Origin of the sequence: Pseudotabrizicola sp. (assembly GCF_030656345.1) — a bacterium.
In the GTDB taxonomy this organism is placed as follows: Bacteria; Pseudomonadota; Alphaproteobacteria; order Rhodobacterales; family Rhodobacteraceae; genus Pseudotabrizicola.
The window spans coordinates 56,611-142,100 of sequence record NZ_JAUSNR010000012.1; the positions used below are offsets into that span (position 1 = coordinate 56,611).

The following is an 85,490-nucleotide window of genomic DNA, read 5'->3' on the forward strand; positions in this document are numbered from 1 at the left end:
ATGCGTCGATCCCGGCGCTGATCCGGGCGGGCGGCAAGGGCTACGGCCCTGATGGCAAGGCTGCCGACACCAATTGCGTGATACCCGACAGCAGTTATGCCCCGGTTTATGACGAGACGATCCGGTACTTCAAGGAAACCGGTGCGCTTGATCCGTCAACGGCGGGAACGGTGCAGAACGTCGGTCTGATGGCGCAGAAGGCCGAAGAATACGGATCACACCCGACCACCTTCCTGATCCCTTCGGACGGCACGGTCCGGATGGTGCTGGAAAACGGCGATATCATCCACCAGCATAGCGTTGAGGCCGGCGATATCTGGCGGGCCGCTTCCACCCGCAAAGCCCCGATTGAAGATTGGGTCACCCTGGCCATTGCACGCCAGAAGGCCGAAAACTGTCAGGCGATCTTCTGGCTGGATGAGACGCGGGCACATGACGCCCAGCTTATCGCCTATGTCAAACCCCTGCTGGCAGCGGCGGGTGCGGCAGACAGGTTCCAGATCCTTGCCCCGCGCGAAGCGACGCGCCTGTCGCTGGAAACCATCCGCAAGGGCGAAACCTCGATCGCGGTCACCGGCAACGTGCTGCGCGACTATCTGACCGACCTGTTCCCGATTCTGGAACTGGGAACCAGCGCCAAGATGCTGTCGATCGTCAAGCTGATGAACGGGGGCGGCATGTTCGAAACCGGTGCCGGCGGGTCGGCCCCCAAGCATGTGCAGCAGCTGGTTGAGGAAAATCACCTGCGCTGGGACAGCCTTGGCGAATTCTGCGCACTGGGGGAAAGCCTGAAGTTTCTGGCGGATGCCAAAGGCAACGCCAAGGCGCGCGTGCTGGGCGATGCGGTGGATGTGGCCACTCAGGGCGTGCTGGATCACAACCATTCGCCGCAGTACAAGGTGGGCCAGAAAGACAACCGCGACAGCCACTTTTACTTTGCGCTGTACTGGGCCCGCGCTTTGGCCGAACAGACTGCGGACGCAGAGCTTGCCGCGCATTTCGCGCCAATCGCTCAGGCGCTGACCGAAAATGAGGCGGTAATCGTTTCAGAACTTGCTGCCGCACAGGGCGCGCCGGCAGATTTGGGCGGATATTACCACGCCGATGAGCAGAAGGTCGCCGCCGTTATGCGCCCTTCGGCCACCTTCGTCGGCATCATCGGCTGATACCATTTGGCAGGGCCTGAACAACGGGCCCTGCCGTTTTGTCTCGCGTCTCCAGCGCGTGATCCGCGACTGTCTGCGACAGACTTCAGTGGTTGTGCCGGGGCAAAGTCCCACTGATGCGCACAAACTTTTCGGCCCCTTCAATGGTTGCCCCCTCGACAAGCTGGGTGACCGTGGCCCGGTAAATTTCCTGCCATGGTGTGGCCGAGGCGGGAACGGCGGGAATCCCTTCTTTCATCCGGCTGGCAATCTCGTCAGGCTCTACCAGCATATCACAGCGCCCTGCATTCAGGTCGATCCGGATGCGGTCGCCGGTGCGCAGCCAGGCCAACCCGCCGCCCGCCGCGCTTTCGGGTGAGGCGTTCAGGATCGACGGGCTGTCCGCCGTGCCCGATTGCCGTCCGTCGCCGATGGTGGGCAGGCTGGTGATGCCGCGCTGGATCAGGCGATCCGGCGGCTGCATGTTCACCACCTCGGCAGAGCCGGGCCAGCCAAGCGGCCCGGCACCCCGGATCACCAGAATGGAGCGCTCATCAATCTCCAGCGCGGGGTCGTTGATGCGGGCGTGGTAATCGGTTGATCCGTCAAAGACAAAGGCGGTGCCCTCGAACACGCCTTCGCGCCCCGGTTCGGACAGGTAGCGGGCGCGGAACTCTTCTGAAATGACGCTGGTCTTCATGATCGCAAAATCGAACAGGTTGCCGCGCAGCACCAGAAAGCCCGCCCGCTGCATCATCGGTGCGTCAAAGGGGCGGATCACCTCGCGGTCGGTCGCTTCGCGCCCGTCCAGATTGGTGGCCATGCTGGTGCCTGTCACGGTGGGGCAGGTGCCATCCAGCAGCCCGGCCTGCAGCAACTCCCACATCACCGCAGGCACACCCCCCGCGCGGTGAAAGCGCTCGCCCAGATAGGCCCCGGCTGGTTGCACATTGGCCAGCAGCGGCACGTCATAGCCGTGGGTCTGCCAGTCCTCGGGGTGCAGTTCTGCGCCTGCATGCCGCGCCATGGCCATCAGATGCGGTTGCGCATTGGTCGAACCACCAATGGCAGAGTTCACCCGGATCGCATTCAGGAACGCCGCCCGTGTCAGGATCTTCGATGGGCGCAGGTCTTCGCGCACCAGTTCCACCGCCCGCAATCCGGTGCGATACGCCACCTGCCCGCGTTCGCGGTAGGCCGCCGGAATGGCAGCGCAGCCGGTCAGCGACATGCCAAGCGCCTCGGCAATGGCGTTCATGGTTGAAGCCGTGCCCATCGTGTTGCAATGCCCGATCGATGGGGCGGAATCGAGGGCGGTCTGCAAAAACTCCTCCCGCGTGATCTCGCCCGCCGCAAACTTCCGGCGGGACTGCCAGATCACCGTGCCGGACCCGACCAGCCGCCCTTCGTGCCAACCATCCAGCATCGGCCCGCCAGACAGAACGATGGCCGGAATATCCACCGTTGCGGCCGCCATGATGGCCGAAGGCGTGGTCTTGTCGCAGCCGGTGGTCAGCACAACCCCGTCGAACGGATAGCCGTAGAGCAGTTCAACCAGCCCCAGATAGGCCAGATTGCGGTCCAGCGCAGCGGTGGGGCGTTTGCAGTTCTCAAACAGCGGATGCGAGGGAAATTCGATGGCAATGCCGCCCGCGTCGCGGATGCCGTCGCGCACCCGCTTGGCCAGATCCAGATGGTGGCGGTTGCACGGGTTCAGGTCGCTGCCCGACTGCGCGATGCCGATGATCGGCCGGCCAGAGCGAAGTTCTTCGGGCGTTGTGCCATAATTCATGAACCGCTCCAGATACAACGCGGTCATATCGGCATGATCGGGATTGTCGAACCAGTCCTGTGAGCGAAGACGGCGGGGCGACGGGTCGGTCATGATATGTCCTTGATCTTAAACAGGGTCGGTTCATTGCGGGTGGCAGTCAGGGGGCGCTGGCCCTTACGTCTGCCCCTCCAGCTCATCCTCGATATGGGCGCGGATGATCTGGTCAAAGCTGTCCTCGGCGGTAAAGCCCAAGGCGCGGGCGCGTGTGGCCTCGAACCCGGGGGCCCAGCCTTCGCACATGCGGGTGATGGTGGCATCGGGTTCGCGGCGGATCAGGGCCACGGCACTTTCCCCCGCGACGCGGTGCAACGCGTCGATCTGTTCGCCCACCGTCGCGCTCAGGCCCGGCATCGACAGGTTGCGTCGCGGCCCCACCGCTGCCAGATCCATCGTCGCCGCATGGATCATGAACCCCACGGCAGAGCGCGGCGAGGTGTGCCAGTGCCGGATGCTGTCCGGCACCGGCAGGATGGCGGGTTTGCCCACCAGGGGTTCGCGCAGGATGTTCGAGAAAAAGCCCGACGCCGCCTTGTTCGGGGTGCCGGGGCGAATGCAGATCGTGGGCAGGCGGATGCCGATGCCGTCGAAGAACCCGTGGCGGGAATAGTCGGACAGCAACAGCTCACAAATCGCCTTTTGGGTGCCGTAACTGGTCAGCGGGGTGGTGTGAAACGCATCCGGAATCGGGAACGGCAGCGGCGCACCCATCACCGCGATGGACGACGCAAAGACCACGCGGGGGAAGTAGCCCTCGGCCAGATGCGCGCGCCGGATGGCGTCAAACAGATCGCGCGTGCTGTCCAGATTGATGCGGTAGCCCTTTTCGAAATCGGCCTCGGCCTCGCCCGAAACGATGGCCGCCAGATGAAAGATGATGTCCGGCCGTGCGTCGACCAACCGCTGGGCGGTGCCGGGTGCCGACAGATCGGCGCTCAGCGCGTCAACATTGCCGGCGAACCCGGCGGGCGCTTCCGGCACGATGACATCAACCAGTGTCAGCGCAGAGACGTCGCGCCCCGCCAGACCGTCGCGCACGAGCCGCGAAGTGACCTTGCGGCCCAGCATGCCAGCGGCACCAGTGATCAGAATATGCATCGTCTGTCCTCCGTGGGGTCTTATGCAGATATCCACCCTCTTGAGTTCGTATGATTGTCTGATAACCTGAAAACATCAAGGGAAGAGAAATCTGATGATGATCCGCGCAAAGAGTGAGGCCCAGCCACGACAGCTGACCAGAAGAGCACCGAGATGAGCGGGGCGCTGAACCAGATCAGCCGCACCGAACATCTGCCCGCCCGGATTGCGGCCCAGTTTGCGCGGCAGATTCAGGAAGGGGACCTGAAACCGGGCGACAAACTTCCCACCGAAAATGAGATGTCGAAGACCTTAGGCGTCAGTCGCACGGTCATTCGTGAGGCCATCGCGCAACTGCGCAACGAAGGCATGATCGAAACGCGTCAGGGCGTTGGTGCGTTCGTGATTGATCGCCCGACCCGTCATATCCGGCTTGATGACCGCCGCCGGATGGACCCGCACGGATTTCGCGACCTGTTCCAGCTGCGCGTTCCTTTGGAAATAGAGGCTGCGGGGTTGGCCGCAACCTATCACAACGCGGAACACCTGCGGCTGCTGGATGCGGCATTGCAGCGGATGAATGTGACGGATGACGGGGCTGGCGACGGTATTGTTGCGGATCTTGATTTTCACCGCACCATCGCGGCGGCGACCGGAAACGATTACTTCGTGCAGTTTCTGGGCGCGGTGTCGGACCGCATCCTGCAGACCATCGTCGAATCGCGCGAACGGATCCGGCTGACGGAAATCGTGGCCATCGTGAACCGAGAGCATACGGAACTGCGCAATGCCATTGCCGCCCGCGACCCGGTGCGGGCGCGCGCCGCGATGCGGGCCCATATGGTCGGATCGACCGAGCGCATTGCGCTACGGCTGGAATTCTATCTGTGACCGCTGACCGCCGTTTGCCGAAAAGATTCGGTAGACAGGCCGGAGTCGTCTCAAGTAGGGTTTAGTCATCATGTTGTCTGACATCGTCAGGCCATCCGGTGCTGGAGGCGCCGGTACGAATGGGAGAGACTGAATTGATTTCACTGCACGCTCTGGGCGCTGCCGCGCTGCTGCCCGATGATGCCGCAAGCGCAACCCTGGTTGGCCGGGTCTGGTCGGACCGGCAAGGCGGGCCGTGCCCGGTTGTGCTTCGGGATGGGACTGTGTTCGATCTGACCGGCGTTTCGGCCACCATGTCGGGTCTGCTGGAGCGCGATGACCTGCACGCCGTTCTTGGCACCGACGGGCTGACCGACCTTGGCCCGCTCGATGGGTTTCTGGATGGCAGTGCGGGGCATCTGCTGGCCCCGGTCGACCTGCAGGCGATCAAGGCGGCCGGGGTTACCTTTGCCGACAGCATGCTGGAACGCGTCATCGAAGAGCAGGCCCGTGGCGATTCTGCCCGCGCGGCAGACGTGCGGGCGCGGCTTGCCCCGGTGATCGGTGACAGCCTGCGCGGCGTAAAGGCAGGGTCCGAAAAGGCTGGGCAGGTCAAGGCGCTGCTGCAGGATATGGGCCTGTGGTCGCAATATCTGGAAGTGGGCATCGGCCCGGACGCCGAGATTTTCACCAAGGCGCAGCCGATGTCGTCTATGGGCTGCGGCGATCTGGTCGGCATTCACCCGATGTCGGAATGGAACAACCCGGAACCAGAGGTGGTGCTGGTCATCCGTTCGGACGGTACCGTTCTGGGCGCAACGCTGGGCAATGACGTGAACTTGCGTGATGTCGAAGGGCGGTCGGCGCTGTTGCTGGGCAAGGCCAAGGACAACAACGCATCCTGCGCCATCGGGCCGTTCATCCGCTTGTTCGATGCCGGGTTCACGCAAGATGATCTGGACCGCACAACGGTATTGCTGCGGGTTGAAGGGCAGGACGGGTTTGTCATGACCGGCGAAAGCCCGTTGCAGGCCATCAGCCGCACCCCGGTGGATCTGGTGGGCCAGCTGCTGAACCGCTCGCATCAGTACCCTGACGGGGCGGTGCTGTTTCTGGGCACAATGTTTGCGCCCGTGAAGGACCGGCGCGGTGTGGGCCAAGGCTTTACGCATGAGGTCGGCGACCGGGTCGAAATCGCCTCGCCCCGCCTTGGGCGGCTGGTCAATTGGGTGGACCGGACCGACCGCTGCCCGGAATGGACCTTTGGCACCCTCGCCCTGATGCAGAACCTGATGGCACGCGGTCTGGGCGAAAGGCTGTAAGATGACACGGGCGTCGTGGCTCTTCTTCCGGTTCCTGGATATCCTGCTTGCCCTGTTGCTGGCGGGCATGGCGCTGATGGTCTTTGTCAACGTTGTCATGCGCTACACGATGAATTCGGGCTTCCCGCTTTCGGACGAGCTGTCACGCTTTGCCTTTGTCTGGCTGACGTTTATCGGCGCGGTCGTGGTCTATCACCATCGTCAGCACATGGGGATGGAAACTGTGGTGGCGCAATTCGGTCACCGTGGCCGGCTGGTGCTGATGGGGATGTCAGACCTGATGATCCTCGGCTGTGCGGTTGTGCTGACGCATGGCACCTGGAAACAGCTGCCGATCAACGCGTCGATGAGCGCGCCGGTCTCTGGCCTGTCGATGGCCTGGGTCTACGGGATCGGGCTGTTTACTGGCACCGGAATTGTGCTGATCACACTGGAACGGCTTTTCCGCCTGACCTCCGGGCGCATGACCCAAGCTGAAATCCGCGGATTCGGTGGCGAGATGGAGGATCTTTACGGCACCAGTGGCAAGGTCAAGGCGGGGGAGCGCGGCGAATGACCCTTCTGGTCTTCATCGTATCGCTTCTGGGGGCGATGACCATTGGCGTGCCGGTGGCCTTTGCGCTGATCTTCTGCGGCGTGATGCTCATGACCTTCATGGGCATGTTCAATACCCAGATCATCGCCCAGAACATGCTGATCGGTGCCGATACGTTTACCCTGCTGGCCATCCCCTTCTTCATCCTTGCGGGAGAGCTGATGAATGCAGGCGGGTTGTCCAAACGCATCATCGAATTTGCGATTACCTGCGTTGGCCACATCCGGGGCGGGCTTGGTCTGGTTGCGATTATCGCGGCGCTCATCATGGCCTCTATTTCCGGGTCGGCTGCGGCGGATACGGCCGCGCTGGCCGCGATCCTGATTCCGATGATGGCGAAGGCGGGCTATAACGTGCCGCGTTCAGCAGGGCTGATCGCGGCGGGCGGGGTGATTGCGCCGGTGATCCCGCCGTCGATGGCCTTCATCATCTTTGGCGTTGCCGCCAACGTTTCCATCTCACAGCTGTTCATGGCGGGCATCGTGCCGGGCATGCTGATGGGCATTTCGCTTGTGGTGACCTGGCTGATCGTGGCGCGCAACGACAATGTCGAAACATTGCCAAGGGTCGGATGGGCCGAACGAGGGCGCGCGTCTGGCAGGGCGATCTGGGCGCTCGGCATGCCGGTCATCATTCTGGGCGGCATCAAGATGGGTGTCGTGACGCCGACCGAAGCTGCGGTGATCGCCGCCTTTTATGCGCTGTTCGTCGGCATGGTCATCTACCGCGAGCTTAAGATTTCCGACCTGCTTGGCGTGCTGATCGCAGCCGGGCGCACCACGGCGGCGATCATGTTTCTGGTCTGCGCGGCATTGGTGTCCGCATGGCTGATCACGGCGGCCAACATTCCGAATGAAATCATCGGCTATATCGAGCCGCTGATTGAAAGCCCCAGAGTGTTGATGCTGGTTCTGATGCTGCTGATCCTTGTGGTTGGCACCGCACTTGATCTGACGCCGACCATTCTGATCCTGACGCCGGTGCTGATGCCGATCGTCGCCAAGGCCGGGATCGACCCGGTCTATTTCGGGGTCATGTTCATCATGAACTGCTGCATCGGCTTGCTGACGCCGCCGGTGGGCGTGGTGCTGAACGTGGTGAGCGGCGTTGGCCGGGTGCCGCTTGGCAAGGTTATCCGGGGCGTATGGCCATTCCTGATCGCCCAGATTCTGGTGATCCTGTTGCTGGTGGCGTTCCCCAGCATCGTGATCATTCCGGCAAGATGGTTCTATTGACGACAATCCTAGGGAGGAAACTATGAAACATTCTACACTGAAAACAGCGCTTTTCCTGACAACGGTCATTGCGGCGGCCAGCCCGGCCTTCGCCCAGTTCACCGAGCGGACATTCCGCGTCTCGAACGGGATCAACGAGGATCATCCGGTTGCTGTCGGCATGCAGGCCATGCAGGTCTGTCTGGACGAAAAGACCGGCGGCATGATGAAGATGCAGGGCTTCTGGGGCGGCGCACTTGGCGGTGACCTGCAGGCGACGCAAGCCGTGCGCAGCGGTCTGCAAGAGGCGGTTGTCACCTCATCCTCGCCGCTGGTCGGCATGGAACCGGCGCTTGGCGTGTTTGACCTGCCGTTCCTGTTCCGCACCCCGGAAGAAGCCTATGCCGTCATGGACGGCCCATTTGGCGAAAACCTGAACGAAAAGCTGGATGCGGTCGGACTGGTCAACCTGGGCTACTGGGAAAACGGCTTCCGCAATATGTCCAACTCGCAGCGGCCCATCGAGACATGGGAAGATTTCGAGGGCATGAAGGTGCGGGTGATGCAGAACAACATCTTCCTTGATACCTTCTCGAACTTCGGGGCCAACGCCACGCCGATGTCCTTTGGCGAAGTGTTCTCGGCGCTGGAAACCAAGGCGATTGACGCACAGGAAAACCCCTATGTGACCATCGACACCTCGAAATTCTACGAGGTGCAGTCCTACATCAGCGAAACCCGGCACGCCTATACGCCGTTCCTGTTCCTGTTCTCGAAGGCAATCTTCAACACCTATTCGCCAGAAGAGCAGCAGGCTTTGCGCGATTGCACCATTGTCGGGCGCGATGTCGAACGGGCGGCAATTCAGGAGCTGAACCTGAAATCGCTGGCCAAGATGGAAGAGGCCGGGCTGAAGTTCAACACCATCTCGGCTGAAGATCAGGCTGCAATGCTGGAAAAGTCGCAGGTCGTTTACGAAAAGCACAAGGCTGCCATCGGTGAGGATGTTGTCGATCAGGTTCAGCAGATTCTGACCGAGTTGCGCGCAGCCCAGTAACCTGAGCAAGCGTGAGTGGTTTTCACTGACCGGGCGCCCGGGGGCCGATATCGGCCTCCGGGCGCCTGAATGACTGCGGGGCCGTGAAATGAAGACGAGACTGACCGGCAACATGGCCGGTGCGCTGCTGATGCTTCTGGGCATGGCGGCCTTTGCCGGAAATGATGCCATCGGCAAATGGCTGGTGGCCGATTACGGCGTGGCGCAGGTGATTTTGCTGCGGTCGCTGGCGGCGTTGCTGATCATGGCACCGCTGATCCTGCGCGGTGGCCGGGTGATGGACCGCATCCGGTCGGCCCCACGCCCCGGCTTGCAGGCGCTGCGCGCGATGTGCGCGACGGCTGAAGTGTTCTGCTTTTACGCGGCGGTGTCTTACATGCCTTTGGCCGATGTCATGGCGTTCTGGATGGCGGCGCCGATCTATGTCGTGGCAATCTCGCCTTTCCTGTTGGGCGAACGCGTTGGCAAACGCACCTGGATGGCGGTTGCCGTTGGTTTTGTCGGCGTGCTGGTCCTGCTTGCCCCCTCGCTGCAGATTTCCGGGTGGGGGGCGGTCTATGCCCTGCTGGGCACGGCCACCTTTGCCGCGATCATGGTTCTGGGACGGTCGCTTCGCGAAACGGCAGATCGTGATCTGGTGCTGTTCCAGCTTGCGGCGGCGGGACTTGCCGGGCTGGCCTTCGCGCCGTTTGACTGGCAGCCGGTGCAGTCCGGGGTTGATCTGGCGCTGCTGTTTCTGCTGGGGGTGGTGGCGACTGCGGCACATATGCTGGTGACCCGCGCGCTGAAACTGGCGGATGCCTCTGTCGTGGCCCCGCTGCAATATTCGCTGCTGGTCTGGGGTGTGGTATTCGGCTTTCTGGTCTTTGGTGATGTGCCTGCGCCGGCGATGCTGGTCGGCGCGGTGCTGATTGTGGTGTCAGGGCTGATCGTGCTGCGCCGCTGATCCGGCAGCCAGTTGCCTAGCCGAAAGGCATTTCGGCTGAGGATGACGGGGCGCAGAACCAGACCGGGCCGTCATTCGACATGAACACAATGTCTTCCAGCCGCACACCACATTCGCCGTAAACACACAGCATCGGCTCGATGGAAAAGCACATGCCCGGCTCCAGAACCGTGTCGTTGCCCGCCACGATCCATGGCTCTTCGTGCAGTTCCAGCCCAAGCCCGTGCCCGGTGCGGTGCGGCAGGCCCGGAACCTGATAGCCGGGGCCGAAACCGTCGGCGATCAGCGATCCGCGCGCCGCCGCATCGACCGAGGCGCAGGTCGCCCCCGGCAGCATTGCCGCCGCGAACCCGGCCATCTGAGCCCGGTGCTCACAGTCCCACAGATGGCTTTGCCGGGCGGTCGGCGTGCCGAAGACATAGGTCCGGGTGATATCGGATTGATAGCCATGCAGGCTGCCGCCCAGATCGACCAGCACCATATCGCCGGGGGTCAGGCTTTGCGCATAGGGCACGCCGTGCGGATAGGCCGTCGCCTCGCCGAACTGCACGGCGACGAACACCGGGGTCAGACCCAGCGCGCGGTGTGCTGCGTTGACAAAATCCGCCACCTCACGCGTGGAAATACCGGGCCGCAATCCGGCATGCACCGCCTTGTGCACGCGGTAGCTTGCCTCCATCGCCGCCTGCAAGATCGCTAGCTCTGCGGGGGATTTCCGGCAACGTTGTGCCGCGATCAGATCCTGCGCCGAACGCACCGCCAGATCGGGCAGCGCCATCACGCGATGGGCAAAGCCGAAGCGCATGCCGGGGTCCAGCGCGATGCGGCCTGTTGCGCGCGCTGCGATGAGCGCGAACGGGTCTTCATCTTCTTCCCACACCGCAATCTCACCGGGCAGTTGCAGCAGGGTTTCCAGCTTTGGCCGTTCAAAGTTCGGTGTCACATAGGTCAGGGTGCCATCCGCCAGCACCAGCGCCCCGTGCAGCCGTTCTGACGCGTGCAGCGTAAGCCCGGTGTAATAGGTCAGCGATGCCGTCGTATCCAGCCACACCGCAGCAATCCCCTGCGACCGCATTGCCTGCGCCAGCCCCGCCACCCGCGCGGAGAACTCGGCCGCGCTGATCGCGGGCACATCCACTGGGCGGAAGCCCGCCAAAGCCGTGTCGTAATCGGTCATCTGCGCCGCTCCTGTCGTTTGGGTATTCAGACCGGCGCGGCCAGTCGCGCGGCCTTGCGCCGTTCCACCCGCGCGCGGATTGCATCGACATCGGTGACCGGCGTCGCCGCGAACAGCGACCTTGTATAGGCGTGCTGCGGGTCGGCAAACAGCGCCTCGCGCGTGCCCTGTTCCACCGCGACCCCTTTGGAGATCACCATCACATCATCGGCAATGTAGCGCACCACCGACAGGTCGTGGCTGACGAACACGTAAGTGAGGCCAAATTCATCCTGCAGATCGGCCAGCAGGTTCAGCACCTGCGCCTGCACCGACAGGTCCAGCGCCGACACCGGCTCGTCCAGCACCAGAAGCTGCGGATTCAGCATCAGGGCCCGGGCAATCGCGATACGCTGGCGCTGACCACCCGAAAACATATGCGGATATCGGTTGAAATGTTCCGGCTGTAGCCCGACCTTTTTCAGCATCGCCTCGGCCCGGTCGCGCCGTTCGGTGGCGGGATAATCGGTGTTGATGACCAAAGGCTCCATCAGCACATTGCCGACCTTCTGGCGCGGGTTCAGGCTGCCATAGGGGTTCTGGAACACCATCTGCACCTTGGACCGCAGCGCCGGAGTTGGGCGCTTGCGGCTGATGTCCACAGCCTCACCATCAATCAGCAGTGTGCCGCTGGTCGGCGCGTCGATCAGCGCGATGATCCGGGCCAGCGTCGATTTACCCGAGCCGCTTTCGCCGACGATGGCAAGGGTTTTGCCCTTTTGCACGCTGAAATCAATGCCGCGCAACGCGCGCACCTCGCGCCCGCCCACGAACATGCTGCCCGGCACATAGTAGTCTTGCACAATGGCGCGGCCCTCGACGACCGCAGTGGTTTTGGCTTCTGTCATGGCGTCACCTCCGGCACGAAGAAGTCTGAGACTGTGGGCAGCCGGTCGCCGGTCGCATGTTCCGGCAACGCGGACAAAAGCGCGCGGGTATAGGCGTGCTGCGGATTTTCAAACAAAGACAGCACATCGGCCTCTTCCATCTTGCGGCCCTTGTACTGCACCACCACCCGGTCTGCGGTTTCGGCCACCACCCCCATGTCATGCGTGATCAGAATAAGCGCCATGCCATAATCTTCCTGCAACGCCATCAACAGATCGAGGATCTGTTTTTGAATCGTCACATCCAGCGCCGTCGTGGGCTCATCCGCGATCAGCAGGCGCGGGTTTGACGCAATGGCAATGGCGATCATCACCCGCTGGCACTGCCCGCCCGACATCTGGTGCGGATAGGCGGTGATCTTGTCCTCTGGCTCGGGGATGCCCACCGCGCGGAACAGGTCCAGCGCCTTGGCCCGCGCCTCGCGGTTTGACAGGCCTAGGTTCAGTCGCAGGACTTCTTCGATCTGGAAACCCACGGTGAAGGCCGGGTTCAGCGAGGCGACAGGCTCCTGAAAGATCATCGTGATCTCGCGCCCGATCAGCCGCCGCCGCTCGGAAGCGGACAGGTTGGAGATATCCTGCCCGTCATAGGTCATCTCATCGGCGGTGATGGTGGCGGTGTCGGGCAAAAGCCCCATCACCGCCAGCATCGACACCGATTTGCCCGAGCCTGACTCGCCCACAATGGCCAGCACCTCACCCTTGTCGACATGCACGTCGATGCCGTCCACGGCGGTAAAGCTGCCGGTTGCGGTGGCGAATTTGACGCTCAGGTTCCTGATGTTCAAAAGGGCCATGCGCTCAGCTCCGCTTCAGCTTGGGGTCCAACGCATCGCGCAGACCGTCGCCGGTCAGGTTGATCGCCAGAACCGAAATCAGGATCGCAAGGCCGGGGAAGGTCACAACCCACCACGCGCGCAGAATGAATTCACGCGCTTCGGCCAGCATCGTCCCCCATTCCGGCGTCGGCGGCTGCGCACCCATGCCCAGAAAGCCAAGGGCAGCCGAGTCGAGCACGGCAGATGAGAATGACAAAGTGGCCTGCACGATCAGCGGGGCCACACAGTTCGGCAGGATGGTGCGGAACATCAGCCGCAACCGCCCCGCCCCCGCCACCCGCGCGGCGGTCACATAGTCGCGCTTCATTTCCGACATCACGGCAGCGCGGGTCAACCGCGCGAAATGCGGCTGATACACGATGGCAATCGCAATCATCGCATTGGTCAGCCCCGGCCCCAAGACCGCCACCAGCACCAAGGCCAGCAGCAGCGACGGAAACGCCAGAATCACATCCATCACCCGCATGATCACAGCATCGACCCAGCCGCCGAAGAACCCGGCCAGCAGCCCGATGATGATGCCGCCCACCAGCGCGATCGACACCACCACCACCCCGATGAACAGCGAATACTGCGAGCCGTAAATCAGCCGCGACAGCATATCGCGCCCCACCGCATCGGTGCCCAGCAGAAAGCCGCTGCGCCCGCCATCCTGCCAGATCGGCGGCACCAGCAGGGCATCGCGGTATTGCTGCGTCGGGCTGTGCGGGGCCAGCACCGGCGCCAGAAACGCGATCAGCACCAGCAGCACGAACACCACCAGCCCGATCACCGCGCCACGGTTCTGCCGGAAGTAAAACCAGAACTCGTCGATCATCTGGCGGCGGATCTGCGCATCCGTCAACCGCACCGGGGCCGTTACATTCAGTTGCTCATTCATTTGATGCGGATCCTCGGATTGATAAGGCCGTAGGTCAGGTCAACCAGCAGGTTCACCACCATCACCAGCGCCGCAATCAGCAACAGCCCGGATTGCACCACCGGATAATCCCGGCGCGAAATGGAATCGATCATCCATTTGCCGATGCCGGGCCATGAGAAAATCGTCTCGGTCAGGATTGCCCCGGCCATCAGCACGCCGATCTGCAAGCCTATTGTCGTCACAACCGGGATCATCGCGTTGCGCAGCGCATGAATGCCGATCACCCTGTACTGCGGCATGCCCTTGGCCCGCGCCGTGCGCACGTAATCTTCGCCCAGCACTTCCAGCATCGCCGACCGGGTCTGCCGCGCGATCACCGCCAGCGGAATCGTGGCCAGCACCACCGACGGCAGGATCAGGTGCCGCACGGCCGAGGTGAACGCGCCCGACTGCCCCGACATCAGGCTGTCGATCAGCATGAACCCGGTGCCGGTGGGGAAATAATACATCAGACTGATCCGACCCGACACCGGGGTCCAGCCCAGAATGCCTGAGAAAAAGATGATCAGCAGCAGCCCCCACCAGAAAATCGGCATCGAAAAGCCCACAAGCGCCGCCGTCATCGAGATCTGGTCAAACCAGCTGCCCCGCTTGATCGCCGCCAGAACCCCCACCGGCACCCCGATCAGCGTGGCGATGATGATGGCGCACAGACCCAGCTCGACCGTGGCCGGAAACAGCGCCATGAATTCGGTCAGCACCGGGCGCTTGGTCACCAGCGAGTTGCCAAGATCGCCCTGCAGCAAACGCCCCATGAAATCAAAGTATTGCAGCACGACGTGCTTGTCATAGCCAAGCATCGCGGTCAGCTCTGCATGCCGCTCCGGCGATACGCCACGCTCGCCCGCCATCAACAGCACCGGGTCACCGGGCAGGATGCGCACGAAGCTGAAGGCGATGATGGTGATTCCGATAAAGGTCGGCACCAGATAGAGAAGTTTAGAAAGGATGAAGCGGACCATGCGTCATTGTCCTTGTAAAACACGCGGGGGGGCCATACCCCCCCGCGCGCCTGGTTTCAGTGAAGAGTGTCGCCCGCTTATTCAGCGATATCCACGGTGTCGAAAGTGAAGTCGCCAAGCGGGCTCATCACAAAGCCGGATACCTTGTTCGACATCGGCACATACTGGGTGGAGTGTGCAATGGTGAACCAAGGCGCCTGTTCTTTGAAGATCACCTGCGCCTGTTCATACAGCGCCGTGCGCTCTGCCGGATCGGCGGTCACCTTGGCATCGTTCAGCAGCGCCGAGAATTCGTCGTTGCACCAGAACGCCCGGTTTGCCCCACCCTCACCTGCCGAAGCGCAGGACAGCAGAACCGACAGGAAGTTGTCCGGGTCGCCATTGTCGCCGGTCCAGCCCAGCATCACAGCGCCATCACGTCCGGCTTCCATCGACTTGGCCAGATACTCGCCCCATTCATAGGACACGATCTCGACCGTCACGCCAACCTTGGACAGGTCTTCCTGCATCAGCTCGGCCGTGCGGCGGGCGTTCGGCATATAGGGACGCTGCACCGGCATCGCCCAGATCTTCATCGACAGACCAGACACGCCTTCGGCTTCCAGCATCGCCTTGGAAGCTTCCGGATCGTAGGGGTCGTCCTGAATTGCCTCATTATACGACCACATGGTCGGCGGGATCGGGTTCTTGGCTGGCAGTGCCGCCCCCTGGAACACCGCCTCGACAATGGCGTCCTTGTTGATCGCCATGTTCAGGGCCTTGCGGACGTTCGGGTTATCGAACGGGGCCTGGGTGGTGTTATAGGCCAGATAGCCGACGTTCAGACCGGCCTGTTCGTCCAGCGTCAGGTTCGGATCGGCCTTGATGGTGTCGATGTCAGCCGGGGCCGGGTATGGCATCAGATGGCATTCACCGGCCTTCAGCTTTTGCAGACGCACAGCCGCATCAGGGGTGATAGCGAAGATCAGATCATCAATGATCGGTGCCGTGCCCCAGTAGTCCGGGTTCTTGGTGTAGCGGATCACCGCGTCTTTCTGGTAGGCCACGAACATGAACGGCCCGGTGCCGATCGGCGTGTTGTTCATCTCTTCGCGGGTGCCTGCAGCGTCCAGCGCGTCGGCATATTCTTTCGACACGATCGACGCGAAAGGCATGGCGATGTTGGCCAGGAACGGCGCCTCGGGCTGGCTCAGCGTGAATTTGACCGTGTAATCGTCGATCTTTTCGACGGATGTGATCAGGTTCTGCATGTCCATCGAGGTGTAATATTCATAGGTGATGCCCGGAATATACTGGTGCCACGGGTTTTCGGCATTGCCCTGACGGTCATAGGAAAAGATCACGTCGTCGGCGTTGAAATCGCGGGTCGGTGTAAAGGCGGCGTTCGACTGCCACTTCACGCCCTGACGCAGCTTGAACGTGTATTCGGTGCCGTCTTCGGACACGTCCCAGCTTTCGGCAAGACCCGGCTCGACCTCGGTGGTGCCCTTCTTGAACTCCGTCAGACGGTTGAAGATCGGGTGTGCCGAGGCGTCGAAGGTGCCGCCTGCGGTGAATGGTGCGGGGTCAAAGCCCTCGGGCGAGGCTTCCGAGCAATAGACAAAGGTCTTTGCCTGTGCCGATGCGGCGCTCAAGGCAAGCACCGACGCAAATAGCATAAGGTTTTTCATTTTTCTGGTTTCCCTGTTCTGGATAAAAACGCCGGATCAGTTGGCGGGTGTGACGGTTACGTCTTCGGGTGCGTCATCGCGCACGGGTTGCGGCGCGCCGGCCGGGGCTGGCGCGGCGGTGGATTTGCGCGGCGCATAATCAGACGGGGTTGCGCCGTGCAGCATCTTGCCGGTCCACAAAACCCGCGCCATCTGCTCGCCCGGATTGGAATAGGAATGCGGGTGCTGGCCCAGATAGTGCATGCTGTCGCCCGCCTGCAGCAAAACCTCCTGCCCATCCACCACCTGAAGGACCGTACCCTCCAGCACAAAGATGATCTCTTCGCCGAAATGCTGAACGGTTTCAGAATGGTAGCCGGGCGGCACATTCAGCACGAAAGAGGTCAGCTCATGGCCCGGAAACTCTGCGCCAATGGTTTCATACAAGACCGAATGTCCCGCGACAGAAAACCTGTGCCGGGCACCGGCGCGGGTCACGCTGTCAGACTGCCGTGGCGATGCGATGAAAAAGTCGATGCTCACATCCAGCGCCGCCGCAATCTCGGCCAATGTGCCAAGGGTCGGCACCGCATTGTCGCGTTCAACCTGGCTGATATAGCTCACCGAGACCCCACATGCGTTGCTGAGTTCCTGCAAGGTCATGGACATCATCTGCCTGCGGCTGCGGATTCGACGTCCCAAAGCAAAAGCCGCGCCTGCAGGTTTCTTCGCCATAAACTTCCTTGGCCCGTGAGTCCCTCTGTCGACAGAGTTCATCCGAAAGACTTAACCATTGCAACAATTTTTTTACTGACAGACAATATTTTGTCTGGGGCCACAGCCAGGCACAGTGGCCACGTCGCTTCAAACAGGTGAATTCACGCAAAAATCAGCCCGCATCATGCCCGCAGCACGGTGCAGACCCCGGGCCGGGGCCTGCGGGCGAAAGCTTTCCGGCGGCGTGGTTTTGGTAGTTGAACAGGCGCAGGACGCGTCGCAAGATCTCTGCCACATTCCGGGAGGGCGAAAAGCTGACCTATAGCCATCGCCATCGGGACGGGCCGCAGGCCTTCCTGGCCGATGCCCGCGTCAAAGCTACGCCCGTTCCTTTTGCCGTCCTCCTGCTGCGCCGATGGATCGCCGGTACTGGGCCGCAAGATCGTTGAAGCGGTCTCCTTGCACGGCGACATGGTCGCGCATCAGGGCGGTAACCTTGACTTCGTCGCCCGCGACCAGCGCTTCGAAGATCAGGCGGTGTTCCTTCAGCGACTCGCGCATCCGGCCCCGAAGACGCAGTTGCAGACGGCGGAAGGGTTTGAGCCGGCGGTGCAGGCGGTCTGCTTCGCCCGCCAGAAAGCGGTTGCCCGATGCGCGGTAGATGAGCGCGTGAAATTCGTGATTTGCATGGTAATAGCCGTCAAAATCATCGGCGGCGAAGGCTTTTTCGCAGCCAACCAAAGCGGCGGCGATCTCTGCCTCCGCCTCGGCCGTCATCCGGCGGGCGGCATAGCGGCCGCACATCGCCTCTATCTCGGCCATCACATCAAACATCTCGATCACGTCTTCCAGTGCCGGAAACCTGACAAAAGCCCCGCGCCGCAACCGCAGCTCCACCAGCCCAGACGCCGCAAGCGATTGAAACGCCTCACGCAAAGGAGTCCGGGAGACGTGGAACTGCTCGGCAAGGCTGACCTCATCCAGCCGGGTGCCGTCGGGGAAATGCCCCTCGACGATCATTTCTTCCAGCGCCTCGCGGATCTGGTCAGTGCGCCGGTCGAGGGGAATGTCCGTCATGGCTGAAATACCCGATCTCATTTCTTGCATACAATATGATTGACATCGCATATCTGCAACGACAATCTGATGACTGCTTATGCAGACAATACTACCTTTGGGAGGAGGTTTTCATGAAATGTACAAAAATCGCAGGCTGCGCCGCAACGGCATTGGCCGTGCTCGCCACGTCGGCCAGCGCTGAGGAGCTTCGGCTGTCGCATCAGTTCGCGCCGGGGGACCTGCGCCACCGTATTGCCGAGATTGTGGCCGAAGAGGTCGCAGCGGCAGATGTTGATCTGACCATCCGGATTTTCCCCTCGGGGTCGCTGTTCAAGGCGACCGAGCAGTATTTGCCAATCAGCCGTGGCCAGCTGGACATGACGGTGCTGCCGTTGTCCTACGCGGGCGGCCAGCGCCCCGAATACAACCTGACCCTGATGCCCGGGCTGGTGAAGAACCACGACCATGCCGCAAGGCTGAACGACTCGCCTTTCATGGACGAGATCGAGGCGATCCTGAACGAAGATGACGTGATGACGCTGGTACCCGGCTATCTGGCTGGCGGTTTTGCCAGCATGGGCGAATGCATCACCAGCCCCGAAGACGTGAAGGGCATGACCGTGCGGGCTGCGGGCAAGGGGTTTGAAGAGATGCTTCAGGCCGCAGGGGCCTCTATCGCGTCGATGCCGTCTTCCGAAACCTACAATGCAATGCAGCAGAACGTGTTGACCGCGCTGAACACGTCGTCCTCGTCCTTCGTGTCGTTCCGCCTTCAGGAACTTGCCAAATGCTATACCCCGGCTTCTGATGTGGCGCTGTGGTTCATGTATCAGCCACTGTTGATCAACAAGAGCACATTTGACGGTCTGACCCCCGAACAACAGGCCGCACTGCTGGCCGGCGCGGCCAAGGCCGAGACTTATTATCTTGAAGAGGCCAAGAAAGAAGATGCGCAGTCGGTCGAAGTGTTCCGCGCGGCGGGCGTCGAGATTGCCGAGATGACGCAGGAAGATTTCGATGCCTGGAAGGCGCTGGCGGAAGAGTCGTCATACAAGCAGTTCGTGGCCGAAGTGCCGGATGGGCAGCGTCTGCTCGATCTGGCCTTTGCGGTAGAGTGATCCGCCGCCGGGCGCGGGATAGTCCGCGCCCGGCCCAAGACGCCCCTTTCGGAGACGCCCCATGTCTGGTTCACCACCCGCCGCCCCTGCTGCACGCAGAGGGGAAGGCTTTGTCCGTGCGGTTCGTGCCGTATCTACGGTCTGCGGCTGGTTCGCAGCCGCCTTCACCATCATCGCCCTATTTGTCACCTGTCAGATGATCTTCGTGCGCGCGGTCCTGGGCCAGTCGACGATCTGGCAGACCGAGGCGGTCATCTACCTGATGATCGCGGCCACGGTCATCGGCTTGCCCTATGTGCAGAAGCTGCGCGGTCACGTGAACGTCGACCTGATCCCGCTTGCGCTGCCGTTTCAGGCGCGCCGGGTGCTTGCCTATGTCACTTTGAGTATGACCCTGGTGGTGATTGCGCTGCTGGCCTGGCATTCGGTGCATATCTGGCTGGAGGCTTACGAGCGGAACTGGAAATCCTCGACCGTCTGGGCCCCGCGGCTTTGGGTGCCCTATCTGGCACTGCCGCTTGGGTTCGGCCTGTTCGTTCTGCAATTGTTGTCCGATCTGGTCGCACTGGCCACCGGCATTGACGCGCCCTTTGGCGTAAGGGAGGCGTGATGGATCCGCTGGTTCTGGGTGCCCTTGTCGCCGTTTCTACGATTGTCGTGCTGTTTTCCGGGGTGTCGGTTGCCGTTGGGCTGCTTGTGGTGTCTGCGGCATTCTTGCTGATCTTTGACGGCGCGCGGTCTCTGGAAATGATGCCCGAGATCTTTTTTGCCGATCTCAACAGCTTTACCATCCTGTCTATTCCGATGTTCATCATCATGGGCGCGGCCATCGCCTCGACCCGTGCCGGTGCCGATCTGTTTGAGGCGCTGGAACGATGGCTGACACGCGTGCCCGGCGGGCTGGTGGTGTCGAACCTTGGGGCCTGCGCCCTGTTTGCCGCGATGTCGGGGTCCAGCCCCGCCACCTGTGCCGCCATCGGCAAGATGGGCATCCCCGAGATGCAAAAGCGCGGCTATCCCGATGGCGTCGCCGCCGGGGCGATTGCTGCGGGCGGCACATTGGGCATTCTGATCCCGCCCTCGGTCACCATGATCGTCTACGGCATCGCCACGGAAACCTCGATCGGGCGGCTGTTTCTGGCAGGGGTGATGCCCGGGCTTATGCTGATGGGGCTGTTCATGGGCTGGGCCATTTTCGCCACGTGGCGGTCGGGCAACATCGCCGTGCTGTCACCGCGCCACTATTCACTGCGCGAAAAGCTGGAGATTCTGCCGCGGATCGTGCCCTTCCTGGTCGTGATTCTGGGTGTGCTTTATGCGATGTATGGCGGGGTCGCCACCACGTCGGAAACGGCAGCGGTGGGGGCGGTTCTGTGCCTTGGCATGGCCATCGTGATCTACAAGATGTGGAGCCCGCTGGCGATCTGGGCCGTGCTGCGGGACAGCACACGGGAAAGCGTGATGATCCTGTTCATCATGGCCGCCGCCGGGGTGTTTGCGTACATGATGTCTTCGCTGTTCATCACCCAGTCGATCGCGCAATGGATTGCGGCACTGGATGTGAACCGTTGGGTTCTTATGGGGATCATCAACCTGTTCCTGCTGGTCGCGGGCTTCTTCCTGCCGCCGGTCGCCGTGATCCTGATGACAGCGCCGATCCTGTTGCCGATCCTGGATGCCGCGCAGTTCGATCCCTACTGGTTCGCGGTGATCCTGACGATCAACATGGAAATCGGCCTGATCACGCCGCCGGTCGGGCTCAACCTGTTCGTCATCAATTCCATTGCCCCCAACATCTCGCTGCGGACCATTCTGCTGGGATCGGCGCCCTTTGTCGGCTGTATGATACTTGCCATCGTGATTCTGTGCTTCGTCCCTGAAATTGCAACCTGGCTGCCCGATCTGGTCATGGGCCCGTCCCGATAAAGGAGCATGATACATGAGCAGGATCGCATTTTTTGCCGATATCATGGCCACACTGTTCGAGCGGCGGCCCGGCAAGGCTGACACCCCCAGCCGGGCACCGATGGCGGCCATGTGCGACGCGTTGCTGTCGGCGCAGGGAGAGGTATCGGGGATGCGGCTGGCGCGCGACATCCTGCAACGCTACCGCGCGATGAGCACTGATGAGAAGCGTGGCTTTTTCGAGCATCTGGCCGAAGCGCTCGACGTTGACACTGCCAAGGTCATCGCGGCGGCCGGACGCTATGCCACTGACCGTACTGCGGCTGCCTACGGAGAGCTGAGCCGCGAGGCTGAGCCGCGCCGGCAAGAGCTGCTGCGCCGGCTGAACCAGACTCCCGGCGCGACCGAGGAGCTGGTGCAGATGCGGCTGGACCTGCTGCAGATGGAGCGATCCGCGGCCCTAGAGCGGATCGACCTTGATTTCGCGCATCTCTTCGGCAGCTGGTTCAACCGTGGCTTTCTGGTTCTGCGTCACATCGACTGGCGCACACCTGCCAATATTCTTGAGAAAATCATTGCCTATGAGGCGGTGCATGCCATCAATGACTGGGACGACCTGCAACGCCGCCTGCGCCCGTCGGACCGGCGTTGTTTTGCGTTCTTTCACCCGGCAATGCCTGAAGAGCCGCTGATTTTTGTCGAAGTCGCGCTCTGTGCAGGCATCCCCGGATCGGTTCAGCGCCTGCTGGCCGAGGGGCGGGAGCCGGTGCCGGACGCGGAGATCGATACGGCAGTCTTCTATTCCATCTCGAATTGTCAGGAAGGGCTGCGCGGTATCTCCTTCGGCAACTCTCTGATCAAGCAGGTGGTGGACGAGCTGCGTCGCGACCTGCCGCAGGTAAAGACCTTTGTCACCCTGTCACCCGTCCCGGGCCTGTCGCGGCATCTGAAAGCCATTGCCAAAGACCGGCCAGAGGCGGCGGCGCTGCTGGAGGCGGCGGCGAAGGGCGATGCCGAGGCGCTGGGTCCGCATCTGGCAGCGCTCAAGGTTCTGACGGCAGAGTATCTGCTGTCCGCCAAAAGGCGTGACGGGATGCCTGCCGATCCGGTGGCGCGGTTCCATCTGGGCAATGGCGCGCTGCTCCATGATGTGCATGTGCTGGCTGATACGTCGGCGAACGGGCTGCGCCAGTCCTGCTCGGCGATGGTGAACTACCTTTACGATCTGGCAAAGGTCGAACGGAACAACGAAAACTTCGTCGCCGGCAAGACAGTCGCGGCCGCTAAGCCGGTGCAGGCTCTGCTGGCGCAAGGCAATTCTACAGGAAGAAAATCATGACCAACCCGCTGTTTGACACTCTGGTCGCGCCGCTTGCGGCGCGTAAAACTGCATTCCTGACCGATGCGGCCGGGACAGAGATGAGCGGTGCCGCCTTCCACGCCCTTGCGCTGCGCTATGCGGCGGCGCTGACAGGGCTGGGGCTGCGGCCGGGCGACCGGATGGCAGTGCAGATTGACAAGACCCCGCAGGCGCTGGCGCTCTATGCTGCCGCGCTGGCCTCTGGCGTGGTCTTCCTGCCGCTGAACACCGCCTACACGGCGGATGAGGTGGCGTATTTTGTCGGCAATGCAGGTGCCGCGCTGCTGGTCGGAAGCCCGGCCCGGGCGGAGGCGCTTGGCGGCGTTGCCGCCCGTTACGGCGCGCAGTTCCACACAATGGACGATGCGGGACAGGGCAGCCTGACAGACATTGCCGGTTCAGGCCCGGAAGGGTTTTCCCCCGTGCCGCGCGGACCGGATGATCTGGCCGCGATCCTGTATACCTCGGGCACCACCGGCCGGTCGAAGGGAGCGATGCTGAGCCAGCAGAACCTGCTGTCAAACGCCAGGGTTCTGGCGACGGAATGGCACTTTACGCCCGATGACGTGCTGCTGCATGCGCTGCCGATTTTCCACACGCACGGGCTGTTCGTCGCGTGCAACGTGGTGATGCTGTCGGGCGGGTCGATGATCTTCCTGCCGGGCTTCAAGGCCGATCAGGTGATCAGCCTGCTGCCCAAGGCCACAACCATGATGGGGGTTCCCACCTTCTACATTCGTTTGCTGGACGATGCGCGCTTCGACCGTTCGCTTGTGGCCCATATGCGGCTGTTCACCTCTGGCTCTGCACCGTTGCTTGCAGATACGCATATCCAGTTTGAGCAGCGTACCGGCCACCGCATCCTTGAGCGCTATGGCATGACCGAAACCAACATGAACACCTCCAACCCCTACGAGGGTGCGCGTCGTGCGGGAACTGTCGGCCTTCCGCTGCCGGGCGTTGAGCTGAAGATCACCGACCCTGTCACCGGCACCACCCTGCCGCAGGGTGAGCCGGGCATGATCGAGGTGCGGGGGGCCAATGTCTTCAAGGGTTACTGGCAGATGCCGGAAAAAACTCGCGAAGAGTTGCGCGACGACGGATTCTTCATCACCGGCGATATCGGCCAGATCGACGCAGACGGCTATGTCAGCATTGTCGGCCGGCAGAAGGATCTGATCATCACCGGCGGCTACAACGTTTATCCCAAGGAAATCGAGCTGCTCCTTGATGACCAGCCCGGCGTGCTGGAAAGCGCGGTGATCGGTGTGCCGCATCCCGATTTCGGCGAGGCGGTGGTGGCGGTGCTGGTGGCAGCAAAAGGAGCCACGATCGACACGACGGCCATTGCGGCGGCGCTCGGCCAGTCGCTTGCACGGTTCAAGCAGCCCAAGCAGATCCTTGTTTTGCCCGACCTGCCGCGCAACACGATGGGCAAGGTGCAGAAGAACCTTCTGCGGCAGGATTATGCGGATCTGTTCACCAGCTGACTGCATCTGTCGATGCAACCGCCCGTCAAAGCCACAGCTTTGCTATGTCGGTTTAGAAAGACCAAGCCGGTATGCACGGCCACAGACGGGTTGAGTGTCTGGTCATGCGAAAACGGCCGGGCTCATACCATGGTGGGTAACACTGTCACCGAACACCCATAGGCGTGGCAAAAGCTCGGTTTAGGGCCGGTTTTGCCGTGCGGTCAGCTGCTTGCGGCCAGTATCGCGCGGGCGCGGACCCGGACCGGTTCATCCACCATCTCGCCATCCAGTGTCACCGCGCCATCGCCCGACGCCAGCACGCGGTGCGCCCAGTCAGTTTCCGCGGGCGAAGGCCCAAGCGCGGCGCGGATCGCCGCGATCTGGCGCGGGTGGATGCACAGCTTGCCCGTCATCCCCAAGGTGCGGGCGTGCCCGGCGTCGGCCTGGCTGATAGCGGGATCGTCCAGCACCACCGTCACCCCGTCAATGGGAGCGTCGATACGCGCAAGCCGCGAGGCCAGCACCAGTTCCAGCCGCACCGGAAGCAGGATGTCATGGGTATGCGCACAGCCCAGATCGGCGCAGAAGTCGATGCTGCCAAACGCCAGCCGCACCACACCCGGAGCCGCCGCAATGGCGCGCGCCTGCGCCAACCCCAGCGCCGTCTCGACCAGCGCGATCACCGGCTTGCCCGTAAGACGGGCGACGGCGGCGCAGGCGGCGGGGTCTTCGGCTTTTGGCAACATGACAGCCGCCAGCGGCAACCCGGCCACCGCCGCCAGATCATGCATATGCCACGTCGTACCAATTGCATTGACGCGCACGATCACCGGCAAGCTGGTGAAATCACAGCGCAGGGCGCCCCGCGCGCTGTCTTTGTCTTTGGCAGCGATCGCATCTTCCAGATCAAGGATCACAGCATCTGCCCCGGACAGGGCGGCTTTGGCAAACCGCTCGGGCCGGTTGGCCGGCACAAACAGCGGACAGCGGATTGCGCCGATGTCTACCATTCCGCCCGGGCCTCCATCGCGATGGCCCCGTCCGCGCGCCGGACCCAGAGCCGTAATGCCCCTGAATCTTCGTCGGCGTTCAGCGTGAAATCATCGGTATCGAACACGGGCGACAGATTGCGAAAGCTGAAGCGGGCCGGGCGCTTGCCACGCAACTCCTGAGCGTAGAGCACGAGCATCGTGGCCTGCATCGGCCCGTGGACCACCAGACCGGGATAGCCTTCCACATCCCGCGCATAGGCCAGATCATAGTGGATGCGGTGCCCGTTGAATGTCAGCGCGGAATAGCGGAACAGCAAAGGCGCAGACGGGGTGACGCTGCGGTGAAAGGCACCCATCGGGGTGGCTGCCGGGCCGGGCACGCTGGCAGCGCCGGGCGGGTCCGCCGCGCGGTAGACGATGTCTTGTCTCTCGCGGATCACGGCGCGCGCACCGCTGTAGATCGCATGATCGACGGTCACAAAGCACAGCGCCCCGCTGCGGCCTTCTTTCAGCGTCACATCCCGGATGTTGGAAACCCTGCGCAGCACCTCGCCAACCCGGATATCATCGGTGAATTCCAGCGCTCCACCCGCCCACATGCGGCGCGGCAGGGGCACAGGCGGCAAAAAGCCGCCCCGTGCGGGATGTCCATCTGGGCCTAAGGATGCGGTGGGCAGGCTGGGTTGCGCAAGGCACAGGTGCAGCATCGGCGGCGCAACGGCTCCGGGCACAACAGCCCCTGTCCGGTCAAATGTCGCGTTGTAGCGCTGGACCAGCGCCACGGTGACCACTTCTGCCGCCTGTTCCGTGCGCCCGATCCACTGGCGCAGGTGATCAATGTCCAGAGCTGTCATGCGGTTTTCCCCTGCAATGCGGGAACCGGCCCATAGGTGCGGGGCTGGCCCGCAAAGATTGCGGCCGGCTCGGGAATGCTGACCGGCCCGTTCGGTGTCTCCACGGTGACGCGGCGCAAATGCGGATGCTGCGACAGCCCTGCCATGTCATTGACCGATGCAAAGGCCACTCCGGCCCGCAAGATCGCCCCGGTCGCCTGACCCAGATCACGGCGCAAGAATGCCGTCGCCACCAGCGCATCGGTTTCACTGCGGTTGGCCACGCGCGCAACATTGCTGGCAAAGCGCGGATCGGTGGCCATGTCCGGGGCCTCAAGGAAATGGGTGGCGAAACCCTGCCATTCGCGGTCATTCTGGATGGCGATCAGCACCTGCGCCCCGTCCTTGCACGAAAACACGCCATAAGGCGCAATGGACGGGTGCGCCAGACCAACCCGGCGGGGGGTCTTGCCACCCTCGTGGTTCAGCAGCGGCACGGTCAGCCAGTCGGCCATCACATCAAACATCGAGATCGAGATATCGGCCCCCCGCCCCGTAATCCCGCGCTGGATCAGGGCCTCCAGAATGGCAGCATGCGCGGTGGCCCCGGTTGCGATATCCACGATGGAAATGCCAACCCGCGCCGCCTGATCGGGCCCGCCGGTAATCGAACACAGACCCGATTCCGCCTGAATCAACAGATCATAGGCCTTGCGGTCAGCCATCGGCCCGGTTTCGCCATAGCCTGATATCGCGCAAGAGATCAGCCGGGGGTAATCGCTCGCAAGACGGTCCGCGCCAAACCCCAGCCGCGCCAGCGCACCGGGCTTCAGGTTCTGCACCAGCACATCGGCCCCCGCCAGCAACTCAGCCAGCATGGCTTTGTCAGCGGGTCTGGTCAGATCGGCCACCACTGTTTCCTTGCCCCGGTTCAGCCAGACAAAATAGCTGGATTGCCCAAGCGCCACGTCATCATAGCCCCGGGCGAAATCGCCCTCGGGCCGTTCGATCTTGATCACCCGCGCGCCCGCATCCGCCAGACGCGAGGTCGCAAAGGGGGCAGCCACCGCCTGTTCGATGGCAATGACGGTCAGACCTGCAAGCGGCAACGCCATCAAAAGCTCCTTGGCAGGCCAAGAACATGCTCGGCAATGTAGGACAGGATCAGGTTGGTTGAAATCGGGGCGACCTGATACAGCCGGGTTTCGCGGAACTTGCGCTCGATGTCATATTCGCAGGCAAAGCCGAAACCACCGTGAAATTGCAGACAGGCGTTCGCGGCTTCCCAACTGGCCTTGGCGGCCAGATATTTCGCCATATTCGCCTGCGCGCCGCATTCCTGATTGGCATCAAACAGACGACAGGCCTCATAGCGCATCAGATTGGCGGCCTCGATTTCTATATAGGCCTCGGCGATGGGGAACTGCACGCCCTGGTTCTGGCCGATGGGGCGGCCAAACACGTTGCGCTCAGTGACATACTTGCTGACCCGTTCGGTGAACCAGTAGCCATCCCCGATGCATTCCGCCGCAATCAGAGCGCGTTCAGCGTTCAGGCCGGTCATGATGTACTTGAACCCTTTGCCCTCTTCGCCGATCAGGTTTTCTTCCGGGATTTCAAGGTTGTCAAAGAACAGCTCATTCGTTTCGTGGTTCACCATGTTCAGAATCGGGCGCACCTGCATGCCGGTTTTCATCGCCGCTTTGATATCGACGATAAAGATCGACAGACCTTCGGATTTCCGGGCGACATCTGCCAGCGGCGTGGTGCGGGCAAGCAGGATCATCAGATCCGAATGCTGCACCCGGCTGATCCAGACCTTTTGGCCGTTGATGACGTATCTGTCGCCTTTCTTGACGGCGGTGGTCTTGATCTTGGTGGTGTCGGTGCCGGTCGTCGGCTCGGTCACGCCCATGGATTGCAGCCGCAATTCGCCACTGGCAATCTTGGGCAGATAGAACTGGCGCTGCGCTTCGGACCCGTGCCGCACCAGGGTGTTCATGTTGTACATCTGCCCGTGGCAGGCGCCCGAATTTCCGCCTGACCGGTTGATTTCCTCCATGATGACAGAGGCTTCGGTCAGACCCAAGCCCGACCCGCCGTATTCCTCGGGGATAAGTGCCGCCATCCAGCCCGACCGGGTCAGCGCCTCGACAAAATCTTCCGGATAGCCGCGCGCCTCGTCGATCTTGCGGTGGTATTCGTCGGGAAAAGTGGCGCACAGCGCGCGCACCGCATCGCGGATGTCCTGGTAGGCATCGGGTTTTGTCTTGATCATCGCAAACCTCTGGTTCAGTGTCGCAGCCCACCCGGGGCGGGGTCAGGCACCACGTTTCGCCGACAGGTCCACACGTCAACCGATTGCCCCGGTCTATGATCCATGCCGAACGGTTATAGGCCCGCAGCTTCGGGCGGTTGGTTATTGCAAATGCTGCACCACAGACACCGCACGGCCCAGACCGTGCAGCCGGGCCAGCCAGCCATCGCAGGCGGTGTTCAACACCGGCCCCGCCAGCGTGCGGAACTTCAGATCCAGCGCGGCGGTATCGGGAAAGGTTTCAGGCTCGCCCGACGGATCTTGGATGCGCAAGACGTGGGTTTGCCCCCGGACCGTGACCGACAGCACGGCCCCGAACGGATGGCGCAGCCCTTCCAGCGAGGCGTCTTGCCGGACATCGACCCGCGCGGCTACTGCGTCGGCATCAGCAGTGCCCAACAGGTCATAGTCGTCCCAGCCAAAACGCCCGCGCAACAGGGCAACAGCCGCCGCGAAAGGCATGGAAAACTGACCATCGACGATCGAGCGCGCCTTGCGTTTGGCCTCGATCGGGGCCCCGACCAGCGCAACCCCGTTGCGGTGCAGGCCCACTGTGATGGCGTCAATGTCCTGTGCGGACCAGCCATGCTGCGCGCGCAAGGCCAGAATGCCGTCCACCGCAGCATGGGTATAGCGGCAGGCGGGGTAAGGTTTGACCCCGATCCGCAGCGTTTCCCAGACCTGCCCCAGACCGTCCAGCAGCTTATCGGGCTGCGGGGCGTCGCTGTAACCTTGCAGGAAGCCGTGCTTTCCCTCGATGGCCTGTGACGCACCTTTGAACCCTCCGGCGGCAAGGGTGGCGGCCATCAGCCCCTTCATCGCCGCCTCTCCGACCTGATATCGCTTGTTCCACGCCCCGTTTTCCAGAAACTGAAGCGACCCGGACGCCTGACTTGCCGCAATGCCGAACGCCGACTCCATCCCGGCCGCATCAAGTCCCAGCAGGCGCCCCGCAGCCGCCGCAGCCCCGAATGTTCCAGCGGTGGCTGTCGGATGAAATCCGCGCGCGTAATGGGCGGTGGGGTCCAGTGCCATGCCAAGCCTGCAGCAGGTTTCAAACCCGATGACAACCGCCGTCAGAAATTCGGCCCCGGACGCCCCGGTCAGTTCTGCCGCCGCCAAGGCCGCAGGAACCACCGGCGCGCTGGGGTGCAAAGAGCTGTCAGCATGGGTGTCGTCGAAATCCAGCGAATGTCCGAAGGTGCCGTTCAGCAACGCCGCCGTTGCCGCGCCGTAACGCCGGTTCAGCCCGAACACCGTACAGGGTCCATCCCCGGCAAAGCCAAGCCGTTCCACCATGGCCAGCACCGCAGGCGTGGAATCTGCCTCCTGCGCCGCGCGGATGGCCGAGCCTATCAGGTCAATCGCCAGAATATTCGCGCGGTCCGTGACGGTTGCGGGGATATCGGCGCAGGATGTGCCGACCGCGAAATCTGCAAGGCGGGCTGTCAGTGTCATATGTCTCTCGGGCTTGGGTCAGTGGATCATGCCAGAATGACGGGACTGCCGGGTGTTGCCCAATGCCAAAATCTTAGCCCTGCCATAGCCAAGTTCTATCGACCGTCCCCGCTGCCCGGACTGCGGCACGACCTGCAAGGCGCTCAGAATATTGCTTCCATTTCAGTTGCTAACGTTAACTAATGCGGGAAAGATCCCCGCTTGTGCCATACAGATTGCACTGATGCCGGGGACGCCCATAACGAATTCACATACCAGCCTTTGTTAATCTGGAATGTCGGATGGTCTCTGCGTTCTGTATTCAGAAAGGCATGGGCGGAGTTTCGGAGGAGAAACGCCCCGCAGCCAGGCGCGACACGACCATGATGCGCATCGTCACCAAAGCCGACTTCGGCGGGCGGGCCTGCACCGAAGCCAGTATGATTAATGATCGGGGAGGATCAGATGACTCAATTTTCACGTCGTATGTTCATGGGAACTGTTGCGGCTGCCGCAGGGGTTTCGGCGCTTCCGGCCTTTGCACAAAGCAGGCCCGTCAAGATCGGCGTTCTGGCCGACTTCAGCGGGATCTACACCGATCTGATGGGCCCGAACGGCGTTGTCTGTGTGGAACAGGCGATTGCGGATATCGCCCCCGGATTCCCGGTCGAAGTGGTGTTTGGCGATCACCAGAACAAGGCCGACATCGGGGCGGGTATTGCCCGTCGCTGGTTCGACACCGATGGCGTTGACATGCTGATCGCGGGCCCGAACTCTGCCGTGGGTCTGGCCGCCAGTGCGATTGCCTTTGAAAAAAACAAACCCTGTCTGGGCGTCGCCGTCACCGCGACCGACTTTACCGGCACGCAATGCAACCCGAACACCATCAACTGGACCTATGACGGCTATATGCTGTCCAAGGCAGTGGCGACCGAAACCGTCCGCGCCGGTGGCAAGAAGTGGTATTTCATCACCACCGACAACGCCTTTGGCCACTCGCTTCAGGCCGAGGCAACCGCCTTTATTGAGGCGGCCGGCGGCGAAGTCGTCGGCCACTCGGCCTACCCGATCGGCATGACCGATTTCGCCAGCTTCCTGCTTGCGGCACAGTCCTCGGGCGCGGATACGCTGGGTCTGGCGCTTGGCGGTACCGACCTTCTCGCCTGCCTGAAGCAGGCGACGGAGTTTGGCGTCACCGACACGATGAAAACGGCGGCCTTTGTCGTTTTCCTGAACGACCTGCATGCCGCCGGTCTGGACACCATGCGCAACCTGTTGTTCACAAACAGCTTCTACTGGGATCTGAACGACACCACCCGCGCCTGGACAGACCGCGTGCTGCCAAAGCTGGGCGGCTCGTATCCGGGCATGGTCCATGCGGGCTGCTATGCCGTGACGGCGCATTACCTCAAGGCCCTGGCGTCCCTGGGTGTGGACGCTGCACGTGCTGACGGTGCCGCCGTTGTGGCCGCGATGAAGGCAATGCCGACCCAGGACGACGCCTTCGGGGCGGGCCGCATTCTGGCCAATGGCCGCGCCGAACTGCCTGCCTATCTGTTGCAGGCCAAAGCGCCCGAGGAAAGCACAGCGCCCTGGGATCTGTGCAAGGTCATCTCGACCATGCCGGCGGTTGAAACCGTTCGCCCGGTTGAAGAAACCGGTTGCAGCATCGTCTGATCGCGCGTCATCACTGGCCCCCAGCCACATCTGCAGCTGGGGGCCGCCGCTGTGCGGTGGTCCGTCCGCCGGTCATGAACGGAGTTTCATATGAGCAAAGCCCCGCAGGCCCAGGGGGCCGCCCCCCTGTCCGGGCGGCCGGCATCGTCACGTGATGATACGGTACCCGTGCTGTCCGCCCGTGGCATCAGCAAACACTTTGCTGGATTTCATGCGGTCAAAGACGTGGATCTTGATATCTGTCACGGCGAAGTGCACGCCCTGATCGGCCCAAACGGCGCAGGAAAAACCACCGTTTTCAACCTGCTGACCAAATTTATGCAACCGACGTCCGGCACCATCCTGCTGATGGGGCGCGATGTGACATCCTTTGCCCCGGCCAAGCTGGCGCAGCTTGGCATGGTGCGGTCTTTCCAGATCTCGGCGATATACCCCAACCTGACGGTGCTGGAAAACCTGCGCATCGCCCTGCAGCGGCCAGCGGGTCTTGCGCATCAGTTCTGGCGGCCGTTGTCGGCGCTGGACGTGCTCGATGCCCGCGCGATCGCGCTGATCGACCGTGTCGGCCTGTCGGATGCGCGCGACGCCCAGGCGGGCAGCCTGTCCTATGGCCGCAAGCGCGTTCTGGAAATTGCGACAACGCTGGCGCTGGATCCAAAGGTGCTTTTGCTGGACGAACCCATGGCTGGCATGGGCCAGGAGGATGTGGCCCGCGTGGCCGATATCGTGCGCAGCATCGCCCGGGATTGCGCGGTGCTGATGGTCGAACACAACCTGAAAGTGGTCGCAGATCTTTGCCACCGCGTAACCGTGCTGCAACGCGGCGAGGTGCTGGTTTCAGGCGACTACGCCACCGTTTCCGCCGACGCGCGCGTGCGCGAAGCCTATATGGGGACTGATGATGAGTGATCAGAACGGGCAACCGCTGTTGCGGGTCCGCGGGCTGGAGGCCTGGTACGGCGAAAGCCAGGCGCTGCACGGCGTTGATTTCGACATTTACCCCGGTGAGACGGTGTCCTTTCTGGGCCGCAACGGCGTGGGCAAGACGACCACCTTGCGCGCGCTTTTGGGCATCACGTCGGCCCGCAAAGGGCAAATCACCCTGAATGGCCGCGACATGATGAAGGTTCCGCGCCACCGCGTCGCCGCCTGCGGTTTTGGCTATGTACCAGAGGAACGCGGCATCTTTGCCACCCTTACGGTCGAAGAGAACCTGATGCTGCCCCCCGTGGTGGCCGAAGGCGGGATGCCGATCAGCGAAATCTACGCGCTGTTTCCCAATCTGGAAGAACGCCGCACCTCGCAAGGCACCAAACTGTCAGGCGGCGAGCAGCAGATGCTGGCCATTGCCCGCGTGCTGCGTACCGGGGCGCGAATGATCCTGATGGACGAACCGACCGAGGGTCTGGCCCCGGTGATCGTGCAACGCATCGGCGAGATCTTACTGGACCTGAAAAAGCGTGGCCTGACCGTGCTTCTGGTCGAGCAGAATTTTCGCTTCGCGGCAAAGGTGGCTGACAGGTTCTACGTGATGGATCACGGCCAGATTGTCGAAGGCTTTGCCACATCCGAATTGCCGGCGCATCGCGCGCGGCTGAATGAACTTCTGGGGGTCTGAGACCATGACAATGATCTTCGGTATTCCGTTGCAGGCCGTGTTGGGCCAGCTTTTGATCGGGCTGATCAACGGGTCGTTCTATGCCATGCTCAGCCTAGGGCTGGCGATCATCTTCGGCCTGCTGCGCATCATCAACTTTGCCCACGGGGCGATGTACATGATGGGGGCCTTCGTCGGCTATCTGATGCTGACATGGCTGGGAATAGGGTTCTGGACCGCGCTGATCGTGGCCCCGGTCATTGTCGGCCTGTTCGGCGCGGTTGTCGAACGTCTGGCCCTGTCGCGGCTGTACAATCTTGACCACCTTTACGGGCTTTTGTTCACCTTTGGGCTGGCGCTGGTGGTAGAAGGCACGTTCCGCCACTATTTCGGTGCCTCCGGTCAGCCCTATCCGGTGCCCGCAGCCTTGCAAGGGGCCACCGATCTCGGCTTCATGAAACTGCCGAACTATCGCGGTTTTATCGTCGTGATTTCGCTGGTGATCTGCGTCGGGGCCTGGGCCCTGATCGAGAAGACCAAGCTGGGCTCTTACCTGCGCGCCGCGACCGAAAACCCGACCCTTGTCGGCGTGTTCGGGGTCAATGTGCCGCTGTTGCTGACCCTGACCTATGCGTTCGGGGCCGGGCTGGCAGGGCTGGCGGGCGTGCTGGCCGCACCGATCCTGCAGGTCAGTCCGCTGATGGGACAGAACCTGATTGTCATCGTGTTTGCGGTTGTGGTCGTGGGGGGGATGGGGTCCATCGGCGGGGCCATCGTGGCCGGCTATCTTCTGGGCCTGTGCGAAGGTCTGACCAAGATCATCTACCCCGAGGCCGCCAATATCGTGATTTTCGTCATCATGGCAGTGGTGCTGCTGTTCCGCCCTGCCGGCCTGTTCGGAAAGGACATCTGACATGCAGTCCGACATGACCACCCGGCCGGGCCGGAACACCTCTTTGCGGATCGCACTTGTGCTTGTCTGTCTTGGCACGCTCGCGCTCGCGCCGTTCTTTGTCTATCCGCTGTTCCTGATGAAGGTGATGTGCTTCGCGCTGTTTGCTGCGGCCTTCAATCTGTTGCTGGGCTATACTGGCCTTTTGTCCTTCGGGCATGCGGCCTTCTTTGGCGGGGCGGCCTATTTCACCGCCCATGCCGTCAAGGTCTGGGGGCTGCCGCCTGAACTGGGCATCTTGCTGGGTGTGGCCGGGGCAGCGCTTTTGGGGCTGGTGATCGGCTTTCTGGCGATCCGGCGGCAGGGCATCTATTTTGCCATGGTCACGCTGGCCATGGCACAGATGTTCTATTTCTTCTGCTATCAGGCTCCCTTTACCCGCGGCGAAGACGGCATACAGGCGGTGCCGCGCGGCATGTTGTTCGGGCTGTTCAACCTTGAAAACGACATGACGATGTATTTCTTTGTGGCCACGGTTTTCGTGCTGGCGTTGCTGATGATCTGGCGCATCGTGCATTCGCCCTTTGGCATGATTCTGAAATCCATCCGGGAAAACGAGGCGCGGTCCACCTCGCTTGGCTATTCGGTGATGCGCTACAAGCTCACGGCCTTTGTCATGTCAGCGGCGCTGGCGGGGCTGGCCGGGTCGATGAAAACCCTGGTGTTCAAGCTGGCGTCGCTGACCGATGTGTCCTGGCATACCTCGGGCGAAGTGGTGCTGATGGCGTTGCTGGGCGGGCTTGGCACCCAGGCGGGGCCACTGGTCGGGGCCGGGCTGGTCGTGACGTTGCAGAACTATCTGGTGGCGCTGGCGATCCCGGTGACGGTGATCGTGGGGTCGGTGTTCATGCTGTGCGTGCTGCTGTTTCGTCGTGGCATTGTGGGGGAACTGCTGGCCTATATCGAGGCCCGCAAGACGCGCTGATCACAGGCTGTCATATTCAAAAAAAGCCGGGCGCGCTGCGATGCGTGTCCGGTTTTTTCCTGTTCTGCCAGATGAAAAAGCCCCGCGCGAACGCGGGGCCAGAACATGCGGTGACCGGGGCGGGTTACATGGACGCAAACCCAAGCGCTTCACGCACCCGTGTTTTCAACAGCACCCCATCCCGCGTAGGCAAAATCCGCGACTTTTCCGCGCCGTCGATGCGGATCACCGCCACATAGGGACCTGCCCCCACGCGGGCAATCCGCCCGGCCACCGCGCCTACCCCGTCCATATCGGTGATCGTATCCGCCTGAGGGATGCCACAGCCACGGGCAACGGCAGCCAGATCGGTCCCCGCTGCAGTGTGGCTGGTCTGCGATCCGGTTTCGCCATACAGCCCGTTGTCCAGGATGATGATCGACAGGTTCGCAGGGGCCTGCTGCGCGATGGTGGCAAAGGCCCCCATGCCCATCAACGCCTCGCCATCGCCGACCAATACCATGACCGGCACATCGGGTTGGGCCAGTGCAAGCCCAAGCCCCACATCGGCCGCCCCTCCCATCGCCCCCCACAGATAGAAGTTGCGCGGAACATCCCCGGCGGAGGCCAGATCATATGTGGCAGACCCGAGCGACGATATCGCCACAAGATCCCCCCGGTCCTGCAACAGGCGGGCCACGACAGCACGACGGTCAAGCGACGCGTCAGAATCAGCAGATCGGGTCATGTCCGGGGTCCTCATTTCACAAATACCTTGGCACCGATCAGGCGCTGCGACAGCAGGACGGCAACCGGCGTGCCGCCCTCATAGGCCATGCGCGCGGCGGCGCTGACGGTCTCGGCCACCTCGTCGGCGCGTGTGACGCGCAGACAGTGAATGTCCATCATTTCAAAAACCTGCTGAACCTTGCTGCCCATCGCAAATTGCCACGGATTGAACTCTCCCCATTCGCCGCGCATCGTCACCAGCGTCAGAAACGGCAACCGGCATGAGGTCACAAGTGACAGCATGTTGATGCAATTGCCGACCCCGCTCGACTGCATCAGCATGGCCGACCGTTGCCCGCCCAGCCAGGCACCGCAGGCCACGGCAATGCCTTCTTCTTCGGTGGTCAGGCTGATGGCACGCATGTCGGGGTCGGCACTTATCTGTTCGATCAGCCTGGCATGGCCGCCATCGGGCACATAGGGCACCTGCACGACCCCGTAGGATTTCAACACCGCATGAATCTGGTCCGGCCACCCCCCGTCGGTGATGGCCCCCCCATCCCTGTCCGTTTCCGGCTTCAATGTCATCCTGCGCCTCGCTCCCGTTCTGATGGGCGCGATATGCGCCTTCGGGGGGAGTTTGCGGTTGTGGGGGCTATAAAGGAATTATAAAACGGGGATACAGCCAATCGCAAAGTTCGATAGCATGGAACTGAAACAACTACGCACGTTCATCATGGTCGCGGAAAGCGGATCGCTGAGCCGTGCGTCGGACAGGCTGCGGTTGGCGCAACCGGCATTGTCGCGCCAGATCAAGCTGCTGGAGGATGAAATCGGGTTCGAACTGTTCGTGCGGTCGGGCCGGGGCATGCAACTGACGGAACATGGCGAGGCTTTGCTGGGCCGCGTCACCGGGCTGGTCCAGCAGCTTGACAACTCGGTCGAGGATGTGCGCTCGCTTGCAACCGAAACCACCGGGCATGTGGTGCTGGGCTGCATCCCGACCGCCAGCCACGTGGTCGCAGGGCGCATCGCCATTCGCGTCGCCCGCGAACTGCCCTTGGTGTCGCTGCGCATCGTCGAAGGCTATGCGGGCCATCTGATCGACTGGTTGCACCGCGGCGAGGTCGATGTGGCAGTCCTGTACGGCCCGGCATCAGATCTGCATCTGCGGATGTCGGATGTCATGTTCGAAGAATTGGTGCTGGTCAGCCCGGCAGACCAATCCCCCGATGCCGATGAATTGCCTGTATCGGCGCTGACCGAGCTGAACCTTGTCCTGCCCAGCCGCCCGCATGGCCTGCGCCTTGTGGTCGAGGCAGCGGCGGCCAAGGCCGGCATCGGGATCAACGTCAAATACGAGGCGGATTCGTACCGGGTGCTCAAGGAAATCGTGGCCGCCGGGCTGGGCCATACCATCTTGCCGCTCTCGGCGTTTTACCGTGAACAGGAAGACGGCCTGTACCGCATCACCCGGTTGAACAAACCCCGGATTTCACGCCATCTGGTCATGGCGCTGCCCGCCAGCCGGATCGACACCAAGGCCACATCCGCCGTGCGCGCCCTTGTGCAGGAAGAAATTCTGCGCATGGTCGAAAGCGGTGAATGGCGTACAATTCCGGTCTAGACGGCCCGCGCCACCTTCTGACGCGGCGGCCTGCGCCCGGGGTATATCCATTCTCTATGCGTCATATGCCGGATTTCTTCCGACGCCTGCGCGCTTGCACTGCTAGAACACTGCCAAAGATGCCGTTGCAAGGGAGGACAGATCATGGCTGTTTTTGGAAATCTGATCGCGGGTGAATGGCGCGTTGGCGCGGATGCGCGGGCCAACATCAATCCGTCCGATACCAACGACGTGATCGGCGAATATGCCGTCGGCAGCCGGCGTGACGTCGAAGATGCTGTCGCAGCAGCCCGTCAGGCGATGAAAGGCTGGGCCCGCCATACCGAACAGCAGCGCGCTGATATCCTGTTTCGGGTCGGCGAAGAAATGTTTGCCCGCCGCGAAGAGCTGGGCGAACAGCTGGCGCGCGAAGAAGGCAAGACCCGCGCCGAAGGCATTGGCGAAGTCACCCGCGCATCACAGATCTTTCGGTTCTTCGCGGGCGAGGTCGTGCGCTTTGGCGGCGAATTCCTGCCTTCGGTCCGTCCCGGCATCGACGTGTCGATCCGGCGTGAGCCGGTGGGTGTGGTCGGGCTGATCACGCCCTGGAACTTCCCCATCGCCATCGCCGCGTGGAAAATCGCACCTGCTCTGGCCTATGGCAACGCGGTCGTGCTCAAACCGGCCGACCTGACTCCGGCCAGCGCCTGGGCCTTGGCCGATATCCTGCACCGGGCAGGGGTTCCGGCGGGGGTTTTCAACCTTGTCATGGGGCGCGGCACAGTGGTCGGTCAAGCCATCGTGGAAACGACGGATGCCGTCAGCTTTACCGGATCGGTCGCGACCGGCACCGGCATCGTGCAGACCGCCGCCAGCCGCATGATCCGCGTGCAATGCGAAATGGGCGGCAAGAACCCCCTTGTGGTAATGGATGACGCCGATCTGGATCTTGCGATCAGCTGCGCGGTGGACGGATCGTTCTTCCAGACCGGGCAGCGCTGCACAGCCTCGAGCCGCCTGATTGTCCACGAGGCGATCCATGATCGCTTTGTCGCCGGTGTGGCCGAGCGTCTGGAAAAGATCGTCACCGGCCACGCGCTGAAAGCCGGAACGCAGGTCGGGCCGGTGGTCGATGCCAAGCAGCTGGAACAGGATCTGTCCTATGTCGACATCGGCGAAAAGGACGGGGCACATGCGCTGGTACGCGGCCAGCGGCTTAACCGTGAAACGCCCGGCTTCTACCTGTCGCCGACGCTGTTCACCGAATCCACCAATGACATGCGGATCAACCGTGAAGAGGTGTTCGGCCCGGTCGCTGCCGTGATCCGCGTGAAGGATTACGAGGAAGCCCTGGCCACCGCGAATGACACGGTCTTTGGTTTGTCCTCAGGGATTGTGACCCGCTCGCAGAAGCTGTCGCAGCATTTTCAGGCCAACAGCGAATCCGGTCTGACAATGGTCAACCTGCCGACCGCCGGTCTGGATTATCACGTCCCGTTCGGCGGGCGCAAAGGGTCCAGCTATGGCCCGCGCGAACAGGGTCGCTATGCTGCGGAATTCTACACGATCGTCAAAACATCCTACGCGATGCCGGTCTGATCCGGCCAAAGTGCGCGCAAGGTTTGAAAGGGAGGACTAATGGAAAAGATCGGTTTCATCGGGTTGGGGCGCATGGGTCGTCCTATGGCGTCAAACCTTATCAAAAAGGGCTTTGAGCTTATCGTTCATGACGTGAATGCCGAAGCGGTGGATGCTTTGGTGAACCTTGGTGCCGATGCCGGTACCTCGGTTGCCGATGTCGCGGCGCGGTCGGATGTCATCATCACCATGCTGCCCAATTCCGCCATCGTGGCACAGGTGATCTCTGGCGCAGACGGCGTTCTGTCGGCCGCCCGCAAAGGCGCGCTTGTAATGGACATGAGCACCATCGACCCGAACACCACCGACGCCATCGCCGCCGATTGCAAGGCGCATGGCATCGGGTTTGTCGATGCCCCGGTGGGCCGTCTGGCGACCCATGCCGATATCGGACAATCGCTGTTCATGGTCGGTGGCGAAGAGGCCGATTTCGAACGTGTGAAATCCATGCTCGAAGCCATGGGATCGACGATCTATCACTGCGGCCCCTGTGGTGCGGGCACCCGGTCAAAGATCGTCAACAACTTTCTGGCCGTGTCCTTGTGCCAGCTGAACGCTGAAGCCCTCACCCTGGCGACCGGGCTGGGGCTGGACATCGAAAACACGCTGGATGTGCTGTATGGCACCACCGCAACCAATGGCCAGCTCAAGATCAACTGGCTGCAAAAGGTTCTGGTCGGCGATACCAGCGCCGGCTTTACCATCGACCTTGCCCACAAGGATCTGACCCTGGTGATGGAATCCGCCAACGCAGCCAAGGTGCCAATGCCGATGGCCGCCGCCGCGCGTGAAGCCTTCAGCCAGGCCCGCGCCCGAAAATTCGGCGGCAAGGACTTTTCCGCCATGCTCGACGCCAACTGCGATGCCGTCGGGCTGGAACCCCCGCGCCTGCCGCAAGGCTCGCGTCACCGGACCTGACAGGCAGACGCGCGGCGCCGCTGGCCGCGCGCCTCCCTGCCCCGGCTTGCCCGCCAACCCCTCAGAGGTTTTCCATGACCGCACCAATTTCCGCGGCTGAACGCCGTGCCCGCCACACCGGACGGATCTACCGCAATCTGATTGGCGGCACTGACCAGCCGGCACTGTCGGGCACGACCTTCCCGACCCAGGACCCGTTTACCGGCGAAACCTGGGCAGACATCGCCCGCAGCGACGCCGCCGATGTCGATGCGGCGGTGGCGGCGGCAAAGTCAGCCTTTCCGGTCTGGTCTGCCATGCGCCCGACCGAGCGCGGCAAACTGCTTGTCAGACTGGCCGAAGCAATCGAGGCGAAGGCAGAATTTCTGGGCGAGGTCGAGGTCCGCGACAACGGCAAACTGCTGGCCGAGATGAGCGGGCAGACCCGCTATATGGCCGAATGGTATCGCTATTTCGGCGGGCTGGCCGACAAGGTGGAAGGCGCTGTAATCCCGTCAGACAAGGCCGGGATCTTCAACTTCACCCTGCATGAACCCTTGGGTGTCATCGCCATGATCACCCCGTGGAATTCGCCCTTGCTGCTTTTGGCGTGGAAGCTTGCGCCTGCCCTTGCCGCTGGCAATACTGTCGTCGTGAAGCCGTCCGAATTCACCTCCGCCTCAACCCTTGAATTCGGACGGCTGTTTGACAGCGTCGGCTTCCCGCCGGGTGTGATGAACGTCATCACCGGCTTTGGTGCCGAGGCCGGGGCACCGCTGGTGGCCCATCCGGATGTGGCCAAGGTGGCCTTTACCGGATCTGACATCGCCGGGCAGAAAATCTACGAATCCGCGGCCCGCTCCATCAAGCCGGTGTCGCTGGAACTGGGCGGGAAATCTCCGAACATCGTTTTTGCCGATGCCGATCTGGATGCAGCGGTGATGGGCGTCGTATCCGGTATTTTCGCGGCAACCGGCCAGACCTGCATCGCAGGGTCCCGGCTGCTGGTGCACAAGGACATCGCTGCAGACTTCACTGCCCGCCTGATCGAGGTCGCCAAAAGCGCCAGGATCGGCGACCCGATGGATGCAGGCACCCATGTCGGCCCGGTGACCACCCTGCCACAGTTTGAAAAGGTGCTGTCCTATATCGCCATCGCCGAGGCCGAAGGGGCGACCCGCGCCTGGGGTGGCAATCGGGTGCAGGTCGAAGGCGGGCATGCCAATCAATTCGTTGAACCGGCGATTTTTACCAACGTCACCCCGCAGATGCGCATCGCGCGCGAAGAGGTTTTTGGCCCGGTGCTGGCCGTCCTGACCTTCGAGGACGAGGAAGAGGCCATTACCATCGCCAATGACAGCGATTTTGGCCTTGCCGCAGGGGTCTGGACCCGCGACATGGGCCGCGCGCTGCGCCTGTCGAAACGGCTTCAGGCCGGGACCGTCTGGGTAAACACCTACCGCGCCGTCAGTTTCACCTCACCCTTTGGCGGCTACAAACGCAGCGGCCTGGGGCGCGAGAGCGGGCAAGACGCCATTCATGAATTCCTGCAGACCAAATCGGTCTGGATCGCGACAGAACTGTCCACGGCCAACCCCTTCATCCTGCGCTGATCTGCCCGCAGCCGGCCCGTTCTGCCCTGTCCCCTCCGGTCTGTGCGGGACCGGGGGTACTTTTTGGCCAGCCCTGCATCCGGCTATTAAATTTCAGCATATTCGCCACCCAAATCCGGCATTTTCCTTCGCCCGGGCCGATTGATAGTCATCGTCAACGACCTTCGAGGGAGAAGACCATGCAAAACGACGCGCCCGACGGGCCGCACATTATCTGGCAAGAGGATGTTTTCCGCGTCCTCAAGGCCCATGACATCAAACATGTGGTCTATGTCCCCGATGCCGGGCACTCGGCAGCGATCCGGTTGTCCGAGGCGGACCCGGACATCACCGCCGTGGTCCTGACCACCGAGGAAGAGGGCATCGGCTATCTGGCCGGGGCGTGGCTTGGCGGCGAACGCGGGGCGCTGCTGATGCAAAGCTCGGGCGTCGGCAACTGCATAAACACGTTGGCCTTGCAGGCCATGGCGCGGTTTCCGTTGTTGATGGTCGTCACGATGCGGGGTGACTGGGCCGAGTTCAACGCCTGGCAAAACCCGATGGGTCAGGCGACCGAGGCAACGCTGCGCAGCATGGGCGTGATGACCTGGCGCGCCGACCGTCCCGAGGATGTAGAACCGCTGCTGCATGGCGCGGCATCAATGGCGTTCAACGGCGATGCTGCAACGGCCGTCCTGCTGGGACAACGTCTGATCGGAGAGAAAAAATGGGTGAAGTAACCGTTGGCGGCACTCTGGACCGCCGGGCCGTGGTCGCATCCCTGCTGCAGGGGCGCAAGGATCTGCTGGTGGTCAGCGGCCTTGGGTCCGCGTCCTATGACGTGATGGCGGCGGGGGATCACGACAACAACTATTATCTCTGGGCGGCAATGGGCTCGGCGATGACCGTAGGGCTGGGGCTGGCCAGCGCCAGACCGGATCATTCGGTTCTGGTGATCACCGGCGACGGTGAATCGCTGATGGGCTTTGGCGCACTGGCAACCATCGCTCTGCGGTGCCCGCCGAACCTGACGATTGCCGTGCTGGACAACGGTCATTTCGGCGAAACCGGCATGCAGATAAGCCACGCCGGCCGCGGGATCGAGCTGGACGCCGTGGCGGCAGCCTGCGGTTTCCCCAGAACGGCCCGTATCACCACGATGGAAAACGTCGCCGCCCTGCGCGAAAGCGCCGTCGCACGCATCGGGCTGACGCTGGCGACGATCAAGATCAAACCGGAAAACCTGCCGCGCGCCCTGCCCCCGCGCGATGGCGTCTATATCAAGAACCGCTTTCGGGCCGCGCTGGGATACCAACCCATCTGACATCAACGCGTGCAAGGGTGGCCCTTGCGCGCGCCACGGTTGATGCAGGCCCCCGATCTGGTCCTTGCCGAACGGACAGTTTCCTGCAGATGTTGCCGCGTCCGCATGTCGTGCAGCGCCTGGCACAAGCGGTCAGGCGCGGTGCGCAGGGCTTAAGACGAAAGGCGCCAACCGGCCTTGGCCAGCTGGGTGCAGGCAGTGCTGTCTGGCACAGTCTGTCAGCTGGCCGGTCTGACAGAGCGGGCCCATGTCATGATCAGGTGATCGACCATCAGTCCGATGGTGGCCACCGCAAGGCCAAGCACCAGTCCCTTGCCCACATCGGCCGACGACAAGGCGCGCTGCATTTCCTGACCAAGATCCTGCGTGCCGATGAAGGCCGCGATGATGACCATGAACAGCGAGAACATCACCGCCTGATTGACCCCGACCATGATGGTCGGCAGCGCCACCGGCCACAGCACATGGCGCCGGATCTGCCGGCGTGTCGCACCGGCCATTCCGGCAGCTTCCACCAGCGCCACAGGGACGCCGCGCAATCCCTCGACCGTATAGCGGACCAGAGGGACAGCCGCGAACAGCACCACAGCGCCGACCACCGCCACGTCGTTCACACCGAAAAGCATGATCATCGGGATCAGGTAGATAAAACTGGGAAAGGTCTGCATCGTGTCGCAGATTACCAGAACCCGCCGGGACCTGACGGCACTGCCTGTCGCCCATATCGCCGCCGGAAATGCAAGAAGGGCCGCAATCGAGACAGAAACAACGACCGTATACACCGTGATCATCGTGCGGTCCCACCATCCCGAAACGGCGATGTAGCCAAAAAACGCCAGGCAGATCACCGCAGAGCGCCGCCCCCCGACCGCGTAGCCAAGGGCCCCCAAAAGCGCCAGAACCGCCGCAAAGGGCATCCACAAAAAGGCATCGCGGACCGGAATGAACACCCAGACGATCAGGAACCAGCGCAGCCAATCCGTCACCGGGAAGATCGCGACGATCACCCGGTCCATCACCACATCTATCGCCGCGCCTGCCGAAAAGCCCTGCCCGCGCCCGATCTCGGCAAGAAGGGGGAGCATCTGCGACAGGCCCCCGACAAGGGCCGCCAGCACCAGCCAGATCAGCGGCAGTCGATGGCGCTGATGCCAGAGCGTCCCGCGCGGGACATGGACCGGCTGGCTCAGCGCCCAGGCGCGTGTGAAGCGATCAAGGGTGATGGCCAGCAACACGATCGTCAGGCCGATCTCGACCGACTGACCGATGCGGAGCGCCTGCAACAGCTGAAGCAGCTTCTGCCCCAGCCCGGGCATCCCGATGAAGCTGGCAAGAACCACCATCGCCAGACATTGCATGATCACCTGATTGACCCCGATCAGGAGATCGGTGCGCGCTGTCGGCAGGCGGGTCCGCAGCAAAAGCTGCCAACCCGTCGCGCCACACATCTTGCCGCTTTCGATGACCGCCTCCGGCACCTTTTGCAGACCGAGCAGCGTCATGCGGATCATCGGAGGGACCGAGAAGATGATCGTCACGATCGCCCCGGCCTTGGGCCCCACCCCGATGAAGACCACGACCGGAATCATATAGGCAAAATGCGGAAGCGATTGCGCGATGTTGAGAACCGGGTTCAGCACCGCCGCCAGCCCGCGCCAGCGCCATGCCGCAATGCCCGTCAGCAATCCGAGCAAAACCGAAACCGGGGCGGCCACGAAGATCACCGAAAGCGTCTCCATCGCCCATTGCCATTGCCCCATCAGCGCGATCCAAAGGAAGGTTCCGCCGGCCAGCACGGCAAGCCGTGTGCCGCCCAGACCATAGCCGATGACGGCAGCCGTCATTGCGACAACCGACCACGGGACCGGGCCCAGCCAGGGCCATCTGTTCTTGCCGTAAAGCAGGTTCGCCGTGACATCGAGAAGCCACTCGACACCCGTCGCCACGTTGCGCGTGACCGACAGCAGACCCAGATCATCGCGTAGAAAGTCGAAGACCGCGTTGATCCAGTCCGCCAGCGGCAGGATCATCCAGCCCGGCGGGCGGATCAGCCCGTCAGGCAGCATGTCGCGTCCCAGCGCCATTGTGATGGCCGCGGCCAGCAGAACGACGACACCGCTCAGGCGCCGGATGCGCAGGTCAGGCCTAAAGACAGGGGCCGCGACACTGCTCATGTGCGGGTTCCCACCACCAGATCAAGGGCGTCCTGCCGGTCCAGCATGCCGATGATCCTGCCGTCCGCCCCCTCGACGGGCAGGCTGTCGCGGTCGTCATCCACCAGCGTCCGCGCCAGTTCGTGCAGCGTGCTCTGCGCAGATACGGCATCGCCCTCCGCTGCGGTTCCGGTCACCCCCCGCACCATCATTCCGCCCGCCCGCACAACACGGGCCTTGTCGATATTTTCGGTGAACTGGGAGACATAGGGCGTCGCAGGCTCAAGCACGACCTTTTCCGGTGTGTCGCACTGGACCACGACCCCATCCTTCATGATGGCGATCCGGTCGGCCAGGCGCAGCGCCTCATCGAAATCATGGGTGATGAAGACAATGGTCTTGCCCAGGCCGCTCTGCAGACGCAGAAACTCTTCCTGCATCTCACGCCGGATCAACGGGTCGAGGGACGAGAACGGCTCGTCAAGGAACCAGATGTCCGGCTCGATGGCAAGACTGCGGGCGATCCCGACACGCTGTTGCTGGCCACCCGACAGTTCATGGGGAAAATGATCCTCGCGGCCCGTCAGCCCGACAAGCTCGATCACCTCCATCGCGCGGTCGCGGCGGTCGTGCCGGTCCTGACCGCGCATCTCAAGCGGGAAGGCAACGTTGCCCAGCACCGTGCGGTGCGGCAGCAGACCAAAATTCTGGAACACCATGCCCATCTTGCTGCGCCGCAGCTCGATCAGCCCCCGTTCGGACAGCGCGCCGATATCCTGCCCGTCGACCCTGATCGTCCCGCCGGAAATATCAAGAAGCCGCGACATGCATCGCAGCAGCGTGGATTTACCCGATCCCGACAACCCCATGACGACGAGAATCTCGCCCTGATGAACATCCAACGTCACGTCCCGCACTGCGGCCACGTAACCGGCCGCTTGCAGCGTTTCGGGATCGGGTGCCTCTGGCAATGCCGACAGGTAATCCGCCGGTGCGGAGCCAAACAGCTTCCAGACATTCTGGCACGAGATGACAGGGTGTTGCGCGGTCATGAAGGGTCCTTGAGTCACATGAAGGGCCTCTGCCCGGCAGGTCCGGGCAGAGGCAGTCCTTGCTGGCAGTCCGTCGGTGTCAGTCGGTCCAGCTGTTCCAGAGCGGCGCATTCTGATCCAGCCAGTGGGTGGCGGCATCTTCCGGTTCCATCCCGTCGATATCGACAAGCCGCGCCATTTCGGCGATCTGCGGATTGGTGAAGCTGACATTGTTCAGGACAGCATAGGCTGTCGGCCATTTGTCCTGCATGCCGTCCCAGGCGGCCTTCTTGAGATAGCCGTCAGCAGGGTTTCCACAGTCATGGGTGGCGTCCGGGTTCGGCCCCAGTGCCGGATCGGTGTCGCAGCCGGTTTCCCAGGCCGGGAACTCCACGAATTCACCGGGCCAGACCGCTTCCGCGAAGTTCGGGGTCCAGTTGAAAATGACGATGGGCTCCCGCGTGCGTTCCGCCGCGGCGAGCGACGCCCACAGGGCTGCCGCAGATCCGGCATTGATGACGACAAAATCCATGCCCAGAGCGTCGACGCGTTCCTGATCATGCTTCAGCCAGTCTACCGGCCCGCCCAGAAAGCGACCCTTGTCTCCCGTTTCCGGGGTGGCAAACACGGCGGCGCAGGCATTCAGCGCCTCCCAGTCCGGAAGGCCGGGACAGGCGTCCTTGGTCCACATCGGGTACCACCAGTCTTCCCGCGTCACGGCGCTGTGTTCGCCAACCGCGTGAATTCCGCCCTTTTCGACAGCAGCGTCAAATGACGCGCCGTAAGCGCCTTCCCAGACCTCTACCCCGAGGGCAACATCCCCCAGCCGGATCGATTCATAAACCGCCTGGCTGTCGGTCGATACATACTCGACGCTGGTGCCGACCGACTCGAAAATCTGTCCGACGATATTGCTCATCACGATCTGGCTGGACCAGTTGTGGGTTGGAATCACGATAGGATCGCGCGAGTCGGCGCTGGCACCGGCAGCCGTCATCGCAGTCACGGCGGCACTCGCCATGAGCAGGGTCGTTCTTGTCATGTGTCGTTCCCTCTTTCGTGCAGGCGCACCGCAAACAGTGGCGCGCGCTGCCATTTCAGAAACGATGCGGTCCAACCGTCATGCAAAGACAGTGCAGACGCCTGTCCGTTTGAAGCACCCGCAGGCGCAACCTCTCGTGTTCGTTTCCTGCCGGTAAATGCCCGGACTTGATGCGTGACCAATGAAAATAATCAGACGCAAATCTTCATTGCCGATGTTACGCGGTCCTGCGTGCGGACCTTTGGCAATGTGTCGCGATCATCCTGACCCTGACTTCGGGGCAGGACGCCACCGCTGACCTCTAGCATCAGAGGGCGCAGTTCACAACCCGTGGACCGGACAAACGGCGGTACCCCAAACCCGGGCGCTGCCGCGCGTCGAAGCAGGGTTCGCAATGTAACACGTTCCGGCAATGCCCGGGCAGCAATTCCCCGGGCGATGGTCTCAGATGCCGGGTTTCTCCACAAGCTCACGATGTTTCTGGGCATGGCGTTGGGCCAGTTTTCGGCCCTGACGTCCTGAAAGGAAAGGCCTGGCACCTTCCGGGTGCACATCCGGATCGCGGGTGCGCAGATCGGGGAAAAGGGCGAAGATTTCCTTGCGTGCCAGATGGCCGACGGATTTAAGCGCTTCAGCGCCTGTATAGAGCGATTCCGTCTGTGCACCGTTCGAGAAGATAATCTCGTGCTTATCGAGCATGAAGTGCCAGTACTCGACCTCAGAAACATCCTCTGCGACGTCGATTCCTTCGACTATCAGCAGCTGTTTGGCACCCACGAGACCCTCGCAGCTTCCGAACATAGTTCCGGCGATTTCAGAACGGACAAGGACACGGTGCTGGGGAGAAACCATCAGCTCCTGTTCGGGCGGGCCCGCGCCCAAAACCCCAGCACGAATGCGAATGGGCTTCAGGTTCGGTTTCATCCGCAGATCGATGGCATCCAGCTTGTGCGATCCGATCCAGCGGATCGGCCGATAGCCATGATCCGCCGTTGCCACCAGATCACCAACCGAAAGATGCTCAACCGCAACCTCACCGCGATCCGTGGTGATCAGGGTGCCGGCAACAAAGCAAGGAACCGAGGTTGCCGATTCCCATTGGGAGTACGTGATCCCCTTCCAGGTCAGCGATTTGCCGTTGGTGTTGTAGCCATCACCGGTTTTGGTCCAGCCAGCCGCTTGCGCAGCTTCGTCAAATGCGTCCTGCTCGTCAGCGGGCACAGTTATACGAAGAGTGTCCGCTCCATCGCCGCCTGCAATTGTGCCGGAGGTATCGCGGGTGGTGCTGCCAAGTGTCAGACTGTCGTCGCCAGACTGAAGGGTGAACGTGCTGTTGAATTGCCAGTCATTTCCGATCACGATGGTGTCGTGGCTGCCGCTTGTGCTGCCCGTAAAATAACCGTCCTGTGTATAGTTATCGCCGATGGTGACGTTGTTGATGCCGTCGGAACCGCCCATGGCGAGCCGGCCCTCGACGTGAACATTGTCACCGATATTGATCTTCCGATCGACGTTGCTGCCGCCGAGACTGATGTTGCCAGCACCGTTTGCACCAATGACAGATCCATCACCTATTTCAATTTTGATGTCCATGTGATCGTCGGAAGTGCCGCTTCCGCCAATGGAAATGTCACCCGTCCGCGCGCCCTCGCCCAGAACAACAGACTTGTCGCCATAACCACCGCCCATAAGGATGTGCTGGATGTTGGCATTGTTTCCCACCTCCACCGAGTAGTTCGGACCCGAGGTCGGCATGTTGAAATCGACAGCCTTCAGGTTATCCCCGGCTTCGAACGCCATCCCGCCAGAGTTTGAATTGACATTGTTGCTGATCGTAGCATTGTCACCCAGAGCGACATCAGTTCCCGCACTGCCGCCGTTAATTTCTTTAATCGTTACATTATTGCCCCCGGAAATTGTGGTCTTGGTAACGCCGGGATCTGATCCATTGACACCTTCAAGCCCACCTATCTTGGCATCATCGGCAAGAGTGTAGCTCAGATGGCCAAAATTCTGATTGTCGTTGACGTTAAAGTTGAGTTTAATCGCATCAACGCCTTGCGCAATGTTGACCGAAGGGTTCAGCGTGGCCCCATTGGTTGAGGCATTAAAGTTAATCTGCACGTTCTTGCCAATGCTTTGATCTACATTGACCGTGAAATCTGCCGGCCCATCCGTGCCAGTCGGAGCGTTGAAGTTTACCGTGCCGCTAAGGCCGGGGGATATCGTGTAGGTTTCTCCAGGAATTACGGTGTAGGTGCCGGCCTCGGTGATCGTTATTGCCATGGCCCTTCCCCTCTCACAGATATTTAAAGTGAGAATATCGAAAGATCAGTTCATTTTCGTTCTCAAGTTGAGTTTTATAAATTAAATTTTTCCAAGAAAACAGTCAGGGATTTTACGTCGCGTCACGACAAAGGCATGGATTCTCTGTTCCGGGTGCCCCCTGCGTCACCGGCTCTCCACCCCTCCGAGCCACATGCGCAGTATGCGCTCAGGGCTTCCAGGTCGGCGATCCAGTTGCGCCGATATGCATAGTGGCTGAGCGTCTTTTGCTTCGTATAAGGCCAGCAGACATCAGCCAGCGACACTTCGGCCGGACGATTTCTTTCTGCGGAGATGCCCGTTTTTTCACTATGAAGCGGCTCTTTTTATCACACTGGAACGGCACAAGCGCCGCAGCTTTTGCATCAATGACGTATCCAATAATCTTGCATTATCGGTCACAACAGCCACCATGCTCGTCGATACGACAAAACGTCCCGCAGCTCAGCCATTTGACACTCTGGTGCTGAGCGGAGATGGCCGGATGAAAAATGCACGTTGGCAAAAAACGAGAAGCTTTGGCCCGTTGACCATCATCCTCTTACATGTAACACGTAACATGCAAATATGAGGTGCCGGGATGGGCGATTCACTTCTTCTTCAACACCCGCAATCGCTGTCAGAAATGGTGGCAGAACGGCTTCGGGTTGCGATCATTGATGGCGAATTCGCGCTCGGCGAGGCGATTTCTGAAGACAAGCTGGCCACCGCCTTTGGCGTAAGCCGGTCGCCTGTCCGGGATGCCCTGAACGCGTTGCAGTTCACCGGGCTGGTCGAGGTGCGGTCGAAACGCGGCAGTTTCGTGTTCTTTCCAACCGAGGATGAGGTGCGCGAGCTGTGCGAGTACCGCTTCATTCTGGAAAATGAGGCCGCGATGATGGCAGTTCGGGCGGCCCCGGAAGAGCTTGCGATCCGGCTGGAAAGCGCGATCAGCGCGATGGCCGGCGCGGAAGAGGCGGATGACCGCCGCGCCTATGGCCATGCCGACACGGCGTTTCATACCTGCTTTTTCGATCTGTGCGGCAATGAGCTGATCCGGGCCGCGCATCGGCTGGCCGAGGCCCGCATCGCGACACTGCGGACAATGCTGACGGCACCTTTTGACGAGCGGCGCGCCTCGGGCCTGCAACAGCATCGCGATATGGCGGCGCAGTTGCTGGCCGGAAACCGCGACGGCTTTGCCGGAATGCTGAAGCTGCATGCCGATTGGTCGGGACGGTTGCCACAGGCGATCATGCGGCAGGGCAAGAGGGCAGGCCAATGAGCCCGATGGCACGGCAACTGCGTGACAGGCTGGCACTGGCCGGGGCGGTGGCGGCCCCCGGTGCCGCAGATGCGCTGACGGCGCGGCTGGTGGCGCAGGCTGGGTTCCCCGCGGTCTACATGACCGGGCTGGGGGCAACGGCCACACGTCTGGGCGCGCCGGATCTGGGGCTGCTGTCCCAGGTTGAAATGGCCGATCAGGCCCGCGCAATGGTACGCGCCTGCGCGGTTCCGGTGATTGCCGATGCCGATACCGGCTATGGCGGCCCGCTCAACCTGCGCCGTGTGGTCGAGGATTATGCCGCCGCCGGTGTCGCAGCCTTTCATATCGAGGATCAGCAGATCCCCAAACGCTGCGGGCAATTGTCCGGGGCCAAGCTGGTTCCGGTATCCGAGGCGGCCAGGCGTCTGCAGGCAGCGGTGGCAGCGCGCGATGCCAGCGGGTCGGGAATGCTGGTGATCGGCCGGACAGATGCACTGGGGGTCGAGGGGATGGAGGCCGCGCTGGACCGCGCGCGGGCGTATCAGGATGCCGGTGTCGATCTGGTGTTTGTTGACGGTATCAAGACCCGCGCGCAGCTAGAGGCGGTGGCACAGCATCTGCCGGGGCCAAAGGTGGTAAGCCTTGTCGATGGCACGGATGCCGCCCTGCTGAGGCTGGATCAGATCAGCGATATGGGATTTTCGATCTGCCTTTACGCCCTGACCACACTTCTGGCCGGGCTGACGGCACAGGCGGCAGCACTTGCCCATCTGTCGCAGACAGGTGCAGTGCGGGCTGATCCGGCAGGGTTTGACTACGCCCGGTTCTCTGCGCTGGTGGATCTGCCGGGGCATCAGGCGTTCTCACACGGATACGAAGAATGAACGGCACCGTTGTTCTGATCACCGGTGCAGCCTCTGGCATCGGGCTGGCGGTTGCGCGGGTCTGCGTGACTCAGGGCGCGCAGGTGTGGATGTGGGACCGTGACCCGGAGGTGTTCGCCGCCGCTGCCACGCTTGGCGAGGCTGCGCGGGCCGTGGTGGTCGATATTGCCGATGAAGATGGCGTGGCGGCGGCGGAAGCGGCGCTGGTGCATTTGCCGCCGACCCATCTGGTCAACAACGCGGGCATGGTCGGCCGCGCGATGCGGTTTGACGCGATGGCCGCGCGCGATATCGAGCGTGTGCTTGCTGTAAACATCACTGGCACCTTGCTGGTCACCGCCGCCTTTCTGCGCGCCAAGGCCACGCATCCGGCGGCGGGTATTGTCAACATGGCGTCGATCGCCGGGCTGAATGGCGGAGCGCCGGGGCTGGCGGTTTACGGGGCAACCAAGGGCGCGATCATTGCGCTGACCTCGGCCATGGCGCGCGATCTGGCCCCAGCGCTGCGCGTGAACGCTCTGGCCCCCGGCATCATTGATACCGGCATGCAGGATGAAATCTTTGCCGACCGCAATGCCTTGCAGGCGCAATCAACCGCGATCCCGCTGGCGCGCATCGGCACGGCGGAGGAGGTGGCGGAGGCCGCGATGTGGCTGCTGTTCGGCGCGCCATATGTGAGCGGAGAGACCATCCGCGTCGGGGGGGGACGGAAATGAAAACGGTTGTTGATGCACTCTTTGCGGTGATCGACGCGCTGCTTGTGCTGCTGCTTGTGGCCATGACGGCGATGGTCTTTGGCAATGTGGTGCTGCGCTACGGCTTTGGCTCGGGCATCGACCTTTCGGAAGAAATGTCGCGCTTTGCCTTTGTCTGGCTGATCTTTCTCGGCTCGATCTCGGCGATGCGGCGCAATCTGCACATGGGGTTTGATGTTGTGGTCATCCTTGCGAGGCCAAGGGCGCGGCGGGTGATGCTGACGATTGCGAACGGGCTGATCCTGTTCTGCTGTGTGCTGATCCTGACCGGCACAGTGCAGCAATGGCAGATCAACGCGACCAACCGCGCGCCAGTCACCAACCTGCCGATGAGCTGGCTGTTCGGCATCGCCGTTCCCGCCTGCCTTGGCATCGGTGCGATGGCGGCCTGGCGCATGTTTGCCTATGCGACCGGGCGGCTGACCCATGCGCCGGGCCAGTCCGGAGATCTGCACCAATGACGCTGGTTATCTTTCTGGGGGTGCTGGCCACTGCGCTGGTCACCGGGGTGCCGGTTGCCTTTGCGCTGATCCTGTGCGCGGTGGCAATGGGACTGACGCTGGACATGTTCGACGCGCAGATCATCGCACAGCGGCTGATCGTGGGGGCGAACAGCTTTTCGTTGCTGGCGATCCCGTTCTTTCTGCTGGCAGGGGAATTGATGAATGCGGGCGGCATGTCGCGGCGGATCGTGGCCTTTGCCGTCTCGCTGGTCGGGCATCTGCGGGGCGGGCTTGGGGTGGTGGCAATCTTTGCCGCGATCATCCTTGCCTCGCTGTCGGGTTCGGCTGCGGCGGATACGGCCGCGCTGATCACCATGCTGTTGCCGATGATGCGGGCTGCCGGGCATGACGAGGCGCGGTCGGTCGGGCTTATGGCCTCGGGCGGGATCATCGCGCCGATCATTCCGCCCTCGATTGCCTATATCATCTTTGGCGTGGCCACCAACCTGTCGATCTCGCAGCTGTTCATGGCGGGGATCGTGCCGGGCATCCTGATGGGTGTGGGGGCGCTGACGGCATGGATGATCGTGTCACGCTTTGACGATGTTCCCGCGCTGCCACGCGCAAGCTGGCGCGCGCGGGCGAAGGCCACAAAAGAGGCGATCTGGGCGCTGGGTCTGCCGGTCATCATTCTGGGGGGCATCCGTTTCGGTGTGGTGACGCCGACCGAAGCCGCGGTGGTCGCCGTTGTCTACGCGCTGTTCGTCGGTCTGTTCGTCTACCGCGAGCTGAAACTGGCGCAGTTGTTCGAGTTGTTCCGCTCTGCCGCCACCACGACAGCGGTGGTGATGCTGCTGGCGGCTGCGGCACTGGCAACCGCGTGGTTCATCTCTGTCGCCGATCTTTCGGGGATCATTCTGGAAATTGTCGATCCGCTGATCGACAGCCCCAAGCTGCTGCTTTTAACCATCATGCTTCTGGTGCTGATGGTGGGGATGGCGCTGGATATGGGGCCGACCATCCTGATCCTTGCGCCGGTGCTGCTGCCGGTGGTCAAGGCCGCAGGAATCGACCCGATCTATTTCGGCGTGCTCTTCGTCATCAACTGCGCCATCGGGCTGGTCACACCGCCGGTGGGGATCGTGCTGTCGGTTGCTTCGGGCGTGTCCGGTGTGCCGATGCACCGCGTGGCAATGGGCGCGCTGCCGTTTCTGATCGCGCAGGTCACCGTGCTTTTGCTGCTGGTGATGGTGCCCGAAATCGTGCTGTGGCCAATGGAGTGGCTGCGGTGAGTTCACCTGTTTCAACATTCCGTGGGAGGAAACACATATGAAACATTCTGCAATCGCTGCCCTGCTGGGCACTGCCGTTCTGGCGACCGCCCTTGCCGGTCCGGTCAGTGCCGAGATCCGCGCGCATACCCTCAAGGTGTCGAATGGGGCGGCAGAGGATCATCCGGTTTCGGCGGGGGTCAAGGGCATGTCGGCCTGTCTTGAGGAAAAGTCGGGCGGCAAGATGAAGCTGCGCGGGTTCTACAACGGCGAGCTTGGCAATGATGCCGAAGCCACGCAATCGGTGCGGTCGGGCTCGATCGAGATGGTTGTGACCGGGGCCGCCGCCATCGGCGGGATCGAACCGGCGATGAACACGTTCGAGCTGCCGTTCCTGTTCGCCTCGAACGAGGAAGTCGATGCGATCATGACCGGGCCTTACTTTGACCATGTCGCGGCAAAGATGCCCGAGCATGGTCTTGTGATGCTGTCGATCTGGGAAAACGGCTTTCGCAACGCAACCAATTCCAAACTGCCGATCACCAGGGTCGAGGATTTCAGCGGGCTGAATTTCCGCGTGATGCAGAACCCGATTTTCCTCGATACCTTCCGCCGTCTGGGGGCCAATCCTGTGCCGATGGCGTTCTCGGAAGTGTTCACCGCGCTGGAAACCAAAGCAGTGGACGGTCAGGAAAACCCATTGCCGCTTATTCTGGCGAGCCGGTTCCATGAGGTGCAGAAGTATCTGACCCTGACCCGCCACGCCTATTCCCCGACACCTGTTCTGATCAACAAGGCAAAGTGGGACAGTCTGAACGGCGAAGAACAGGCGCTGATGACCGAATGCGCCGGCATCGGACGTGAACAGCAGATTGCCCGGTCACGGGCAGCGGTGGATGAGGCAACCGAAGAGCTGAAAGCCGGTGGCATGGAAGTCTCGGAGCTTTCGGCCGAGGAACTGGACAAGCTGCGTGAGCTTGTCGCGCCGGTATATGAAACCGCGCTGCCTTCGGTGGGCGAAGAAAACTTTGACCTGATGATGGCCGAACTGAACAAGCTGCGCGGCAACTGACCGCGCGGCTTTGACCGGCGCAGTGCCACTCCCGTGCTGCGCCGGTCCCCTGATGCAAGGATATACGATGCCTCGACCCCCTGATCCTGCCGGCTGCCTGTCGGCGCTGTCTGCTGTGTTTGACAAAGCCACCTTGCTGGCTGGCGCGGATGTGCCTGCGCGCAACCTGCATGACACCAGCTATCTGCCACAGGTACGCCCGCTGGCGGTGCTGCGCCCCGCGACGCCGGAAGGCGTGGCGCAGGCGCTGCGGATCTGCGGCGCGCACGGCGTGGCGGTGGTACCGCAGGGCGGATTGACCGGGCTGGCTGGCGGCGGGCATCCGATTGCAGGGGCGGTGATGATCTCGCTGGAGCGGCTGTCGGGGATCGAAGAGATTGATGACGCCGCCTGCACCATGACCGTGCGGGCCGGAACCCCGCTGGAGGTGATTCAGCGCGCGGCAGATGCGGCAGGGTTTTTCTATCCGCTCGATCTGGGCGCGCGGGGGTCGTGCCAGATCGGCGGGAACCTGGGAACCAATGCAGGCGGCAACCGGGTGATCCGCTATGGCATGGCGCGGGAGTCGGTGCTGGGGCTGGAATATGCACTGCCCGATGGCACACTGGTCACCAGTCTGAACAAGATGATCAAGAACAACGCGGGCTATGATCTGAAACAGCTGTTCATCGGGTCCGAGGGCACGCTGGGCATCATCACCCGCGCGGTTCTGCGTCTGCAGCCCAAGCCGGGCTGTGTCAATGCCGCGCTGTGCGGGCTGGGCAGCTATGCCGATGTGGTCGCCCTGCTGGGGGCCGCGCGCAAAGGGCTTGGCCCGATGCTTTCGGCGTTCGAAGTGATGTGGCCCGACTACTGGCACGAGGCGACGCAGACAGTCGGCGTGCGCTCGCCCCTGTCCGGCCAGCACGCATTTTATGTGCTGATCGAGGCACAGGGCCTGTCAGAAGCGGTTGATGGCCCCCGCTTTCAGACCTGGATCGAGGGCCAGTTTGAGGCAGGGCGGGTCGAGGATGCCGCAATCTCGCAGTCCCTGGGCGATATCGCCGCATTCTGGGCGACACGCGATGCCTGTTCCGAATTCGGCAGCCTGCTGGGGCCACATGTGGCGTTTGACATCGGCCTGCCGGTCGCGCGGATGGATGATTTTGTGCGCGCCTGCCGTGACGCGCTGAACGCGGGCATCCCCGATGCGTTGTCAGTCTATTACGGACATATCGGTGACAGCAATCTGCATCTGATCGCCCTGTCGCGTGCGACGACCGTGCAACCGATGGCGGAAATCGCCGGAATTGTCTATGCTACCGTGCGCGACTTTGGTGGCAGCGTTTCGGCTGAACATGGGATCGGCCTGCTGAAAAAACCCTATCTGAGCTACAGCCGCACCCCCGAGGAACTGGCCCTGATGCGTCGGATCAAGGCGGCGCTGGACCCGCTGAACATCCTGAACCCCGGCAAGATATTCGACATGGAGACACCGGCATGAACCGTCTGAAACAGCGTCTTGCAGCGGGGGAGCGGGTGGCCGCCGCCTGGATCGAACTGGGCAATGCCGATATTGCCGAGATCATGGTGGCGCATGGCTGGACCACGCTGCTGATCGACGGCGAGCACGGCGTGGGCGGTCTGGAAGATTGGGTTGCCGTCGCGCGCGCGGCAGAGGCCGCCGGTGCCGATGTCGTCCTGCGCGTACCCGACGGGTCGGACGTAACGTTGAAGAAGGTGCTGGACCGTGGCTTTCGATCGCTTGTGGTGCCGATGGTCAACACTGCGGAACAGGCGCGGGCCATTGTGGCCGCATGCCACTATCCGACCCGGGGGCAGCGCGGCTATGCGGCCCCCATCGTGCGCGCCTCAGGCTGGGGCGCACGCCCCGATTACGCCCGGAGCGAGGCATCGGAGGAGGTGCTGCTGATGCTGCAATGTGAACATGTTGAAGCGGTCGGCAATCTGGCGGAAATTCTGGCAGTGGACGGGGTCGACATGATTTTCATCGGCCCGAATGATCTTGCGGGATCTGTTGGCCGGCTGGAGCAGATGCTGGAGCCTGAACCGCAGGCTTTGCTGGCAAAGATTGAAAGCACAGCGCAGCAGGCCGGCACGCCCTTGGCCACCATTTGCGGTGCCGGGCGAAGCTGGGATGACCTTTGGCGGCTGGACTATCGCTTTGTTGTCGGGCCGAACGACATTTCCTTGCTGATCGCGGGCGCACGCGCCGCAGCGGCTGAACGCGACAAGGAAACCGCAACGCCGGGGCGAAGCTACTGAATGTCCGCAAAACCGGGCACCCAGCGGCGGGATCAGCCTGACCTGACGGGCACAGCTTACCGGCCCGGTACAAAGTGGCCTGAACGCCCGGCGGCTGCATCGAGTGTGCCGCTGTCCAGTGCGTGCTGAACGCCGCCGCTCAGGTGTGCTGACAAAATCTCCGATGCTGCTGTGGCATCCCGCGCCAATGCGGCATCCAGAAGCGCCCGGTGTTCACTGGCCGATACGGCGTTGCGGAACGACAGCGCAACCATCTGATACCGCAGATATCTGTTAAGAACGCTGTCGTGCAGCCAGCGCAAAGACAAAGATCCGCAGGCTGAAATCAGCGCCTGATGAAACTCCAGATCATAGCGTTTCCACGTGTCAATCTGGCTGCGGTCGCCGGTTTCGATCCGGGCCTCGATGGCCGCCAGCTTATGCCAGGCGGCCAGAATCTGGCTTTCCCATTCCACATCGCCGTTGCGGAAGGAATCCTCCATTGCGCGGCTTTCCAGAAGGTGGCGCAGATGCGCCAGATCCTGCAGATTAACCGCAGACACCGGCGCCACCTCAAATCCGCGCTGACCTTCGGCGGTCACCAACCGTTCGGTTGCCAGCCGGTTCAGCACTTCGCGCAAGGTGCTGACTGACGCGCCACACGTCGTGCGCAGGGACTCCAGCCGCAGCTTCAGTCCCGGAGCAAGGCGGCCCGACAGGATATCATCGCGGATCTGCCGGAAGACGGTCGAGCCGACCGTATCGTCCTGCTGCGCGACCCCCATCACCGCAGGGCCGGGGTCCAGTGTGCCGGCCGCCATCGTATGTTCGACACAGGCAGTGATATGCCGGGTCAGAATGGCGGCCCCAGCGTCCGCATCGCGGTTCAGCGCCGCCTGAAGCAGCGCCCGGTGTTCAGTGGCCGCGGCCTCCCCCCGGAAAATCACGGCAACGATCTGATAGCGCAGGTATCTGTCAAAGACACCGCAATGCGCCGCCAGGAGTTCTGGCGAGTCACAGGCGGAAATCAATGTGTGGTGGAATTCCTTGTCATAGCGTTTCCAAAGCTCGGACCGGCTGCGGTTGCCGGCCAGCATCTCGCGTTCAATCGCCTCAAGCTTGTGGTGCGCGCCGACGACACGGCCTTCCCAATCCAGATCGCCCCGTGCAAAAGACTTGCGCAGCGCGTGGCCTTCCAGCACGTCGCGCAGGATGGCAAGTTCGCAGAATTCATCCTGCGTGACCGGGGCCACGGCAAAGCCCCTGTGCCCCTCGGCCAGCACCAGCCCTTCACCCGCCAGACGGTTCAGGCATTCCCGCAAGGTCGCAACCGACGCCCCATAGCGTTGCCGCAGGCCGTCCAGCCGCAGCCGTGCCCGCGGCGGCTGGCGCCCGGCAATGATGTCTGCGCGCACGGCGCGATATGTGCTTTCCCCGGTTGTATCCAGGAGGATCTGGCGTTCGTCTTTCATGGCGGAAAACTTGTCATGCCCGAAGCCCCTTCGGCAACAGGAATTCTTTTATCATATAAAAACGATTATGCAGGATGAAATAGTAAAAAGCGGTTGAAAAATGAAACCTCCGATGTAGGGTAAGGTTTCACGGGCCGGGATGGGGCCCCGAAGATCGGCAAGATCTGTGTTCAAGGGAGGATGAAGAATGGCTGGATTTACACGCAGGGCCCTGTTTGGCGGGGCCACGGCAATGGCTTTGACGGCAGGGTTGCTTTCTGCCGGGGCGGCACTGGCGCAGGACAAGCCGGTGCTGCGGTTCTCGGCAGTGTTTTCGGATCAGGATATCCGCGCCCAGATGGTGCAACAGCTTGGCGCGGCAGTGGCCGACATTGCATCGCTGGAACTGCATTACGGTGGCACGCTGTTCACTCAGGGCACCGAGCTTGTGGCGCTGCAGCGCGGCAACCTTGAAATGGGCAATATCGCGCCGCAGGATATTTCCAACCAGATCCCGGCGTGGTCCTTGCTGACCTCGGCCTATCTGTTCCGCGACCCTGATCACCTGATGGCGTTCTTCGCCTCGGACGCAGGCGCGGAAATGAAGCAGCTGGCCGAAGACCAACTGGGCATTCACATCCTTGGGCCCACGTTTTTCGGCACCCGTCATGTCGGGCTGAAATCGGACAAGAAGATCAACACACCCGAAGACATGGCCGGTATCCGGTTGCGGATGCCCCCCGGAGAGTCGTGGCAGTTCCTGGGTGAGGCGATTGGCGCGAACCCGACCGCGATGGCCTATGCAGAGGTTTACACCGGCCTGCAGACCGGCGCGATTGATGGTCAGGACAATCCGCTGCCCAATGTGCAGAACATGAAGTTCTACGAGGTGATGAGCCAGATCGCCCTGACCAGCCATCTGGTGGCGTTCGATCTTCTGACCATCTCGACCGCCGCGTGGTCGGCGATGTCGGCCGAGCAGCAGGCGGCGTTTCAGGCCGCCGCAGATGAGGCCATGGCGTGGAGCGCGGCAGAACACCTGAAGCGCGAGGTTGAGCTGACCGAGTTCTTCAAGGAACAGGGGCTTGATATCTATGCCCCCGATGTCGACGCCTTCCGTCAGGCCGCGCAGGCCAAGTACCTGGCCTCTCCGATTTCAGCCGACTGGCCGGATGGCATGCTGGAACGTATCAACGCGATGTGATCCGGTCTACGGGCGGCCGCAAAATGGTCGCCCGGCGCAAAAGGGGGGGGACGATGATGGACAAGCTGAAAAAGGCGGCGAGCCTTATGTCGCGCGTGGCCGAAGGCCTGGCGGCGCTGATGCTTGCCATCATGTTCTGCTCTTTCCTGCTGACAATCCTGTTCCGCTATGTCCTGAACCGGCCATCGGGCAGTGCGGCCGAAGTCAGTTCCGTGATGTGGCTGTGGCTGGTGCTGTTCGGCGCTGGTTTTGTCCTGCGCGAACGCGAAGAAATCCGGTTCGACATTCTGTACAGCGCGGTTTCGCCGGCGGTGCGGCGGCTGTTCATGGTGATCATCGCCAGCATTGTCATCGGGTTGTTCGTGTTGTCGCTGCCTGCAGTCTGGGACTATGTCACCTTTATGAAGGTGCAGCGCACCGCCTATCTGCGGATACGCTTTGACTGGCTGTTCTCGGTCTATGTGCTGTTCGCAGGGGCTGTGATCCTGCGCTATTCCTGGCTCGCCCTGCGCGCCATCTGCGGTGATGATCCCTTGCCGCCGGTCTTGCCCGGAAAGGACGACTGAGTTGGACCCCTTCACCGCTGGCCTTTTGCTGATCTGCTTTCTGGCCCTTCTGGGCCTGCCGATCGGGCTTTCCATGCTGACCGGATCAATCCTGTATCTGTGGATACGCGGGCAGGATATGGGGCTGGTGGCCGAACGGCTTCTGAATTCCATGTTCACCGGCTACGTCATCCTTGCGGTGCCACTGTTCATTCTGGCGGCAGAGCTGATGAACAGCGGGTCGATGACCGACCGGCTGCTGCGGTTCTGCAATGCCTTTGTCGGCAGGTTCCGGGGCGGTCTGGCGCAAGTGAACATTGTGCAGTCGGTGATCTTTTCCGGCATGTCCGGCTCTGCCTTTGCCGATGCGGCGGGGACGGGGCGGATCATCGCCAACATGATGACGCGCGACGGCCGCTACACCCGCAGCTTTGCGGCGGCGCTGACCGCCAGCTCAGCGGTGATCGGCCCGATCATCCCACCATCGATTCCGATGGTGTTGTACGCGCTGGTCTCGAACGCCTCGATCGGGTTTCTGTTCCTTGCGGGCATTCTGCCGGGGCTTATGATGGCGCTGATGCTGATGATCCTTGTGGTGATCCAGTCCCGCCGTCAGAATTTCCCGGTAGAGCCGCCGGTTCCGGTCCGCGACCTGCCGGGCATCACGCTCAGCGCGTTTCCGGCGCTGCTGATGCCGGTCGTTCTGCTGGGCGGCATCTATTCCGGTGCGATGACCCCGACCGAGGCCGCCGCCGTCGCCGCCGCCTATGCGCTTGTGGTGTCGGCGGTGCTGTACCGCTCGATCTCGCTGGGTCAGCTGTACCGGGCGCTGACATCGGGCGCGCGGTCTTCGGCCTCCATCGGGATGCTGATCGCGGGCGCGCTGGTGTTCAACTATGTCGTTACCGCCGAAAACATCCCCCAGTCCCTGAGTGTTTACCTGACCGGATGGGACCTGACGCCGCTGCAGTTCCTGCTGCTGGTGAACATTGTCCTGCTGCTGGTCGGGGCCTTGCTGGAAGGCACCGCGATCCTGCTGATCATTGTGCCTGTCTTCATTCCGACGGCAACGGCACTGGGTATTGACCCGGTACATTTCGGCGTGGTCGCTGTGGTCAACATCATGATCGGCCTGATCACACCGCCCTATGGTCTGCTGATCTTTATCATGCAGAGCATTACCGGCGCGCCGTTGCGCCACCTGATCCGGGATCTGATCCCGTTCATCATCGCGCTTCTGGTGGCGCTGGTGATCATCACCGTATTTCCTGACCTTGTGCTCTGGCTGCCCCGGCAGTTCGGATATCAGGGCTGACCATCAAAGAAGGGGCCCCCATGCCTGCCGCGATCCATGTTCTGAACGGCCCAAACCTCAATCGTCTTGGCACGCGAGAGCCCGAGATTTACGGCCACACAACGCTTGCCGGGGTGAAGGCGATCTGTGAAGGGGCTGCAGGCCCGCATCCACTGGTGTTCCTGCAGTCGAATGCTGAACACCAGATCATCGACTGGATTCATGAGGCAATCGATGCAGGTGCGGGCGCCATCGTCATCAACCCGGCCGGGCTGACCTTTACCTCGGTGCCGATCATGGACGCGCTGAAGATGTTCCCGGGCGTGGTGATCGAACTTCACATCTCGAACATCCACCGGCGCGAGGCGGTGTATCATCAGTCGCTGGTCTCCAAGGTGGCAACAGCCGTCATCGCCGGCCTTGGACCACAAGGCTACCGCAGCGCCGTCGAAGCCGTCCGCCGGATACTGGACACCGCAGAGGCTTGAGTGGGAGAGGCGGCCCACGCAATGCAAGGCAGTCGTGCTGCAGGCCGCAACAAGGCTCTGACGCAAAGGATGGTGCCGGATATTCGTGCGGTCAATCTGACTTGGCTAGTGTCCCCGCGGGGATTGGGCGGGGCGCGGGTCCCTTTGCGCAAACCACCCTGTCGGGCTGGGACGTTGTAATTTCCGATAATATTTGTCAGAAATAGAACCTGACGATTCGGTGTCCGTGATCTGCGCTCAGATTGACAGACCCTATCTGGAAAACAGGACACCCGGCCATGACGGCATCAGCTGATTTCCGCCCGCGGATGGAAGCGCAGACGCGCGGTCTGCGGACCCTGGCACCCTTGGCCTATCGTCGGGTTCAGGGTGCTGTTGCGGATGTCTGGTCTGTCCAGGGGGACAAAGGGGGCGGCGGGTTCTACACTGCCCCTGATCCCAGAATCGTGATTTTTCTGGACGATACGCCGCCGCCTCTGGCCCTGCGATCCGGGGTTGGGAAAAGCGAGCGTAGCGGCGTTCAGGCGTTCTACATTCCGGCCGACGCGCCGCTCTGGAGCCGACTACAGCATCAGACCCACATGACACATCTGGACTTTCATCTCGATCAGTCAAGCCTGCATCGGCGCCTTGCCTCGGGTGGGGTGCGCGCAGATCTGACACAGATCCGGATGTTCCCGGAAAGCCGCGAACTGCTCAGCCTTGGTCGCCTTGCCGCGGATGAAGTGCGAAACCCGCGCCGGGGACAGATGCTGCTCGATGGTCTGCTGACCGCCGCATTGGGTGAGATCTTTGCGGTCAATGAGCCACAGCCGGCGCAGGCGTCAGGTGGTCTTGCGCCCTGGCAGATGGCGGCTGTCGAACGGCTGGTCCGCGATAACATGAGTCGCCACGTCGGGGTGGCCGAGCTGTCAGATGCCGCCAGATTGTCGGAAAGCTGGTTCTCGCACTGTTTCCGGCAGCAGACCGGGCACACGCCGCAGCGCTGGCAGGCACAGCTGCGACTGGACGTGGCCGAAGAGATGATGGCCGATCAGCGGTTGTCGCTGGCAGAAATTGCACATGCGACCGGGTTTTCCGATCAGGCGCACCTGTCGCGAACCTTCCGGATGCATCATGGCCAGCCGCCTTCGATCTGGCGGCGGAACAGATTTCCGCATGGCTGAACAAATCACGACAGGCCGGTTCAAGACCTGCCCATAATTCTAGAGTTAAACGCTCAGGAATCTTTCCTCAGGAAATGCCACATGACACATCTGATCCGCCCCCACCCGCTTTTGCTTGGTGCCAGTCTCTTTGCGCTTCTGTCCTCTGGTGTGCTGGCACAAGAGGCGGATGATGGCGCGCGCACCACCTTCCTTGGGGTGATTGTCGTGGATGGCAACGAAAACCCGACGGCCCCGCTCAGCGGCCCGGTAGCCCGCACCGCCGCCACAACAAAAACCGCCACCCCGATCACCAAGGCCCCGGCGTCGATTTCCGTGATCCCGAACGCCCAGATGCGGGAGCAGGGCGCGACCAATCTGGCCGAAGCGCTGAGCTATTCCGCCGGTGTGATCACGGAAAACTACGGCGGCGACCCCCGGTTTGACAGCCTTTACCTGCGCGGCTTCAACCTTGAGAATGACAAGTTCCTCGACGGGTTGCGGCTGATGCGGTCCACCCAATATCCGACCAGCGCACCGACTTTCGAGCTTTACGGCATTGAACGGGCCGAGGTGCTGCGCGGACCGGCGTCGGTTCTTTATGGCGCAGGCACCCCCGCTGGTCTGGTCAACATGGTGCAGAAACGCGCGCAGGCCTCGGGGGATTTCACCGAACTGGGGGTGACGGCCGACTCGAACGGGTCCGTTTCGGTTTATGGTGACGCGAACCGCGTGGTGGACGACCGCTTTGCCTACCGGATCACCACCAAGGTCGGCAACAGCCGGACCGATGTCAAAAAGATCGACAACGAACGCGCCTATCTTGGCATTTCGGCCAGCTATGCGCTGAACGACAGCACTGAACTCGAATTCATGGTCAGCCATCATGACGATGCGCCAATGTCGCCGACCGGCGTTCCGAACGGCTTTGTCGGCGTCTACGGCCTGAAAGATATGCGCGACTTCAACTTTGGCGACACCTCTGTAAACACCAGCGACCGGAAGATGAGCACATTGTCTTTCGGCGCAACCCATGATTTCGGCAATGGCTGGAAGCTGAACGGAACCTTCCGCTACACCGATTTCGACTGGGTTTATCGCAACGTCTATGTCAGCGGCAGCACCGGCTCGGCCGCAGACCGGGGCGTTATTGATCAGGGCGAGGATTTTGACAGCCTTGGTTTCGATCTGCGTCTGGCAGGCATCGTCTCGACCGGGGCCATTGACCACAGCCTGACCTTTGGTCTGGATGCGCAGAAGTTCAAGGAAAGGGCCTATACCGGCTTTTCCACAACCGACTCCATCGACTTTACCGCCCCGGCCTATGGCGGGCTGACCATCAGCGCGCCGTGGTATGTGGCGGACAAGACCGTCGATGCCCAGCAATACGGGCTTTATGCGCTGGATGAAATGTCCTGGGGCAACTGGCGGGCGACCGTCGGGCTGCGCCACGACTGGACCGAGCAGACCGGCGCAAGCATCACAAACTTTGGCAACACCGATTACGCGCGCAGGAACAACGACACGACAGGGCATGTCTCGCTTGGCTATTCGTTTGAAAACGGCGTCAACGCCTATCTAGACTATGCAACATCCTTCCTGCCCCAGCCGGGGATGGATATTGATGGCAATGCGCTGAACCCCACCAAGGGCCGCCAGCTGGAGCTGGGGGTGAAGTATGAACCCACCGCCTTTGACGGGTTGCTCACCGCATCGCTGTTCAAACTTGAAGAAACTGACCGCAACACGACTGTCACCGAAACCGTCGGCGGCGGCACCATCACCGGCACCCGTCAGATCGGCAAAGCTGCCATTCAGGGGCTGGAGCTTGAAGGGGTGGCCGATCTTGGCAATGGCTGGACCGGCAAAACCGCCTATACCTACGCGTCGACCAACATCACCGGCACCAATGATGGCAACGAACTGGCAAACACACCGCGTCATGCCGGCAGTGTCTGGATATCACACCAGATGCAGACCGGCCGCTTTGCCGGGCTGACGTTCAGCGGCGGTCTGCGCCACATCGGCACCCGCTGGAGCTCGGACGACAACACCACCCGGCTGAAAGCGGTGACACTGGTCGATCTGGGCGCATCCTACAGCTGGGATAACGGCATGAACCTGCAGGTGAATCTGAACAACGTGACGGATGAGGCCTATGTCAGCGCAGTTGGCTTCAGCTCCAGCTACATCGGCGACGGGCGCAACCTGCAGGCCAATCTGTCCTGGAAATGGTAAGCAGACGGACGTTCCTTGGCGCGGCGGTTGCTGCCGCCGCCCTTGGCCGCGCACATCGGGGATGGGCCGCTGCGCCGCTAAGGCTTGCGGCAATCGACTGGGCCATGGCAGAAACCGCCATGGCCCTCGGCTGTCCGCCGGTTGCGATGGCGGAACTGATCGCCTTCCGGTCCGAGACGCCCGTGCCTTTGCCGGTCGGCATGACCGACCTTGGCCTGCGCGGTGCGCCGAACATGGAAGCGCTGAGTCTGGCCGCGCCCGATCTGATCCTGTCCTCCAGCTATTACAGCTTTGCCGAACCGCAGCTGACCCGGATCGCCCCGGTGTTTTCGCGTGCCCTTTATGTTGCGGGCTCTCCGCCACTGCCCAAGGTGACGGCCCTCGTGACCGAACTGGCGCAGGTCATCAACCAGCCTGGCCGGGGCGCAGCAACCCTTGCGGCGGTGCAGGCAGAGTGGGCGGGCCTGCAGCACCGGGCGGCACGATTTAGCGACAGGCCACTTGTCCTGATGAACATCGGCGATGCCCGTCATGTCCGGGTTTTTGGCGATGACAGCCTGTTCGGTGGCGTTCTGAACGCCATCGGCCTGACCAACGCCTGGCAGGGCGGCACCCGCTTTTCCTTCCACGCCCCGGTGCCGGTCGAGCATCTGGCCGAATTCAAAGAGGCGCGGTTTATCCTTGTGGGCGCTGTGCCGCCGCAGGCGGCGCGCGGTCTGAAACATGGTGCGCTGTGGAACAGTCTGGGGCCGTTGCGCGGTGGGCGGGTTGGGCAACTGCCCGAAATGAACGCCTTTGGCGGGCTGCCGTCGGCCCTGCATTTCGTGCGCCACCTGCTGTCGGTCCTTGAGGCCACAGGATGAAACTGGCCCTTCCGCTATTCCTGTGCCTCGCGCTGGGTCTCTGGACATTTGCGGCGCTCAGCACCCTGCCTCTGGCAGGTTGGCCGGCCTTTCCATGGCGCGTGGACAGCCTGTCCATCGATCAGATCCTACTGGCCTATGGCGTATTGCCGCGGGCCGCGGTGGCCCTGCTGGCAGGGGCCAGTCTGGGCCTTGCAGGCGCGTTAATGCAGGCGGTGCTGCGCAATCCGCTGGCCGACCCGACCACCCTTGGCACCGCATCCGGCGCGCAACTGGCACTGGTGGCGGCGACCATTCTGGCCCCCGGTCTGCTGGTGGCAGGCGCGATTCCGGTGTCGCTGGCCGGGGCCGCGCTGGTGACGCTGCCGGTTCTGGCACTGGGCGCACGGCGCGGGTTTGCGCCGGTGACAGTGACCATTGCCGGTATGCTGGCGGGAATGCTCTGCTCGGCGGTTGCGACCGCGCTGACCCTGTCGCAAGGCCACTACCTGCTGTCGCTGGTGATCTGGAACGGCGGCGCGCTGACCCAGCAGGACTGGAGCGGTGCTGCGCGGCTGGCGCTGGCCTTTGCCGTTGCGCTTGGCCTCGCCGTATTGTTGGCGCGCCCGCTGGTGGTGCTGTCCCTTGGCACCGAAGGCGCGCGGGGGCTGGGCCTGTCGCTGTCGCGCCTGCGTCTGGGAACCATCCTGATTGCAGTCACCCTGTCGGCGCTGGTGTCGGCCGAGGTGGGGCTGGTCGGCTTTATCGGGCTGGCCGCACCTGCCATCGCCACCAGTCTTGGCGCGCGGACGGTGAAGACGCGGCTGCTGCTCTCGCCGCTGGCCGGGGCGCTGATCCTGTCGCTGGTTGACGGCGTGTTGCTGACCATCGCGACGCTGGGCGGCCCGACCTTGCCTGCTGGTGCCCTGACCGGGCTCATCGGCGGGCCGCTTCTGCTGTGGCTGCTGCCAAAGATGGCAACGCGTATTCCGCAGCCTGTTGAGGACGGCGACAGGTTTGCCAGACGGGCGGCACGTCCCGGCCTGATCCTGACGGGTCTTGCCGTCGCAGTGCTGGTTCTGTCGGGTCTTACCTTGCTCGGCGGGCGAAGTGGCGCTGGTTGGGAGATTATTCCGGCTGATCTGGCGGCCACATTCCTGCCGCTGCGGGCGACGGCCATTCTGGCCGCGCTGGCCTCGGGTGCCTTGCTTGCCGGGTCAGGAGCGATTTTGCAACGGCTGACCGCAAACCCGATGGCCGCGCCCGAGGTGCTGGGCGTAACCGGCGGTGCGGCACTCGGCTATGCGGCCACGCTGTTCGCGCTGCCCGCGCCGGGGCCGCTTGCCCTTGCCTTGGGAACCTCTGCCGGGGCGGCACTGGCGCTGGCCGCGCTGTCGGCCCATGCCGCGCGGTCCGGCCTTGCCCCGGCCCGCGTTCTGCTGGCCGGTCTGGCCATCGGCGCGCTGTCTTCGGCGGTGCTGGGGGCGATCATGGTGTCTGATGACCGCCGGGCCTGGCTGATCCTTGGCTGGCTGGCCGGGGGCACGCATCAGGTGACGCCGGTGCTGGCACTGGCACTGGCGCTTCTTGCCATGCTCCTTCTTGCGCTGATGCTGCTCAGCGGACGGTGGCTCGATATTCTGCCGCTGGGGCCAGAGGTGGCGCAGGCCCTTGGCCTGCCGCTCCTGCGACTGCGGATCGGGATGATCCTGCTGGCTGGGTTTGCAACCGGGGCCGCAACGATGCTGGTGGGGCCGGTCAGCTTCGTCGGCCTGATGGCCCCGCATCTGGCGCGCAGCCTTGGCCTTGCCCGCGCCGCCCCGTTTGCGGCAGGCAGTTGGCTGCTTGGCGCCTTGCTGATGGTGCTGGCCGCCTTTGGTGCCCGGACCGTTGCCTTTCCCTATGACCTGCCGCTGGGGCTGGTGGCCAGCCTGATCGGCGCGCCATGGCTTTTGCTTGTCCTGCTCAGAAAGACCCGCGCATGACTTTGTTCTCGCTGTCCGATGTAACCTATGACGTGCCCGGGCGACGTCTTGTCGACGGGCTCAGCCTTAATGTTGCGGCGGGCAGGGTCACGGCGCTGCTGGGGCGCAACGGGTCGGGCAAATCAACCCTTATGCGGCTGATTGCGGGGCAGTTGCGCCCCGCCTCGGGCCGGATCACCCATTCGGGTCAGGATATCGCCGGTCTTGCGCCACGCGCTCTGGCGCGCAGCATCGCTTATCTGCCGCAGGTCACCCCGCCCGCCGAAGGCATGCGGCTGGGTGAACTGGTCGCGCTTGGCCGCTATCCGTGGCGCGGCGCTCTGGGCCGGTTCCGCCCCGAAGATCACGCCGCCGTGGCGCAGGCCATGGCGCGCTGCGGGCTGCAACCGCTGTCCGACCGTCTGGTCGATACGCTGTCGGGCGGCGAACGGCAACGGGGCTGGATTGCGATGATGCTGGCACAGGGCGCGCGCACGCTTTTGCTTGACGAACCCACCTCGGCGCTGGATGTGGCGCATCAGGTCGAGGTGCTGGGCCTTGTCCAGCGCATGTGCCGCGACTCCGGTCTGTCTGCGGTGATTGTGCTGCATGATGTCAACATGGCCGCCCGCTATTGCGATCATGTGGTTGCCCTTGAAACCGGGCGTCTGGTGCTGAATGGTCCGGTGTCGACCCTAATGTCGGCGGCGGCTTTGCACCGTGTCTATGGCCTGCCGATGCGGGTTTCCGAACAGGGCGGGCACAGTTTTGCCCTTCCCGAGTAACCCCCGCCCCTTCCCCGGCCAAACCGCAGGATAACCCCTATGCTCCGCCAGTTCTTTGCCTATTACCGCCCGCATATGCGCCTGTTCTGGCTGGATTTTGGCTCGGCGGTGCTGTCTGGCCTGCTGGAGCTTTCTTTTCCGCTCGCGATCACCGCCTTTATCGACCACCTGCTGCCGATGGGCGACTGGTCGCTGACCCTTGCCGCCGCTGCCGCGCTGCTGGTGATTTACGCGCTGAACACCGGGCTGATGATCGTGGTGATCTACTGGGGCCATATGCTGGGGATCGAGATCGAAACCGAAATGCGCCGCACCGCCTTTGCGCATCTGACCCGGTTGTCATGGCGTTGGTTCGACACAGCGAAAACCGGCAAACTGGTGGCTCGCGTGACGCGCGATCTGGAAGAGATCGGCGAGGTGGCCCACCACGGTCCGGAAGATCTGTTCATCGCCATCATGACCTTTATCGGGGCGTTCCTGCTGATGCTGTGGCTGCACCCGGTTCTGGCCTATGCCACGGCCACCATTGTGCCGGTCACGATCTGGCTGGTGGTGGTCTATGGCGGACGGATGACCCGCACCTGGCAAGAGATCTACGCCCGCGTCGGCGGCTTCAACGTGCGGCTGGAAGAAGCGGTCGGCGGCATCCGCGTGGTGCAGGCCTTCGCCAATGAGGCGCATGAGGCGCGCCTGTTCGAGCGTGACAACCGCGCCTACCGCGCCACCAAGCTCGACGCCTACCGCATCATGGCAAAATCGACCGCCCTCCATTACATGGGTCTGCGGCTTGTGCAGGTGGTGGTGATGGTTCTGGGCGCGGGGCTGGTGCTTGACGGCGACCTGACCACCGGCGGTTTCGTCGGCTTTCTGCTGCTGGTCGGCGTGTTCTTCCGCCCGCTGGAAAAGATCGCGACCGTGATCGAGACCTATCCACGCGGCATTGCCGGGTTCCGCCGCTATCAGGAGCTGCTGGCCACCGAGCCTGAAATCGCCGATGCGCCGGGGGCGATTGCTGCCCCGCCGCTTGCCGGGCAGATCGTGTTTGATGATGTGTCGTTTGCCTATGATGACGCGCGTCCGGTGCTGCATAATGTCTCTTTCACCGTGAACGCGGGCGAGACCGTGGCCTTTGTCGGCGCGTCCGGGGCGGGGAAATCCACGCTGCTGGCGCTGTTGCCCCGGTTTTACGAACCCGTCTCGGGCCGGATCACGGTGGATGGGCTGGATCTGTCGGCCATGACACTGGATTCCCTGCGCCGCCAGATCGGGATCGTCAGTCAGGACGTGTTCCTGTTCGGCACCACCTTACGCGAAAATATCGCCTATGGCCGTCTGGGGGCCACCGACGACCAGATCATGGCCGCCGCAGACTCCGCCCAGCTTGGTGCGCTGATCGCGACCCTGCCAGCCGGCCTTGATACGATGGTGGGCGAACGCGGCGTGATGCTGTCGGGCGGGCAGAAACAACGCGTCGCCATCGCCCGCACCTTCCTGATGAACCCGCCGATCCTGATTCTGGATGAGGCAACTTCAGCCCTCGACAGCCAGACCGAGCGTGAGATTCAACTGGCATTGGAGGCCTTGTCGGCGGGCCGCACCACGCTGGTGATCGCGCACCGTCTGGGAACGGTCCGCACCGCCGACCGGATCGTCGTGATGGAAAGCGGACGTATCGTCGAAACCGGGCAGCACGATGATCTGGTGCAACGCGGCGGGGCCTATGCGCGGCTGGCGGCCTGACCGTTTGTCAGGCTGACCAATACGCCGCGCAGGCAAAGCTGCCCTTGCCCCGGCCTTGCGATTCAAGATGCTTGCGGGCGGCGCGCGCCTGATCTTCGCGCCCGGCGAACCAGACAAACGCATCCTGCGGCAGGTCGGCCTTGTGCAGGTCATGCAGCAGATCAGTCGACAGGGTAACGCGGGCATCCTGGGTCAGCAGGCCAAGGTCGTCAGGGTCTGCAAACACAAAGGCCCGCACCTGCCCAGTGGCTTCTGACAGCATCCGCCGGATCGCGGGCAAGGCCGTCTGATCGCCGAACAGCCAAAGATCATCGGCCTCCGGGCAGGTGCCGCCACCGGGACCCATCAGCCCGACACTGCTGCCCAAGGCCGAGGCGGTTGCCCAGTCACAGGCCGGGCTGTCGCCATGCACGAATAAATCGAACTCCACCCATTCAGAGCCGAGCCCCGACACCGTATAAACCGCGCGGTGCAAGGCATCGTCACCCGCCGGCCAGACCGTCCGCCCGGTCACGCCAATCATCGGCCAGACCGGCGGGCGGTTCCTGGGGGGCAGCAAAAGCCGGAAATGAATGCCGCGCCCTGTCGCCAGCGGTGCCACATCCCCCGTCAGGCGCACGCGCAGAAAATTGGGCGAAAGCGGCCACACCGCAGTCTTTTCCAGCACCATAAGCCCCGGTGCCAATGCCCCGGCGTCCACCTTGTCCCAGACAACCGGGATGCCTTCCGCCTCCATCAGCTCGGTCACGCTGTCACGGATCACCTGAAGCAAGCGACGGTCGGGCGCGGTCACGCTCAGCCGCATGTCCGACTGGCCCTGCCGCAGGATCAGCTGGCCCTGCCAGAGGTGAACCATGATCTCACCCCCGGCCTCAACCACCGGCAGATCCCATTCCAGCGCCCGCGCGCGGATCGTGGCCACAGCGGCCCCGGCACCCATGCGGATTGTACCCGAAGCAGACAGATCAGAAAGCTGCACCTGAAAGTCTCCCTGTGGCCAGACATGACGGATCAGCGGCGGTATGGTCCAGGTGATCCGACGGCCCGGTTTAATAACTGAGCGTTTTAATAAACTAATAGCGCAAACGGTCAACGGTGCTGGGAGCAAAGACGGAACAAAATCACAGGCATGTCGCGCAGAACGGTCATTGTCGCCGAAAGAGACTGCTTCCACCCCACCGGGGCGTTCAAGTCGCGGGGTCAGAAAGGATTTTCGAGTGTCACGCCGGTGGGCGCAAAATCGCTCACATTGCCGGTGACCACGGTCGCTGCATGCCGGAGCGCAGAGGCGGCAATCATCAGATCTGCGCCGCTATGGCCAATTTCGGCCGACAACCGGCCCCAGATGCGGGCGTCTTCGGCCTCGAACGGCAGCAACCGGTCTGAAAACAGCAGGACGGTGCGGTCGAGCCACAGGCGAAGTTCGCGCGCGAAATCGGGGTTGCGCGCTTCCTGCTGGCGGATGCCGCGCTCTATCTCCCCAATCGTGATGACGCTCAGGAAAAGGCTCTGTTCCGGCTTGCCGCGCAACCACGCCGCAACTTGCGGGGCGCGGTCGATGCGGCGGACCGCGGACAGGACATTGGTATCAAGCAGGTAGATCAAAAGGATACGTCCCGCGGTCTGGCCCCGGCGCGCTCGATCTCACCGCCCGGAAACGCCAGCAGGTGCTCGGAGAAACTTTCCCGGGCGCTGACCGCCCCTGCCAGAAGCCGGTGATATTCTTCCGACGACAGAACAACCACGGCGGGGCGGCCCCGACGCGTCACTTCCTGCGGTGTGCCGGCAAGCGCGGCCTCGACCAAAGCGCTGAACTTGTTTTTCGCGTCCTGAACCGTCCACATTTCGGATTTTCCTAGCTAGCCATCTGGCTAGATAGATAACCCGGCAGCGCCGGTTTGTCAAACGCAGTCGCCGCAGTGATCCGACCCGATCGCCCAGGCGAAACCCGAATGTTCGCACTGCCCTTGCAAAGCGGGGCGTGGTCTGATAGAAAGGTTAGGCAAAGCTTCTTCTTTCGACCTCCTGTTTCCTTACGGCTTCAGTTGCGATTCTGACGACACTGGGCCGGACCATCGCATTATGTGGATGGTAATAATCTAGGAGACACACGATGGCCAATGGCACCGTGAAATGGTTCAACGCAACAAAAGGCTTCGGCTTTATCGCTCCGGCACAAGGCTCCAAGGACGTGTTCGTCCATGTGAGCGCGCTGGAACGTGCTGGCATCCGCCAGCTGGATGACGGTCAGGCCGTGACCTTCGATCTGGAAAGCGACCGCAATGGCCGTGAATCCGCGACGAACCTCGCACTCGCCTGAACCTCGGTTCGGTTGACACGATCTGAAACGGGGGTGGCGCAAGCCGCCCCCGCTTTCATTTGCGGCCCATCGGGAACGCAGCAAAGGGAACCCCTTGCCCGTGCGGGCAGTTGTCCCCTGCAGAGGATTACCCTACAAAGCCGGTGATCGCTGCATCTGTCGGAAATCCCCTCCCCTGCCATGACTTCGGCCGCTGCGGGGTGCGCGTGTGAGGTATCCTTGGCACTGCCCGCTTTTCTGGACCCGCTGAAACACCGGACCTATCGGCGGCTTTGGGCTGCCACAACCATGTCCAGCCTTGGCACCTTGATTCAGGCGGTCGGCGCGGCCTGGCTGATGACCTCGCTGACCCCTTCACAAACCATGGTGTCGCTGGTTCAGGCGTCAAACACCCTGCCGATCATGGCATTTTCGCTGATTGCCGGGGCGCTGGCCGATACCCACAACCGGCGACGCATCCTCATTCTGGCGCAGATGGCGATGGTTCTGGCCTCTGCCGGGCTGGCCATTGCTGCGTGGACCGGCGGGCTGACGCCTTGGTTGCTGTTGGGGTTCACCTTTCTGATCGGCTGCGGTTCGGCACTGTACAATCCGTCATGGCAGGCCTCGATGGGCGATGTCGTGCCGCGGAGCGATCTGCATGCGGCGGTCAGCCTCAACAGCCTCAGCTTCAACATGATGCGCAGCGTCGGCCCGGCGGCGGGCGGGCTGATCGTGGCGGTCGCGGGGCCCGCCTCTGCCTTTGTGATCAATATGGTGCTGACCCTTCCGCTGATTCGCGAACTGGTCCGCTGGCAGCCCGATTACCCACGATCCGACCTGCCGCCCGAGGATATTGGCCCCGCCATCGGGGCCGGTCTGCGCTATATGCTGATGTCGCCGGCACTGCTGAAAGTACTGCTGCGCGGCGCGATCTTTGGCACGGCGGCTGTGGCGACCCTTGCCTTGCTGCCGCTCGTCGCGCGCCAGACCATGCAGGGCACCGCGCTGACCTATGGCATCCTGCTGGGCACTTTCGGGCTGGGGGCGATCGGCGGCGGGGTCGCCAACAGCTGGCTGAAGCGGCACATGTCGAATGAGGCGGTGATTCGCCTGGCCTGTGCAGGCTATGCGCTGGCCTTGCTGATTCTGGGCTGGACCGATGCGATGGTGTTGGCCAGTCTGGCGCTGCTGGTTGCCGGGGCCTGCTGGGTGATGGCGCTGGCCTTGTTCAACGTGACGGTGCAGCTGTCCACGCCACGCTGGGTGGTGGGCCGGGCAATCTCCTTTTACCAGACCGCGACCTTCGGTGGCATGGCGCTGGGGGCCTGGCTCTGGGGCAGCATTGCCGAGGCGCACGGCCTGTCCGGGGCCTTTGTGCTGGCGGCGGTTTTGCTGGCAGCGGGCGGCCTGCTCGGCCTGTGGCTGCCGCTTTCGGCCTTCCCCGAGGGCGATCTGGACCCGCTGGGCCGGTTCCGCACCCCGACTCCGATGATCGACATAAAGCCGCGCTCTGGCCCGATCATGGTGATGATCGACTATGATATCGGCCTTGCCGACACCCCGCACTTTCTGGCGCTGATGCGGGAACGGCGCCGCATCCGTTTGCGCGACGGGGCACGGCACTGGACCCTGATGCGCGATATCGAACGGCCCGAGACCTGGATCGAAAAATATCATGTGCCGACCTGGGTCGATTACGTGCGGCACAATCAACGCCGCACCACGGCAGATGCCGACAATCTGAATCAGCTGAACGCCCTGCATCGCGGCACCCAAGGCCCGCTCAGGGTGCACCGGTTGATCGAGCGGCAGACCGTGCCGCTGACTGATGATCTGCCCCCGGTCGCCACCGGCCCGATTGACATCTGACTTCGGCACGAATCTGAGCGGGACCACCGGGGCCGCAACAGGTTTCAGCCCCGGCCAAGACGCAGCGCCGCCTGCGCCAGCCGCCCCAGCGGCATCTGTTCCTCTACCCCGCCATGGCGCATCGCCTCCTTTGGCATGCCGTAAACCACCGAACTGGCCTCATCCTGCCCGATCGTTCGCGCGCCGGCATCGCGCATTTCTTTCATACCGCGCGCGCCGTCATCACCCATGCCAGTCATGATAACGCCAATCGCATTCGGCCCGGCATAGCGCGCCACTGAGCGGAACAGCACATCGACCGATGGCCGATGGCGCAGCACCAACGGCCCATCGCGCACATCCACCGTATAGGTCGCGCCGCTGCGGTTCAGCAGGGTATGGCGGTTGCCCGGTGCAATCAGCGCGTGCCCGCGCAACAGCCGGTCGCCCTGCGCGGCCTCTTTCACCGAAACGCCACAGATCGTGTCAAGCCTGCGCGCAAAGGCGGCGGTAAAACCTTCGGGCATATGCTGCACGATGATGATCGGTGGGCAATCGACGGGCATCGCCTGCAAAAACACCTGAACCGCCTCGGTCCCGCCGGTCGATGCCCCGACGGCGATGATCTTTTCGGTCGTTTTCGCCATCGCCCGGCTGGGTGGCGCGGGCATCATCGCATCCGCCGTCAATTTGGCGGCGGGCGGATGTTCGCGCACCCGGCCCAGACGGGCCTGCGCCGCACCCTTGATCGCATCACAGATACGAATACGGCTGTCCTCCAGAAAATCCCGGATACCGACCTGCGGTTTGCAGATGATATCCACGGCACCGGCATCCAGCACCCGCGCCAGGGTTTCGGTATTGGCCCCGACCAGCGACGAACACATCACCACAGGAATCGGATGCTGGGACATGATCTTGCGCAGGAAGGTCACCCCATCCATGCGGGGCATCTCGACATCCAGGGTGATGACATCGGGTCGCTGCTGGCGGATCAGCGCCGCCGCCGCAAACGGATCACCCGCCGTGCCCATCACCTCAAGCTCGGGGTCGGACGAGATAAGCTCGGCCATGACCTGGCGCACAACGGCACTGTCATCGACCACAAGAACCCGGTACTTCCGGCCGTTGGGCAAAAGTGTCACTGCAGGCCTACTCCTTTCGATAAATGGATGGGGAAACCAGCGTCATGCCGGGCGGAGGGCTGGCAAGACCCTCGGAATGCCCGGTCAGCAAATACCCGCCGGGCCGAATCCGGCGCGCCACCTGTGCGGCGGCGCGCAGCTGATCGTCAGGTTCGAAATAGATCAGAACATTGCGCAAAAAGGCGATATCCGCGGTCAGCGTCATGTTTGACGGCAGGTCCAGCAGGTTGGCCCAGGCAAGACGGGCCCGGCTGCGCAGTTCCGGCGCAATCCGGTAGCGGGGCTTGCCGCCGACCGGGCTGCGCGAGCGCAACAGGTAGCGGCGGCGCATCTCATCCGGGATTGGCAGGATATCATCCTCATCAAAGGTCGCGGCTGCGGCCTTGCTCAGGATTTTCTGCGATACATCGGTGCCGACCAGATCCCAGCGCAAACTGCGGTTGCGCGCGAATGTGTCAAGCACCATGCCTGCCGTCCACAGCTCGGCCCCGGTGGAACAGGCCGCGCTCCAGATTGTCAGCGGCCGGTCGCGCCCCGCGCCTTCGGCCAGCACCGACGGCAGGCCGCTGGCAGCCAACCAGTCGAAATGGGCCTTCTCGCGGAAGAAAGAGGTGGTATGCGTTGTCAGCGCCTCTACCAGCCGCAGGGCGGCCGGCCCGGCCGGGGCCGTGCGCAGATGCTCGACATATTCATTCACCGTCCCGACGCCGGACTCCCGCAGCAGACGGTTGATCCGGTGTTCCAGAAAATCGGTCTTGGTTGCGGCAACGGAAATGCCGCTCAACCGAAACACCGCCTCGACAAGGATCTGAGCCTGATCCGGAGTGATCCGTACCTGTTGAATTGTCCCCCCCATCATTCGAAGTCGAACGCGCCGGGAAGGTTGGTCTGGAACACCGTCTCAAGCGCGAGGATCTGGACCAGCAGCCCGCCGACACGCGCAACACCGCGCAGCACGGACGAATCCCAGCTTGTCATCGCATTGGGTGCCGCGCCGATTTCATCATCCGGAATTTCGGCCACCCCCAGAACGCGATCGGCGATGACACCGATCGGGGTTGCAGGGTTGGCCCCGAATTCCAGAACAATGATCCTCCCGCCGCCCTCTGTCTGGCTGCCGTGCAGGCCAAGCCGCCCCGGCAGATCAACCAGCGCCACGTTTTCGCCGCGGATATCAATCATGCCCAGCAGATCGCCCGGTGCATTCGGCAATCGGGTGATGGCCTGCATGTCAAGGATCTCGCGAACCATGGAAACATCAACGGCCAGCGTCTGCCCGGCAAGAACAAAAGTCACATAGGTCCGGGGATCGTCTGTGGTCCCGCTGTCTTCCTGGCTCCAGGCCTCTTCGGCCAGACTGGCTGCCGTCATCTGAAATCACCTGCAATATGGGTCGGGGCAAGGCATCTGCTCAACACGCTGCGTCGCTCAATACCGCTGGAAATCATCGTCACCACCGGCAGCTGTATCTCCGGCCAGATCGATCATGACTCCGTTCTGGAAGGCATGGGCCGCACCGTTTGTCTTTGCCTTTGCAGCCGGCGGAGCCGTGTTGATGCCGCGCGGGCGCTGGGTGGTAAAGGTCGGCCGGGAGGAGGATGCCTCGCGTGGATGGTCCGCGTTGGCCGGCCTGACAGCCGGGCGGTCATCGCCCAGACGGAAGAAGCCGATCACCCCGCGCAGCTGTTGCGACTGGGTCGCCAGCTGTTCAGAGACGCTGGCCGCCTCGGTCGACGAAGACGCATTCTGCTGGATGACCGAGTCGAGCTGGCGGATCGCTTCATTGATCTGCTCTGCGCCGACATTCTGTTCCCGCGTCGCGGCGCTGATCTCTTGCACCAGATCGGCGGTGCGTTTGATCGACGGCACAAGCGACTGCAGCATTTCACCGGCGCGCTGGCTGACCTCAACCGTTTTGCCCGAAAGCTGGCTGATCTCGCCCGCCGCCTGCTGGCTACGTTCAGCAAGTTTGCGCACCTCCGAGGCGACCACGGCAAACCCCTTGCCGTGCTGACCGGCGCGCGCCGCTTCAACCGCCGCATTCAACGCGAGAAGATCGGTCTGCCGGGCGATTTCCTGAATGATGTTGATCTTCTCGGCAATGGTTTTCATGGCGCGCACAGCCTCATCGACGGCTTTGCCACTTTCTTCCGCCTCTTGCGCCGACTTGGTCGCAATCTTTTCGGTCTGCGCGGCGTTATCGGCCGATTGCCGGATATTGGCCGACATTTCCTCCATCGAGGACGAGGCCTCCTCTGCCGCCGCAGCCTGTTCGGTCGCCCCCTGGCTCAGCTGTTCTGCCGTTGCCGACATCGCCTGCGCGCCTTCGGCCACCCCGGCGGCGCTGTGGTTGGCGTTGGAAATCACCTCGCGCAGCTTTTCCAGCATGTTTTCCAGCGCGATGCCCAGCCCGTCAACTTCGGACCTGCGCTTCGTGACAATACCCAGATTGCCCTGGCTGATCTTTTCCGCGACGGTCGTGATCTCACGGAGGGATCCCGACATGCCGTGCATCGCGGACAGCAGATCGCCGATTTCATCGCGGCTGCTTGACGTCGCATCAACCGAAAGGTCGCCCTTTTCAACAGCGCGGGCCACCGTGACGGCGCGGTTCAGGCCGCGTGAGATCGAGATCGACAGCCAGAACGCCGCCGCCACACCGATACTGGCAGCCACAAGCCCCAGAGTAATCAGCACGGCCTTGGATGTTTCATAGACCTCAACCGCGTTTTCTTTGCCATGCGCAACACGGCCTCTGGCGTATGTCGCCACCGTGCGTGTCGCGGCAAGAAGTTCTTCAAATGCGGGATAGAGCCGTTCGTGCAGGATTGTAGCCGCGCGAGCATTGCTATTTTCCGCCGACATGGCTGTACCGCGCATCAGCGCGTCCCGCCAAGTTTCCCACCCCGCGATAATGGTTTCAACAGCACGGTTGTCAGTGACGCCCGCAAAGCCTCGCGCCTGCAAAAGATCTTGGGTTAGCGCATTTTCCAGCGGTTCACGGCGCGCCATCAGATCGACAAGCTCGGATTCGACTTCAGACATCAACATGTCACGCTCGATTTCCCTCAACGCGCGCATCGAATCTATTGCCCCGTCAAGTGATCGTTCGAGCGAGACCAACCGCGGATCGCGGACCTCTGAATCGGCAATCCGCTCCCTCACGCTGGCGATCAGTGTCTCGGCAGCATTGTAAAGAACGTTGTATGAAGGAATGCCTTCGTCATTATAAATCCCAAGTGCCCCTTCAGCGCTCTTGGCGACGCCGACCAAGCGCAACTCTGCCTCAATCGAGCGAAACGCGGCCCATTTGACATCGAAAACCGCGTACAGGGCCCTAGCTTCCTCCGAGACGATAACGCCGCCCAAAGTGGCGTGCAGCTCTTCAACGGTGGTCATATACTCATCCGCAGCACGGGCCGCCTCATCGGCATCTGCACGAGAGGGTGCCTCCAGATAGTCCTGAATGAGAGTCATGGCGCGAAGCGCCGCAGTCTGCTTGGTCAGCGCCAGTTCAAGCTGGCGCGCAAAGCGATCAACAATCACGTCAATCTCGTCCTTCATATCGGAAGTCTTTTTCAGCGCCATGAAACTGGAAACGCCGAGGAGGATGATCAGGACGGCAAACACCGCGATCAGTTTGGCTTTTATGGTCACTCGCATATCTGGTCCTTGCTCATGCTTGAAGGGATGGCCCGGCGTCCGGGCGGAAGAGAGTCTCGGTGTCTAGAAGGATGACGAGGGCTTCGCCGTGACGGGCGACGCCGGTAACATATTGTTCGGGCCATCGCGCGCCGAGCTCCGGCACAGGTTTAAGCGCGGCACGATCGGTTTCGATGACCTCCTCCACCGCGTCAGCCATGATCGCAAGGCGCGTCGGTGCCCCGTTGAGTGGCAGTTCAAGCACGATGATCCGGGCATTGTCGTCCGGTGGCACCGCAGGCATACGCAGGCGCTGACGGATATCAATCAGGGGTGCGATTGCGCCCCGGACGTTGATCAGCGCCGGGGCAAAGGCAGGCGCACCGGGCACCGGGGTAACCGGCATCGGGTCGAGAATTTCGTGAACCTCGCCGACCGGCAGGGCAAAGACATCGCCCGACAAGCGGAAGATCAGCATCATCTCTGTTCCGGCCCCAGCAGGCCGGCCGGGCTTTTCTGTCGTCAGTTCCATGTGCTCCATACCCGGTCTCCTCAGGCGATGAGCCGGTGCGCGATGCGCGCACGGCGGGCGAGGGTTGCAACATCAATGATCAGAGCCACCGCGCCGTCGCCCAGGATCGTAGCCCCGGCAAGGCCCGCAATATTGCGGTGGTAAACGCTGAGCGTTTTGATAACGGTCTGATTCTGACCAAGAATATCATCCACCACCAGGCCAAGGCGTTGGCCGTCGGCCTTGACGATCACGACCCGGCGGCGGGTCTCGGTACTCGGGGGGCGGGCGAAGACGTCATCAAGGTCAAGGAAGGGCACCAGATGTTCGCGCAGCTGCAACATCGACCGGCCACTTTCGCGTCTGCGTTCGGCCTCTTCAAATTCGACGCATTCCTCAACAGCGGACAGCGGGATCACGAACACGGACTGGCCAAGCCGGACCAGAAACCCGTCGATGATCGCAAGCGTCACCGGCAGCCGCAGGGTCACCCGGGTGCCGCGTCCCGCAACGGTGACAATTTCGGTCTGACCGCGCAACGCTTCGACCGCGCTGCGCACGGCGTCCATGCCGACCCCGCGCCCCGAGACGCTGGACAGCGACGAGGCGGTCGAAAACCCCGGTGCAAAGATCATCTGGTGAATTTCCGCCGGGTTGGGCGGGGCATCGGCGGCCATCAGCCCGCGTTCAATCGCGCGTTTGCGGATAGCTTCGGTGTTCAGACCGGCACCGTCATCTTCGATCGAGATCAGCACCTCCCCCCCCTCCTGCCGCGCCGACAGGGTGACCTTGCCGCGGGCGGGCTTGCCGGATGCCTGGCGCCGGGCCGCGTCTTCCAGCCCGTGGTCCATGCTGTTGCGGATCATGTGGACCAGCGGTTCGGACAACCGGTCAATCACGGTCTTGTCGAGTTCGGTTTCACCGCCCTCAACCGCAAGCATGACATCCTTGCCCAGTTCGACCGACAGATCACGCACCACCCGGCGAAACTTGCCGAACACCGATTCAATCGGCAGCATCCGCACCGAAAGTGTGGCGTCGCGCAGGCCGGTGACCAGACGTTCCACCTCTTCGACAATCGACTCGAAGTCGGCATTCTTGGTTGCCGCCGCAATCTGGTGCAGCCGCGCCTGTGCGATGACAAGCTCCCCCAGCTGATCCATGATGTCGTCAAGCTTGCCGGCCGGAACCCGGATGCTTTCGCTGGACCCGGTGTTTGCAGGGGGGCTGCGCGGGGCCGCGGCCTCTGGCGGGGGCGGGGCCTGAGGGCTGGGCGCGGCGGTTTCGGCGGCCATGGCCGGTTGGGCCGCAACCGGCACCACCACAGGACCCGTTTCGTCAACCATCTCTGTCACCTCCAGCGCGGCATCATCAGCAAACAGAAAAATCGCCTCAATGGCATCGCGGGGCTGCGACGTGGTCAGCATGACCTCCCACGCAAGGTAGGACCGTTCCGGTTCAAGCTCAGACAAGGCGGGCAGATCCGAGGCATCAAGCCGGATATCAACCTCCCCCAGCGCGGCGAGTTCGGCCATCAGCAGATCGGGGCGCATGCCGTTGCGCAGCGCGGCCGCATCCGGGTGAAAGCGGATCGACCAGCGGCGAAGGACCACCGCACGCTGCGGCAAGGCCGCAACTGCGGGGGCACTGCCGGTCACAGGATGATCCGGGTCTTTGCCCATGATGGCGGCCAGTGTTGTCAGAAGGCTTGCAGCCTCTTCCGAGGCTTCCAGCCTTAAGGCTTCCGGGCTGTCACCGCCGCAATCGAGCAGCGCCGTCATGTGATCGCGGGCGCGCAGCGACACGTCGATCAGGCGCGCGTCAACCTCCATCCGACCTTCGCGGACGCCGTCGAAGGCGTCTTCGAAATGGTGGGTAAAGCGCGCCAACGCCCCGAACCCGAACATGGACCCCGACCCCTTGACCGTGTGCAGCACCCGGAAAATGGCGTCGACACGGTCACGGTCGGTGCCCGTTTCAAGGTCCAGCAGCATCCCTTCCAGCCCTTCAAGCTGTTCGCGGGCTTCCTGCACAAATGTTTCAACTGCGGCGCTCAGATCGGTTTTCATTCAGCCCGCCAATCTTTTTGCTACGCTGATCAGGTTTTCCGGGGTGAACGGCTTGGTGATCCAGCCGGTGGCGCCAGCGGCCTTGCCTTCTGCCTTGGCTTCGGGCTTGGATTCGGTGGTCAGCATGATGATCGGCACACCGGCACCCTTTGGCATGCTGCGCAGGGCACGGATGAATTCGAACCCGTTCATCACCGGCATGTTCAGATCGGTGATCACCAGCGATACCTGTTCGGTCTTGAACACCTCGATCCCGCTCTGACCGTTGTCGCCTTCCACCACCCGGTACCCCAGCGGCACCAGCGTCAGCTTGATCATGTCGCGGATCGACTTGCTGTCGTCGACCGCCAGAATTGTATGGGCCATACTCGCTACCTCAGCTCCGCTCTGGACTGTGAAGGGAAAGCGCGGCAAGCGTGCCCGTGGCGCAGGGGCCAAAGCCGGAAAAGCCCCCTGCCGCTTCCAGCTGCTGCGCTGCGGCCAGCAGAAGCTGCAGCGCCGGCGCGGTGACCCTGTCGCCGGTCAGCTCAAGGCCAAGCGGCGCAGAGGCAGTGGCGGCACCGACAGCATTTGTCAGGTCCGTCAGGGCTGCCCGGCTGTCTGCCACGGCAAGCGCGTGTTCGATGAGATGCACCGTGCCGGTGCCGGATCCGATAGTGCCGACCATGCTGCGACTCGCCCTTTTTGTTGCCTCAGGCCGGACCATGGGCCGCAAAACTTAAGAAAAACCTTCGTTTTGACCGGGCATCTGTTCATTCCCCCGTAAGGACCGACTGCTATCGACAGCAAAGAAGAAGCTGAGGAGCACGAAGAAACAGCATGGGTTCTCTTGCCGCCATCGCCCCCGACGCGCCCGACTCTGCCCTGTCACAGGCGGGCGTCGCCTGCCGGGAATCCTTTGCCGATCTTGCCTTGCATCTTGTCGATGTTCAGGCCGCCGTCCTGGCGCTGCTCGATCTTTTCGCCGCCCTCGCAGACCATCTGGCCGCCGAGGGTGCGGGCCCCGACCCGGTGGCCGAGGCTGATCTTGCCGCCCGGACGCTGGTGGGCGTGCTGCCGGTAATTTCCGGCGACACCTACAGCCGGGCGCTTGGCGAAACCCGCGCCGCCCTGCACGAAGTCGCGCAAGAGGCACGGTCGCTCAAGGCCTATGCCGCTTTGACCCGGCTTACCGCCGCGTCGTTGCGGGTCGATGTGCTGCAGGCCTATGTCGCCGAGGTGCAGCAAATTGCTGAAACCGTGCAGGAAAATGCGCAATCGCTGACCGATTGCGTGGAAGTGATTGATCAGGAACGCGGACCTGCCGTCGCCGCGCAGCGTCTGGCCACCGCCGGGCTGCAGCGGATGCTGGATGATCTGGGGCAGGCCCGCGCGGCCAGCGCCGGGCTGGCCAATGAAGACCGGGTGTTCCGCGCCGATCTGACGCGGCGGATTGACCGTCTGTCGCACGGCGGCCGGACAGAGATTTCGGCCCTGATCTCGATGGTGCAATTCGCAGATCAGTTCGCCCAAAGGCTTGAACACATTGAAACAATCCTCGAATCTCATGTCAGTTCTGACCATACCGCCCCGCTCGCCGCCGCGCTGGAAACGGCACTGGTCGCCGATGCGGGGTCGGTCTGCTCCGCTGCCGTCACCAGTCTTGACCGGCTGGTGAAACTGGCGCGGCGCTCTGCCCTGGTGGATGGCGCCGCGCTGTCGGAAAGCCCGTTGGGCCGGTTGTTGCAGACCCGCCGCGCCGCGCTGACCTGCGTGCAGCGCTGCAATCAGGAAACGGCGGCGTCGCTGTCTGCGGCAGCCGGGGCAGCCCGGCAGATCTCTGCCGCCATCGCCGGGGCGCAGCGCGAATTTGACGCCCTGCGGGCCAGCGCGGCCAGCGTCAGCATCGCGGCAACCAACGCACTTTTGCTGCCCGGCCGCACCGGAGAGGCGCGGCTGCCGCTTGGCGTTCTGGCCAAGGCGGTGCAGGAAAGTTCGGCCGCTTTCCGTGACAAGACCGCCGCTGCCAGCCTGTCGATAGAGGGACTGTCAGACGGGTTCGACGCCGCCATCATCACCGCGCTGGAGGAGGGACTGGCCGGGTTTGATGCCTCGGTCCAGACCTCATCCTCCCGGATCGACGCGGCGGATGACAGCCAGCGCAAAATTGCAGCGCTTTTGAGTGATATCGGCGTCGCCGTTGCCGCGCTGGACCGGGCCGCCACGGACAGTCAGGCCGCAATGGCCTGCGTTCTGGCCTCGCTCCGCGTGCTGCGCGAGTCGATTTCTTCGGTCGGCCATCAGACGCCAGACCCGGATCAGCTTTCAGAATTCATCCCAATTTACACAATGGCGCGCGAGCGTGAGGTGCATGGCGCCGTCACCGGCATCACCCTGCCCGAACCCGAAGCCACCGCATCAGAGGTCGAGTTTTTCTGATGCACCGCGTGATCGGAGTGTGGGTCACGCCTCAGGCCAGATGCTGCTTCAGCAGCGCCACAAACCGCTCGGGCTGCTCGACGCACGGCAGGTGGCCTGCATCGGCGATCTCGATAAACTTTGCCCCGGCAATCTGCGCGGCCATCGCGCGCACCAGCGCCGGCGGGGTCGACGCGTCGTCGCGCCCCACCATCACCAGCGTTTTTGCCCGGATATGCGCCAGATCAGCGGTATAATCCGCATCGCGGATTGCAGCACAAACATCAGCATAGCCCTGCGCCGGTGTCCGTTCCAGCATCATGCGCCACATCTGAAACTCTGACGTGGCTGCAAAGCCGGGGGCAAACCAGCGCGACAGGATCGCATCGGAAATCGACGCGATGCCACTGTCCAGCACCGCCGCGATCCTTGGGTTCCAGATCTCGGGCGATCCGATCTTTGCCGCCGTATCGGCCAGCACCAGATGCGGCATCACCCCTGCCCGCCGCAGCGCCAGCCGCTGCATGATCAGCCCGCCGACCGACAGGCCAACGCCGGTAAAGCGGGTGATGCCCAGATGGTCCAGCAGCATTTCCACATCATCGGCCAGCGTTTCAATGCTCAGCCCCGGCCGCGCAACGCTTAACCCATGGCCGCGCTTGTCATGCCGCAGGATACCCCAACCTACGGGCAAGCGCGCGCAAACCCGGTCCCAGACCCGCAGATCGGTGCCCAGCGAATTGCCGAACACCAGCA

78 protein-coding genes (1 of these 78 running past the window's edge) are annotated in these 85,490 nt (G+C 62.6%); 44 read left to right on the plus strand and 34 right to left on the minus strand.

The features are described 5' to 3' along the window. Window positions 1-1,166: the 3' portion of an NADP-dependent isocitrate dehydrogenase gene (locus Q7J44_RS07045; RefSeq protein ID WP_304878387.1), read on the plus strand. Its footprint begins 1,054 nt before the window's first position; the window shows 1,166 of its 2,220 coding nt (coding positions 1,055-2,220); its start codon lies off the left edge, out of view; its stop codon occupies window positions 1,164-1,166. An 85-nt stretch (window positions 1,167-1,251) separates the two neighbouring features. Here the strand turns inward: Q7J44_RS07045 and Q7J44_RS07050 are convergent, their stop codons facing one another. Both Q7J44_RS07050 and denD read right to left on the minus strand, forming a co-directional pair. Further along, a complete protein-coding gene (locus Q7J44_RS07050) occupies window positions 1,252-3,030 on the minus strand; it encodes an IlvD/Edd family dehydratase (protein WP_304878389.1) in 1,779 nt (592 codons plus the stop codon). Between the two features lie 63 nt (window positions 3,031-3,093). After that, the gene (gene denD / locus Q7J44_RS07055) at window positions 3,094-4,074 is read right to left on the minus strand and encodes a D-erythronate dehydrogenase (RefSeq protein WP_304878391.1); all 981 of its coding nucleotides are present in this window, start codon (window positions 4,072-4,074) and stop codon (window positions 3,094-3,096) included. Between the two features lie 153 nt (window positions 4,075-4,227). Here denD and Q7J44_RS07060 point away from each other — a divergent pair, with 153 nt between their 5' ends. The 6 genes from Q7J44_RS07060 to Q7J44_RS07085 all read left to right on the plus strand — a co-directional run bounded on the left by Q7J44_RS07060 (window position 4,228) and on the right by Q7J44_RS07085 (window position 10,057). Then, the gene (locus tag Q7J44_RS07060; RefSeq protein WP_304878393.1) at window positions 4,228-4,944 is read left to right on the plus strand and encodes a FadR/GntR family transcriptional regulator; all 717 of its coding nucleotides are present in this window, start codon (window positions 4,228-4,230) and stop codon (window positions 4,942-4,944) included. A gap of 119 nt (window positions 4,945-5,063) precedes the next feature. After that, window positions 5,064-6,245, plus strand: a complete 1,182-nt coding sequence (locus Q7J44_RS07065; protein WP_304878395.1) for a fumarylacetoacetate hydrolase family protein — start codon at window positions 5,064-5,066, stop codon at window positions 6,243-6,245. A 1-nt stretch (window position 6,246) separates the two neighbouring features. Continuing rightward, the gene (locus Q7J44_RS07070) at window positions 6,247-6,801 is read left to right on the plus strand and encodes a TRAP transporter small permease (protein ID WP_304878397.1); all 555 of its coding nucleotides are present in this window, start codon (window positions 6,247-6,249) and stop codon (window positions 6,799-6,801) included. Beyond that, entirely contained in the window at window positions 6,798-8,075 is a 1,278-nt protein-coding gene (locus tag Q7J44_RS07075; protein WP_304878399.1) for a TRAP transporter large permease, read from the plus strand. The genes Q7J44_RS07070 and Q7J44_RS07075 overlap by 4 nt, the downstream gene beginning before the upstream one ends. Window positions 8,076-8,097: 22 nt before the next feature. Beyond that, window positions 8,098-9,111, plus strand: a complete 1,014-nt coding sequence (locus tag Q7J44_RS07080) for a TRAP transporter substrate-binding protein (protein WP_304878401.1) — start codon at window positions 8,098-8,100, stop codon at window positions 9,109-9,111. 88 nt (window positions 9,112-9,199) lie between these two features. Continuing rightward, window positions 9,200-10,057, plus strand: coding sequence for a DMT family transporter (locus Q7J44_RS07085; protein ID WP_304878403.1), 858 nt, complete (start codon window positions 9,200-9,202; stop codon window positions 10,055-10,057). A 16-nt stretch (window positions 10,058-10,073) separates the two neighbouring features. Here the strand turns inward: Q7J44_RS07085 and Q7J44_RS07090 are convergent, their stop codons facing one another. From Q7J44_RS07090 to Q7J44_RS07125, 8 genes are all read right to left on the minus strand, one after another. Then, a complete protein-coding gene (locus Q7J44_RS07090) occupies window positions 10,074-11,234 on the minus strand; it encodes a Xaa-Pro peptidase family protein (RefSeq protein WP_304878405.1) in 1,161 nt (386 codons plus the stop codon). A gap of 26 nt (window positions 11,235-11,260) precedes the next feature. After that, window positions 11,261-12,121, minus strand: coding sequence for an ATP-binding cassette domain-containing protein (locus tag Q7J44_RS07095; RefSeq protein ID WP_304878406.1), 861 nt, complete (start codon window positions 12,119-12,121; stop codon window positions 11,261-11,263). Further along, complete coding sequence (locus Q7J44_RS07100; protein WP_304878408.1) at window positions 12,118-12,957, minus strand: ABC transporter ATP-binding protein; 840 nt, start codon at window positions 12,955-12,957, stop codon at window positions 12,118-12,120. Before Q7J44_RS07100 ends, Q7J44_RS07095 begins: the two co-directional genes overlap by 4 nt. Window positions 12,958-12,961: 4 nt before the next feature. Next, window positions 12,962-13,816, minus strand: coding sequence for an ABC transporter permease subunit (locus Q7J44_RS07105; protein ID WP_370692970.1), 855 nt, complete (start codon window positions 13,814-13,816; stop codon window positions 12,962-12,964). A gap of 59 nt (window positions 13,817-13,875) precedes the next feature. Beyond that, on the minus strand, window positions 13,876-14,883 hold the full coding sequence (locus Q7J44_RS07110) for an ABC transporter permease subunit (RefSeq protein WP_304878411.1): 1,008 nt from the start codon (window positions 14,881-14,883) through the stop codon (window positions 13,876-13,878). A 77-nt stretch (window positions 14,884-14,960) separates the two neighbouring features. Further along, complete coding sequence (locus tag Q7J44_RS07115; RefSeq protein WP_304878413.1) at window positions 14,961-16,553, minus strand: ABC transporter substrate-binding protein; 1,593 nt, start codon at window positions 16,551-16,553, stop codon at window positions 14,961-14,963. A 36-nt stretch (window positions 16,554-16,589) separates the two neighbouring features. Beyond that, complete coding sequence (locus Q7J44_RS07120) at window positions 16,590-17,309, minus strand: helix-turn-helix domain-containing protein (RefSeq protein ID WP_370692968.1); 720 nt, start codon at window positions 17,307-17,309, stop codon at window positions 16,590-16,592. 318 nt (window positions 17,310-17,627) lie between these two features. Further along, on the minus strand, window positions 17,628-18,326 hold the full coding sequence (locus Q7J44_RS07125; RefSeq protein ID WP_304878417.1) for a GntR family transcriptional regulator: 699 nt from the start codon (window positions 18,324-18,326) through the stop codon (window positions 17,628-17,630). A gap of 113 nt (window positions 18,327-18,439) precedes the next feature. Between Q7J44_RS07125 and dctP (Q7J44_RS07130) the strand changes: the two genes are divergently transcribed. The 5 genes from dctP (Q7J44_RS07130) to Q7J44_RS07150 all read left to right on the plus strand — a co-directional run bounded on the left by dctP (Q7J44_RS07130) (window position 18,440) and on the right by Q7J44_RS07150 (window position 24,181). After that, complete coding sequence (dctP, locus tag Q7J44_RS07130) at window positions 18,440-19,426, plus strand: TRAP transporter substrate-binding protein DctP (RefSeq protein ID WP_304878419.1); 987 nt, start codon at window positions 18,440-18,442, stop codon at window positions 19,424-19,426. Window positions 19,427-19,487: 61 nt separating this feature from the next. Next, window positions 19,488-20,036: a TRAP transporter small permease subunit gene (locus tag Q7J44_RS07135; RefSeq protein ID WP_304878421.1), complete on the plus strand. Its 549-nt coding sequence runs from the start codon at window positions 19,488-19,490 to the stop codon at window positions 20,034-20,036. Continuing rightward, window positions 20,036-21,352 (plus strand): TRAP transporter large permease, encoded by a 1,317-nt coding sequence (locus Q7J44_RS07140; protein WP_304878423.1) that lies wholly within the window; start codon window positions 20,036-20,038, stop codon window positions 21,350-21,352. The genes Q7J44_RS07135 and Q7J44_RS07140 overlap by 1 nt, the downstream gene beginning before the upstream one ends. Before the next feature lie 13 nt (window positions 21,353-21,365). Next, complete coding sequence (locus tag Q7J44_RS07145; RefSeq protein ID WP_304878425.1) at window positions 21,366-22,670, plus strand: malonyl-CoA decarboxylase; 1,305 nt, start codon at window positions 21,366-21,368, stop codon at window positions 22,668-22,670. Continuing rightward, complete coding sequence (locus tag Q7J44_RS07150; RefSeq protein ID WP_304878427.1) at window positions 22,667-24,181, plus strand: malonyl-CoA synthase; 1,515 nt, start codon at window positions 22,667-22,669, stop codon at window positions 24,179-24,181. Before Q7J44_RS07145 ends, Q7J44_RS07150 begins: the two co-directional genes overlap by 4 nt. Before the next feature lie 203 nt (window positions 24,182-24,384). On the opposite strand, the gene Q7J44_RS07155 is transcribed toward Q7J44_RS07150, so the two are convergent. The 5 genes from Q7J44_RS07155 to Q7J44_RS07175 all read right to left on the minus strand — a co-directional run bounded on the left by Q7J44_RS07155 (window position 24,385) and on the right by Q7J44_RS07175 (window position 29,763). Next, window positions 24,385-25,173, minus strand: coding sequence for a CoA ester lyase (locus Q7J44_RS07155; RefSeq protein WP_304878429.1), 789 nt, complete (start codon window positions 25,171-25,173; stop codon window positions 24,385-24,387). Then, on the minus strand, window positions 25,167-26,009 hold the full coding sequence (locus Q7J44_RS07160; RefSeq protein ID WP_304878431.1) for a MaoC family dehydratase N-terminal domain-containing protein: 843 nt from the start codon (window positions 26,007-26,009) through the stop codon (window positions 25,167-25,169). The genes Q7J44_RS07155 and Q7J44_RS07160 overlap by 7 nt, the downstream gene beginning before the upstream one ends. Beyond that, window positions 26,006-27,103: a CaiB/BaiF CoA-transferase family protein gene (locus Q7J44_RS07165; protein WP_304878433.1), complete on the minus strand. Its 1,098-nt coding sequence runs from the start codon at window positions 27,101-27,103 to the stop codon at window positions 26,006-26,008. Before Q7J44_RS07165 ends, Q7J44_RS07160 begins: the two co-directional genes overlap by 4 nt. Beyond that, window positions 27,103-28,266, minus strand: coding sequence for an acyl-CoA dehydrogenase family protein (locus Q7J44_RS07170; protein WP_304878435.1), 1,164 nt, complete (start codon window positions 28,264-28,266; stop codon window positions 27,103-27,105). Before Q7J44_RS07170 ends, Q7J44_RS07165 begins: the two co-directional genes overlap by 1 nt. Window positions 28,267-28,407: 141 nt before the next feature. After that, window positions 28,408-29,763 carry an MmgE/PrpD family protein gene (locus Q7J44_RS07175; RefSeq protein WP_304878437.1) on the minus strand — a complete coding sequence of 452 codons (1,356 nt, stop codon included), beginning with the start codon at window positions 29,761-29,763 and terminating at the stop codon, window positions 28,408-28,410. A 444-nt stretch (window positions 29,764-30,207) separates the two neighbouring features. Here Q7J44_RS07175 and Q7J44_RS07180 point away from each other — a divergent pair, with 444 nt between their 5' ends. From Q7J44_RS07180 to Q7J44_RS07200, 5 genes are all read left to right on the plus strand, one after another. After that, on the plus strand, window positions 30,208-31,419 hold the full coding sequence (locus Q7J44_RS07180) for an ABC transporter substrate-binding protein (RefSeq protein WP_304878439.1): 1,212 nt from the start codon (window positions 30,208-30,210) through the stop codon (window positions 31,417-31,419). A 90-nt stretch (window positions 31,420-31,509) separates the two neighbouring features. Continuing rightward, entirely contained in the window at window positions 31,510-32,328 is an 819-nt protein-coding gene (locus Q7J44_RS07185) for an ABC transporter ATP-binding protein (RefSeq protein ID WP_304878441.1), read from the plus strand. Further along, on the plus strand, window positions 32,321-33,037 hold the full coding sequence (locus Q7J44_RS07190) for an ABC transporter ATP-binding protein (RefSeq protein ID WP_304878443.1): 717 nt from the start codon (window positions 32,321-32,323) through the stop codon (window positions 33,035-33,037). Before Q7J44_RS07185 ends, Q7J44_RS07190 begins: the two co-directional genes overlap by 8 nt. A 4-nt stretch (window positions 33,038-33,041) precedes the next feature. Continuing rightward, window positions 33,042-33,929 (plus strand): branched-chain amino acid ABC transporter permease, encoded by an 888-nt coding sequence (locus Q7J44_RS07195; protein WP_304878445.1) that lies wholly within the window; start codon window positions 33,042-33,044, stop codon window positions 33,927-33,929. Window position 33,930: 1 nt separating this feature from the next. Beyond that, entirely contained in the window at window positions 33,931-34,893 is a 963-nt protein-coding gene (locus tag Q7J44_RS07200) for a branched-chain amino acid ABC transporter permease (protein ID WP_304878447.1), read from the plus strand. Window positions 34,894-35,017: 124 nt separating this feature from the next. Here the strand turns inward: Q7J44_RS07200 and Q7J44_RS07205 are convergent, their stop codons facing one another. After that, the gene (locus Q7J44_RS07205; RefSeq protein WP_304878449.1) at window positions 35,018-35,620 is read right to left on the minus strand and encodes a thiamine pyrophosphate-dependent enzyme; all 603 of its coding nucleotides are present in this window, start codon (window positions 35,618-35,620) and stop codon (window positions 35,018-35,020) included. A gap of 11 nt (window positions 35,621-35,631) precedes the next feature. Next, a complete protein-coding gene (locus Q7J44_RS07210; RefSeq protein ID WP_304878450.1) occupies window positions 35,632-36,189 on the minus strand; it encodes a thiamine pyrophosphate-binding protein in 558 nt (185 codons plus the stop codon). Window positions 36,190-36,307: 118 nt separating this feature from the next. Between Q7J44_RS07210 and Q7J44_RS07215 the strand changes: the two genes are divergently transcribed. The 6 genes from Q7J44_RS07215 (at window position 36,308) to Q7J44_RS07240 (ending at window position 42,658) form a co-directional block, all read left to right on the plus strand. After that, window positions 36,308-37,228 carry a LysR family transcriptional regulator gene (locus Q7J44_RS07215; protein WP_304878451.1) on the plus strand — a complete coding sequence of 307 codons (921 nt, stop codon included), beginning with the start codon at window positions 36,308-36,310 and terminating at the stop codon, window positions 37,226-37,228. A gap of 144 nt (window positions 37,229-37,372) precedes the next feature. Beyond that, window positions 37,373-38,806, plus strand: a complete 1,434-nt coding sequence (locus Q7J44_RS07220; protein ID WP_304878452.1) for an aldehyde dehydrogenase family protein — start codon at window positions 37,373-37,375, stop codon at window positions 38,804-38,806. Between the two features lie 39 nt (window positions 38,807-38,845). Continuing rightward, window positions 38,846-39,763: an NAD(P)-dependent oxidoreductase gene (locus tag Q7J44_RS07225; protein ID WP_304878453.1), complete on the plus strand. Its 918-nt coding sequence runs from the start codon at window positions 38,846-38,848 to the stop codon at window positions 39,761-39,763. A 74-nt stretch (window positions 39,764-39,837) separates the two neighbouring features. Then, entirely contained in the window at window positions 39,838-41,355 is a 1,518-nt protein-coding gene (locus Q7J44_RS07230; protein ID WP_304878455.1) for an aldehyde dehydrogenase, read from the plus strand. A gap of 179 nt (window positions 41,356-41,534) precedes the next feature. Next, window positions 41,535-42,074, plus strand: a complete 540-nt coding sequence (locus Q7J44_RS07235; RefSeq protein WP_304878457.1) for a thiamine pyrophosphate-binding protein — start codon at window positions 41,535-41,537, stop codon at window positions 42,072-42,074. Beyond that, entirely contained in the window at window positions 42,062-42,658 is a 597-nt protein-coding gene (locus Q7J44_RS07240; protein WP_304878458.1) for a thiamine pyrophosphate-dependent enzyme, read from the plus strand. The genes Q7J44_RS07235 and Q7J44_RS07240 overlap by 13 nt, the downstream gene beginning before the upstream one ends. Before the next feature lie 218 nt (window positions 42,659-42,876). Here Q7J44_RS07240 and Q7J44_RS07245 read toward each other — a convergent pair whose 3' ends face one another. From Q7J44_RS07245 to Q7J44_RS07260, 4 genes are all read right to left on the minus strand, one after another. Continuing rightward, the gene (locus tag Q7J44_RS07245; protein ID WP_304878460.1) at window positions 42,877-44,832 is read right to left on the minus strand and encodes a proline/glycine betaine ABC transporter permease; all 1,956 of its coding nucleotides are present in this window, start codon (window positions 44,830-44,832) and stop codon (window positions 42,877-42,879) included. Next, the gene (locus Q7J44_RS07250) at window positions 44,829-45,863 is read right to left on the minus strand and encodes a glycine betaine/L-proline ABC transporter ATP-binding protein (protein WP_304878462.1); all 1,035 of its coding nucleotides are present in this window, start codon (window positions 45,861-45,863) and stop codon (window positions 44,829-44,831) included. Before Q7J44_RS07250 ends, Q7J44_RS07245 begins: the two co-directional genes overlap by 4 nt. Before the next feature lie 79 nt (window positions 45,864-45,942). After that, window positions 45,943-46,884, minus strand: a complete 942-nt coding sequence (locus Q7J44_RS07255; RefSeq protein ID WP_304878464.1) for an ABC transporter substrate-binding protein — start codon at window positions 46,882-46,884, stop codon at window positions 45,943-45,945. A gap of 444 nt (window positions 46,885-47,328) precedes the next feature. Next, complete coding sequence (locus Q7J44_RS07260; protein WP_304878466.1) at window positions 47,329-49,170, minus strand: Hint domain-containing protein; 1,842 nt, start codon at window positions 49,168-49,170, stop codon at window positions 47,329-47,331. 619 nt (window positions 49,171-49,789) lie between these two features. Here Q7J44_RS07260 and Q7J44_RS07265 point away from each other — a divergent pair. The 8 genes from Q7J44_RS07265 (at window position 49,790) to Q7J44_RS07300 (ending at window position 57,145) form a co-directional block, all read left to right on the plus strand. After that, a complete protein-coding gene (locus Q7J44_RS07265) occupies window positions 49,790-50,473 on the plus strand; it encodes a GntR family transcriptional regulator (RefSeq protein WP_304878468.1) in 684 nt (227 codons plus the stop codon). A 5-nt stretch (window positions 50,474-50,478) separates the two neighbouring features. Then, entirely contained in the window at window positions 50,479-51,339 is an 861-nt protein-coding gene (locus tag Q7J44_RS07270; RefSeq protein WP_304878470.1) for an oxaloacetate decarboxylase, read from the plus strand. After that, a complete protein-coding gene (locus tag Q7J44_RS07275; RefSeq protein ID WP_304878472.1) occupies window positions 51,336-52,055 on the plus strand; it encodes an SDR family NAD(P)-dependent oxidoreductase in 720 nt (239 codons plus the stop codon). The genes Q7J44_RS07270 and Q7J44_RS07275 overlap by 4 nt, the downstream gene beginning before the upstream one ends. Beyond that, window positions 52,052-52,555 (plus strand): TRAP transporter small permease, encoded by a 504-nt coding sequence (locus Q7J44_RS07280; RefSeq protein ID WP_304878474.1) that lies wholly within the window; start codon window positions 52,052-52,054, stop codon window positions 52,553-52,555. The genes Q7J44_RS07275 and Q7J44_RS07280 overlap by 4 nt, the downstream gene beginning before the upstream one ends. Next, complete coding sequence (locus Q7J44_RS07285) at window positions 52,552-53,829, plus strand: TRAP transporter large permease (RefSeq protein WP_304878475.1); 1,278 nt, start codon at window positions 52,552-52,554, stop codon at window positions 53,827-53,829. The genes Q7J44_RS07280 and Q7J44_RS07285 overlap by 4 nt, the downstream gene beginning before the upstream one ends. Window positions 53,830-53,866: 37 nt before the next feature. Then, a complete protein-coding gene (locus Q7J44_RS07290; RefSeq protein WP_304878477.1) occupies window positions 53,867-54,880 on the plus strand; it encodes a DctP family TRAP transporter solute-binding subunit in 1,014 nt (337 codons plus the stop codon). 67 nt (window positions 54,881-54,947) lie between these two features. Beyond that, complete coding sequence (locus Q7J44_RS07295; RefSeq protein WP_304878479.1) at window positions 54,948-56,363, plus strand: FAD-binding oxidoreductase; 1,416 nt, start codon at window positions 54,948-54,950, stop codon at window positions 56,361-56,363. After that, a complete protein-coding gene (locus Q7J44_RS07300; protein WP_304878481.1) occupies window positions 56,360-57,145 on the plus strand; it encodes an HpcH/HpaI aldolase/citrate lyase family protein in 786 nt (261 codons plus the stop codon). Before Q7J44_RS07295 ends, Q7J44_RS07300 begins: the two co-directional genes overlap by 4 nt. Before the next feature lie 56 nt (window positions 57,146-57,201). On the opposite strand, the gene Q7J44_RS07305 is transcribed toward Q7J44_RS07300, so the two are convergent. Then, entirely contained in the window at window positions 57,202-58,596 is a 1,395-nt protein-coding gene (locus Q7J44_RS07305) for a GntR family transcriptional regulator (protein ID WP_304878483.1), read from the minus strand. 187 nt (window positions 58,597-58,783) lie between these two features. On the opposite strand from Q7J44_RS07305, the gene dctP (Q7J44_RS07310) reads away from it, so the two are divergent. The 10 genes from dctP (Q7J44_RS07310) to Q7J44_RS07355 all read left to right on the plus strand — a co-directional run bounded on the left by dctP (Q7J44_RS07310) (window position 58,784) and on the right by Q7J44_RS07355 (window position 70,820). Beyond that, window positions 58,784-59,779 (plus strand): TRAP transporter substrate-binding protein DctP, encoded by a 996-nt coding sequence (gene dctP, locus Q7J44_RS07310; protein WP_304878485.1) that lies wholly within the window; start codon window positions 58,784-58,786, stop codon window positions 59,777-59,779. A gap of 53 nt (window positions 59,780-59,832) precedes the next feature. Next, window positions 59,833-60,345, plus strand: a complete 513-nt coding sequence (locus tag Q7J44_RS07315; protein WP_304878487.1) for a TRAP transporter small permease — start codon at window positions 59,833-59,835, stop codon at window positions 60,343-60,345. Window position 60,346: 1 nt separating this feature from the next. Continuing rightward, window positions 60,347-61,639: a TRAP transporter large permease gene (locus tag Q7J44_RS07320; RefSeq protein WP_370692969.1), complete on the plus strand. Its 1,293-nt coding sequence runs from the start codon at window positions 60,347-60,349 to the stop codon at window positions 61,637-61,639. 20 nt (window positions 61,640-61,659) lie between these two features. Then, window positions 61,660-62,106: a type II 3-dehydroquinate dehydratase gene (locus tag Q7J44_RS07325; protein WP_304878490.1), complete on the plus strand. Its 447-nt coding sequence runs from the start codon at window positions 61,660-61,662 to the stop codon at window positions 62,104-62,106. Window positions 62,107-62,384: 278 nt separating this feature from the next. Next, window positions 62,385-63,272, plus strand: a complete 888-nt coding sequence (locus tag Q7J44_RS07330) for an AraC family transcriptional regulator (protein WP_304878491.1) — start codon at window positions 62,385-62,387, stop codon at window positions 63,270-63,272. A gap of 81 nt (window positions 63,273-63,353) precedes the next feature. Next, the gene (locus tag Q7J44_RS07335) at window positions 63,354-65,489 is read left to right on the plus strand and encodes a TonB-dependent siderophore receptor (protein ID WP_304878493.1); all 2,136 of its coding nucleotides are present in this window, start codon (window positions 63,354-63,356) and stop codon (window positions 65,487-65,489) included. Continuing rightward, window positions 65,483-66,352: an iron-siderophore ABC transporter substrate-binding protein gene (locus Q7J44_RS07340; RefSeq protein ID WP_304878494.1), complete on the plus strand. Its 870-nt coding sequence runs from the start codon at window positions 65,483-65,485 to the stop codon at window positions 66,350-66,352. The genes Q7J44_RS07335 and Q7J44_RS07340 overlap by 7 nt, the downstream gene beginning before the upstream one ends. Continuing rightward, complete coding sequence (gene fhuB, locus Q7J44_RS07345) at window positions 66,349-68,316, plus strand: Fe(3+)-hydroxamate ABC transporter permease FhuB (protein WP_304878496.1); 1,968 nt, start codon at window positions 66,349-66,351, stop codon at window positions 68,314-68,316. Before Q7J44_RS07340 ends, fhuB begins: the two co-directional genes overlap by 4 nt. Next, window positions 68,313-69,080: an ABC transporter ATP-binding protein gene (locus tag Q7J44_RS07350; protein WP_304878498.1), complete on the plus strand. Its 768-nt coding sequence runs from the start codon at window positions 68,313-68,315 to the stop codon at window positions 69,078-69,080. Before fhuB ends, Q7J44_RS07350 begins: the two co-directional genes overlap by 4 nt. A 39-nt stretch (window positions 69,081-69,119) precedes the next feature. Then, window positions 69,120-70,820: an ABC transporter ATP-binding protein gene (locus tag Q7J44_RS07355; protein WP_304878500.1), complete on the plus strand. Its 1,701-nt coding sequence runs from the start codon at window positions 69,120-69,122 to the stop codon at window positions 70,818-70,820. 7 nt (window positions 70,821-70,827) lie between these two features. Here Q7J44_RS07355 and Q7J44_RS07360 read toward each other — a convergent pair whose 3' ends face one another. From Q7J44_RS07360 to Q7J44_RS07370, 3 genes are all read right to left on the minus strand, one after another. Continuing rightward, entirely contained in the window at window positions 70,828-71,799 is a 972-nt protein-coding gene (locus Q7J44_RS07360; RefSeq protein ID WP_304878502.1) for a siderophore-interacting protein, read from the minus strand. 221 nt (window positions 71,800-72,020) lie between these two features. Continuing rightward, window positions 72,021-72,425: a type II toxin-antitoxin system VapC family toxin gene (locus Q7J44_RS07365; RefSeq protein ID WP_304878504.1), complete on the minus strand. Its 405-nt coding sequence runs from the start codon at window positions 72,423-72,425 to the stop codon at window positions 72,021-72,023. Then, entirely contained in the window at window positions 72,422-72,664 is a 243-nt protein-coding gene (locus Q7J44_RS07370) for a type II toxin-antitoxin system Phd/YefM family antitoxin (RefSeq protein ID WP_304878506.1), read from the minus strand. Before Q7J44_RS07370 ends, Q7J44_RS07365 begins: the two co-directional genes overlap by 4 nt. 269 nt (window positions 72,665-72,933) lie before the next feature. Here Q7J44_RS07370 and Q7J44_RS07375 point away from each other — a divergent pair, with 269 nt between their 5' ends. Together Q7J44_RS07375 and Q7J44_RS07380 are read left to right on the plus strand one after the other, a co-directional pair. Continuing rightward, the gene (locus Q7J44_RS07375; RefSeq protein ID WP_103332067.1) at window positions 72,934-73,140 is read left to right on the plus strand and encodes a cold-shock protein; all 207 of its coding nucleotides are present in this window, start codon (window positions 72,934-72,936) and stop codon (window positions 73,138-73,140) included. A 219-nt stretch (window positions 73,141-73,359) separates the two neighbouring features. Then, on the plus strand, window positions 73,360-74,991 hold the full coding sequence (locus Q7J44_RS07380; protein WP_304878509.1) for an MFS transporter: 1,632 nt from the start codon (window positions 73,360-73,362) through the stop codon (window positions 74,989-74,991). Window positions 74,992-75,035: 44 nt separating this feature from the next. Here Q7J44_RS07380 and Q7J44_RS07385 read toward each other — a convergent pair whose 3' ends face one another. The 8 genes from Q7J44_RS07385 to Q7J44_RS07420 form a co-directional block, all read right to left on the minus strand. Then, entirely contained in the window at window positions 75,036-76,115 is a 1,080-nt protein-coding gene (locus tag Q7J44_RS07385) for a chemotaxis response regulator protein-glutamate methylesterase (RefSeq protein ID WP_304878511.1), read from the minus strand. A gap of 7 nt (window positions 76,116-76,122) precedes the next feature. Next, complete coding sequence (locus tag Q7J44_RS07390; protein WP_304878513.1) at window positions 76,123-76,974, minus strand: protein-glutamate O-methyltransferase CheR; 852 nt, start codon at window positions 76,972-76,974, stop codon at window positions 76,123-76,125. Beyond that, on the minus strand, window positions 76,971-77,486 hold the full coding sequence (locus tag Q7J44_RS07395; protein WP_304878516.1) for a chemotaxis protein CheW: 516 nt from the start codon (window positions 77,484-77,486) through the stop codon (window positions 76,971-76,973). The genes Q7J44_RS07390 and Q7J44_RS07395 overlap by 4 nt, the downstream gene beginning before the upstream one ends. A 57-nt stretch (window positions 77,487-77,543) precedes the next feature. Next, window positions 77,544-79,778 (minus strand): methyl-accepting chemotaxis protein, encoded by a 2,235-nt coding sequence (locus tag Q7J44_RS07400; RefSeq protein WP_304878517.1) that lies wholly within the window; start codon window positions 79,776-79,778, stop codon window positions 77,544-77,546. Window positions 79,779-79,791: 13 nt separating this feature from the next. Further along, the gene (locus tag Q7J44_RS07405; RefSeq protein ID WP_304878518.1) at window positions 79,792-80,238 is read right to left on the minus strand and encodes a chemotaxis protein CheW; all 447 of its coding nucleotides are present in this window, start codon (window positions 80,236-80,238) and stop codon (window positions 79,792-79,794) included. A gap of 71 nt (window positions 80,239-80,309) precedes the next feature. After that, on the minus strand, window positions 80,310-82,337 hold the full coding sequence (locus Q7J44_RS07410; RefSeq protein ID WP_304878519.1) for a chemotaxis protein CheA: 2,028 nt from the start codon (window positions 82,335-82,337) through the stop codon (window positions 80,310-80,312). Further along, window positions 82,338-82,703, minus strand: coding sequence for a response regulator (locus tag Q7J44_RS07415; RefSeq protein WP_304878521.1), 366 nt, complete (start codon window positions 82,701-82,703; stop codon window positions 82,338-82,340). It lies immediately after the preceding gene. Window positions 82,704-82,713: 10 nt separating this feature from the next. Then, window positions 82,714-83,004 carry a hypothetical protein gene (locus tag Q7J44_RS07420; protein WP_304878523.1) on the minus strand — a complete coding sequence of 97 codons (291 nt, stop codon included), beginning with the start codon at window positions 83,002-83,004 and terminating at the stop codon, window positions 82,714-82,716. A 152-nt stretch (window positions 83,005-83,156) separates the two neighbouring features. Between Q7J44_RS07420 and Q7J44_RS07425 the strand changes: the two genes are divergently transcribed. Beyond that, window positions 83,157-84,755: a hypothetical protein gene (locus tag Q7J44_RS07425; RefSeq protein ID WP_304878525.1), complete on the plus strand. Its 1,599-nt coding sequence runs from the start codon at window positions 83,157-83,159 to the stop codon at window positions 84,753-84,755. Window positions 84,756-84,786: 31 nt separating this feature from the next. Here Q7J44_RS07425 and pcaD read toward each other — a convergent pair. Continuing rightward, window positions 84,787-85,490 (minus strand): 3-oxoadipate enol-lactonase (gene pcaD, locus Q7J44_RS07430; RefSeq protein WP_304878527.1); only part of this gene is annotated, 704 nt, incomplete at its 5' end.

Coding starts and splice junctions, on each gene's coding strand:
- Q7J44_RS07050 (WP_304878389.1), bottom strand. CDS start 3,030: ATGACCGACCCGTCGCCCCGCCGTCTTCGCTCACAGGACTGGTTCGAC.
- denD (WP_304878391.1), bottom strand. CDS start 4,074: ATGCATATTCTGATCACTGGTGCCGCTGGCATGCTGGGCCGCAAGGTC.
- Q7J44_RS07060 (WP_304878393.1), top strand. CDS start 4,228: ATGAGCGGGGCGCTGAACCAGATCAGCCGCACCGAACATCTGCCCGCC.
- Q7J44_RS07065 (WP_304878395.1), top strand. CDS start 5,064: ATGGGAGAGACTGAATTGATTTCACTGCACGCTCTGGGCGCTGCCGCG.
- Q7J44_RS07070 (WP_304878397.1), top strand. CDS start 6,247: ATGACACGGGCGTCGTGGCTCTTCTTCCGGTTCCTGGATATCCTGCTT.
- Q7J44_RS07075 (WP_304878399.1), top strand. CDS start 6,798: ATGACCCTTCTGGTCTTCATCGTATCGCTTCTGGGGGCGATGACCATT.
- Q7J44_RS07080 (WP_304878401.1), top strand. CDS start 8,098: ATGAAACATTCTACACTGAAAACAGCGCTTTTCCTGACAACGGTCATT.
- Q7J44_RS07085 (WP_304878403.1), top strand. CDS start 9,200: ATGAAGACGAGACTGACCGGCAACATGGCCGGTGCGCTGCTGATGCTT.
- Q7J44_RS07090 (WP_304878405.1), bottom strand. CDS start 11,234: ATGACCGATTACGACACGGCTTTGGCGGGCTTCCGCCCAGTGGATGTG.
- Q7J44_RS07095 (WP_304878406.1), bottom strand. CDS start 12,121: ATGACAGAAGCCAAAACCACTGCGGTCGTCGAGGGCCGCGCCATTGTG.
- Q7J44_RS07100 (WP_304878408.1), bottom strand. CDS start 12,957: ATGGCCCTTTTGAACATCAGGAACCTGAGCGTCAAATTCGCCACCGCA.
- Q7J44_RS07105 (WP_370692970.1), bottom strand. CDS start 13,816: ATGATCGACGAGTTCTGGTTTTACTTCCGGCAGAACCGTGGCGCGGTG.
- Q7J44_RS07110 (WP_304878411.1), bottom strand. CDS start 14,883: ATGGTCCGCTTCATCCTTTCTAAACTTCTCTATCTGGTGCCGACCTTT.
- Q7J44_RS07115 (WP_304878413.1), bottom strand. CDS start 16,553: ATGAAAAACCTTATGCTATTTGCGTCGGTGCTTGCCTTGAGCGCCGCA.
- Q7J44_RS07120 (WP_370692968.1), bottom strand. CDS start 17,309: ATGAACTCTGTCGACAGAGGGACTCACGGGCCAAGGAAGTTTATGGCG.
- Q7J44_RS07125 (WP_304878417.1), bottom strand. CDS start 18,326: ATGACGGACATTCCCCTCGACCGGCGCACTGACCAGATCCGCGAGGCG.
- dctP (WP_304878419.1), top strand. CDS start 18,440: ATGAAATGTACAAAAATCGCAGGCTGCGCCGCAACGGCATTGGCCGTG.
- Q7J44_RS07135 (WP_304878421.1), top strand. CDS start 19,488: ATGTCTGGTTCACCACCCGCCGCCCCTGCTGCACGCAGAGGGGAAGGC.
- Q7J44_RS07140 (WP_304878423.1), top strand. CDS start 20,036: ATGGATCCGCTGGTTCTGGGTGCCCTTGTCGCCGTTTCTACGATTGTC.
- Q7J44_RS07145 (WP_304878425.1), top strand. CDS start 21,366: ATGAGCAGGATCGCATTTTTTGCCGATATCATGGCCACACTGTTCGAG.
- Q7J44_RS07150 (WP_304878427.1), top strand. CDS start 22,667: ATGACCAACCCGCTGTTTGACACTCTGGTCGCGCCGCTTGCGGCGCGT.
- Q7J44_RS07155 (WP_304878429.1), bottom strand. CDS start 25,173: ATGGTAGACATCGGCGCAATCCGCTGTCCGCTGTTTGTGCCGGCCAAC.
- Q7J44_RS07160 (WP_304878431.1), bottom strand. CDS start 26,009: ATGACAGCTCTGGACATTGATCACCTGCGCCAGTGGATCGGGCGCACG.
- Q7J44_RS07165 (WP_304878433.1), bottom strand. CDS start 27,103: ATGGCGTTGCCGCTTGCAGGTCTGACCGTCATTGCCATCGAACAGGCG.
- Q7J44_RS07170 (WP_304878435.1), bottom strand. CDS start 28,266: ATGATCAAGACAAAACCCGATGCCTACCAGGACATCCGCGATGCGGTG.
- Q7J44_RS07175 (WP_304878437.1), bottom strand. CDS start 29,763: ATGACACTGACAGCCCGCCTTGCAGATTTCGCGGTCGGCACATCCTGC.
- Q7J44_RS07180 (WP_304878439.1), top strand. CDS start 30,208: ATGACTCAATTTTCACGTCGTATGTTCATGGGAACTGTTGCGGCTGCC.
- Q7J44_RS07185 (WP_304878441.1), top strand. CDS start 31,510: ATGAGCAAAGCCCCGCAGGCCCAGGGGGCCGCCCCCCTGTCCGGGCGG.
- Q7J44_RS07190 (WP_304878443.1), top strand. CDS start 32,321: ATGAGTGATCAGAACGGGCAACCGCTGTTGCGGGTCCGCGGGCTGGAG.
- Q7J44_RS07195 (WP_304878445.1), top strand. CDS start 33,042: ATGACAATGATCTTCGGTATTCCGTTGCAGGCCGTGTTGGGCCAGCTT.
- Q7J44_RS07200 (WP_304878447.1), top strand. CDS start 33,931: ATGCAGTCCGACATGACCACCCGGCCGGGCCGGAACACCTCTTTGCGG.
- Q7J44_RS07205 (WP_304878449.1), bottom strand. CDS start 35,620: ATGACCCGATCTGCTGATTCTGACGCGTCGCTTGACCGTCGTGCTGTC.
- Q7J44_RS07210 (WP_304878450.1), bottom strand. CDS start 36,189: ATGACATTGAAGCCGGAAACGGACAGGGATGGGGGGGCCATCACCGAC.
- Q7J44_RS07215 (WP_304878451.1), top strand. CDS start 36,308: ATGGAACTGAAACAACTACGCACGTTCATCATGGTCGCGGAAAGCGGA.
- Q7J44_RS07220 (WP_304878452.1), top strand. CDS start 37,373: ATGGCTGTTTTTGGAAATCTGATCGCGGGTGAATGGCGCGTTGGCGCG.
- Q7J44_RS07225 (WP_304878453.1), top strand. CDS start 38,846: ATGGAAAAGATCGGTTTCATCGGGTTGGGGCGCATGGGTCGTCCTATG.
- Q7J44_RS07230 (WP_304878455.1), top strand. CDS start 39,838: ATGACCGCACCAATTTCCGCGGCTGAACGCCGTGCCCGCCACACCGGA.
- Q7J44_RS07235 (WP_304878457.1), top strand. CDS start 41,535: ATGCAAAACGACGCGCCCGACGGGCCGCACATTATCTGGCAAGAGGAT.
- Q7J44_RS07240 (WP_304878458.1), top strand. CDS start 42,062: ATGGGTGAAGTAACCGTTGGCGGCACTCTGGACCGCCGGGCCGTGGTC.
- Q7J44_RS07245 (WP_304878460.1), bottom strand. CDS start 44,832: ATGAGCAGTGTCGCGGCCCCTGTCTTTAGGCCTGACCTGCGCATCCGG.
- Q7J44_RS07250 (WP_304878462.1), bottom strand. CDS start 45,863: ATGACCGCGCAACACCCTGTCATCTCGTGCCAGAATGTCTGGAAGCTG.
- Q7J44_RS07255 (WP_304878464.1), bottom strand. CDS start 46,884: ATGACAAGAACGACCCTGCTCATGGCGAGTGCCGCCGTGACTGCGATG.
- Q7J44_RS07260 (WP_304878466.1), bottom strand. CDS start 49,170: ATGGCAATAACGATCACCGAGGCCGGCACCTACACCGTAATTCCTGGA.
- Q7J44_RS07265 (WP_304878468.1), top strand. CDS start 49,790: ATGGGCGATTCACTTCTTCTTCAACACCCGCAATCGCTGTCAGAAATG.
- Q7J44_RS07270 (WP_304878470.1), top strand. CDS start 50,479: ATGGCACGGCAACTGCGTGACAGGCTGGCACTGGCCGGGGCGGTGGCG.
- Q7J44_RS07275 (WP_304878472.1), top strand. CDS start 51,336: ATGAACGGCACCGTTGTTCTGATCACCGGTGCAGCCTCTGGCATCGGG.
- Q7J44_RS07280 (WP_304878474.1), top strand. CDS start 52,052: ATGAAAACGGTTGTTGATGCACTCTTTGCGGTGATCGACGCGCTGCTT.
- Q7J44_RS07285 (WP_304878475.1), top strand. CDS start 52,552: ATGACGCTGGTTATCTTTCTGGGGGTGCTGGCCACTGCGCTGGTCACC.
- Q7J44_RS07290 (WP_304878477.1), top strand. CDS start 53,867: ATGAAACATTCTGCAATCGCTGCCCTGCTGGGCACTGCCGTTCTGGCG.
- Q7J44_RS07295 (WP_304878479.1), top strand. CDS start 54,948: ATGCCTCGACCCCCTGATCCTGCCGGCTGCCTGTCGGCGCTGTCTGCT.
- Q7J44_RS07300 (WP_304878481.1), top strand. CDS start 56,360: ATGAACCGTCTGAAACAGCGTCTTGCAGCGGGGGAGCGGGTGGCCGCC.
- Q7J44_RS07305 (WP_304878483.1), bottom strand. CDS start 58,596: ATGAAAGACGAACGCCAGATCCTCCTGGATACAACCGGGGAAAGCACA.
- dctP (WP_304878485.1), top strand. CDS start 58,784: ATGGCTGGATTTACACGCAGGGCCCTGTTTGGCGGGGCCACGGCAATG.
- Q7J44_RS07315 (WP_304878487.1), top strand. CDS start 59,833: ATGATGGACAAGCTGAAAAAGGCGGCGAGCCTTATGTCGCGCGTGGCC.
- Q7J44_RS07325 (WP_304878490.1), top strand. CDS start 61,660: ATGCCTGCCGCGATCCATGTTCTGAACGGCCCAAACCTCAATCGTCTT.
- Q7J44_RS07330 (WP_304878491.1), top strand. CDS start 62,385: ATGACGGCATCAGCTGATTTCCGCCCGCGGATGGAAGCGCAGACGCGC.
- Q7J44_RS07335 (WP_304878493.1), top strand. CDS start 63,354: ATGACACATCTGATCCGCCCCCACCCGCTTTTGCTTGGTGCCAGTCTC.
- Q7J44_RS07340 (WP_304878494.1), top strand. CDS start 65,483: ATGGTAAGCAGACGGACGTTCCTTGGCGCGGCGGTTGCTGCCGCCGCC.
- fhuB (WP_304878496.1), top strand. CDS start 66,349: ATGAAACTGGCCCTTCCGCTATTCCTGTGCCTCGCGCTGGGTCTCTGG.
- Q7J44_RS07350 (WP_304878498.1), top strand. CDS start 68,313: ATGACTTTGTTCTCGCTGTCCGATGTAACCTATGACGTGCCCGGGCGA.
- Q7J44_RS07355 (WP_304878500.1), top strand. CDS start 69,120: ATGCTCCGCCAGTTCTTTGCCTATTACCGCCCGCATATGCGCCTGTTC.
- Q7J44_RS07370 (WP_304878506.1), bottom strand. CDS start 72,664: ATGTGGACGGTTCAGGACGCGAAAAACAAGTTCAGCGCTTTGGTCGAG.
- Q7J44_RS07375 (WP_103332067.1), top strand. CDS start 72,934: ATGGCCAATGGCACCGTGAAATGGTTCAACGCAACAAAAGGCTTCGGC.
- Q7J44_RS07390 (WP_304878513.1), bottom strand. CDS start 76,974: ATGATGGGGGGGACAATTCAACAGGTACGGATCACTCCGGATCAGGCT.
- Q7J44_RS07395 (WP_304878516.1), bottom strand. CDS start 77,486: ATGACGGCAGCCAGTCTGGCCGAAGAGGCCTGGAGCCAGGAAGACAGC.
- Q7J44_RS07400 (WP_304878517.1), bottom strand. CDS start 79,778: ATGCGAGTGACCATAAAAGCCAAACTGATCGCGGTGTTTGCCGTCCTG.
- Q7J44_RS07405 (WP_304878518.1), bottom strand. CDS start 80,238: ATGATGCTGATCTTCCGCTTGTCGGGCGATGTCTTTGCCCTGCCGGTC.
- Q7J44_RS07410 (WP_304878519.1), bottom strand. CDS start 82,337: ATGAAAACCGATCTGAGCGCCGCAGTTGAAACATTTGTGCAGGAAGCC.
- Q7J44_RS07415 (WP_304878521.1), bottom strand. CDS start 82,703: ATGGCCCATACAATTCTGGCGGTCGACGACAGCAAGTCGATCCGCGAC.
- Q7J44_RS07420 (WP_304878523.1), bottom strand. CDS start 83,004: ATGGTCGGCACTATCGGATCCGGCACCGGCACGGTGCATCTCATCGAA.
- Q7J44_RS07425 (WP_304878525.1), top strand. CDS start 83,157: ATGGGTTCTCTTGCCGCCATCGCCCCCGACGCGCCCGACTCTGCCCTG.